We start from the raw sequence: 90,353 nt of genomic DNA, 5'->3' as shown, positions 1-90,353 counted from the left end.
CGCCCGGTCTCATTCCGAACCCGGAAGCTAAGCCCTCCAGCGCCGATGGTACTGCACTCGGGAGGGTGTGGGAGAGTAGGACGCCGCCGGACTCAACGTGACAGACGAGGGCCACCCCGGACGGGGTCGGCCCTCGTCTGCGTTTGTGCGTCCGGCCCCTAGTAACTTTGAGTGTTGAGGCGAAGCCCCCGAGAACAGGGCCGCCGTATCGGAAGGATTGATCCGTGACTACAGGACCGCACGACGGCGGCTCCAGCAACCGCGACGACGAGCGTCCCGCCGGCCGTGGTCGGGATGGCGACTCGCACGCGCGCGGCGGACGATCCTCCGGCGACCGTGGCGACCGGCCCGGCTACCGCGGCGGTGACCGCGGAGGGTACCGCGGCGGCGACCGGGACCGCGGCGGCTACCAGGGTGGCGGCGACCGCGACCGGGGTGGTGACCGCGGTGGATACCGCGGCGGCGACCGGGACCGCGGCGGCTACCAGGGTGGCGGCGACCGCGGCGGGTTCCGTGGCGGCGACCGCCCGCAGGGTGGCGGCTACCGAGGTGGCGACCGGGACCGTGGTGGTTACCAGGGCGGTGGCGACCGGGGCGGGTACCGCTCGGATCGCCCGTCGGGTGGCGACCGCGGTGGGTATCGCTCGGACCGTCCGTCGGGCGGGGACCGTGGCGGGTACCGCTCGGACCGTCCGTCGGGTGGCGACCGTCCGTCGGGTGGCGACCGCGGCGGGTTCCGTGGTGGCGACCGGGACCGTGGTGGTTACCAGGGCGGCGGGGACCGTGGTGGCTATCGCGGCGGGGACCGGGATCTGGGTATCGCGGGGGTGACCGGGAACGGTCCTTCGGTGACCGGCCGCAGGGCGACCGCGGTGGGTTCCGGTCGGACCGTCCGCAGGGTGACCGGGGCGGGTTCCGTGGTGGCGACCGGCCGCAGGGCGACCGGGGCGGCTTCCGTGGCGGCGACCGGCCGCAGGGCGACCGGGGCGGCTTCCGGGGCGGTGACCGGGACCGGGGCGGCTACCAGGGTGGCGTGGGTATCGCGGGGGTGACCGGGAACGGTCCTTCGGTGACCGGCCGCAGGGCGACCGCGGTGGGTTCCGGTCGGACCGTCCGCAGGGTGACCGGGGCGGATACCGTTCGGATCGTCCGCAGGGTGACCGCGGCGGGTTCCGTGGTGGCGACCGGGACCGGGGCGGCTACCAGGGTGGCGGCGACCGGGGTGGCTACCGCGGCGATCGGCCGCAGGGTGACCGTGGCGGGTTCCGGGACGACCGTGGGGGCTTCCGCGGTGGCGACCGGGGTGGGTTCCGCGATGACCGGGGCGGCGACCGCGGTGGGTTCCGGGACGACCGGGGCGGCGACCGGGGTGGGTTCCGGGACGATCGTGGTGGGGACCGGGGTGGGTTCCGGGACGATCGTGGTGGGGACCGGGGTGGGTTCCGGGGTGACCAGGAGCGGCGCGGGTTCCGCAGCGACCAGGATCGGGGCGAGGAGCGGCGTGGGTTCCGGGACGACCGGGAGCGCGATGAGGCTCGGGATGGCGACGAGCGGGCGCTGACGCCCCAGGCGCCGGAGATTCCCGAGGAGATCGTCGCGGCCGACCTCGACCAGGAGGTGCGTGCCGAGCTGCTGTCGCTGAGCCGGGACGTCGCCGACAAGGTCGCCCGGCACCTCGTGGCGGCCGGCCAGATCATCGACGAGGATGCCGAGCTCGCACTGGAGCACGCGAAGGCGGCGCGCCGGCTCGCGTCCCGGATCGCGGTCGTGCGGGAGGCCGTCGGCCTCGCGGCGTACGCGGCGGGGGACTGGAGCACGGCGATCGCCGACCTGCGCGCCTACCACCGGATGACCGGCAGTCAGACGCACCTGGCCGAGATCGCCGACAGCGAGCGGGCGCAGGGTCACCCCGAGCGGGCGATCGACCTGTACCGCGGCGCTGACATCGAGAAGCTGGACAAGTCGAGCGCGATCGAGTTGCTGATCGTGGCGGCCGGAGCCCGTGGCGACCTGGGCCAGCACGACGCGGCCGTGGCGATGCTGCAGGTCCGCGAGCTGACCACGGACGACGACGCCGACTGGGCGGCCCGGCTGCGGTACGCCTACGCCGACGCACTGCTCGCCGCCGACCGGCGCGAGGAGGCTCGCGAGTGGTTCTCCCGGGCCGCGGCCGTCGACGAGGAGCAGCTGACCGACGCCACCGAGCGCCTGCTCGAACTCGACGGCATCACGATCGAGGGCGACGAGGACGAGGACGAGGACGAGGACGACGACGACCGCGCCGTCGACCTGGACGACGACGCCGAGGACGCCGAGAACCGCGCCGACGACGGCGAGGACGCCGAGAACCGCGCCGAGGACGGCGAGGACTTCGACGAGGACGACGAGGACGAGGACTTCGACGACGAGGCCGAGGCCCGCGCCGAGGACGACGAGGACTTCGACGACGACGAGGACGACTTCGAGGACGACGGCCTCGAGGACGAGGACGACGACGAGCTCTCGGCCCGCGGCGACGGCCTGCCCGAGGACGACGACCTCGACGACGATGACGAGGAGCTGGACGAGGTCGACGCCAAGGCCAAGACCGAGGCCGAGGACGACATCGTCGACGACGAGGGGTCCGGCTTCGAGGCCGACGTCGACACCGAGTCGGACAAGCAGGCCGGCGCGGACGGCCAGGGCGACGAGCCCGCGGCCGGCCCGACCGAGCCCGCGGCCGGCCCGGCCGAGACGGCGGCCGGCCCGACGGAGAAGAAGGCCTGACCCGGACGAGCAGCGAGAGGCGGCGGCGTGGGCGACGAGCTGGTGGGCGGCTATGACCTGGTCATCTTTGACCTGGACGGGGTCGTCTACCTGATCGACAAGCCGATCCCGGGCGCCGCCGAGGCGATCGAGCGGCTGCGCGGGGACGGGGTTCACGTCGCCTATGCGACCAACAACGCGTCGCGGCGGGCGGGGGACGTCGCCGCTCTGCTGACCGGGATGGGTGTGCCGGCCAAGGCCGATGAGGTGCTCAACTCGGCAGGGGCGGCGGCCGCGGTTCTCGCGCGGCGGCTGCCGGCCGGGGCACCGGTGCTGGTTGTCGGGGCCGAGGCGTTGCGGGCCGAGGTTCGGGACGCCGGGTTGACGCCGGTGTCGACCGCCGAGGACAAGCCCGCGGCCGTGGTGCAGGGGTATGGGCCGGATGTCGGCTGGCGGATCCTGGCCGAGGCGGCGCTGGCGGTGCGGGCCGGGGCGATGTGGGTGGCGACCAACACCGATCGGACGCTGCCGAGTCCGCGCGGGCCGCTGCCGGGGAACGGGTCGCTGGTGGCGGTGCTGCGTACCGCCCTCGACCGGGAGCCCGATCTGGTGGTGGGCAAGCCGGAGCCGGCGCTGTTCACGACCGCTGCCTCGCTGTCGGGGGCGCGGCGGCCGCTGGCAGTGGGGGACCGGCTGGACACCGACATCCAGGGCGCGGTCGGTGCGGGCATGGACTGCCTGCTGGTGCTGACCGGGGTCAGCGGGCCGGCCGATCTGCTGGCGGCTCCGGCCGAGCGTCGGCCGACCTATGTGACGGCCGACCTGGGCGGGCTGTTCCGGGCGGCCGACGACGCACGGCTGCCGCTGGACGAGTCCGCGGCCGGCGGGTGGCGGGTCACCCGGGATAGTGACCACGCGACGCTGGACGGGGACGGCGACCCGGTCGTCGCGCTGCGTCTGCTGTGCAACGTGACCTGGAACGGCGTGCCGACGTCGGCGCTGACCGCGGGTTCCGCGCCGGCTGGGGCGCTGTTCGAGCGCTGGAACCTGACGAGCGCTGGAACCTGACGAGCGCTGGAACCTGACGAGCGCCGGGACCTGACGAGCGCTGGAACCTGACGAGCGCCGGGACCTGACGAGCGCTGGAACCTGACGAGCGCCGGGACCTGACGAGCGCCGGAACCTGATCGAGAGGTCCGATTCCCGCCAGCCTCGAGGCCCGTGAACGGCCAGCATTGAGGCATGCATCTGGTACCCGGACTCAAGGTTCTCTACTTCGGCACGCCGGTCGTGCTGGTCAGCACGCTCAACCCGGACGGCACCGCGAACCTCGCGCCGATGTCGTCCGCGTGGTGGCTCGGCCAGTCCGCGATGCTCGGCATGGGCGACAACAGCCAGACGGCGGCCAACCTGCAGCGGCACGGCGAGTGCGTGCTCAACCTGCCGTCGTCGGCGATGGTCGACGCGGTCGACCGGATCGCGCTGACCACCGGCAAGAGCGAGATCACCGGCTACAAGCTGGCGCAGGGTTACCGGCACGTGGCCGACAAGTTCGCGCTGGCCGGGCTCACCGCGCAGGAGTCGGATCTGGTCGCGCCGCCGCGGGCTCAGGAGTGCCCGATCCAGCTGGAGTGCACGGTGACCAGGGCGACGCCGTTCGGCGGGCCGGAGGTCAGCGCGCACGGTTACGAGGTGCGGGTGCTGCGGGCGCACGTCGAGGAGGAATACCTCATCCCGGGGACGGCTTACGTCGACCCGCTGCGCTGGGATCCGCTGATCATGAAGTTCTGCGACTTCTTCGGCGGCGGCATCAACGTGTACCCCTCCCGGTTGGCCGAGGGGTGGGCCCTGCCGCGAATCGGGGCCTTACAGTAGCTTCCGCAGTTTGAGCAGGTCGAACGGGTTCGCCTGCACGCTGATCTGGCGGGCGGCGAGTGCCTTGGTCACGTCGAGTTTCCCAGTCAGCAGGGCCACCAGGTCGTCGCTCTTGGCGGTCAGCGCGATCTTGGCCTGCGGGTCGTCGCCGTCCGCGATGTCCAGCAGGCGGCCACCGCTCAGGCGACCGTGGAAGGCGGCACCGAGATCGGGGACCCGGCAGGCGAGCGTACGCTCGAAGTCGAGCTTGCCCCGCGTGTCGGCATGCGCGTCGAGCTCGGCCGCCAGGCCCTGCAAAGCCGTACGGCATTCCTCCACCGTGGCCATTCGACACCCCTTCCCCCGCGACACCGCCGACGGTAGCGCACGGTACCTCAGTTCCCACGCGAACCGCCCGGTAGCGTGACACCCGACGCGAGCCCGAGAGGAGCGGAACATGCCGGACGCATGGCGGGCGTATCTGGAGATGGCGCTGGGATTGACCGAGACCACCCGTAAACGTGCCCAGAAGGCGGTGGGCGACCTCGTCAACCGGGGCGGGGCCACGGCCGCGCAGCTGCAGGGGCTGGTCGAGGACCTGATGACCGCCGGCATGGCCAACCGGGAGGCGCTGACCAACATCGTGCGCTACGAGGTGGACAAGGCGCTCGGCGCGGTCGGCCTGGCCACCGCGGAGGAGGTCACCGAGCTGACCGCGCGCGTACGGGAGCTGGAGAAGGAGCTGCAGGCGGCGCAGGGTTCGGCGACGCCGGACGGCGCGGCGGCCGTCGGCGGGACCCGGCTCGAGCGGCCGGCCCCGGCGCCGAAGAAGGTCGCCAAGAAGGCGGTGGCGAAGAAGGCCGTCAAGGCCACCCCGAACGCGATGCCGGCCGCGGGCACCACCCCGGTCTCTTCGGTCGCCAAGACGGCGGTCGCGAAGAAGGCCGGCGCCAAGAAGGCCGTGGCGAAGAAGGCGGTGAAGAAGGCCGCGCCGGTGACGGAGGCGGCCGAGGCGGAGCTTCCGCCGCTCACCGAGCCGGTAGCCGAGGCGCTTCCCCCGGCGGAGGCGGCGGCGCTGGCCGAGCTGGCCGGCGAGTCCACGCCCGCGCCCGCACCCGCGAAGAAGACAGCCGCGAAGAAGGCGCCCGCCAAGAAGGCGCCCGCGACCAAGGCGGTGGCCAAGAAGGCGGTCAAGAAGGTCGCGCCGACGCCCGAGCCCAGGACCGAGCCGGAGGCCTGATCCCATGACGTTTCCGTTCCGGCCCGGACCGCCGCCCGGCGGTGGGTTCCGGTCGGCGCCCCCGCCCGTACAACCCCAAACCCCGACGCAGCCGTACGCCGCGGAGCCCGCTCCCGGCGAGCGGCGGATCGTGGAGACGACCGGGCATCCGGCGGTGGACGCCGCGCTGCGCTCGCTCGCCAACGCCAGCCGGCTGGCGCCCGGTGAGCAGATCGCCGCGTACGAGGCCGCGTACCAGGTGCTCCAGGAGACCCTCTCGAGCATCGAGGGCTGAGCGGATGGCTCGTCGTGCCCGGCTCGACGCCGAGTTGGTGCGCCGGAAGCTGGCCCGCTCCCGGGAGCAGGCGGCCCAGCTGGTCGAGGCCGGCCGGGTGCAGGTGCGCGGGGTCGTGGCCCGCAAGGTCGCCGCGATGGTCGACCCGGCCGACCCGGTGCTGGTGACCGGGGCGGATCCGGCGACCGAGTACGTCTCGCGCGGGGGCCACAAGCTGGCCGGGGCGCTCGCCGCGTTCAAGGACCTGACCGTCGAGGGGCGGCGCTGCCTCGACGCCGGGGCCTCCACCGGGGGTTTCACCGACGTGTTGCTGCGCGCCGGGGCACGCCAGGTGGTCGCGGTCGACGTCGGGTACGGACAACTGGCGTGGCCGATCCGTACGGACGAAAGGGTTGTGGTTTTTGAACGCACCAACGTCCGCACGCTCACGCCCGAGGCGATCGGCGGCCCGGTCGAGCTGACCGTGGCGGATCTGTCCTTCATCTCGCTGCGGCTGGTGCTGCCCGCGCTGGCCGCCTGCACCGTGCCGGACGGCGATCTCGCGCTGATGGTGAAACCGCAATTCGAAGTGGGTAAGGAACGGGTGGGCGCGGGCGGCGTGGTGCGCGACTGGCGGTTGCGCGCCGAGGCCGTGCTGGAGGTCGCCGCGACCGCCGCCGAGCTGGGGCTGGGCGTGGCCGGCGTGACCGCGAGCCCGCTGCCGGGGCCGAGCGGGAACGTCGAGTTCTTCGTCCGGTTCCGCCGGGACGCCCCACCGGCCGATCGCATGGAGATCGACAAAGTGGTCGCCGCGGGGCCGTCCGGGGAGGTAGCTTCTGGCGCGCCGGATGTCTTTCTGGAGGACGAATGATGCGGTCGGCACTGCTGGTCACTCACACCGGCCGCCGTCAGAGCGCCCAACATGCCCGGGCCGTCGCCCGTGACCTGCTCGCCGCGGGTTTCGAGGTGCGGGTGGTCGCCGAGGAGGTGGCCGATCTCGACCTGCCCGCCGAGGTCACGCCGGTGACCGGGCCGGAGGCGGCCGAGGGCGCGGAGATCGTGCTGGCGCTCGGCGGGGACGGCACGTTCCTGCGGGCCGCCGAGCTGGCCCGCCCGGTGAAGGCGCCGCTGCTCGGGATCAACCTGGGCAAGGTCGGCTTCCTGGCCGAGGCGGAGATCGACGACATCGACGCCGCGGTCAAGGAGATCGTCGACGGCACGTACAAGGTGGACGAGCGGCTGACGCTCGACGTGCGGGCCGAGTACGGCGGCCGGGTGATCGCCGAGTCGTGGGCGCTGAACGAGGTGAGCGTCGAGAAAGGCCAGCGGGCGCAGATGCTCGAGCTGCTGGTCGACGTGGACGGCCGGCCGCTGGCCCGGTACGGCTGCGACGGCGTGGTGTGCGCGACCCCGACCGGGTCGACGGCGTACGCGTTCTCGGCCGGCGGCCCGGTGGTCTGGCCCGAGGTGGAGGCGCTGCTGCTGGTGCCGATCAGCGCGCATGCCCTGTTCTCCAAGCCGCTGGTGACGGCGCCGACCTCGTCGTTCGTGGTGACGGTCGACCCGTACACGTCGTTCGCCGTGCTCTGCTGCGACGGGCGGCGCACGTGGGACCTGCCGCCGGGCGCGAAGGTCACCGTCGAGCGCGGCGAGTTGCCGGTCCGGGTCGTGCGGCTGGCGCCGAGGCCGTTCACCGATGTCCTCGTGGCGAAGTTCGCTCTTCCCGTTGAAGGATGGCGCGGTAATCGACGCTGATCGTGGGATCCGCGGTGGGCGATTGTCGGTGGGTACCGTTACTGTCTGCCGTGTGCTGGAGGAGTTGCGAATCACCGGTCTCGGCGTCATCGACGACACGACGCTGAAGCTGACGGGCGGTATGAACGTCATCACCGGTGAGACCGGTGCGGGTAAGACCATGGTCGTGACCGGCCTGGGCCTGCTGTTCGGCGGCCGGGCCGACGCCGGGCGGGTGCGCGCCGACCCGGGCCGCGCCGTCGTCGAGGGCCGGCTGCGCCTGCGCGGCGCGCTGGCCGATTCGGTGCAGACCCGCATCACCGAGGCCGGCGCCGAGGTCGACGACGACGGCTCGATCCTGCTCAGCCGCACGGTGACGATCGAGGGCCGGTCCCGTGCGCACGTCGGCGGCCGCAGCATGCCGGTCGCGATGCTGGCCGAGGTCGGCGAGCAGGTGCTGGCCGTGCACGGCCAGTCCGACCAGCTGCGGCTGCTGCGCCCGGCCGAGCAGCGCGGCGCGCTCGACCGGTTCGCCGGCCCCGAGCACGAGAAGCTGCTGGAGACGTATCGCGAGGCGTTCACCCGCTGGCGCGCGGTGGTGGACGACCTGGCCGACCGGCGGCGCAACGCCCGCGCCCGCTCGCAGGAGGCCGACCTGCTCAAGCTCGGGCTCGACGAGATCACCCGGGTCGACCCGCAGCCGGGCGAGGACGACGAGCTGCGCGCCGAGGCGCAGCGGCTGGAGCACGCCGAGGGACTGCGGATCGCCGCCGCCACGGCCGCGCAGGCCCTGGCCAGCGGGGTCGAGGCCGCCGACGACACGCCCGACGCCACCCAGCTGCTCGGCACCGCCCGGCGCACGCTGGCGGCGCAGGCCTCGGTCGACCAGTCGCTGTCCGACCTGGCCGCCCGGCTGGAGGAGGCGGCCACCCTGGTCGGCGACGTGGCCGCCGAGCTGTCGGCGTACCTGAGCGCGCTGGATGCCGACCCGGCCCGGCTCGAGCAGATCTACGAGCGTCGCGCCGAGCTGCGCACGCTGACCCGCAAGTACGCGGACGACGTCGAGGGCGTGATCGCCTGGGCCGACAACGCCCGCACCCGGCTGGCCGCCCTGGACACCTCCGACGAGCTGCTGGAGGAGCTCGACAAGGAGCGCCAGCGGCTGGAGGCCCAGGTCGGCGAGCTCGCCCAGCGGCTCACCGCGGCCCGGGTCGAGGCGGCCGGCCGCTTCTCCGAGGCGGTCAGCGTCGAGCTGGCCGGGCTGGCGATGCCGCATGCGAAGGTGGAGGTTGCCGTGGTCCCGCGGGCCGGTGACCAGGCCTTGGGGCCGGACGGCGCCGACGAGGTGGAGCTGCGGCTGGTGGCCCACCCGGGCGCGCCGTCGCTGCCGCTGCAGAAGGGCGCGTCCGGCGGCGAGCTGTCCCGGGTGATGCTGGCGATCGAGGTGGTCTTCGCCGGCGCCGGCGGGCCGCCCACGCTGGTCTTCGACGAGGTCGACGCGGGCGTCGGCGGGCAGGCCGCGGTCGAGATCGGGCGGCGGCTGGCCCGGCTCGCGCGTACCCATCAGGTGCTGGTGGTCACGCACCTGCCGCAGGTGGCCGCGTTCGCCGACCGGCACCTGGTGGTCGCCAAGGACACCGGCGGCGCGATCACCACGAGCGGGGTGCGGATCGTGGAGGAGACCGAGCGGGCCCGCGAGCTGTCCCGGATGCTGGCCGGTTTGCCCGATTCCGATTTGGGCATCGCGCACGCCGAGGAGCTGCTGGCGGTGGCGGGGCGGGAGAAAAGAGGCTGAGGTGGCATGATGTTGGGAGGGACTGACCGGGGCGACATTTGCCCCATTTGTGGGTGAGACTGCGCATGTCGCGTGCCAGGCGTGTGATCCGGCATGTCAGGATGGCCGGGATGCGACTTCCCACCTTGCGTCGTGCCCGGAGCCTCGATCCCGAGGCGGTGACCGGCACCGCGCGCCTCGACCGCCGTACCAAGCGGCTCACCGGCCGGCTCCGCCCGGGCGACATCGCCGTGATCGACCACGTCGACATCGACCGGGTCGCGGCCGACGCGCTGGTCGCGGCCGGGGTGGCCGCCGTGCTCAACGCCAAGCCTTCGATCTCCGGCCGGTATCCGAACCTCGGCCCCGAGGTGCTGATCAAGAACGGCGTGCTGCTCGTCGACGACCTCGGCGAGGAGGTGTTCGAGCGGCTGCACGAGGGTGACCTGGTCACCATCGAGAACGACACCGTGCTGCTGGCCGGCGAGCCGGTCGCCAGCGGGGTCCGGCAGGACGCCGACACCGTGGCCGCGTCGATGGCGGACGCGCGCGAGGGCCTGTCGGTGCAGCTCGAGGCGTTCGCCGCGAACACGATGGACTACCTCAAGCAGGAACGCGACCTGCTGCTCGACGGCGTCGGCGTGCCCGAGGTGCGTACGAAGATCGCCGGCCGGCACGTGCTGATCGTGGTGCGCGGCTACGACTACAAGGACGACCTGGACGTCCTGCGTCCGTACATCCACGAGTACAAGCCGGTGCTGATCGGCGTGGACGGCGGCGCCGACGCGCTGGTCGAGAACGGTTACACCCCCGACATGATCATCGGGGACATGGACTCGGTCACCGACGACGTGCTGCGCTGCGGCGCGGAGGTGGTGGTCCACGCGTACCCGGACGGCCGGGCCCCCGGCCTCGAGCGGGTCGCCAAGCTGGACGTGCCGGCGCTGACCTTCCCGGCCGCCGCCACCAGCGAAGACCTGGCGATGCTGCTGGCCGACGAGAAGGGCGCGACGCTGATCGTCGCCGTCGGCACGCACGCCAACCTGGTCGAGTTCCTGGACAAGGGCCGCGGCGGCATGGCCTCGACCTTCCTCACCCGGCTCAAGGTGGGCGGCAAGCTGGTCGACGCCAAGGGGGTGAGCCGGCTCTACCGGCAGAACATCTCCGGCTCGGCGCTGCTGCTGCTCGTGCTCTCCGCGGTCGCCGCGATGGCCTCGGCGGTGGCGGTCTCCACCATCGGTAAGGCGTACCTCACCGTGGTTTCCGAGTGGTGGGACAATCTGGTCTTCCAGCTGGGCCACCTCTTCTAGACGTCTCCGAGGCATTCGCTGTGATCAACTTCCGGTACCACGTGGTGTCGCTCACCGCGGTCTTCCTGGCCCTGGCCATCGGCCTGGTCGTGGGTACGGCGGCGCTCAACGGGCCGGTGGCCGACAGCCTCAAGAGCCAGATCAGCGCGCTGAGCAAGGACAACAGCAACAAGCGCGACCAGATCAACCAGTACCGCGACGAGCTGAACAAGAACCAGGACTTCGCCACCCAGATCGCCCCGGCGTACCTGAACAACCAGCTGGCCGGGCGCAAGATCCTGGTGGTGGCGCTGCCGAACACGTCGGACTACGCCGACGGGGTGATCGGGATGCTCAAGATCGCGGGCGCCACGGTCACCGCGAAGATCACCGTGCAGGACAAGTTCTTCGACCCCAACAACACGTACGAGTTGCTGGACCTCGCCGGTCAGTCGTCGCAGCCGACCATCCAGGGGGAGGGGCTGCCGATGAACTCCGACGGGGTCGAGACCGCCAGCGCCCAGTTGGCGCTCGGGCTGCTGCAGCGGGCCGGCTCGACGCAGGCCAGCGCGGACGATGTCGCGGCCCTGCTCACGGCGTACACGAAGCAGGGTTATCTGGCCGTCGGCGACAACGCGGTGGGTGGCGCGGAGGGCACCGTGATCATTTCGGGCGAGCCGCCGACCGACAAGGACGCGGCCAAGAAGAACCAGTCCGCGGTGACCATGGCGACCCAGTTCGGCAAGAACAAGCCGCTGGTGGTGGCCGGGGTCTCGGTCGGCGACGGTAACCTGATCTCGGCCGTGCGGGGCGACCCGAAGCTGGTCACGGACATCTCCACGGTGGACAACGCGAGCACCGCGCAGGGCCAGGTGGCGACCGCGGTGGTCACCGCCGAGCGGATGGTGCAGAACAAGGTCGGCCAGTACGGTCTCGGCGCCGGGGCGTCGTCGCTCGTGCCGAAGGCCGCGTCCTAGACTTTCCAGCCATGGCTGTCCTCAGGTCGTTCGGCGTCGGCGCGTCCGTCGCCCGTGCCGCGCTCGGGTGGATCCGCCGCGACGAGCGGGCCGGGATGCTGGAGCGGAAGAATTTCCACGGCCGTACGGTGTCGCTGGCCGGCGGGCCGGCGCTGGCGCTCGGGGCCACGGCGGGGGCGGTGGCCGGTGCGCCTTCGCTTCGGGTCGCCACGGCCTCAGCGGTGGCCGGCGTCGCGGCCGGTTCGGTCGGCCTTTATGACGATATGTCGGGGGACTCGGGCATAAAGGGTTTCGCCGGGCACCTGGGCGCGCTGCGCGAGGGCCGGGTAACCAGCGGGTTCGTCAAGATTGCCGGAGTGGGGGCGGCGGGGCTGGCGGCCTCCGCGGCGATCGGAAGCAAACGAACTAGCCTCCTAGGACGATCGGCCGACGTGCTCCTGGGCGCCGGGGTGATTGCCGGGATGGCGAATTTCGTCAACCTCCTCGACTTGCGGCCCGGGCGCGCGCTCAAAGCCGGAGTCGCCATAGGTGTGCCGGTCGGTGCCGCGGGTCCGGTGGGCGCGGCGGCCGCCTTGCTGCCCGAGGATCTCGGCGAAGAGATCATGGTGGGCGACGCGGGGGCGAACGCGATGGGGGCGCTGCTCGGCGTGGCGCTCGCGTCGAGAACCGGGCCATTCGGGCGTCTTGTTGCGTTTGCGGCGTTGGGGGCGCTCACCGCCGCGAGCGAGAAGGTCAGTTACACCAAGGTCATCCAGGACACGCCGTGGCTGCGGAGGCTCGACGAGCTGGGCCGCCGTCCGGCGTGACGGCCACGACCGCACGCAAGGTCGCCGGGGCCGCGGCGCTCATCACCGTGCTCACGGTGATCGCCCGGATCGCCGGGTTCGCCCGCACCTTCGTCTTCCTGCACACCGTCGGCAAGCACAACCTGGCCGACATCTACAACGCCGCCAACACCATCCCGAACATCGTCTTCGAACTGGTCGCCGGCGGCGCCCTGGCCAGCCTCGTGGTCCCACTGCTGGCCGGGCACGTCGCGGCCGGCGACCGGGAGCGGGTCAACGCGGTCACCTCCGCGCTGCTCACCTGGGTGCTGGTGCTGCTCGTGCCGATCGCGCTGCTGGTCGGCCTGCTGTCCGGGCCGATCGCCGGCCTGCTGCCGCACGTGCCGGCCGCGCACCAGGCGACCGCCGCCAGCATGCTGCACATCTTCGCCCCGCAGTTGCCGCTGTACGGGATCGGGATCGTGCTCACCGGCGTCCTGCAGGCCCATCATCGGTTCGCCTGGCCGGTGATCGCGCCGCTGCTGTCCAGCGTCACGGTGATGGCCGCGTACCTCACGTACACGGTGGTCGACGGCGCGGAGACCGACTTCGCCGGCCTCACCCGCACCGGCGAGCTCACCCTGTCGGTCGGCACCACGCTCGGCGTGGTCGTGCTCGCGCTGTGCCTGCTCATCCCGCTGCGGAAGCTGCGCCTGCGGCTGCGGCCCACGCTGCGCTTCCCGGGCGGGGAGGGGCGGCAGGCGGCCCGGCTGGGCTGGGCCGGCGGGGTGACCGTCGGCTCCCAGCAGTTGATCGCGATCGTCGCCATCGCGCTGCTCACCGACAGCGGGTACACGCTGTACGTCACCGCGCAGACCATCTTCCTGCTGCCGTGGGCGGTGCTCGCGGTGCCGCTGGCCACCGCGGTCTACCCGTCGTTGTCGGCCGCCGCCGCCCGGGGCGACGAGGAGGCGTACGCCACCTCGCTCTCGGCCAGCGCACGGACCGTGACCCTCGCCGCCGGCCTGGGCGCCGCGGCCCTCGCGGCGCTCGCCGGACCGGCCGCCAATCTGATCAACGCGGGCAAGGCCGCCCCCGGGATCGCCGGCTTCGCGCCCGGCCTGTTCGGCTACGCGCTGTTCGCGCTGCTGTCCCGGGCCCTGTACGCGCGGGGCGCCACCCGGGCCGCGGCCGCCTCCACCGCGGCCGGCTGGGTGGTCGCCGCGCTGACCGCGCTCGCCTTCGCCGCCCTGCCCCACCAGCGCCAGGTCCTCGGGCTCGGCCTCGCCAACGCGGCCGGCATGACCGTGATCGGGGCGCTGCTCGTGCTCGCCGTCCGCCGGCACGCGGGCTCGGCGGCGCTGGCCGGGCTGGGCCGCACCACCACCGTCGGTATCGTTGCCGCGGGGACGGCCGCGGCCGCCGGGTACGCCGTGGTGACCGGAATCGGACACCTGGTCGGTGCGGGCCCCGGCGTCGCGGGCAGCCTGGCGCAGGGCATGCTGGGCGGGCTCGCCGTGCTGGCCGTGTTCGGGGCGGTGGCGTACGCGCTCGATCGACGGGACGTTTCCGCCCTGGCGGCCCGGATCCGCCGGCGACGAAGCTAAGGAGTGGTTGGTCCGTGGAGAACGGATGGCGCGGCTCGGTGGCTCTCGTGCTCGCCTCGAGCACCGGCGGGATCGGGCAGCATGTCGCCTCGCTGGCTCGCGGCCTGCGTGCGGTCGGTTGCGACGTGCTGGTCTGCGGGCCGGCCGCCGCCGACGAGCTGTTCGGCTTCGCCGCGGGGGGCGCCGCCTTCCTCCCGGTAGAGATCCCGGCCAACCCGGGCACCCAGGACGCCGGCGTGATCCGCGCGCTGCGCGCCGCCCTGACCACCCGCCCGATCGACGTGGTGCACGCGCACGGGCTGCGCGCCGGGCTGGTCGCCGGGCTGGCCCGCCCCGGCGTGCCGCTGATCGTCACCTGGCACAACTCGGTGCTCGCCAAGGGCCTGCGCGGGCAGGCCTCGGCGCTGGTCGAGCGGATCGTCGCGCGTACCGCCACGATCACCCTCGGCGCCTCCGACGACCTGGTCGCCCGGGCCAAGGCGCTCGGCGCCCGGGACGCCCGGCTCGGCGCGGTCGCCGCGCCCCGGCTGGCCCCGCCCAAGCGGTCCCGGGCGGCGGTGCGGGCCGAGTTCCGGCTCGCGCCCGGCGCGCCGCTGATCCTCTCGGTCGGCCGGCTGCACCCGCAGAAGCGCTACGACCTGCTGATCGACGCGTCCGCCCGGTGGCGCGCGCTGACCCCGGCACCGGTCGTCGTGGTGGCCGGCTCCGGGCCCAGCTACATGTCCCTGGCCCAGCGCTCCTCCGAGCGGCACGCGCCGTTCCACCTGCTCGGCCGCCGCTCGGACGTGCCCGACCTGCTCGGCGGGGCCGATCTCGCGGTGGTCACCAGCGACTGGGAGGCCCGGCAGTTGTTCGCGCAGGAGGCGCTGACCGCGGGGACGCCGCTGGTCGCCACCGCCGTCGGCGGGGTGCCGGGGCTGGTCGGCGACGCGGCGGTGCTGATCCCGCCGGGCGATGTGGACGCGCTGGACGAGGCGGTGCGCCGGCTGCTGGCCGATCCGGCGATGCGGGCCGACTACGCGGCGCGCGGGCCGGCACAAGCGGCGACCTGGCCCACCGAGGAAGACACCGTGGCGGCCGTGCGGGCCGTCTACGCCGAGGTCACGGCCCGGGTATGAGCCGGCGGATCTGGGTTCCGTACGCGCTGGTCCTGCTGGCCGTCGCGGCCAGTCTCGCCGGCCTGGCGGTGCGGCCGGCCACCGGCGCGCCGCAGAGCACGGTCGACTACGTCATCGTGGCCGGCGCGGCCGGGCTGCGCTGGGACGACCTCGACCCGCAGCGCACCCCGACGCTCTGGCAGGAGGCGAGCAAGGGCTCGATCGGCTGGCTGTCGGTGCGCTCGGCGCAGCGGGTCACCTGCCCGGCGGACGGCTGGGTCACGCTCGGCGCCGGCAACTACGCGGCGTATCCGCGGGTCGAGAGCGCCGGTCGCTGCGACGCGCCGGCGCCCGACCTCGACCAGCCGGACGCGATCGGCGCGAACATCGCCAACCAGCGCAACATCGTTCAGGAGAATCAAGACCGTTTGCCGTACGGGGCGGTGCCCGGCGCGCTGGCCGAATCGGTCCGGTGCACGGTCGCGGTGGGCCCAGGTGCCGCGATCGCGGCGGCCCGCCCGTTCGGCCGGGTCGACAAGTACCAGGCCGAGTTGCCCACCGACCCGCGCAGCCTGCTCTCGGACTGCGTGCTCAGCTTCGTCGATCTCGGCACGATCACCGGCTCCGGCCCGGACCGCGCGGCCCAGGTCGAACAGGCCGACGCCGCCCTGGCCCGGATCGTCGCGGCCCGTCCCGACCGGTCGCTGCTGCTGGTGGCGGGGGTCTCGGACACCGACCGCACCTCCCGGCTGCACGTGGCGATCGCCGAGGGGCCGGGCTGGGACGGCGGCTGGCTCACCTCGGCCGGCACCGGCCGCGACGGCTACCTGCAGCTGATCGACCTCGCCCCGACCATCCTCACCGCGCTGGGCAAGGACTCGCCGGAGAAGCTCTTCGCCGGCCGCTCGGCCACCGTCTCGCCGGACAAGCCGGCCAACCTCGCCGACGCGGTGCAGGGCTCGCACAACGCCGACGGGCGGGCCGGCGCCCAGCGTGGCGTCGCCGGCATCTTCTTCACCGTGCTGGCGATCATCCAGTTCGTGCTGTTCGCGCTGCTCGTACCGGTGATGGTGCGGGCGCGCCGGCACAGCGGGCCGAAGGGGCCGGCGCTGCCGTCGTCGCGGGTGGTCGAGGCGGTCGAGCTGGCGCTGATCGCGGCCGCGCTGACCATTCCGGCCGCGCTGCTGGCCGACGCGTCGCCGTGGTGGCGCGCCGACCACCCGGCGTGGATCTTCGGGCTGGTCACCGGCGCCCTGGTGGTGCTCGGCACCGCCGCGGTCCGGCTCGCGCCGCGCTACCGGCGCACGCTGTGGCCGATGGCCGCGGTGGCCGCCTGCGGCGCGGTGGTGGTCGGCGCCGACCTGCTGACCGGCGCGCAGCTGCAGCTGAACGGCGTGGCCGGCTATTCGGCGATCAACGGCGCCCGGTACGCCGGGGTCGGCGGGGTGGGCCTGGGCGTGTTCGTGGCCGGGCTGCTGTTGCTGGCCGGGTGCGGGGCCCAGGGGGTGGCCCGGGCGTACCGGCCGCTGATCTTCGTGCTGCTCGGCGGGCTCGGCGTGGTGATGGTCGGCAGCCCCTACCTCGGCGCCGACCCGATCGGCGCGATCGCGGTCACCGCCGGGGTGTGCGTGGCCGCCGCGATGAGCACCGGCGGCTGGCTGACCTTCACCCGGTTCGCCTGGGCCGCCTTCGCCGGGCTGGCGGTGACCGTCAGCTTCGCGGCGGTCGACCTGCGCCGCCCCGAGCTGGAGCAGGGCAGCCTCGGCCGGTTCCTGTCCGCGCTCGGCGACGGCAGCGCCGGCCCGGCCCTGCAGCGGGTCGCCGCCAGCAACGGTGAGACCCTGCTGGCCAGCCCGCTGACGATCCTGGCGGTGGTCGGCGGGGTGATGCTGGCCTTCTGCCAGTTCTCCCCGTGGGGCGGGCTGAACCGCCTGTTCGGCCTGCACCCGGCGGTGCGCGCGGCCGGCGCCGGCGTCACCGTGACCGCGATGATCGCCGGGGTGCTCGGCGGGTCGGCGCTGACCGTGGCCGGGGCCGCCGCCGCCGCGGCCGTGCCGACCGCGGTGCTGGTCACGCTGCGGGTGCTGCTGCACGCGGCCGACCGCACCCGCCCGGAGGGCGAAACGGACGGACCGGGCGGGCCGTTGCTGCGCAAATCCGGGCAAGATCATCTTTTGAGTAGCTGACACGCGTCGCGACCAGCCCGAACGTGCGCGCGCATTCTCAGGTGTTACGGTGGACTCCCGTGGATGGGGCCTCGAGCCCCGGTCTGCATGTCCGACCACAGACAACCCACGGGAGCGGGCGTTGGCCTCATCAGTGCGCGACACGCGGCACATCTTCGTCACCGGGGGCGTCGCCTCCTCGCTGGGCAAGGGCCTCACCGCCTCGAGCCTCGGCAACCTTCTGACCGCGCGCGGACTGCGGGTCGTCATGCAGAAGCTCGACCCCTATCTCAACGTCGATCCCGGCACGATGAACCCGTTCCAGCACGGTGAGGTCTTCGTCACCGAGGACGGCGCCGAGACCGACCTCGACGTCGGCCACTACGAGCGGTTCCTCGACCGGTCGCTGTCCGGCAAGGCGAACGTGACCACCGGGCAGGTCTACTCGACGGTGATCGCCCGCGAGCGCCGCGGCGAGTACCTGGGCGACACCGTGCAGGTCATCCCGCACATCACCAACGAGATCAAGAGCCGGATCTTCGCGATGGCCGACCCGGACGAGTCGGGCCGGGTGCCGGACGTGGTGATCACCGAGGTCGGCGGCACGGTCGGCGACATGGAGTCGCTGCCGTTCCTGGAGGCGATCCGGCAGGTCCGCCACGAGGTCGGCCGCGACCACGTGTTCTACCTGCACGTGTCGCTGGTGCCGTACCTGGCGCCCTCCGGCGAGCTGAAGACCAAGCCGACCCAGCACTCGGTCGCCGCGCTGCGCAACATCGGTATCCAGCCGGACGCGCTGATCTGCCGCAGCGACCGGGAGATCCCGGAGAAGCTCAAGCACAAGCTGGCGCTGTACTGCGACGTCGATCGCGAGGCCGTGATCGCCTGCCCGGACGCGCCGAGCATCTACGACATCCCCAAGGTGCTGCACCGCGAGGGGCTAGACGCGTACGTCGTACGGCGGCTTGGTCTTTCGTTCCGTGATGTCGACTGGTCCACCTGGGACGATCTGCTGCACCGGGTGCACCACCCGAAGCGCACCATCACGATCGCGCTGGTCGGCAAGTACGTCGACCTCCCGGACGCGTACCTGTCGGTGAGCGAGGCCATCCGCGCCGCCGGCTTCGCGAACAATGTCAAGATCCAGCTCCGCTGGGTGCCCAGCGACGACTGCGAGACCACGGCGGGCGCGGCCGCCGCGCTGAAGGGCGTGGACGGCATCGTCATTCCGGGCGGGTTCGGCGTCCGCGGCATCGAAGGCAAGATCAATACTTCCCGGTACGCCCGGGAGAACCAGCTGCCGATCCTGGGCATCTGCCTCGGCCTGCAGTGCATGACCATCGACGCCGCGCGCAACCTGGCCGGGCTGGCCGGCGCGAACTCGCTGGAGTTCGACGAGCGGGCGCCGTACCCGGTGATCTCGACGATGGCCGACCAGGAGGACATCGTGGCCGGCAAGGGCGACCTGGGCGGCACGATGCGGCTCGGTGCCTACCCGGCGGTGCTCGCCGCGGGCTCCGTCGTCTCCGAGGTTTATGAGGGCGCCACCGAGATCTCCGAGCGGCACCGGCACCGGTACGAGGTGAACAACGACTACCGGGAGAAGCTGGCCCAGGCCGGGCTGGTCTTCTCCGGCACCTCCCCGGACGGGCGGCTGGTCGAGTTCATCGAGCTGGACCGCGCGACCCACCCGTACTTCGTGGCGACCCAGGCGCACCCGGAGCTCAAGAGCCGCCCGACCCGGCCGCACCCGCTCTTCGACGGCCTGATCAAGGCCGCGGTCCAGTACGCGGCGGCGGACGAGCTGCCCGTCGTCGTGGACCCGTCGTGACGGCATTCGCGCACGAGACGCTGTCCCGGGACGACCGGTTCCGCGGCGCGATCTTCACCGTCCACACCGACCGGGTCACCATGTCCAGCGGCGGCACGGTCAGCCGGGACGTGGTGGCGGCCAAGGGCGCGGTGGGCGTGGTCGCGATCGACGACGTGGACCGGGTGGTGCTGATCAAGCAGTACCGGCACGCGGTCGGCGCGTACCTGTGGGAGCTGCCGGCCGGGCTGCGCGACGTCGACGGGGAGGGCCTGGTCGCGGGGGCGGCCCGGGAGCTGGCGGAGGAGGCGGATCTGGTCGCCGGCCGCTACGACCTGCTGATCGACCTGCACACGTCACCCGGGTTCACCGACGAGATCATCCGGCTGTTCCTCGCCCGCGACCTGACGCCGGTGCCGGACGGGGAGCGGCACGAGCGCACCGACGAGGAGGCCGACCTCGAGGTGAGCTGGGTCGACCTCGACGAGGCGGTCGCGATGGTCTTCCGCGGCGAGATCACCAATGCGGCGGCGGTGGGCGGGCTGCTGGCGGCGGCGCGCGCCCGCGACGAGGGGTGGGCGACGCTGCGGCCGGTGGAGACGCCTGAGCCCTGACGTACCGACGCCTTTCGGGTGCCACAAGCCGCTCGCTGAGCGAGATACTCGCCGAGCAAGATACTAGCTGGGCGAGATACTTGCTCAGCGAGAGGTTGCCGTTTTGAACGGGCCGTGCAGGGCGGCCCACTGCAGCAGCATGATGGTCTTGGCGTCGGCGATCCGGCCGTCGGCTGTCCAGGCGAGGGCCTCGTCGAAGTCCAGCTCGACCGCCTCGATGTCCTCGCCCTCCTCGGCCACGCCGCCGCCGGCCGCGATGGGCGAGGCCGGGGAGTAGGGCGCGGCGTAGAAGTGCAGCCGCTCGGTGATCGAGCCCGGGCTCATCCACGCGCCGAAGACGTGCCGCAGCTCGCCCACCTCGACGCCCAGCTCCTCGGCGGCCTCCCGGCGGATCGCGTCGGCCGGGTCGTCGTCGTCCAGCAGGCCGGCGGCGGCCTCGACGACCATGCCGTCGGGGTGGCCGTTCACGTAGACCGGGTAGCGGAACTGCCGGGTCAGCAGCACGGTGCGCCGGGCCGGGTCGTACAGCAGGATCGTGGCGCCGTCGCCGCGGTCGTACGTCTCGCGCTGCTCCCGGGTCCAGCGGCCGTCGGCGTGCCGGTAGTCGAACGTGGTGCGGCGCAGCACGTGCCACCCGGCGGCGAGCAGCTCCACGTCCCGGATCACGACGTCCGGGTTGCGCGTCAAGTCCCGGCCGACCTGGTCGAGGCCGGTGCGTCCGCGCGCGTCGGGCAGGTCGATCCCTGGTGTGGTCATGGTCGCCGACCGTACACGCCGACATTTCGGGATCGGTCACCGACGGCCCGGCGGATGATCCCGGGCGTTCGTCTCATATCGACGCGATGCTATTGACTCCGCCCCCCGGGGAAGACTCCACTGTGTGACGGGAGCCCAACCGACCGGAGGTCGTCATGGTCAAGCGCGTCGCCGTGCTGCTGACGTTCCTGCTTGGCCTGGTCGCCATCCCGTCGGCCGCGCTGGGTGCGCCGCTGCCGGCTCGGATCCAGGATCAGAGTGTACGGGTGGAGCACCTGCGCGTTCAGGTCCTCAGCCCGACCATGCTGCGCCTGGAATACGCCGCCAACGACTCCTTCGAGGACCGTGCCACCTTCAACGCCGTCGACCGCTCACCCCTGCCCACCTGGTTCCGGGCCTCCACCCTGAACGGCGAGCTGCGGATCGACACCGCCGCGGTGACCCTGCACTACCGGCTCGGCAGCGGCCCGGTCACCGCCGCCAACACCACGCTCGACCTCACCGTCGCCGGCCGGCGCACCAGCGTGCACCCCGCCTTCGGCACCCCGGCCCGCAACGACTCGCTCGGCGGCTGGTATCGCGGGCTCGACTACTACGCCGGCCAGGCCGGCCCGGTCGACCAGCTCACCCTGCACCCGGGCATGCTCAACCGCGGCGGCTGGTACCTGCTGGACGACACCGCGACCGCGCTGCGCACCGGCGACGACTGGGTGGCCCCGCGGCCCGCGCGCACGGGCGCCTACCAGGACGGTTACCTGTTCGGCTACGGCCACGACTACGCCCGCGGGCTCGCCGACCTGCGTACGCTCACCGGCCCCTCGCTGCTGCCGCCCGAGTGGGCCTTCGGCACCTGGTTCTCGAAGTACCAGCCGTACAGCACCAGCGACTACCGCAACCAGCTGCTGCCCGCCTTCGAGCAGCACCGGGTGCCGCTCGACAACCTGGTCGTCGACACCGACTGGAAGGCGCCCAACTCCTGGGCTGGCTGGAACTGGAACAGCAGCCTGTTCCCCGACCCGCAGGCGTTCCTGGCCGAGCTGAAGAAGAAGGGCATCAACGCGACGCTCAACGTGCACCCGGCGATCAGCGGCGACGACCCGCAGTTCGCCGCCGCCCAGGCCCGCGCCAAGAACAAGCTGATCCCGGCCGCCAACAGCTTCGCACCCAACCCGTACAAGTTCGATTGGAGCGACGCCGACCAGGCAGCCGCCTACGAGCAGCTGCACGATCCGTTCGAGGCGCAGGGCGTGCAGCAGTGGTGGCTGGACTACTGCTGCGACGACAGCGGGGTCAGCATGCCCGGCCTCACCGCCGACAGCTGGGTCAACGAGCTCTACCGGCGCGACGGCGACGCCCTCGGCCGGCGCGGCTTCTCGCTCGCCCGGATCGGCGCGTCCTACCCGGCGTACACCGTGCCGGGCGGCTCCGGGCCGTGGGCCGAGCACCGCAGCACCGTGCACTTCACCGGCGACACCCGGCCCGACTTCGCGACCCTGGCGTTCGCGGCGAAGATGACCCCGGCCGAGGGCGCGAGCATCGGCGAGTCCTACGTCAGCCACGACATCGGCAGCTTCGCCGGCAAGCACCTGCCCGACGACCTCTACCTGCGCTGGGTGCAGCTCGGCGCGTTCCAGCCGATCCTGCGCCTGCACTCGGACCACGGCGACCGGCTGCCCTGGGAGTATTCCGACGCGGTCAGCGGGGCGGCCGCCGACTTCCTGCGGCTGCGCGAGTCGCTGGTGCCGTACCTCTACACGGCGGCCCGGCAGAGCTACGACACCGGCCTGCCGATGGCCCGAGCGCTCTACCTGCAGTGGCCCGAGCTGAACGAGGCGTACCGGCACGACACCCAGTACCTGCTGGGCGACTCGCTGCTGGTCGCGCCGGTCACCACGCCCGGGCTGGCGACCACCACCTCGGTCTGGTTCCCGCCCGGCGTCTGGACCGACTTCTTCACCGGCGCCACCTTCCGCGGCCCGGCCACCCGTACCGTCGGCGCCACCCCCGACCACATGCCGGTCTACGTGCGGGCCGGAGGCATCGTCGCCCAGGCCCCGAAGGGGCCCGGGTTCTCCGCGCCGTCCGTCGGACCAGGCGCCGGTAGCAACTCAGCCCAGGGCACGGCCAACGTCGCCAACCAGCCGAAGGACCGGCTGACGCTGACCGTCTACCCGCACGCGGACGGCGCGACCTCGGTGTACCAGGACGCGGGGGACGGTCTGGGCTACCAGGAGGGGCAGTACCAGCAGATCCCGGTCCGCTATCGCGAGGGGCAGACCTCGTCGGTGACCATCGGCGTGCCCGCCGGGACCTACCCGGGTGCGTCGGCGGCGCGCGGCTACACCGTCGCCTTCGCCGGGGTGAGCCGGCCGGACACGGTCACCGTCGGCGGGCGCCGGGCGAATTTCGGGTACGACGCCGGCAAGCACCTGCTCACCGTCACCGTCCCGCCGACCGGGCGGGCGGTGACCGTGACCCACGACGGCGAGCCGCTCACCATCGCCCAGCAGCCGGCCGTCGATGTCGGCTTCGAGGCGCCCGACGGGCTGCAGTCCGGGGCGACCAGCCGGCTCGTGACGACCGTCCACAACGCCGGACCGGGCGCGATCCGCGACGTCGCGGCGAGCGTCTCGGCGCCCGCCGGCTGGGTCGTCAAGCCCAGGACCGGCACCACGCGGGACATGCTCGCGGCGGGGGCGACCTTCACCATCACCTACGACGTGACGCCGGCCGGCGCCTCGCCCCGCACCGCCGCGGTGATCGCCCGGGTCGCGTACCGCAATCCGGACGGCACCGCGACCGGCGTGCCGGCCGCTCTCACCGTGCCCATCCGCCCGGTCGCGGTCACCTTCCGGGTGCTCGCCCCGCCGGGCACGCCGCCGGACGCCACCCTCTACGTGCCCGGCAACATCGACCAGCTGGGGCCCTGGGACCCCGGCAAGGTCGCGATGACCAACCGCGGCAACGGCATCTGGGAGGCGACCGTCAGCGTGCTGGACGGCACCGACATCCAGTACAAGTACACCCGCGGCACGTGGGAGACGGTCGAGGACTGGGGCACGATCACCGGCACCAACAACCGGGACGTGGTCGTCGACGGCGGCATCACCCAGACCATGGTCGTCGACGACACCTCCACGGCCTGGGGCACCGGCGGGTCCGATCTCCACCTGGCCGTCCAGTACTGGCGGGACCCGCTCGTGGTCTCCGCCGCCGGCAGCGCCTCCGCGGTCACCGTCCACTTCCAGCGCGACATCCAGCCCAGCGGCACGGACTTCTCGAACGCGGTCGTGGTGAGCGGCGTCTTCGGCCCGATCGCCGGCACCGTCGCCGAGACCACCCCGGGCGTGCTCACCTGGACGCCGTCGGAGACGCTGCCGGGCGGCACCTACACCGCGACCGTCGCCAACGTCAGCAGCACCGGCGGCGGAAGCGTCCCCATCCAGAAGCCGTACACGTTCAGCTTCACCATCCCGTAGCGCGGCCGTCGCGCAGGGTCAGAACGCGGTCGGCCCGGTCGATGAGTTCGGCGTCGTGCGTGGCGACCAGCGCGGTCATCCCGCGGACGTCCACCACCGCACGGATGAGCTCCATGATCGACCGGCCGGTGTCGGGGTCGAGCTGACCGGTCGGCTCGTCCGCGATCAGCAGCGGTGGATCGTTGGCCAGCGCCCGCGCCACCGCCACCCGCTGCTGCTGACCGCCGGACAGCTCGTACGGCCGCTGCGCCGCCTGCCGGCCGAGACCGACCAGCTCCAGCAGGACGGCGACCCGATCGTCCCGTTCGGCGGCCGGGCGCCGGGTCAACCGCATCGGAATGCCCACGTTCTCCGCCGCGGACAGGATCGGGATGAGGCCGAACGACTGGAACACGAAGCCGATCGTGGTGCGGCGCAGTTCCAGCCGTTCCTTGTCGGCGGCGGCGGTGACGTCGTGGCCGGCGACCTCGATGCGGCCGGCGGTGGGGCGGTCGAGGCAGCTGATCAGGTTGAGCAGGGTCGTCTTGCCGGCGCCGGACCGGCCTCGTACGGCAATGAATTCGCCCTTGGCCGCGGTGAAGGAAACGTCCTGAACGGCGTGGACGACGCCGTCGCCGGCGGGGAACTCGCGGCTGACCCCGTCGACGACGATCATCTGGTCGGTCACTGGTCCGCCTCCGTCCGGTCGCCGGGGCGTACCGCGACGTGATCGGGCGCCAGCGTGAGCCGGACCCGGTCGCGCAGGGACAGGGCGTCCACGAACGCCGCCGGGAGTTGCATCCGGCCGGCCCGGTCGAGCACGGCGAACTCCTCGGCCGCCGAACCGCCGTCCGCCCGGCGTACCTCCGATGCGATCTTCCCGTCCCGGATCGCGACGGCCCGGCGAACCTCGGCCACGACGTTGGGGTCGTGGGTCACCACCACCACGGTGACGCCGAGTTCGGCGTTGACCGTCCGCAGCGCGCCGAAGACGTCCGCGGCGGTGGCCTCGTCGAGCTCCCCGGTCGGCTCGTCGGCGAAGAGCACCTGCGGGTCGTTCGCGAGCGCCACCGCGATCGAGCAGCGCTGCTGCTCGCCGCCGCTCATCCGGTCGGGGCGGCGGTCCGCGCGGTCCGCGATGCCGACCAGCTCGAGGAGCTCGGTCGCCCGGGCACGAGCCCGGCGACGGCCGCCCCGGGCGAGCCGTACCGGCAACTCGATGTTCTCCCGCGCGGTGAGGTAGGGCAGCAGGTTTCGCTCGGTCTGCTGCCAGAGGAAGCCGGCCACCTTCCGGCGGTACGCGAGGCGGCTCTTCGCCGACAGCGACAGCAGGTCGTAGCCGGCCACCTTCGCGAGGCCGGCGGTCGGCACATCCAGGCCGGAGAGGATGTTGAGGACGGTCGACTTGCCGGATCCGGACGCGCCGACGATCGCAATCAGCTCGCCGCGGTCGACGACCAGGTCGAGTCCCTGCAGCGCGACGACCTCGACGCCGGCGGCCCGGTAGATCCGGACCAGCCCGTCGCAGACGATGTGCCCGGCGAGCCGGTCCAGGCCGCCGGCCCGTTCCGCGGCCCGCCGTGCGGCCTGACGCTCCAGTTCGGCCAGATCGTGGGTCACCGCCCGTACCTCCTCGATGCCGTGGCCGAATCGATGATCAATGCTAGGGCGGTCGCCGCGGCAAGAGCGCCGAGCACCGCGGCGACCGTGCGGGGGTCGACGTGGACGGGAGCGTTCATCCCGGCGGTGAATCGGGAGAGCCCGAGCGCCGGGCCGATCAGCGGGGGTAGCGCCGATCCGGCCGCGCCGCCGGCCACCACCGCCGCGCCGAGCATCGGCGCCAGCTCGCAGACGAGCAGCCAGCGGCCCCGGCGGGCGGACAACCCCAGCGTCCACAGCCGGGCCACCGACTCGCGCCGGGCGGGCGCGTCGGCGGACGCCACGAAACCGACCGTCAGCAGCGTCAGGACGACCGCCCCGGCGGCGCCCGCCGCCAGGGCGAAGGTGAGCACCAGGTTGACGCCGCCGTCCTGATAGTCGGCGCGCTGCCCGGCCCAGGTCGTGACGGTCGTGGCGGGAAGTGCCCACGCGTCGAGCGGCTCGCCGCCGGGCCGGGCGAGGTAGTCGCGCTGGCCGGCGTCGCCGGCCGCGCGCAGCGCCGCGGGGTCCGGCGAAGCACCGGCGACGAGGAACCCGTTCGGCGGGAGCGGCGCGGTCGCGGGAATGGGCAGGGCCTGCCGGGGGAGCACGACGAAGGTGCGCGCCCCGACCTCCAACCCGGGCGCCTCGTCCGCAACCGCGACCACCCGGAGGCGGTAGGACACTCCGTGCACCTCGATCGCCCCGCCCCCGCCGAGCTGCGCGGCCAGGTCGGGCGAGACGACGGCGGGAACCGGTCCGTCGACCACGCCCGGCCGGGTCAGTTCCGCGGGCAGCCGGAGACTGGATCCGCTGTTGCGCAGGACCTCGGCGGCCGCCGGACCGTCCAGTGCGACCAGCCGCACCTGCCCGGGGATCGGCGCGTCGGTGCGCACCGTGGCGCTGTCCGCGTAGTACGGCGCCACCGCGGTGACACCGGGCACGGCGGCCAGCCGCTGCGCCGTGGCCTCGGTGAACCCGATGCCGGAGAGCCTGGCGTCGCCGCCGACCTGCACGTCGGCCGCCCGGTCGCGGGCCTGGGCGACGGTGTCGGCGAGCACGCCGGTGAAGACGCCGGTCGCGATCGCGACGACGAGCACGGCGAACGAGCCGAACCCGGGGACCCGGCGGACGACGCCGGCCAGCCCGAGGAACGACACCGCCCCGCGCGTGCGGGCGGCCAGGCGCGCGGCGTAGCGCAGCGGCCACGACACCGCATGGCGGGCCAGGATCGCGGCGGCGACGGCCAGCAGCACCGGCACGAGCGCCAGGTACGGGTCGACCCCGGCCGCCGGGCCGAACCCGCGCCGGCGCAGCAGAAGCACGCCGAGCCCGGCCAGCAGAACGAGAAACCCCTGGAAGATGAGCACCCGCGGGGCGACGGACCGGCCCAGATCCCGGCGACCGGTGGCGAACGTCGCCCGGCGGTGGGCGAGGGCCACGCGTACCGGGGCGGTCAGGGTGGTGACGGCGGCCGTCGCGACGATGCCCCACCACGCGTACGCGTCGGATCGGCCCGGCAGCAGCAACCCGAGCAACCCGCCGGCGGCCGCGGCGAGCGGGGCGACCAGCGCGTTCTCGGCCAGCACCCGGACGCCGACCGTCGCGGCCGTCCCGCCCCGCGCCCGGATCAGCGCGAACTCGTCCGCCCGCCGCCGGCCGACCAGCCCGGCCACCAGTCCGATGAGGCCTAGCAGGGTGGCCAGCAGGCCGGCCCGGACGATCACGAGAAGGGCGGCGACGGCGTCCTGTTCCCGCTGGTAGGCGGTCAGGGTGGTCTCCAGCGAGCCGGCCGGCGCCGTCTCCGGTAGCGGAGGGGTACGGCGCGCGGCCGCGATCGCGGCGGTGACCCGCGGCAGCTCGGCGACGGTGAGTCGTCGCTCGGCCAGCCGGTAGCGCCACTCGCCGGTGACCTCGCCGGTTCCCTTCGCTAGGGCCGCCAGACCCGCCACATCCGTCAGCAGCCCGGCGCTCACCGTGGTGGTGTTGTCGGGATCGCTCGGGCATGCCACCGGTTCGGGATGCAGGTCATCCCAGGTCGGCGCGGCCGGGTCCCGTTCGGCGTAGATGCCCACCACGCGGACCGGCACCGGGGAGAGGCCGGCCGTCGACCCGCTCAGCCGGAATGTCGAGCCGACGGTCAGGCCGGTGGCCTGGGCCGTGGCCCGGGACGCCATTGCCTCGACGCCGTTACCGGAGGCCGGCGCGCGCCCGGACACGATGGTGATCTCCCGGTCGGCGCCGGTGATCCAGCGGACCGACATGACCGGCGGGCACCGCGTGGCGAACCGGCCGGAGTCGCCGGACGCCTGGACGCCCGTCGGCCCGACCCGAACCGTGAGCCAGTCCTGGTCGACCAGGCCGGGCAGCGGCGCGGGCAGACTCTCCGGGTCGGCCGGCGCCGGCCGGTAGCGGTGCGGCCGTGACACGAACGTCAAGTCGCGCTCGGTGGACGGCAGCCGGGCGACGTCGTGGCGGAGGCCGCGGTCGAGATAGTCGTTCGCGAGCCGCGGCAACCCGGTGACCAGGAGCGCGGCCAGGAACGCGAGCAGGCCGAGCAGCACCAGCGGGCCGCCGGTCGTCCGGGCGCGGCGTAGCAGGGTCATCGATCCGATCCCCACCGCAGCTGCGCGACGGTCGATCGCCCGCGCGAGCCGGCGGTCGCCAGCACGCTCGCACCGAGCGCGATCGCGAGGAGCAGCATCGCCGTTCCGGAGGACCGCCACCAGTCGATCTGCGGGATCGGTACGGGTACCGGGCGGGTCGCCGCCGGGGTCAGCAGAACCAGCGGCGCCGTCACGGTCGCGACCAGCACGCCGCAAAGCAGCCCGGCGCCCGCGCCGGCGCCCGCCAGCAGCGCCTGCTCGACGAGCAGCGACCGGGCGACCAGGCCCCGCCCGGCGCCGAGGGTCTGCAGGACGGCGAGCTCGGACGCCCGCCGTCGGGCGGTGGCCCACGTGTCCACCGCCAGGCCCACGGCGGCAAGGAGCAGGCAACCGCCCGCGGCGCCGAAGAGTGCGCCCCGCGCGCCGACGCCGAAGGGATCCCGCGCGGCCTCCTCTCGTAGCGCCGACCGGTCGGTGACCCGCAGGCCGCTCAGCGCCGCGGCGGCCGGCGTCGCCGCCCGGTGCCCCGCGGCGGTCGTCGCGAGCCACCACTCCTGCGGCGCCGGCGTCGCATTGTCCCGGGCCCGCACGTGCGAGCTCAGCGTCGGCAGGTCGGCCAGCACGGCGGGGCCGCCGTCCGTACCGGGCACCGCCGCCATCGTGCCGACGACCACGACCTGGGCCGGCAACCCCGCGAGGGTCAGCGTCGTGGACTCGCCGACGTGCAGGTGCAGCCGGTCCAGTACGCCGGGAGTCACCGCGACCGGCACGGACTGCGCCGCCCGAGCCCGGCCGGCGGCCAGCCGCGCGTAGAGCCCGCCCGGGTCGCCGCCCGCCACGTCCTTGCGGACCAGGGCCACGTCGGCGGCGGTCGTATCCACCGCGACCAGGTCGCCGGTGCCGCCGTCCGGGCCGAGCGTCACCTGGTACCGCCACGCCGGGAGCACCCTGGCGACCCCGGGCAACGCGGCGAGCTGCCCGGCCCGGCCGGCCGGCGCGGAACCGCTGACCTCGGTGAGCCTCAGGTCCGCGCCGGCCCTCAGGTCGACCTGGTCGGCGACCGATCGCGCGGCGGTGCCGGCCATGCACCAGGACACCGTTCCGGCCGCCACCGCCAGCGCGACGAGCACCACCGGCCCGGCGTGCCCGCGGCGGCCGGCCTGCCACGCGCCGAAGGTCGCGGACAGGCCCGCGCTCCGCCCGAGCGATCGGCCGACGAGCTGCGCGACCGGTCTCGCCAAGCGCAGGCTGAGCACGGTCGCGGTGAGCACGCCGAGCGTCGGCCCGGACGCCAGCAGCGGATCGATGCCCAGCGTGCCGCCCAGCGGGGTGCCGTACTGCCGCAGTTGGAGCCAGCCGACCACGGCGAGAGCGACCAGCGCCAGGTCGAGGCCCATCCGCTGGAAAGGCGAGCGGGCCGGCGGGCGGGAGCGCTCGGCGAGCTCGGCGGTGTACGTGCCGCCGCCGCGCAGCGCCGGCAGGGTGACGGCGAGCGCACAGCCCGCCGCGGCGGCGAGCGCCACCAGCCACGCGGCGCCGCTCAGCCGCCAGTGCAGGCCGAGGTCTCGAGACAGCGGGAAGATCCGGCCGGCGACCGCCAGCAGGGCGACCGACGCCGGGACCGCGAAGACCACGGCGGGCAGGACCACGACCGCGGACTCCTGCGCGGCCAGCACGGCCAGCCGGCCACGGGCCGCGCCGCGGGCCCGCAACAGCGCCACCTCGCCCCGGCGGTTCTCGGCCAGCAGCGACGCCACCAGCACCAGCACGTACCCGCCCAGGACCGTCACCAGCAGCACGGGCGTCACCAGCGCCGACCGGCCGACCAGCTCGGCCCGGGCCATCCGCTCCGCCAGATCGGGCAGGCCGGTCTCCAGGCTCGCCGACTGGTCCAGCCCGGACGGCGGCGGCAGCCCGGTCCCGGCCGCGATGGCCTGCCCGGCCAGCCGCCGCAGACTGCCGCTGCTCACCTCGGATAGGTCCGGCTCGACCAGCCAGGCCAGCGACGCGCTGCCCGGGAACCACCGGGCGAAGTCCGCACGGTCGACGACCACGGGACCGTACGTGGCGGATTGCGGCGCGACGCCGGCGAACACGTCCGGGGCCAGCCGCCAATACGCATCGGCCGGGTCCAGCGGCCGCCATACGCCCGTGACGGCCAGCGAGGTGACCGAGCCGTCGAGCCGATCGACCACGGGGATCCGGTCGCCCGGCCGCACGCCCAGCGTCTCGGCGACGGCCTCGCCGAGCGCCGTCTGCACCGGCATCGCGCCCGGGCTCGGCCAGCGGCCCGCGGTGAGGCGGGCGTGCGCCGGCAGGTGCTCCAGAAAGGTGATCGACGCGTACGCCGGCGACACCATCCGGGCGGCCGGCGGACGCTGGAAGGCCCGGCCGCTGCTGTAGCCCGCGGCGTCGACCGCCATCCCCGGGTGGGCGCGGCGGACGGCCGCATCCCAGCGCTGCCCGGTGCCGGCATCGCCGCCCGGCACTCCCCGCACGAGGATCGACCGGTCGGCCGGGTCGGCATGGGCCACGGCGGACCGTACGCCGGCCTCCGCGACCGCCCGCCCGAACGTGCTCAGGCCGGCGAGCAGGGCCACCGCGCACCATGCGACCACGGCAGCGGCGATCAGCAGGCTCGCGGCGGCACGAATCCTGTGCACCATCATCGGCGCGAACCTACCAACCGGTCGCCGTTGGCGCGGCCCGCCCACCGCCGGCCTGCTTGGACAGCTCGCCGCGGTAATGGATCGGAGCACCGGCCGGCAGCTTGGTACCATGGCCCGCGCCGGCGTTGATGGGGACGAGTACCGCCGCACGCAGCCGATAGCGACCCGGGGACGGTGGAAGCCTGGGGGAGTGCGCGGCGCGAAGATCACCCCCGGAGCCGGTGGTGGGCAAGAGCGGGTCGCGGAAGGTCGTGGCCAAGGAGGGTGGTACCGCGGGGCGCGCTATGCCTCGTCCCTCTGTCGGTGAATCAACGACGGAGGAGACGCGATGTACCGCCCGGTGCCGGCCCAGGTCGATCTGCCCGCGCTCGACCACGAGATCCTCGGCTTCTGGCGGCGCGAGAAGATTTTCGCCCGCAGCCTCGAGCAGAGCCGTGGCCGGCCCGAGTGGGTGTTCTACGAGGGGCCGCCGACCGCGAACGGGATGCCCGGCGCGCACCACATCGAGGCGCGCGTCTTCAAGGACGTGTTCCCGCGTTACCGCACGATGAAGGGCTTCCACGTCGAGCGCAAGGCCGGCTGGGACTGCCACGGGCTGCCGGTCGAGCTCGCTGTCGAGAAGGAGCTCGGCTTCACCGGCAAGAAGGACATCGAGGCGTACGGGATCGCCGCGTTCAACGAGCGCTGCCGCGAGTCGGTGACCCGGCACACCGATGCGTTCGCCGAGCTCACCGAGCGGATGGGCTACTGGGTCGACCTGGCCGACGCGTACCGGACGATGGATCCGGCATACATCGAATCGGTCTGGTGGTCGTTGCAGCAGATCTTCGACAAGGGGCTGCTGGTCGAGGACTTCCGGGTCGCGCCGTGGTGCCCGCGGGACCAGACCACGCTCTCCGATCACGAGCTGGCCCAGGGCTACGAGACCGACGTCGACCCGGCGGTGTACGTCCGGTTCCCGCTCACCTCCGGCCCGCTCGCGGGAGAGGCGAGCCTGCTGGTCTGGACCACCACGCCGTGGACGCTCGTCTCCAACACCGCCGTGGCCGTGCATCCCGACGTCGACTACGTGGCGGTGACCGACGGGACCGAGCAGTTGGTCGTGGCCGAGGCGTTGATCCCCGACGGGTGGGTGGCCACCGGCCGGAAATACCCGGGCCGCGAGATGGAGCGGTGGCGCTACACGCCGCCGTTCGACCTGGTCGACGTGCCCGGCGCGCACATCGTGATCCTGGCCGGCTACGTCACCACCGACAGCGGCACCGGGCTCGTCCACCAGTCACCCGCCTTCGGCGCGGACGACCTGGCCAGCTGCCGCGCGTACGGCCTGCCGATGGTCAACCCGGTCCGCCGGGACGGCACCTTCGAGCCGGAGATCCCGCTGGTCGGCGGCCTGTTCTTCCGGGCCGCGAACGAGCCGCTGGTCGCCGACCTGCGGGCGCGCGGTCTGCTGTGGCGGCACGAGCCGTACGAGCACCAGTACCCGCACTGCTGGCGCTGCCACACCGCGCTGATCTACTACGCGATGCCGTCCTGGTACGTGCGCACCACCGCCATCCGGGACGCCCTGCTGCGGGAGAACGAGAAGACCACCTGGCACCCGGAGACCGTCAAGCACGGCCGGTACGGCGACTGGCTGGTCAACAACGTCGACTGGGCGCTCTCCCGCAACCGCTACTGGGGCACTCCTCTCCCGATCTGGCGGTGCGCCGACAACCATCTGACCTGTATCGGCTCACTGGCCGAGCTGAGCGCCCTGGCAAATCGCGATTTATCCGGTTTGGACCCGCACCGGCCGTTCATCGACGAGGTCACGGTGACCTGCCCGGAGTGTGGGGGAGAGGCGGTACGGGTCGAGGAGGTCATCGACGCCTGGTACGACTCCGGGTCGATGCCGTTCGCGCAGTTCGGCTACCCGTACACCAACAAGGATCTCTTCGAGAGTCGCTTCCCGGCGCAGTTCATCTCCGAGGCAATCGACCAGACCCGCGGCTGGTTCTACACTCTGATGGCCGTGAGCACGCTGGTCTTCGACCGCTCGTCCTACGAGACGGTCGTTTGCCTCGGCCACATCCTCGCCGAGGACGGCCGCAAGATGTCCAAGCACCTCGGCAACATCATCCAGCCGATCCCGCTGATGGACACGCACGGCGCCGACGCGGTCCGCTGGTTCATGGCCGCGGTCGGCTCGCCCTGGCAGGCCCGCCGGGTCGGCAACACGGCGATCCAGGAGGTGGTCCGCAAGATCCTGCTGACCTACTGGAACACCGTCGCCTTCCAGGCCCTCTACGGCCGCACCGCCGGCTGGGCACCGTCGGCGAGCGATCCCACACAACGCTCAGTTCTTGATAGATGGCTTTTGTCGGAATTGTCTGATCTAGTGGATAAAACCGACAAAGCGCTCGCTGATTTCGACACCCAGGAGGCCGGCCGGCTGCTCGGCGCGTTCGTCGACGACCTGTCCAACTGGTACGTGCGCCGCAGCCGCCGCCGGTTCTGGCGCGGCGACCCGGCCGCCCTCGCCACCCTGCACGAGGTGCTGCGCACGGTCACCCTGCTGATGGCGCCGCTGACCCCGTTCATCGCCGAGCGCGTCTGGCAGGACCTGATCGTCCCGGTCGACCCGTCCGCCGCCGCGTCGGTGCACCTCGCGGCGTTCCCGGCGGCCGATCCGGCCCGGCGTGATCCCGCGCTGTCCGCCCAGATGGCCGTCGCCCGCCGGCTCGTCGAACTGGGCCGGGCCGCCCGCGCCGAGTCCGGCCTCAAGGTGCGCCAGCCGCTCGCCCGGGCGCTGGCCTCGGCCGAGGGACTGCCCGACGACCTGCTCGCCGAGATCGCCGCCGAGCTGAACGTCGGCGCCATCGCCCCGGTCACCGGATCTCTCGTCGATTCCAGTGCCAAAGCCAATTTTCGTACGCTGGGGAAGCGCTTCGGCAAACGCGTGCAGGAGGTGGCCCGCGGGATCGCCCAGGCCGACGCCGCCGCGCTCGCGGCCGCCCTCCGGGAGACCGGCACCGCCACGATCGAGGTCGACGGCGAACCGATCGCGCTCGGCCCCGACGAGGTCATCATCACCGAGACGCCCCGGGCCGGCTGGGCCGTCGCCTCGGACGCCGGCGCCACGGTCGCCCTCGACCTCGAGCTGACCCCTTCGTTGCTGCGTGCCGGGCGGGCCCGCGAGGCGATCCGGCAGATCCAGGAGGCCCGCAAGGCGAGCGGCCTCGACGTCGCCGACCGGATCGCGCTGGGCTACGCCACCTCGGACGAGGAGACCGCCCTCGCGCTCGCCGAGCACGCCGTGCTGGTCGCCGACGAGGTCCTCGCAACGACATTCGCCCCCGGCGAACCGGGGGCGAACGACAGTGTGCTCACCGACGAGTCACTGGGATTGCGGTTCTGGCTCGCTAGGAGCTGATCGCCGGGTCGTCCCAGAAGACGTAGACCGCGCCGTAGGGCACCTGCACCGTCTGACCGGCGGTGCAGGACCCGGCCGGCGCCACCCCGCCCGTGGTGTACAGCCGGTTGATCCAGTCCGCCTTGCTCAGCACCCCGGTCCCGGTGTGGCTGGTGACTTGCAGCAGCAACTCCGGAATCGCCCCCGTTCGCGGGTTGGCCTGGATCTTCTTGGCGGTCACCAGCGAGCCGTCCCGCAGCGACTGCCAGCTCGGCCCGGCGAAGTGGTGCACCCGCCCGCCGGTGCCGATCAGCTGCGCCTCCGGCGTGGACGGCGCCGAGTAGGTGCCGTCGGCCGCGCAGGTGTAGTTCTGCGTGCCCTTGGTGACGACGTACGCCCCGACCGGTCGCGACCCGGCGGGCGGCTTGATGATGTCGGCGATGGCCGTCGGCACCGCTACGGAGCGGAAGTCGGGTGCCGTGGTCGCCGCGTTGGCGTTGAAGGTGACCGCACCGATCGCCGCGACGACGGCGGCCATGCCGGCCACGGACAGCGCGCGTACGCGCGACCGAGTCGTGCTCAACACAATTTCCCCCAGGGGTTGTAGGCGGGCCCCTAACCCGCCACCACGCACTACGAGGCTGATCCAGGGGTCGATCAAGATCACATCGACTGCTGCCCATTCGTACGATGTGGATGGTCCGAATGGCCCACGGCGTCCGGCTCGTCACGATCTCGGACGTGTTCGGAGGTCCGGACGCGATCAGTGACCGACCGGTGACTTTCCTCGACCGACTCCGGGTCCTACATTTCGTAGGAGAAGGACTGCTCAGGGAGGCGACGATGCCGCATGCCGGCCCACCCCGGAACGAATCGTTCAAAGTGGGTGACCTCGTCACGGTCCTGCCGCCGTACGACGCGGATCCGTACATCCTGAACTTCCAGCACTACGGGCGCATCGCCGCCGTCGAACACCGCGAGAACATGCCGACCGCCGGCTACATGGTCGAGTTGGACTCCACGCTGCCGCCGCGTCGCCAGGTCGGCCCGTTCCCGCCGGGCCGCCTCGCGAAGGGCTGGCGCGACCAGTCGGGCCGCTGGCTCGCCGAGTGATCAGCCCGCCGGAGAAAGTATCGGGCTGTCGGGTGAGGGCCGTCGCCTACCTAGCGGACATGGGATGTATTTATAGACGGTCCCGAGAGGTACGTCCATCCTGCCGCCGAAATAGCCTTCTGTGGGTGCCGTACATGCATCTTTGTGCCGAATGTACTATTCATCCTGACCTACAGTAATCCCATCTTTGCTATTGACAGCCGCCGATCAGGCGATTGAAACTCTCGCGTAACATCCCCGCCCCGGCCGACCCGGCCCAGGTCGTCCGGGCGACCGTGAACGACGGCCGGACCGGCGCTTGCCCCCACGTCATCGCCTTTGCAGGAGGACTGCATGTTGCATTCCCGGCTGTCCCGCCGGACCTTGTTGACCGCCGTCGGGCTGACCACCGCCGCCGGTTCGACCGCGGCGACGGGCACGGAAGCGGCCCATGCCGCGCGGTCGCCCGCCCGCTCGGCCGACCTGCGAGGTTTCGCGGATCGCCGCTTCGGTATGTTCAACCACTTCAACATGGGAACGTTCACCGACGAGGAATGGGCCGCCCCCAACCAGAACCCCAAGCTCTTCGCACCACCGCAGGTGGACTGCGACCAATGGGCCGAGGCGGCGCTCGCCGCGAACATGAGCTACGGCGTGCTGACCACCAAGCACCACGACGGCTTCAGTCTGTGGCCCTCCAGGTACGGCACCTACAACATCTCCGCCAGCGGCTACCAACACGACATCGTCGCCCAGTACGTGCGAGCATTCCGATCCCGCGGACTCAAGGTGGGCCTCTACTTCTCCATCTGGGACCGCACCTACAACGTCCAGGCATACGACAGCCGCCACGGCGTGCCGGCCAGTGAGGCCGTCCAACCCGGCGACCTCACCTACGTACTCGGCCAGATCCGCGAACTGCTCACCGGCTACGGCAGGATCGACATGTTCGTCACCGACGGATACGCATGGCAGATGGGCCAGCAGGCGCTGCCGTACCGGGAGGTGCAGCGGCTGGTGAAGTCCCTCCAGCCCGGCATCGTGATGATCGACCACGGCGGACTGTCCCAACCGTGGCTCGGGGACGCGATCTACTTCGAGGAACCGCTGGGCGTCACCGCACCGGACGGCAACCGGTACGCCGGCATTCAGGGCCAGACCATCAGCAACGGCTGGTTCTGGCACCCGTCGACGCCCACGACCGAACCGATGGGCAAGGACGCGATCCTCGACCATCTTGCCGACCTCGAGCCCAAGTGGACATCGCTCATCCTCAACTGTCCGCCCAACCGCAACGGACGGCTGGACGACAACATCGTTGCCCGGCTCACCGAGGTCGGATCGGCCTGGCGGCCCGTGAAGCGTCCGCCGCTGCCGGCCCAGCCGGCGAGATGCGAACACCAGGTCACCCCGGTCAACGCGTACGCGACCGCGTTCCACTCCGGGGAGGGGCCGCTGCGCGCGATCGACGGGCTCAGCGACAAAGGCTTCGAGACGTGCTGGTCCACCTGGAGCCTGCCGCTGCCGCAGTCGATCACCGTGGACCTCGGCGGCGTCTGGAGCAGCATCTCCGCGGTGGAATACCTGCCCAAACAGTGGAACCGCGACTACCTCACCGCGGGCGACGTCACCTCGTACACCATCTCCACGAGCGTCGACGGGGTCACCTTCACCGAGGCGGCCGCCGGCACCTGGGCACCGAACATCACCACCAAGATCGCCGAATGGCCCGAGCGGAAGGCGGCCTTCCTCCGGCTGGAGGTCCACAAGGCGACCGGCGGCTACGCCAACATCAGCGGCTTGCACATCGGCGGCCGGCGGGCCGAACCGGTCAAGGTCTCCGAACGGCCGCTGGCCGGTGGCACCTATCTGCTGGCGGCTCGGCACAGCGGCAAGGTGGCCTCGACCGCCGGAACCGACATCGTCCAGGGCACCTGGAGCGACGCCGCCGGCCAGAAGTGGCAGCTGCTCGCCGCCGGCAACGGCTACTACCAGGTCCGCAACGTGGCCGCCAGCACGCTCATGGAAGTCGCCGCCCTGTCCCGCGCGGACGGCGGCAAAGTCGCCCTGGGGCCGGACGACAACGTACCCCAGCAGCATTGGGCGATCACCCCGATCGGCGGCGGCTACTACATCCTGGTCAACCGGTTCAGCGGCCTCGCCCTCAACGTCGCCGGAGCCTCCTCGGCCGACGGCGCCGACATCAACCAGTGGACGTACGACTCGACCGCCCAGCAGCAATGGACCATCTCTCCGGTTCCTCACTAGGCGATCATCACGAGGCAGGCACGCCGCGGTCTCGCCGAGGATGGCCGGTCCGGGTTCTTGTGGCCGGTGACCACCGCGGCCGGGCTCAACCCGCAGCCCGTCGGCGGTCGCCGCCCACTCGGTCCGGGTCGCCGTGGTGGTCTCCGCGGTCTCCTTGGTGGCGGGCATGAGCGTGACGTCCGTGCACCGCCACTTCCGCGCCATCACGACGATGACGCCGCTGCAGTTCCAGAAACTGGTCCGCCTGCACGCTGCCCGCAGCCGCCTGCTGGCCGGGCCGGGCGACGTGGCGGCGGTCGGATTCGCGGGCGGCTACGAGAGCGACTCCCAGTTCAGCGGCGAATACCGGCGCCTGTTCGGCCTTCCACCGGGCCGCCACGCCGCCCGCTACACCGAGAGTGGCGACACCCAGGCGGCAGGCGTGTGAGAAGCCGGACCACGGGCAACCATCCGCGCGGTGGCGGCTCTCTTCTGTGCGGGTCCCGAACCGGCGGGAACCGCGTCAGCTGAGGAGAACTCGTGAGACAAGCCCCTGTGAGCAGTCACGACGCCGAAGGCGGAACCCACCCGCCGCGTCCCCACCATCGCCACCAGGGTGCGCGCCCTGTACGCCAAGTACGGCGCGTCGAACATGGGCCTGGCCATCACCGAGCTCGGCCCCGGCTACCAGGGCGACTCCGCCGGCGGCGGCCTGTTCGCCGCCGACAGCTACCTCACCTGGTGGGCGAACGGCGTCTTCAACACCGACTGGTTCGACCCCCGCTTCCACGCCGACCACCCACGCGCCTGTCCCCACCACGACCCCGCCGGCGCCGGTCACCCCGACGGCCACGCCCACCCGCAGCGGCCGCACCGGGGCCCTGCGCGGCGCCGGGTCCGGCCGATGCCTGCGGCCGCGACCTCGACCGCCGGAACCGCGGCCACCATCTACACCTGCAACGGGTCGGCCGGCGAACGGTGGACGATGACCCCCTCCGGAACCCTCACCGTCTCGGCAACCGGTGCCTGGGGGTGCCGGCCGGCGCCACCCGCGGCACCACGGCCCGGATCTCGGCCTGCACCGGCGGGACCGGCCGGCGGTGGACCCTGCGCGCCGACGGCACCCTGGTCAACCGGGGAACCGGCCAGATGCTCGACGTCTTCGGCGGACGCACCACCAACGGGTCGGCGGTCGTGATCTGGCCCCGCATCGCGGCCCCCAACCAGGTGTGGGCCTGGCACTGACCTACCCGGGCGCCGTCTTCGTGGTCGACGGCCGCAAGTCCTTGCGGGTCTGGTGCGCCGGCCCGGGCGCGTGGGGAGTTCGCGCCCGGGCCAGCGGGTTGGCAGATGGTGAAGTTGCCGGTGTCAGGCCTGCTGGATCACTGGATGGTCCAGATCTGGTTGTTCTGGTTCAGCGCCATCCACTGGTCGAGGGCGGCGCCGTTGGTGGTGGAGGCTCCGGAGACTTCCAGGGCCTGCTTCGACTCGAAGTTGCGGATGACGTACCCGCCGGTGACCGGTTCGAAGTACCAGAGCTGGTTGTTGCCGGCGTTGTAGGTCCATTGGACCAGCGTGGTCCCTCGCCAGTGGGAGGCGCCGTTGTCGTCGAGGGCCTTGCCGCTGTTCCGGTTGACGATCTTGTAGAGGTTGCCGCTGACCTGCACGATGTTCCATTGCTGGTTGGCGCCGCCGTGGCTTGGCCATTGGATGACGCCGGCGCCGTCGGTGGTGGCGGCGCCGTTCACGTCGACTACCTGTCCGCTGTTGACGTTGGTGATGGTGTAGAAGGTCGAGGGGTTGAAGCTGGGTGCGGTGGCCGCGCTGAGTGCGCCGTTGGCCTGCTGCAGGGAGAAATCGGAGATGAAGAAGTAGCCGCCGTCGGTCTTGGCGACCCGCACGTAGCGGAACTTTTGACGTGCATCGATGTTGCCGTTGAGCACCGATCCATAGGCCAGGCTGCTGGAGCCCTGTCGCCCGACGACGGTGTAGGTGGCGAAGGCCGGGTCGTTCGAGGCGCGCACCTCGAAGTTCTGCCGGGTCTCCGGCTGGTCGTAGTCCGGCCGGGTGGTGAGGGAGAACTGGCCGAGTTCGTACGCCTGGCCGAGGTCGACCTGCCACCAGGCAGAGGTGTCGGCGCCGGTGGGCGACCAGCCGGTGGCGGCGTTGTTGTCGTTGGCCTTGTCCGCTGTATTGCCCGAGCCGTACACCGAGGAGGACGAGGTGGCCTTGCCGTAGGCGAGGTTGATCTTCGCCGCCAGCCCCTGGTAGGCGGACTCGAGGCCGGACGCCTCCATCGTCGAGGTGCCGGTCGTCGCGTTGCCGGAGATGGTGACGTTGCTGCCGTTGACGTTCTGGTTGATGAAGCCGTCGGTCTGCGCCAGCACGTTGTTCGAGAGGGTCATGTTGTTCGACCCCTCGTCCGTATAGATGCCGGCCACCGCAGAGCCGCACGCCGCAGACGAGCGCAGTACGTCGTGGATGTAGTTGCTGTTGATCACGGTGCCGGGGTCGTTGGACAGGTGGTAGATGCCGGCGCTGTCGCACAGCCGGTTCATGACGTTGCCGATCCGGTTGTAGCTGATCGAGTTGTTGCCTTCCGCGTTGGCCGCGGACTGCCAGCCCCAGCCCAGCGAGATGGCGGCCCATGGGGTGTCGGAGATGTCGTTGTGGTTGATCGTGGTGCTGTTGACGAAGCCCGCGTCGATGCCGGCTGTGCCCGGGTAGTCCTCACCGATTCCGGTGATCAGGTTGTCGGTGACGGTGATGGTCTTGACGACCTCGCGGGCGTCTTCGCCGGCCGGACTGGTCGGCGGGTTGTAGATGCTGTGGTACTCCACGGTGGGGTCGGAGAACTTGCCCAGCATGATCCCGTTGCCGGCGATGTCGTAGATGACGTTGCCGGTGACGGTGCTGTTGTGCACCCCATGGTGCAGGTCGAGCGCGGTGGCGCCCATCTGGGTGAACGTGTTGCCGGTGAAGGAGATGTTGTCGGCGTCGGCGACGTAGACACCGGCCGGCGGACGGTTGACGTACTGGTGGTTGCTGGTGTCGGAGGAGATGTTGTAGTTGCCGCCCTGACCGTTGAGCTCGCCGTTGTTGCTCGCCTCCATCCAGGTGGTCTGGGTGAAGGTGATTCCGGAGAACTGCAGGTTGTGCGCGGGGCTGTCGAGGCTGGTACCCGTGATGGTGAACAGCGTCGGCAGTGTCGGGGCCTGCACGGTCGCGGTCGACATGTCCTCCCCGGCCCGGGGTCGGTAGTAGACCTTCTGCGCGGTGGTGTCGACGTAGAACTCGCCCGGCTCGTTGAGGAACTCGTGGGCGTTCTCGAAGTGGAAGGGGGAGCCGCTGACCAGCTGCGGCCACGGGCGCTGGAACAGAATGCCGGCCTCGTGGTCCTGAATGGACACACTCGCCGTGCCGTTGCTGTTCGAGAACGACTTCAGGCGCAGGAAGGTCTCCGCCCACTGCAGCTCGAGCTCCATCTCGACCTGGCTGAAGTTGCCCCAGTTGGCGATCTGCGAACTGCTGATCTTGAGCAGCTTGTTGGCCGAGTCGACCGAGGTCAGCTGGAAGTCCGACCCGAGGTCGGGGTAGCGCGCCCGGGTGGCGCGCACCCCGTTGACGTACAGCTGCCGGAAGTTGCGGGTACCCACCGACGCCTGGTACTCGCCGTTGCCGACCGCGCTCCAGCCGGTGATGCTCTGCCCGCTGGTCACCACCGGGTTCTCGCCGTTGTAGGCCTGGTAGATCACGTTGTGCCCGTTGGTACCCGAGTCGCTGGTGCCGAACGCGATGGGACCGGTCAGGGAGTAGGTGCCCCCGCGCAGGTTGACCACGATGTCGCCGGACATGTTCGCGTTGACGCCACGGACCGCGGTCTGGGCGGCCTGGATCGTCCGGAACGCGGCCGCGGTGCTGGTGCCGGAGTTGCTGTCGTTGCCGTTGACGGGGTCGACGTAGTAGTTGGTGGCCGCCGCGAAGGCGGGCGTTGCGGGCAGCAGAACGGTGGCGGCGGCGACCGAGGCCGCGAGTGCTCCGCTCAACCCCGCGACGATGCGCAAGCGTCTCATCGTGCTGTCCTTCCTCATGTCACCTGAGCCCGCCGGGCCGGCAGGCGCCATCATTGACGAAATTCGATTCATTGGTGCCCCTGGCTGGACCGGACGGTCGGGACGCAGCCGCCCGTGGCCGGCGCGCGGCAGGTACACCAGAGGTGACTCGGCGGGTGACGGAGGCCGCGCCGATCGGCCCGTGCCGGCCACCGCGTCGTGACGCTGCGGCCGACGCCTCCCGGCCGGGTTGACCGGCGGAGGAAGCGTTCTCGATGGCAGATCAAGTCCGGACGGTTAGGTAGTAATTACGGGTGTGATGATCGGCCGCGTCAAGAGTTGACATTAGACGTCATACGACTTATGTTTCGGGCCGGACTTCCACCGCGGCAGTTGACCTACGAGCAGCCGATCCCCGAGCGGAATCACCGTCGGAAGGACCTCGATGCACGAGCACGCACGCAGCGATCACGCGGCCGGGATGAAACGGGTAGCCAGCGTGATCCGCCTCCGACCGGAGAAGGCGGAGGAGTACCGAGCCCTCCATGCGGCGGTCTGGCCGGCCGTCCAGGAGCGGATCCGGGCCAGCAACATCACCAACTACTCGATATTCCTTCGCGACGGGCTGCTCTTCGCCTATTTCGAGTACGTCGGCGACGACTACGACGCGGACATGGCGGCGATCCGCGCCGACGAGATCAGCCAGCAGTGGTGGAAGCTGACCGACCCGTGCCAGGAGCCGCTGCCCAGCGCGGGACCGGGCGAGTGGTGGGTGGAGGCGGAGGAGATCTTCCGGCTGGACGAGGATCCGCCCGGCGATTCAGCGCTGTAGACGCTGGGGTGTGCCGTGGCCCGCGCGCCGCACGACCCACGCCTCGGTGATGTGGTCGAACATCGCCGCGGAGGCGCCGGCCGGATCGACCGCCGCGATCCGCTCCGAAATGCGCCGATGTCCCCGGTTGGACGCCATGCACAGGGCCGGTTCGACGCGTCCCATGTACCGGGCGGAGTTGACCACCTGACTCTCCAGCGCCCGCACCACCGCGCGGGCGAGGCGATTGCCCGACGTCTGCATGATCAGGTCGTGGAAGGCGAGATCGTGCCGCAGGTACGCGTCACGGTCCTGGACGAGGCGATCCATCTCGTCGACCAGCTCGCCTAGCCGCTGGACGACCTCGGCGTCGGCCAGCTGGGCGGCCATGTACGCCATGTCGGACTCGAGTAGCCGGCGGGTGACCACCAGGTCGTCGAGGATGTCGAGGCTCTCCTCCAGCGCGATGGTCGCCGACAGTACGAGCTCGTCCAGCATGCTCCACATCGTCGGCGAGGTCACCGTGGTACCGGACCCCTGGCGGACCTGCACCAGGCCCTTCTCCTGAAGCATCTTCACCGCCTCGCGCACGACCGTGCGGCTGACCGAGAAGGCTTCGCACAGGGCCGGCTCGGACGGCAGCGACGAGCCGGGCGGATGCTCGCCGCGCACGATGCGCTGCACCAGCTCCGACGCCAGGGCGCTGGCCAGGCTGGCCGGCCGCTGGGTCCAGGCCGGCGGCGGCGCGCTCAACGCGGATGACTCGGCTGCCGTCATGTCCCCTCCCGATCGGCCCGCTGCTCAGCGAGGCGCGCTCAGCCTAACGCACGCATGGTTGACATCAGTCATCATACGACTTACGTTGCCCTCACTGGTGATCACCAGGAAACATAATACGTATGCTCTTACGCCGCGTGACGATCAGCCTCTGGTCAACGCGCTTTCCGGCAAAGGACCTCAACATGAGTGGATTCACACGGGCGCCACGGCCTTCGCGTGTCCTCGGCGCCGCTGGAGCTCTCGCCATCGCTTTGGCGCTGGCCGCTTGCGGCGGCGGCAAGAACGCCGGCGCCTCGGTCGGCGCCTACGGCTTTCCGCAGGTCACCCAGGATGACAAGGCCGAGATCACGGTTTGGGTGGATGCCGACCGGTCGAGCGCGGTCGACGCGTTCAAGAAGGCCAATCCCGACGTGCCGGTCAAGGTGGTCACCTACGACGGCTCGTCGAACGGGTCGAACTCCTTCCGTACGAAGATGCAACTGTTCGACCGGGCCGGCAGCGGCTGGCCGGACGTCGTGTTCTCTTCGCAGAACAACGACGCGGCGTGGGCCAGCCAGAAGTCCGGCGGCAGGCAGGCGTTCGCGGCCCCGCTGAACGCGGGACTGATCCCCCAGGCCACCCTCGACGGCTTCACGCCCGGCTCGCTCAACCCGTGCACGGTGGATGGCAAGGTCTACTGCCTGCGCAACGACCTCGCGCAGGTGGTGCTCTGGTACAACAAGAGCCTGCTGGCGAAGTTCGGCTACTCGGTGCCGACCAGCTGGGAGGAGTACCAGGCGCTCGGCGAGAAGGTGGCGCGGGAGCACCCGGGCTACATCGTCGGGACGGTCGGCGACGCGTTCACGCCCGAGATCTACTTCTGGGCGGGCCAGTGCCAGGCGAACGGGATCACCGGACCCACCTCCGTCACGGTCGACACCGGCTCGACCCAGTGCAAGCGGGTCGCCGGCATGCTCGACACCCTCATCAAGAACGGCACCACGCCCAACATCAGCGTCTTCACGCCGGAGTTCGTCAAGAAATACTCCGGCAAGGTCCTGCTCATGCCCGGACCGGACTGGTACGCCGGCGCCCTTTTCAACAACCCGCAGTCGCTGAACGTGCCCAAGGGACAGCTCGGTGTCGCGGACCCGCTCGCCTGGCAGGGTGACACGCCGGCGACCGGCAACGTCGGTGGCGGGACCTGGTTCATCAGCAGCCACTCGAAGAACCTCAAGGCCGCGGCGAAGTTCGCCCAGTTCGTCACGACCGCCGACGACTACCAGGTGAACGTGGCGCCCGGTTACCCGGCCTTCGCCGCCGCCGCCGACAAGTGGATCAAGAAGCAGGAGTCGAGCGGCTACTACGCGACCGATCTGCAGCCCATCGTGAAGGCCGGCACCGAGATCTGGAGCGGCTGGGGTTCCGGCATCTTCAGCCAGGAGGCGATCTGGGCCAAGACCGTGACTCCGGGCATCGCCGGCGGCAAGAGCCTGGTCGACCTGCTCCCGGACTGGGAGACGGCGATCAAGAACCAGGCCCAGGTCGACGGTTACACGGTCAAGTGACCAACGTTGCACAGGCGGCGCGGCCGGCGGCGGTCAGCCCGCACCGGCCGCGCGGCGGGCGGTCCGGCCGGGCCCGGAGCGCGATGAGCTACGGCTTCATCTCGCTCTACACGGCCCTGACGGTCGCGTTCGGGATCCTGCCGGCGCTGTACGCGCTGTACCTCGCCTTCACCGACGGCAACGGTGACTTCGCGGGGTTCGCCAACTTCACCAAGGTCGTCGGCGACTTCCGCTTCCTGCCCGCCGTCGGCCACGTCGCGTACTTCCTCGTGGTCTGGCTGATCGCGCTGGTCGTGCTGGTGACGATCCTGGCGATCGCCGTGCACGCCATCCGGGTGCGCTGGCTCGGCAGCACCCTGCGGCTGATCTTCTATCTCCCCGGTGCGCTGGCCGGAGCGTCGAGCGTGCTGCTCTGGCTGTTCCTGCTCGACCCGACCGCGAGCCCGGTCGGCGGCCTGCTGCGGCTGCTGGGCCAGTCCAGCTTCGTCGAGGTCATCGTGCCGGCCCACCTGCCCCCGATCTTCGCCATCATCGCGTTCTGGACCGGTGCGGGCGGCTGGATCGTGATCATGTACGGCGCGCTCAACAACATCAGCGCCGAAGTGATCGAGGCGGCCCGCATCGACGGCGCCGGCCCGATCCAGATCGCCTGGCGCATCCAGTTGCCGATGCTGCGCAAGTGGATCTCGTACATGGGAATCATGTCGCTCGCCGCGGGCACCCAGCTGTTCGTCGAGCCACAACTGCTCTCGCAGGCGAGCAACGCGGTCGTGCCCAACGACTACTCGCTCAACCAGCTCGCCTACCAGTACGCGTTCCAGCAGAACGACTTCAACGGCGCGGCCGCCATCTCGATGCTGCTGCTGGTCATCGCCCTCGCGCTCTCGGCCCTGTTCGTGCTGCGCGGCGGCCTGTTCGAGACGGACTGAGCAATGACGACAACAACACCCGACCACCGGCCCGGCGTCAGCGGCTGGAGCGGCCGCACGATCGTCGCCGTCGTCCTCGCGATCTTCGTGCTGTTCTTCGTCATCCCGATCGCCTGGCTGCTGCTGGCGACCACGAAATCAGCACACGGCCTCATCGTGGACAACCCGTTCGCTCCCGGCGGGCTCGGCGACCTGGCGGCCAACTGGCATCAGCTGTTCGACTTCCAGGACGGGGCCGTCACGACGTGGGTGGGCAACTCCGCGCTGTACGCGGTGGGCGCGCTCGTGATCACCCTGCTCGCCAGCATTCCCGCCGGATACGCGCTGGCCCTGACGCGCTTCCGATTCCGCCGGGCGCTGTTGGTGCTCACGCTGGTCGTCATGCTGATCCCGAACACCGCGCTCGTGTTGCCCATCTTCCTGGAGCTCAACTCGGTCGGCCTGATCGGCAGTCCGCTCTCGGTGATCCTGCCGATGTCGTTCTTCCCGTTCGGCGTGTATCTGACCTACATCTACTTCTCCACGAGCATCCCGCGAGACCTGCTCGCCGCCGCCCGCATCGACGGATGTCGCGAGTTCCAGGTGTTCAGCAAGGTGGCCCTGCCACTGGCCGCGCCGATCGTCGCCCTCGTAGCGTTCTTCAGCTTCGTGCAGAGTTGGAACAACTTCTTCCTGCCGTTCGTGATGCTGCCCTCCAGCGACGGCTACCCGATCCAGGTCGGGCTCACCTCGCTACTGGCGTCGACGCCGGCGTTCAATCCCAGTTCCGCCGGAACGCAATCCGTGCAACTGCCCACGCTCGCGCTCGCGACGGTGATCTCCGTACTGCCGGTACTGATCGTCTTCCTCTTCGCTCAACGCTTCCTCGTAGCCGGCCTGACAGCCGGCGGCACCAAGGAATAAGTCCCTCACGTTCGACGCCACCGTGCCGACCGGGGCACCGCCAGCTCCACGAAAGGCTGACATGCGCATCACCGGCTTCCGTACGCTGACCACCGTCCTGGACTGGGGACGCCCGGTCGGCGACGCCAACGGGTTGATCACCGACGGGGTGACCGGGGTACCGGTCGTTCTCGTCGACACCGATGCGGGCATCACCGGCGTGGGACTCGGTCCCCACATCGAGATCGATACGGTCTTCGCGGCGATCGACGGCGAGGACCCTCGGTGCGTCGCGACGCTGTACGACCGCATGCTCCGGCACACCTTCAAGGCGGGGCACGCCGGCGCCGTGTTCGGCACCATCGGCGCGCTGGACACCGCCCTCTGGGACATCAAGGCGAAGGCCGCCGGCGAACCCCTGTGGCGGCTGCTCGGCGGCCGCGACCGGGTCGTTCCCGCGTACGCCTCCGGCCTCGACTTCGGCCTCTCCGACGACGACCTGGTGACCGTCTACCGCCGATACGCCGAACGGGGTCTGCGGGCCGCCAAGCTCAAGGGCGGCCGGAACCTCGACGACGACCGCCGCCGCCTGCACCTCGTCCACGACGTGCTGGCCGAGTCCACGGGAGAGCGACGGCCGGGCCTGATGCTGGACGCCAACGAGTTCTGGACCCGCAAGGAGGCCGTCCGGCACGTCGCCGAGCTGGAGCGCAGCCTCGACCTGACCTGGATCGAGGAACCGGTCCGCCGGTGGGACGCCGAAGGGCTGGCCGCCGTCGGCCGCGGCATCCGAGCCGCCGTCGCGACCGGCGAGAACCTGACCGGCCTGGAGCAGTACCGGCCCTTGCTCGCCGCCGGCGCCGTCGACATCGTCCAGATCGGCGCCGGCTGGGGCGTCACCCACTTCCTGCGCGTCGCCGCCCTGGCACACGCCCACGACCTGCCGGTCAGCCCGATCGGCACCACCCCCGTACCACTCGTGCACGCCGCCACCGCCGTTCCCAACCACCTCGCCGTCGAGCTGCAGAACCTCGACACGCCCACCGGCCTGACCCTCGACCTGGACGTCGAGGACGGCGCATTCGTCCTCGGCGACTCACCCGGGCTCGGGATCACCGTCGACGAGCCGGTCATCCAGGCGCTCGGCCGCCCTGAGCACCGCGTCGCCCTACGGGGTCCGCACGTACGGCACGAACGGGCCGGCCGCCAACTGCTCGCCCAGCCCGTCCGATGACACACAGATCGGTGATCGCTTCCGGGCGACCTTCGACGACGACGCGCGCGCGGCCGTCCCAGGCGGCCGGACCGCGGTCAGAGCGCGGTGAAGGTCCACTGCAGGTTGGTGCTGCTGTCCGCGCTCCACTGTTTGGTGATCGAGCCCTCGGCGACGGCACCGCCGCCGTCGAGGACCAGGCCGGTGGTCCGGTTGGCGATCCGGTACCGGCCGTTGCCCTGGTCGGTGATGAGCCATTGCTGGTTGGTGCCGCCGTTCCAGGGCGCCTGCTGGGCCGGGGAGCCGTTGCTGGTGGCGCCCCACCCGTCGGCGACCATGCCGTTGGTCCGGTTGACCAGCTTGTAGTAGCCGTTGCCCAGCTCGACGGCCTGCCATTGCAGGTTGGTGCTGCCGTTCCAGGTCCATTGCTTGAGGTTGGAACCGCTCGCGACGTTGCCGCCGCTGTCGAGCACCAGCCCGTCGGTGACGTTCGTAATCTTGACGTAGGTCGCCGGGTTGAACTGCACCTTCAGGGAGACGATCGCGTCGTTGTTGCCGGTGTTCCGCAAATCCGGGTTGTCGGCGGTGAAGGTCCAGGCGGTGCCGGTGAAGTTGTCGCCGGAGTAGCCGATGATCTGGTACCCGGCGGTGAGCTTCAGCGAGGAGATGCTCTGGGTGGGCATCCCGGCCGCGGACAACTGGCCGGCGGTGTAGCTGCCGAGGGTGAGCCGGGCGCTGCCACCGGCGTTGTTGACGTCTTTGAAGACCATCGCCGTGGCGGCGGGCTGAAGGGCCGGGATCGGGCCGGAGAAGGTGAACTTGACCACGTACGCGAGGGCGGAGAACGGTGCCGACGACGGCAGAGTCACGTGCAGTCCCGTCGCGTCCTGCGTCGGGGTGGCCAGGTTCGTGTAGCTGCCGGCGGTCGAGTTGAGCAGCCGCACCGAGGTCAGCGAGGAGAGGTCGATCCGCGTGGAGTTGAGCGTGGCGATGGTCAGTGTGCTACCGGGCCAGCCGAGGACCGTCGCGTACAGCACGGTGTTGGTCTTGTCGCGGGTGAACCGGATGTCCTGCGCGGTGCCGGCCCGCGGAGTGGTGAACGAGCCGCCGCCCATCTGCGTCGGGCCCTCGCCGTAGGCGGTCCAGGCGCGGGTCGAGTAGATCGACTCACCGAAGCGGCCGAGGTAGTCCCCCATGCCGAGCAGGATGTCCTTCTGGCCCTGAGGAATGGTGCCGTCGGCCATCGGGGCGATGTTGAGCAGCATGTTGCCGTTCTTGCTGACCCGGTCGATCAGCGAGTGCAGCATCTGCTGCGTGCTGTAGTAGCCGATGCCGACCGTGTAGCACCAGCTGGAACTGGAGATGCTGTCGTCGGTCAGCCAATACGGTGTGGTGAGGTCGGCCGGTCCGCCGCGCTCGTAATCGAAGACCTCGCCCTTGTTGTCGAAGCCGTCCTTGTAGGTGGCGACGACCTCTTTACCCCAGCCGCTGGCCTGGTTGTAGTAGTAGGACAGGAAGTTCAGCCGCTGCGTCTCGTCGACCAGGTTGAGGTCGAAGTCCTCCCAGAGGATGTCCGGCTGCGCCCGGTCGATGACCTCCTTGAGCTTGTCGTACCACAGCTGGTTCTCCGCCGTCGTGCCCAGCTGTCCGTACAGCTTCTGCAGACTGGGATCGGACTGCGCGGGCACGTGGTCGTAGTAGCCGTTGAAGTGGTACGCGTGGTGCATGGCCACCAGCAGCTTCAGGTTCTTGGCCCGGATCGCCGTGCCGAACAGGTTCAGCAGGTCGAGCTGCGGCCCCTTGGCGACCGAGTTCCACTCGTTGACCTGGCTGTTCCACATCGAGAAGCCGTCGTGGTGCTCGGCGACCGGGCCGGCGAACCGTGCGCCCGCGTCGACGAAGAGCTGGGCCCACTCGTTGGGGTCGAAGTTTCCGCCGGCCGACTTCAGCTTCGGCGCGAACTTGGTGAAGTTGCCGTTGAGATCGTTGGCCCCATTGATGAAGTTGTGGTACGGCCACGCGGACGGTTGGCCATACGTGGCGACATGGTGCGTGTTGCAGGCGTCGCCACTGATGTACATCCTGCGCGGGTACCACTCGTCGCCGTAGGCGGGCACGCTGAACACGCCCCAGTGGAAGTAGATGCCGAACTTGGCGTCCTGGAACCACTCCGGAGCCGGCGGGTGGGTGTCGACCGACGGCCAGGAAGCGGTGTACGGGGCGGCGGCCTCGGCGCTTCCGGGCTCCCATGCCGCGCCGGCCGCCGCCGCGGCGGCGAGCCCGGCCGTGCCGATGATGAATGTGCGTCTGCTGAGGGGCTGTGTCATCGGATTCTCCAATTCATGGCAGACAATTCCGTGTTGCGCATGCCCGACGTGCGAGTGGCCCGGCGAAATGAACGGAAGGATTGCCGCAGGCGTCGAGTGTGTCCCGCTACGCCGAGCGGCCCTGGCGGTTGGCCGATCTCACGAGTGTGATCGAGATGTGAACGCCGTGTTGCGAATCATGGGATCGATTTATATCGGCAGCGTTCGATCATGTCCAGAGGGCTCGCGAGATTGTCCTTAAAGACCCGCTTTGAGGCGTTCATGTCATTGACGCTTCTGCGCGTCTTCCTCAAGACATGGGATCTTTAGGCCCGGCGACCGGGCCAGCGCTCGTCCGGCAAAGACTGGTTGGGGACCAATGCCGCGTCATCGCTGATGTCGACGGCAAAGATGGGATGACTTACAGACTCTCAAGAAGGCACTTTCCTAGCAAAAGGTGCATAGATTGACTTTCTGAAGTCAGGTGAGTGACATGATGGACACGCCTTGATCTGGCGGCTATAAATACATCCCATGTCCCACCGAGCCCGTCACACGACGTTCTCGGCTCTGAAACATCGCCCGTCCGTCTGCCCACCAGCAGGAAAGAGCAGCGATGAACCACATATCCGTCCTCCGTGCCACCGCCGCCGCCACCGCCGCCGTTGCGCTGATGTTCGTGAGCGGCTGCAACCGGGACTCCGCGACCACCGCAGACAGCAGCAAGCCCGTCGTGGGCGTGGACTATCCCCGCTCGGACACCGACTTCTGGAACTCCTTCATCAAGTACACCCCCCAGTTCGGTGACCAACTGGGGCTGACGCTCAAGACGACCAACTCGCAGAACGATGTCGCGAAGCTGACCGCGAACGTGCAGACCTTCATGAGCCAGGGGGTCAAGGGCGTGGTGATGGCGCCGCAGGACACCGCGGCGATCGCGCCGGCGCTCGATCAGCTGGCCGCCAAGAAGATCCCGGTGGTCACGGTGGACACCCGGCCCGACTCGGGCAGCGTCGCGATGGTGGTGCGGGCGGACAACAAGGCCTACGGCACCAAGGCGTGCCAGTTCCTGGGCACCAAGCTCGCCGGCAAGGGCAAGGTCGTCATGCTCGAGGGCGGCCTCGACTCGATCAACGGCCGGGACCGGACCGACGCGTTCAACGAGTGCATGAAAACGAACTATCCGCAGATCAAGGTGTTCGGCGAGGCGACCAACTGGGACGGCGCGACCGCCGCGCAGAAGCTGCAGACCGACCTGACCGCGAACCCGGACATCCGCGGCGTCTACATGGAGTCCAGCTTCGCCCTTTCCGGCACCCTGCAACTGCTCAAGCAGAAGAATCTGCTGGTCGCGCCGGACGACCCGAAACACGTCTTCGTGGTGTCCAACGACGGCATCCCCGAGGAGCTCAAGGACATCGCGGCGGGTCAGATCGACGCCACCGTGTCGCAGCCGGCCGACCTGTACGCCAAGTACGCGCTGTTCTACGTGAAGGCGGCCATCGCCGGGCAGACGTTCAAGCCGGGCCCGACCGACCACAACAGCACGATCATCCAGGTCCGCGACGGCGTCCTGGAGGACCAGCTCTCCGCTCCGCTGGTCACCCGGGACGGCGCGACCTACGGCGGCGTCGCCAGCCTCAAGAGCGACGACAAGTCGCTGTGGGGCAACAACCTCGGCTGATGAAGGCTGAGCCGATAAAGGATGAAGGCGGACGGGATGCCTGACGCACCCGCCCGAGCCGGCGACGGGCGGGCCACCGAGGACCCGCCCGTCGTCCAGGCGACGGGCGTCACGAAGAAGTACGGCCCGACGGTGGCCCTGGACGACGCCGGTATCACGGTGGCGGCCGGACAGACGCACGCTCTCGTCGGCCGCAACGGCGCCGGCAAGTCCACGCTCGTGTCGATCCTGACCGGGCTGCAGGCGCCGGACGAAGGCACGGTGACCTTCGCCGGGCGGCCGGCGCCGGGGCTCGCCGACCGGGACGCCTGGCGGCGCCGGGTGGCGTGCGTCTACCAGAAGTCGACGATCATCCCGGCGCTCACCGTCGCCGAGAACCTCTTCCTCAACCGGTACGACCGGGGCGGCACCGGGCTGATCAAGTGGTCGGCGCTGCGGCGGCGGGCCGCCGAGCTGCTGGCGGCATGGTCGGTGGACGTCGACCCGGCGAGACTTGCCGGCGACCTGTCGGTGGAGCAGCGGCAGTTCGTGGAAATCGCGCGGGCACTGTCGTTCGGCGCGCGCTTCGTCATCCTCGACGAGCCCACGGCCCAGCTGGACGGCGCCGCGATCCAACGGTTGTTCGGCCGCATCCGGGACCTGCAGGCCCAAGGCGTGACCTTCCTGTTCATCAGCCACCACCTGCAGGAGATCTACGAGATCTGCGACGTGGTGACGGTGTTCCGGGACGCCCGGCACATCGTTACCGCGCCGGTGGCCGACCTGCCCCGGTCCGGCCTGGTCGCCGCCATGACCGGCGAGAACGCGGCGACCGAGCGGCACGACCGGACGCGCACGATCGACGCCGCCGGCCCGGCGGCCTTGAACGTGGACGCCCTGACCGCCGCCGACGCCTATCGAGACATCTCCTTCCGCATCGCCAGTGGCGAGATCGTCGGACTTGCCGGTGCCGCCGGAAGCGGGCGCACCGAGGTCGCGGAGACGATTGTCGGCTTGCGGGTGGCCGCCGCCGGCCGGGTGGAGATAGCCGGGCGCCACGCCCGGCCCGGTAGCGTTCCCGACGCACTCGCGGCCGGCGCCGGGTTCGTTCCGCAGGACCGGCACCATCAGGGTTTCGTGCCGGACATGTCGGTCGCCGACAACGGCACGCTCTCCGTACCCGGCAAGCTGGGCCCGCATGGATTCATCGACGGCCGCCGCCGGGACGCACTCGCCGCCGGCATGATCGAGAACCTGGCGATCAAGACGCCCAGTCCGCAACTGCCCGTTTCCGGGCTGTCCGGTGGTAACCAGCAGAAGGTCGTGATGGCTCGGGCGCTGGCCGACGAGCCGCGGCTGCTGGTGCTGATCAACCCGACGGCCGGTATCGACGTGCGGTCCAAGGAGTTCCTGCTCGACAAGGTGGAACAGACCGCCCAGTCGGGTGCCGGGGTGCTGATCGCCTCGGACGAGTTGGACGACCTGCGCGTGTGCGACCGGGTCCTGGTGATGTTCCAGGGCCGGGTGACCGCCGAGATCGGCCGCGGCTGGCACGACCACGAGCTGGTGGCCGCCATGGAAGGAATGAACCTCGATGCCTGACACCGCTCTCGCGGAAACCCCCGCACCCGTGGCCGCGAAACGGGGGCTGATCGGCGGCCGGGTGCCCCTCGCGCGGCTGCGTGACCTCGCCCTCGTCCCGGCGATCGTGATCATCGCGATCGTCGGGCAGATCGTCAGCCCGGTCTTCCTGCAACCGGACAACCTGCTGAACGTGCTGCAGACGATGTCCGAGATCGCGCTGCTGGTGCTGGCCGAGACGATGATCCTGATCGTCAAGAAGATGGACCTGTCGCTCGAGTCGACCATGGGCCTGGCCCCGGGTGTGGCCGCCTGGCTGGTGGTTCCGGTCGGTGCCGGGCATGGGCTCGGTCTGCTGCCCGGTGGGTGGGCGATCCCGGTGACTCTCGCGGTGGGGGCGCTCGTCGGCGTGATCAACGCGATGCTGATCATCCGGTTCGGGCTCAACGGCTTCATCGTCACCCTCGGCATGCTGATCGTGCTGCGGGGTGCGCTGACCGGGATCTCCGGCGGCCAGACCTTCTTCCACCTGCCGCCGTCGATGCTCTACCTGGGCACGACCGAATGGTTCGGGGTGCCGGCGTCCATCTGGGTCTGCCTGACGCTGTTCGCGGTGGCGATCGTCGTGCTGGGCTGGACGAGCTTCGGCCGGTCGCTGTACGCGATCGGCGGGAACGTCGACGCTGCCAAGGCCGCCGGTATCCGTACCGACCGGGTGTTGTGGATCGTCATTGTCACCGGCAGTGTGCTGGCCGCGCTGGCCGGGCTGCTGCTGTCCGGCCGGCTCGCCTCGGTCGCCTCGGCCCAGGGCAACGGCTACATCTTCACCGTCTTCGCGGCGGCCGTCATCGGCGGCATCAGCCTCAACGGCGGCAAGGGCACCATGTTCGGCGCGTTCACCGGCATCCTGCTGCTGTTCATGATCCAGAACGTGCTCACCCTCGCCGGCATCCCCGCCCAATGGATCGGAGCCCTCAACGGCCTGATCATCCTCGCCGCGCTGATCGTCTCGCGGATCACCGGCGGCAAGGTCCAGGACTGAGCCGCGTGACCGCCTCGCACCCCACAGGAGCCCGCACCATGCCTGCTTCCGCGCACATCATCGCGCTGGACGTCCTGGACGTACGTTTCCCTACCTCCGAACAGCTGGATGGTTCGGACGCGATGAACCCGGAGCCGGACTATTCGGCCGCGTACGTGGTGCTGCGCACCGACGCGGGCGACGGGCACGAGGGTCACGCCCTCGCGTTCACCACCGGCCGCGGCAACGACATACAGGCCAACGCCATCGCCGCCCTGGCCCCGTTCGTGGTCGGCCGCCCGGTCGCCGACATCTGCGACGACCTCGGCGGTTTCGCCCGCTCGCTGATCCACGACCCGCAGCTGCGCTGGCTCGGGCCGGAGAAGGGCGTCATCCACATGGCCACCGGCGCCGTCGTCAACGCCGCCTGGGACCTGGCCGCCAAACGGGCGGAGAAACCCGTCTGGCGTCTCCTCGGTGAGATGTCGCCGGAGCAACTCGTCGACCAGGTCGACTTCCGCTGGCTCAGCGACGCGCTCACCCCCGCCGACGCGTTGGAGATCCTGCGGCGCGCGGAACCCGGGCGGCAGGAACGGATCGACCTGCTCCTGGAGCGCGGCTACCCCGCGTACACGACCTCGCCGGGCTGGCTGGGCTACAGCGACGAGAAACTCACCCGGCTGGCCCGCGAGGCCGTCGCCGACGGCTTCGCCCAGATCAAGCTGAAGGTCGGCGCCACCCTCGAGGACGACATCCGCCGGATGCGGACCGCCCGGGAGGCGGTCGGCGACGGCGTCCGCATCGCGGTCGACGCCAACCAGCGCTGGGACGTGCAGCCGGCGATCGACTGGATGCGCCGGCTGGCCCCGTACGACCCGTACTGGATCGAGGAACCCACCTCGCCCGACGACATCCTGGGGCACGCCGCCGTGCGCAGCGCACTGCGGCCGATCAAGGTCGCGACCGGCGAGCACGTCGCCAACCGGGTGATGTTCAAGCAGCTGTTGCAGGCCGGGGCGGTGGACATCGTCCAGATCGACTCGGCCCGGGTGGGCGGGATCAACGAGAACATCGCGATCCTGCTGCTCGCCGCGAAGTTCGGCGTGCCGGTCTGCCCGCACGCCGGCGGTGTCGGGCTGTGCGAGATGGTCCAGCACCTGTCGATGTTCGACTTCGTCGCGGTCTCCGGCACGATGACCGACCGGGTGATCGAGTACGTCGACCACCTGCACGAGCACTTCGTCGATCCGGTACGCATCGTCGACGGCCGGTATGTCGCACCCACCGCGCCCGGCCTGAGCGCCCAGATGCACCCGGACTCCCTGAAGCGGTACGCCTACCCCGACGGACCCGTGTGGGCCGACCGTGTCTGACACTGCGGCCGTTCTGGTCGACGCGCACCACCACCTGTGGGATCTGAGCGTCCGTGCACAGGACTGGCTCGATGATCCGGTCAACGCGGCCATCCGGCGAACGTTCACCGTCGACGACCTACGCACCTCGGCGACCCGGAGCATCGCCGGCCGCCGGCTGACAACCACCGTGCTCGTCCAGTGCCTCCCCTCGGCCGGGGAGACCGAGGAACTGCTCGCCCTGGCCGGCCGGCAGCCGCTGGTGGGCGCCGTCGTCGGCTGGGCCGACCTCACCGCCCCGGCGGTCGGCGACGTCGTGGACCGGCTCCGCGAGGGAGCCGGCGGTGCCCTTCTGCGATCGCTGCGCCACCTTGTCCAGGCGGAGAGCGATCCGCGGTGGTTGCAACGGCCCGAGGTCGAGCGGGGCCTGGCCGCGCTCGTGGACCGGGGTCTCGGCTACGACGTCCTCATCCACGCGGGCCAACTGCCCCAGGCGATCCGATTGGCCGAGCGCCTGCCGGACCTCCGACTCGTGCTCGACCACGCCGGCAAACCGCCGATCGCCGCCGGCGACCTCGCCGGTTGGCGGCGAGACCTGACCGCCCTGGCGGCGCACCCGCAGGTTTACTGCAAGGTCTCCGGGCTGATCACCGAGGCCGACCACGCGCGATGGACCACCGCTGACATCCGGCCGGTCTGGGATCTGCTGCTGCGGGCGTTCGGGCCGGAACGGCTGATGTTCGGCTCGGACTGGCCGGTCTGCGTGGTCGCCGGTGGCTGGAACCGGTGGGCCGACACCGTCGGGGAACTGGTCCACGAGCTCTCACCAGCGGAGCAGCACGCCGTTCTGGCCGGCACCGCGACCACCTTCTACCGTCTTTGAGGAGCTACCTGTTGTGCTGTTGACCCCGTTGCTGCATCCGGAGATTCTCCGGGCTCTCGCCGGCGCCGGCCACGGCGCACGCGTCCTGCTCGCCGACGGCCACTACCCGGCGAGCACGGCCACCCACGAGCGGGCCGCGACCGTACCTCTGAACCTCGCGCCCGGCCTGCTCGACGTCACCACCGTGCTGAAGGTCTTGCGGCAAGCCGTGCCGGTGGAGGCTGCCCACGTCATGGTCCCGCCCGCGGGCAGCCCGGAGCCACCGGCGGTCACCGAGTACCGCGCCCTGCTGGCGCCGGTCCCGGTCGAGCCGCTGGACCGGTTCGCGTTCTACGACGCCGCCCGCTCGTCCGACCTCGCGTTGGCGATCGTCACGGCCGACATCCGGACCTATGCGAATCTTCTGCTCACCATCGGCGTACGCGCGGAAGGAACCCTGCGATGACTGCTCTCGCTGTGCGATACACCGGCGCACGGGTGTTGGAGACCGCCACGGCCGAGACCCCGCCGCCGGGGCCCGGCGAGGTGGAACTGGCACCGGCGTACGTCGGTATCTGCGGTACGGATCTGCACATCTTCCACGGCAGCATGGACGCCCGGGTCCGGACGCCCGCCGTCCTCGGCCACGAGATGTCCGGCCGGATCACCCGGATCGGAGCCGGCGTGACCGGCTGGCAACCCGGTGATGGTGTGACGGTCATGCCGCTGAGCTGGGACGGCGTCTGTCCGGCCTGTAACGCCGGGCACCGGCACATCTGCCATCGGCTGAACTTCATCGGCATCGACTCGCCGGGTGCCATGCAGCAGCGCTGGATCGTGCCGGCGGCGACACTCGTACGCCTGCCGGAATCCCTGGCCCTGGACCGGGCGGCGCTGGTGGAGCCGACCGCGGTCGCCGTGCACGATGTGAACCGCGCGGCCGTGGCGGACGGCGAGCGGGTAGTGGTCGTCGGCGGCGGACCCGTCGGCGCGCTCATCGGCGTGGTGGCCCGATCGCGTGGCGCCGACGTGCGCCTCGTCGAAATCAACGACCATCGGCGGTCATTGGCCGAGCAGATGGGCCTGACCACCTGGAACCCGGCCACCGATGAGGTCGCCGAGCTGGCCGCCGAGTGGACCGGAGGGGCGGGCGCCGACGTCAGCTTCGAGGTGTCCGGTGCCGGGGCCGGGATCGCCGCGGCGGTCGACGTTCTCGCCGTACGCGGAAGGTTGTGTCTTGTTGCCATTCACCCGCAGCCGCGGGAGATCAACCTGCATCGGTTCTTCTGGCGCGAGCTGACCCTGGTGGGGGCGCGCCTGTACGACCGCGCCGACTTCGAGCGGGCGGTGGCGCTCGTCGCCGACGGCACGGTCCCGGCCGACCTGTTGATCAGTAAGGTGGTCCCGCTGGCCGAGGCCGCCTCTGCCTTCGACGTCCTGGAGCGGGGCGGCGACGTGATGAAGATCCTGGTGGAGTGCGCATGAACCCCTTCGACCTGACCGGACGCCTGGCCGTGGTGACCGGGGCGCGACGCGGCATCGGCCGCGCGATGGCCCGTGCCCTCGCCGAGGCCGGCGCTGACGTCATCGGCGTCAGCGCGAACCTCGAGGAGTCCGGAAGCGCCGTCGAGAAGGACGTCACCGGCGCCGGCCGGTCGTTCGAGGCGATCCGCGCCGATCTCGCCGAACCCGCCGCCGTCCGGGACCTGGGCGAGAACCTGGCCGGCCGGGACCGGCCGGTGGACATTCTGGTCAACAACGCGGGCACCATCCGCCGGGCTCCCGCCGACCGGCACACCGACGCCGACTGGGACCTGGTCCTGCAGGTCAACCTCACCGCGCAGTTCATGCTCGCCCGCGCCGTCGGCGGTGCGATGGTGTCCCGGAGGCGGGGAAAGATCATCTTCACGGCGTCGCTGCTGAGCTTCCAGGGCGGCATCACGGTGCCGGGATACACGGCGGCCAAGCACGGCGTCGCCGGCCTGACCAAAGCGCTGGCCAACGAGTGGGCCCCGCACGGCGTCAACGTCAACGCGATCGCCCCCGGCTACATCGCCACCGACAACACCCAGGCCCTGCGCGACGACCCGGCCCGGTCCGGTGCCATCCTGGACCGGATCCCGGCCGGCCGCTGGGGCGATGCCGACGACCTCGGTGGCGCCGCGGTCTTCCTGGCCTCCGACGCGGCGGCGTATGTCCACGGCACCGTCCTGCCGGTCGACGGCGGATGGCTCGGCCGATGACCGCCACGCTGCGACGCCGCCGACTCACCGGGACCGGCGTGGAGCTGACCGAAATAGGCTTCGGTGCGTCCGTGATCGGAAACCTCTACCGCGAGACCCCGGCAGACGACGCGGCAGCCGCGGTCGCGGCGGCCTGGTCCGCCGGCATTCGATACTTCGACACCGCCCCGCACTACGGGCTGGGCCTGTCGGAGCGGCGCCTCGGCGCGGCCTTGAACAGGTACCCGCGGGACGCGTTCGTCGTCTCGTCGAAGGTGGGGCGGCTGCTGGTCGACAATCCCGCGCCGCGCGGCGTCGACCCCGAGGGCTTCGCCGTGCCGGACACCCTTCGCCGGCAATGGGACTTCAGCCGCGACGGCGTCCTGCGCAGCATCGACGCCAGCCTGGCACGCACCGGCCTCGATCGGCTGGATCTCGTCTACCTGCACGACCCGGACGACCACTGGCGGCAGGCCGCCGACGAGGCCATGCCCGCCCTCGCCGACCTGCGCGACCAGGGCGTGATCGGGGCCATCGGCGCCGGCATGAACCAGTCCGCGATGCTCGCGCGGTTCCTCCGGGAAACCGCCGCCGACGTCGTCATGCTGGCCGGCCGGTTCACCCTGCTCGACCAGTCCGCCCTCGACGACGTGCTGCCCGCCGCGGCCGAGCACGGCAAGACCGTCGTGGCGGTCGGCGTGTTCAACTCCGGCCTGCTCTCCCGCGACCGGCCCTCGGCCGGCCAGCGCTACGACTACCAGGCGGCTCCGCCCGAGCTCGTCGAACGGGCCGGCCGGCTCGCCGACGTGTGCGAGGCCTTCGGTACGACGCTGCCGGCCGCCGCGATCGCTTTCCCGTTCACCCACCCCGCCGTCGTCAACGTCACCCTCGGCATGCGCGACGCCGCCCAGGTGACCCGGAACATGGAGCTGGCCGGCCGGGCCGTGCCGGCTGGGCTGTGGGACGCGATGCGTGCCGAAGGCCTCATCGGGCCACCCGTCACCGGAGGCCCGCCCGGCTGACCACCGGAGACCGGGTGTTACCCGCGACGCCACGCCGGTGGTGTCGGACATGGAGGTGTCCACCGATGTCATTGACGGACAAGGCGATCGTCCGCATCCGCGAGCTCATCCAGTCGGGGCAGCTGGCCGCCGGCTCGAAACTGCCCCCCGAACCGGAATTGGCGGCCCAACTCGGCCTGTCCCGCAATCTCATGCGCGAGGCCGTCAAGGTTCTGTCCGCGGCCCGCGTCCTGGAGGTGCGGCGAGGTGACGGAACGTACGTCACCAGCCTGCAGCCCGACCTGCTGCTCGGCGGCCTCGGCGGCGCGGTCGAGCTGCTCCAGGGCGACACCTCGCTGCTCGAGCTCCTGGAGGTGCGGCGGCTGTTCGAGCCGGTCGCCGTGGCGCTCGCCGCGACCCGGATCACGGAGCCGGCCCTCGCCGAGGTCGAACGGCACCTGGACGCGATGCGCGAGGCCCGCGACGACGTCGAACGGCTCAACCACCACGACGCCGCGTTCCACCGGGCCGTCATCGCGGCCACGGGTAACGAGACGCTGGTGAGCCTGCTGGAGGGGATCTCGGGGCAGACCTTGCGGGCCCGGATCTGGCGCGGGCTCGTCGACAACGACGCGGCCGGGCGTACCCTGGCCGAGCACGAGGCGATCTACCGGGCGCTGGTCCTGGGGGACGGGCCACTCGCCCAGGCGGCGGCCCTGTTGCACGTCAGTACCACGGAGACCTGGCTGCGCGATCACCTGAAGGTCGACGCGGGCAGGACGCCGGGCACCGCCGCGCAGGGCGGCGAGTCTGCCATCGCGCGGACCCCAGCGGCCGTCCTGCCGGACAGCGGCGTCTCCGCCAAGTGATTCCGGATTCGCGCCGTCCACATCGCGGCAATTCTGCTCACTGAAAATGTGTTACGCACACGCGGTCGTGATCGAGGCTTGATATGCCTGGAATGCTCTGTCAATATTGGTCCCTCTCGATGGGAGCGCTCCCACGGCCGGTGTGTGCAGTCGTGCCGCCGCACGCGTTCGCGCTCTCGCCCGCACATGGAGGAACCGCATGAGTTCTTGGACGCGTCGCCGGCTCGTGGCCGCCGGGTTCACGATCGGCTCGCTGCTGGCCGCCGGGGCCGCATTCGCCCTGTCCGCGCCCTCCGCCCAGGCCCTGGAGAACGGGGTTGCCCGGACGCCGCCGATGGGATGGAACAGCTGGAACACGTTCGGGTGCAATATCAACGAGACGTTGATCCGGCAGATGGCGGATGCCATTGTTTCGTCCGGCATGAGTGATCTGGGATATAAGTACGTGGTGGTGGACGATTGCTGGTTCAATCGGAACCGGGATTCGTCCGGCAATTTGCAGGGTGATCCGTCGCGTTTCCCGAGTGGGATGAAGGCGCTGGGAGATTATCTGCATGGTAAGGGGTTGAAGTTCGGCATCTACGAGGTGCCGGTGACCAAGACGTGTGCGCAGGGCACGGGTGGTTACCCGGGGTCGACGGGTAGCCAGGGTCATGAGGCGCAGGACGCCCGGCAGTTCGCCGCGTGGGGGGTGGACTACCTCAAGTACGACTACTGCTCGGGCAGCGGCACGATCAACGATCAGGTGACCACGTTCGCGAAGATGCGTGACGCGCTGGCGGCGACCGGCCGGCCGATCGTGTACAGCATCAACCCGAACAGCTTCCACTGCTGCACCGGTCCGCAGCGGAACTGGGGCGACGTCGCCAACATGTGGCGGACCACGGAGGACATCACCAACAAGTGGGACACCGGGCAGACCAACGGATATCCGATGGGTATTCAGAACATCGTCAACATCACCGTGCCGCTGGCCGGTAATGCCCGGCCGGGGGCGTTCAACGATCCGGACATGATGGAGGTCGGTCGCGGCGGGCTGACCGACACCGAGCAGCGCAGTCACTTCGCGTTGTGGGCGATGATGGCCTCGCCGTTGATCGCGGGCAACGACATCCGGTCGATGACCTCGGCGACGCAGACAATCCTGAAGAACGCGGACCTGATCGCGATCGATCAGGACAGCCTGGCGACGCAGGCGACGCAGGTGTCCAACGACGGTTCCCGGCGGGTGCTGGCCAAGAAGCTGGCCAACGGGGACGTCGCGGTGGCGTTGTTCAACCAGAGCGGCAGTACCACCACCATCAGCACCACGGCCGCGACGATCGGCATGTCGGGCAGCTCGTTCACCCTGCGCGACGTGTGGAGCAACGCGACCAGCACCACGACCGGCACCATCTCGGCCAGCGTCCCGTCCCACGGCACCGTCGTCTACCGGGTCAGCAGCGCCGGCACGCCGACCTCCCCGCCGACGTCGGCCCCGCCGTCGTCCGGCCCACCGACTCCGCCGCCGGCCGGAAGCTGCCGGGTCAGCGACACGATCAGCGCCTGGAACACCGGCCTGACCTCAACGATCACCATCACCAACACCGGCACGAGCGCCGTCAGCGGCTGGTCCCTGGCCTTTACGCTGCCGAGTGGCCAAACCATCACCTCCGGCTGGAACGCCACCTACTCGCCCGTCTCGGGCCAGGTGACGGCCAGGAACGTCGCCTACAACGGCGACCTGGCACCGAACGCGTCCCTGACGATCGGCTTCCAGGCCACCCACACCGGCAACGCCGCGGCTCCGACCTCGTTCACCTGGAACGGCGAAAGCTGCGCAATCGCCTGATCACCGGAACGAGCAGGGCCCGGGACCAGTGGTCCCGGGCCCGCGCCCGTCGCGGCCGGCTCGGTCGCTCCAGTGCGATCTCCGCCTCCGACCGGCCAGGCAGTGACTACCATCGATGGGTTTACTCCACGTGAGACAGCCGAAGGGCCGGTTCGCGCGTATTCGCGCGTAATCGCACACGGGACTCCATCTTGACATGGCATTCTCGCTGGTGTTCGCTCAGATTCACACAAAAGTCGTGATGCCCACGGGGGCTCCTGATGCGCTTCGGGTATGTCTGCTGGAGCCTGTCCAGCAACCGGTCGATCGACATGGCGGACCAGCCGCACTCCCTCGCGTGCGCGGCCATCGACGCCGGCCACGAGGCTTACCTGATCGGCGCCGAACCGCCCGCCGGCCGGCCCGGCGTGGCACACGTCCCGCTCGCGCCCGCTCGCGCCGACCACCAGTACCTGACCGCTTCGCTCGGCCACGCCGACCGGGTCTACGACACGCTGCGCGCCGTCCCGTTCGACGTGGTGGTGCTCGTGGAGCCGGCCGCGGCGTTCACCGCGCTGCGGGCCAAGCGGCTGCTGGGCGAGTTCGCCGAGACCCGGCTCGTGATCGCGGCGAATCCCGCCGGCCGGCCGGCCGCGGGCGAGCCGCCGGCGAGCCTCGCGGAGATGGTCGACCGGCACCTGGAGGACTACTGCCGGCGGTACGCCGACGCGCCGGTGCCCACTCCGGCCGCCGGGCCGGCCGGCGCCGAGCCGCCGCTGGTCAGCGTGCTGATCCCGATCCGGGACCAGGGGCATTACCTGACCGCGGCGATCGACTCGGCGCGCCGGTGCGGCCATCAGCCACTGGAGATCGTGGTCGTCGACGACGGCTCGACCGATCCGCGGACGCTCCAGGTGCTCGACGGCCTGACCGGCGTGGTGACCTGCCGGCAGTCCCACCGGGGGCTGCCGGCGGCGCGCAACGCCGGGCTCGCCGCGGCCCGCGGCGAGTTCGTCGTCCCGCTGGACGCCGACGACGAACTGCCACCCGGCTTCGTCGGGGCGGCGGTTCGCGCGCTGACCCGCGAACCGGGTCTGGGCGCCGTCGGCGGCTCGGTGCACAACGTGGGGCTGCTCGACCACGTGAGTGTCCCGGTCGGCTTTGTGCCCGACCTCAGCCTCGTGGTCAACACGTTCGGCCGGGCCACCGCCGTGTTGCGCACCGCGGCGCTGCGGTCGGTCGGCGGCTACGACGAGAAGTTGCCCGCCTACGAGGACTGGGACCTGTACCTGCGGCTGCACAAGGCCGGCTGGGGCGTGGAATACCTGCCCCTGCCCGGCCAGGTCTACCGCCGCCACGCCGACTCGATGACGTTCCGGCAGGACGAACGCAGCCGCATCGCCCTCACCCAACGGCTGCTGCGCACCCACGCCGACCTGCTGACCGACCGGACCGGGCTGCTGCTGACCCTGGTCGATCTGTGGAAGAGCCGGTACGAGCCGAGCGCCTCGGTGGCGCTGCGGCAGGGCCTCGCGCTGGTGCCGGCCGAATGAGCACGACGGTGCCCGCGCTGCTGGCGGCCCGGGCGGCCGGCGAGCCCGGCCACGTCGCGCTGCGACTGCCCGAGGGGCCGGTGCTGACCCTGGGCGCCTGGGAGGAGCGGTCCACCGCCGTGGCCCGGGCCCTTGTCGCGCAGGGCATCCGGCCCGGTGACCGGGTGGCGATGCGGCTGCCGTGGCTGGACTACGCGGTGGCGTACGTGGCGGTGCAGAAGGCCGGCGCGGTCCCCGTACCGCTGTCCGGCGGCCCGGAACCGGCGCTGCACGGCGCGGTGCGGGTGCTCACCACCCTCGACGGCCTGTCCACCGCCGGCGACGTGCGCCTGCCGCCGGTGCGGCCGGACGACCTCGCCCAGGTCATCTCCACGTCCGGCACGACGGGCGAACCCAAGGGTGTCGCCGCCACGCATGCCAACCTCACGTACGGCTTCGAACCGCAACCGCGGCGCCGCCGGTTCGCCCACTCCCGGACGTTCCTGCACGCCTTCCCGATCGGCACCAACGGCGCGCAGAACATGCTGCTGTACGCGCTGGCCGCCGCGCCCACCGCGATCCCGCTCGCCGAGTTCGACAGCGAACGCGCCGCCGCGCTCGTCCAGGAGCACCGGATCGGCACCGTGTTCCTGGTGCCCACGATGGCCATCGACCTGGTCGGTGCCGGGGTGGCCGACCGGTACGACCTGTCCAGCGTCGTGCTGGTCAGTTCCTCGGCGGCCGCATTGCCGCCGGCGGTCGCCGTGGCGCTCGGCCGCGCCTTCCCCCGCGCGACACTGGTCAACTTCTACTCCTCCACCGAGTCGGGGCCGGCCGAGACGACGATGATCGTGGACCCGGAGCGGCCCGGCTCGGTCGGCCGCCCGCCGGCCGGGGATGTGCGCATCGCCGACCCCGACGACGACGGCATCGGCGAGGTGTGGCTGCGCTCGCCGGTGGCACCCCGGTCGTATCTCGGCGACCCGGGAGCCACCACGGCCACGTTCCGGGACGGCTGGGTGCGGATGGGCGACGTCGGACATCTCGACCCCGACGGGTACCTGTTCCTTGTCGACCGGGAGTCCGATCTGGTGAAGTCGGGTGGGTTCCGGGTATCGACGCTGCGTGTCGAGGCGGCCGTCTACGAGCACCCCGCAGTCGCCGAGGCTTGCGTCGTCGGTGTCCCGCACCCGGCGCTCGGCACGGCGGTCGCGGCGGCGGTGGTCCCGCGCCGGCCGATCGACGTCGAGGAGCTGCGCACCCACCTCAGCGAGCGGTTGGCCCGGCACGAGGTGCCGCTGCGGTTCGCCACCGTGGAGTCACTGCCCCGCAACGAGACCGGCAAGGTGGTCAAGCGCGAGGTGCGGCGGCTGTTCACCACCGCGCCACGCCGCACCGGCACGACCCCGCGCACCCCGGCCGAGACCGCCCTCGCCCGGCTGTGGACGCGCGTGCTGCGGGTGTCGGCGGCGGCCGCCGACGATGACTTCTTCGCGCTCGGCGGCGACTCGCTCGCCGCCACCCAGCTCGCCACGCTCGCGTCCGAGACGTTCGGGGTGGCGGCGAACGTGGCGCTCGTGTTCGACGCGCCGGTGCTCGCCGCGCAGGCCGCGGCGCTCGTGGCGCTGGGCGCCCGGCCCGACGAGCCGGCACCGGTGGAGCCGGGCGGCCTGGGCTCCACTCAGGAGTACTTCCTGGACTGGATGCACGTGACCGCCGACCGGCAGATCCAGCCGGTGACCGTCGCCCTGCGGGTTCGCGAGCCGCTGGACCTTTCCGCGCTCGACCGGGCACTGGCCGGCCTCGTCGAGCGGCACGAAATGCTGCGTGCGGTGTTCACCCGCACCGGCATGCGAATCCAGCCTGCCGGGCGGGCCGAGCTGTCCACGTTCGACGTTTCGGGCGAGGAGGAGGCGTACGCGGTCGCCTGCGCCGAGGTGGAGCGGGCGTTCGACATCCACGCGGGGCCGCTGCTGCGGGTCAGCGTGCTCCGGCTCGGGCCGGCCGAGCAGATCCTGCTGCTGATCGTCGAGCACCTGGTGTTCGACGGGATGTCGTACGGGGTGCTGCTGCGCGAGCTGGGCCTGCTCTACTCGGCGTACCGGCTGGGCCGACCGGCGCCCGCGCTGCCCGCCCTGCCGCTGACCGCCTCGGCGTTCTTCGCGCGGACCCGACCGGCGTGGGCCGCCAACGGCGACTTCTGGCGGCAGCGGCTGGCCGGCGCCCCGGCTTCGCTGCCCCGCCTTCCCGGGCACGACCCGGCCGCCACCCGCTACGTCGGCCGGTCCGTGGACTTCACCGTGCCCGCGCCGGTGGGCCGGGCACTGCGGGAGTATGCCGGCCGGCAGCGGGTCACGACGTTCATGGCGGCGCTGGCCGCGTGGTGCGCCGTGCTGCGCGACTGGACCGGCGCCGACGACATCGTGGTGCAGACCCCGGTCACCGGGCGCACCCACCGGGAGGACGAGTCGCTCGTCGGCTGCCTCGTCCAGCTCCTGATGATCCGGGTGCCGCTGGCCGCCGGCACCTTCGACGAGCTGGTGTCCACCGTCCGCGCGCGCGTCGTGGAGGCCGCCGACCACCAGGTGCACCGGTTCCTCGACGTGGCCGCGATGGTGCCGTATCCGGTGCACTTCTTCTTCGAGAGCTGGGGCGGCCCGGCGCACCTGCCGGGCGTCGACTCGCAGCCCTACCCGCTGCCGGCGGAGCTCCGCCTGCACTGGCCGTTCGCGCCCGGCGACCCGGACCTGTCCGCGCCCCGGCTGTCCCTCGTGCAGCAGCCCGACGGGGAACTGGCCGGCCGCCTGCTCTACAACGACCTCGCCTACCAGCGCGCCACCGTCGCGGCCCTCGGCGATCGGCTGGTCGCCATCCTGTCCAACCTAGCCGCTCAATCGAACCCCGCCGCTCAGTCGAACCCCGCCGCTCAGTCGAACCCCGCCGCTCAGTCGAACCCCGCCGGGAGGACACCGTGACTCCGCCCAGCACTGCACCGGCTGCTGGCATCACCCTCAGTACGGCCCAGTCCGGGCTGTGGGTCAACGAACAGCTCGGCACGGCCGGCGGGGTGTACGCCATGCCGTTCGCGGTGGCGTTCACGGGGGCGCCGGATCTGGCGCGGCTCGTGGCGGCGGTCGAAGCGGTGACCCGGCGCCACCCGGTGCTCACCGCGCGGGTGGCCGAGAACGAGGGAGTGCCAAGCCTGGTCCCGGCGGCGACGCCCCCGGCCGTCGAGCGGGTGGCCGAGGCCGAGCTGGACGCGTTCGTCCGCCGGCCGTTCGACCTCGCCACCGGGCCGCTGTCCCGGTTCGCGCTGGCCCGCACCGGAGCCGACCGGCACGTGCTGCTCGCCGTCGCGCACCATCTGGTCTTCGACGGGCAGTCGACCGACGTCTTCGTCCGGGACCTGGCCCGGGCGTACGCCGGACAAGTCCTCCCGCCGCTGCCGCCGCCCGATCCACGGCACGGCGATGTCGAGGCGGCTCGCGAGTTCTGGCAAGCCCGCTGGCGGGAGCCGGCCGAGCCGGTCCTGCCCGGCCGCCTGGGCCCCTCGGTGGTGACCGCGCCCGGCGAGGCCGTCGAGTTTACCCTCCCGGTCGCGCTGACCGACCGGCTGGCCGCCGCCGGGGACACGCTCGGGGTGAGCCGCTTCGAGCTGGTCCTGGCGTCCTGGCACGCCCTGCTACGGCGCTACGGCAACGAGGAGCCGGTCGTCGGTGTCGACCTCGGCACCCGTACCGAGGCCGACACCGACCGGATCGGCCTGTTCGTCAACGAGGTACCGGTGGCCGGGCGGCCGGCACCGGAGGCGACGTTCGCCGAGTACGTCCGGCGGCTGCGCGGCGAGCTGCGCGAGCTGTACCGGCACCGGACCGTCCCGCTGGCCCGCGCGCTGTCCGGGATGAAGCCGGCCGTCGCGTTCGCCCCGGTGACGCTGACCTACCGGCGCCGGATCGCCCCTCCGGAGTTCCCCGGCGTGCCGGCGACCGTGGACTGGGTGGTGTTCTGCGGTACCGCTCGCGGCGCGCTGCGGGTGCACCTCGTCGACGGCCCGGACGGGTTCGACGTCATGCTGCAGTACAGCCCCGAAGTCCTCGCATCGGAGGCAGTCCGGCGCATCGGGCGACACTGGCTCACGCTGCTGGGCGCGGCGCTGACGGCGCCGGAGACGGCGATCGGCGCGCTGCCGCTGCTCGATGACGCGGAACGGGAAACGCTGGCGGCATGGAACCGCACCGGGGTCGACTACCCGCCGGTCACTGTCCTCGACCTCGTCGCGCGTTCGCCGCGGGACGCGTTCGCGGTCGGCACGCTCACCTACGCCGACCTGGACGCGGCCGCGAACCGGGTGGCCCACCGGCTGCGCGCCCGGGGCATCGGCCCCGGCGACACCGTCGCGGTGTGCCTTCCCCGTGGGCCGGAGCTGGTGGTCGCGCTGCTCGGCACGCTCAAGGCCGGCGCCGCTTACCTCCCGCTCGACCCGGCCCACCCGCCGGCGCGTCGCGACGAGATCGTGGCCGACGCCGGCGCGGTGCCGCTGCCCGAGGACGACGGCGACGAGCCACCGGCGGCGCCGCTGCCCGAGGTGACGCCGGCCGACCGGGCGTACGTCATCTACACCTCCGGCTCCACCGGCCGCCCCAAGGGTGTCGTGGTGGGGCACGCCGCCCTTGCCAACCTGCTGCAGGCCATGCGCGACGAACTGGGCGCCGGGCCGGAGACCCGCTTCCTCGCGCACACCTCGGTGTCGTTCGACATCTCGGCGCTGGAGCTGTTCCTCCCGCTGACGGTCGGCGGTTCGGTCGTGGTCGCCGGCGACGAGCAGGCCCGCGACGGGTGGGCGCTGTGCCGGCTCGCCCGGGAGGGGGTCACGCATGTCCAGGCGACCCCCTCCGGTTGGCGGATGCTGCTGGAGGCGGGCTTCGCGGCGCCCGCGGTGGTCGCACTCGCCGGCGGCGAGGCGCTGCCCGCGCCGCTGGCCACCGACGTGCGCGGCCGGGTGGCCCGGCTGTTCAACGTGTACGGGCCGACCGAGACGACGATCTGGTCGACGTGCGGGGAGGTGCCGCCCGGCGCCGCCGAGGTGAGCATCGGCCGGCCGATCGCCAACACCACCGCGTGGGTGCTCGACGAGCGGGCCGAGCCGGTACCGATCGGCGTGCCCGGCGAGCTGTATCTCGGCGGGGCCGGGCTCGCCGAGGGGTACGTGCACGGCGACGCGGGCCGCTTCCCCGCCGTCCGCGACGAACGGCTCTACCGCACCGGTGACCTGGTGCGGTACGCGGAGGACGGCAGCCTGCGGTTCCTGCACCGGATCGACGACCAGGTGAAGATCCGCGGGTACCGGATCGAGCCGGGCGAGATCGAGGCGCGGTTGCTCGCCCATCCCGGAGTGTCGGCGGCGGCGGTCGCGGTCCGCGGCGGCGCGGATTCCTACCTGGCCGCGTACCTGGTCGAGCCCGCCCCCGAGCCGCAGGAGGTGCGCGCCCATCTGGCCCGGCTGCTGCCCGACTACATGGTCCCGTCGGTGTACGTCAGCGTCGGCGAACTCCCGCTGACCCGCAACGGGAAGCTGGACCGGCGGGCGCTGCCCGAACCGCCCGGCCCGGCCGAGCGGCCGGCCGGCGCCGCGCAGCCCGCCGACCCGCTCACCGCGCAGGTCGCCGAGATCTGCGCCGAGGTGCTGCAGCGTGACGTCGGATCGGAGGACAACCTGTTCGACCTCGGCGCGCACTCGCTGACGCTGACCGCCATCGCGGCGCGTGTGCGCAGCCGGCTCGGCGCCGACCTGCCGCTGTACGTGTACTTCGACGACCCGACCGCGGCGCTGCTGGCCGCGGCGATCAAGGGCAACTGATGAGATCGAGCAGCGCCGGCAGGCCCAGCTCGTCGAAGGACGGCAGGACCAGGTCGGCCCCGGGGAAGGACAGGACGGCGGTGACCGGATTCGGTACGGCCACGCAGGTCATCCCGGCCGCCTTCGCGGCTGCCACCCCGGTCGGCGAATCCTCGAACGCGACCGCCTCGGCGGCCGGTGTGCCGAGCCCGGCCAGCGCGGCCAGGTACGTGTCCGGCGCGGGCTTGGGCCGGTGCGCGTCGCCGGTCGCGACGACCGTGAAGGTCTCGCGCGTGCCGAGCCGGTGCAGGTGCGCGGCCACCCAGTCGCCGGTGGCGCTGGACGCGACCGCGAGCCCGAGCCCGAGCCGCACCGCGTCGGCGAGGTACCCGGCGACGCCGGGGCGCAGCGGGGACGCGTCCACCAGCGCCAGGTGCCGCTGCCACCATTGCGCCCGCAGCGTCTGCGCGTCGGCCTGGCCGAGCAGGTCGGCGAGGTACCGGAGCATCGCCGCGTCGCTGCCCTGGCCGCCGATCGCGCCGTGCCAGGTGGCCCGGGGCATCATCGGCACACCGCGGGCGGCGAGGATCTCCTCCCAGGCGCGCAACGCGGCCGACTCGGTGTCCACCAGCAACCCATCGAAGTCGAAGACCAGCGCGCGTACGGGCACCGGGCCATGCTAACGGCCCTGTCGCACGCCCAGGAGCAGATGTGGTTCCTGGACCAGTTCGACCCGGGCGATCCGGCGTACCGGATGTGGGTGGCCGAGCGGCTGCGCGGACCGCTCGACGTGCCGGCGCTGCAGGCGGCCGTGCAGGCGGTGGTGGACCGGCACGAGAGCCTGCGCGCGGCGTTCCCGATGGTGGACGGGCGGCCGTGCCATCAGATCCGGGCGACGCTGCCGGTGCCGCTGGAGCGGGTGGACCTGAGCGCCGGGCCCGACCCGGTGGCGGCCGCGCAGGCGGCGCTGGACGCGCGGCTGCGTCAGCCGTTCGACCTCGCGGCGGACCCGCTCGTCCGCGCAACCCTGCTGCGGCTCGGCCCGGACGACCACGTCTTCTGTCTCGTCCTGCACCACATCGTGGTCGACGGTGGCTCCATCGGGCCGCTCTACCGCGAACTCAGCGCCCTCTACCGCGGCGACCGGCTGCCCCCGTTGCCGCCGCTGGAGCCGGCGCCGGTCCGCGGCGATGTCGCGTACTGGCGCGGTCAGCTCGACGGCGCGCCCGTGCTGGACCTGCCGACCGACCGGCCCCGCCCGGCGCTGCGCACCACCCGGCACGGCGCCAGCGTCGATTTCGTCCTGCCCGGCGACCTGACGGCCCGGCTCGCGACGTTGGCCCGCGCCGAACGGTCCACCCTGTTCATGGTGGTGTTCGCCGCTTTCCAGGTGCTTCTCGGCCGGTACGCCGGGCAGCACGACCTGTGCGTGGGCACGGTGCTGGCCGGCCGGGACCGGGAGGAGCTGGAACCGCGGATCGGGCTGTTCACCAGGACCGTCGTGCTGCGCGCCGACCTGTCCGGCGACCCCTCGTTCCGGGAGGTGCTGCGGCGGGTGCGCCGCACCGCGATCGGGGCGTACGCGCACCAGGACGTCCCGTTCACGCAGCTGCCGGTGGTGCGCGATCCCAGCCGCAACCCGTTCTTCGACACCATGCTCATCCTCCAGCCGGCCCAGGAGCACCCGTTCACGCTCGACGGCCTCACGGTCGAGGGGTTCCCCGCCCAGGCACCGGGCGCGAAACTCGACCTGACCGTCGAACTGGTCACGACCGCCGACGGACTGCACGGCTCGGCGCAGTACAACACCGAGCTGTTCGAGGCGGAAACCATCGAGGGGCTCGTCCGGCAGTACGAGGGCGTGCTCCGCGCCGCGGTCGCCGATCCCGACCGCGCGCTGCCGGACCTGTTCGCCCCCGGCGAGCCGCCCACCTCGGCGGCGCCGCCCGCGCCGCCGACCGTCCTCGACCTGCTGCCGATGCCGGGGGGCACGGCCGTCACCGGTGACGACGGCGAGCTGAGCTACCCGAGGCTGCACGAGCGGGCCGGCCAGGTCGCCGCCGCGTTGCACGCCCTCGGCGCCGGCCCGGGCACCGTGGTCGCGGTCTGCCTCGACCGCACGACCGAGCTCGTCGCCGCGCTGCTCGGCGTGCTGCAGGCGGGCGCCGCCTACCTGCCGCTCGACCCGCGGTACCCGGCGCGCCGACTGGCGTTCATGCTCGACGACGCCCGGCCCGCCGCGCTGGTCACGGCCGGGGACACGCTGCCCGGCACCGGGTTGCCCACCGTGGACATGGCGACACTGGACGGCGCCGGGCCGCCGCCGGCCGCGGCCCGCCCGTCCGCCTCCGACCCGGCGTACGTCATCTACACCTCCGGATCGAGCGGGACCCCCAAGGGCGTCGTCGTACCGCACGGCGCGCTCGCCGCCCGGGTGCAGTGGATGCGAGCGCACTACGATCTCACGCCCGCGGACCGGGTGCTGCAGTTCGCCTCGGCCAGCTTCGACACCCACGCCGAGGAGATCTGGCCGTGCCTGGCCGCCGGCGCCACGCTCGTGCTCGCCCCGCCCGGCGGGCTGGAGGACTTCTTCGCCACCCCGGCCGGCGCCGGGCTGACCGTGCTCGACCTGCCCACGCCGTACTGGCACGAGCTGATTGCCGCCGGCGACGCGGTGCGCTGGCCCGCCGCGCTGCGGCTGCTGATCCTCGGCGCCGACCAGGTGCAGGCGCCGGCCCTCGCGAAGTGGCGGGAGCGGGTCGGGGTACGGGTGCTCAACACCTACGGGCCCACCGAGGCGACCATCATCGCCACCGCCGCCGAGCTGACCGGCGCGGACACCGATCGCCGGCCACCCATAGGCCACCCGCTGCCGGGGGTGCGGGCGCTCGTGCTCGACCCCGACGGCCGCCCGGTGCCGCCCGGTGCCGCCGGTGAGCTGTACCTCGGCGGCACCGGCCTGGCCCTGGGTTACCTGCGCCGGCCCGAGCTGACCGCGCAACGGTTCCCGACCGTCCGCGGCGAACGGTGGTACCGGACCGGTGACCGGGTGCGCCTGCGTGCCGACGGCCAACTGGAGTTCCTCGGCCGGCTCGACAGCCAGGTGAAGATCCGCGGATACCGGATCGAGCTGGGCGAGGTCGAAGCCGCTCTCGCCGGCCATCCGGCGGTGCGGCAGGCGGCGGTGCTCGCCCGGCCGGACGCCGCCGGCGTCCGGCAGCTCGTCGCGTACCTCGCCGGCTCGGCCGCCGATCTCCGGCCGTACGTCGCCGAGCGGCTGCCCGCCTACATGGTGCCGACCCGGTACGTGTGGCTGGACGCGCTACCGCTGACCCGCAACGGCAAGCTCGACGTCGCGGCGCTGCCCGACCCGGCCGCCCCGGCACCCGCCGTGGCACCGCTCGAACTGCGCCCGACCGAGGAACTGGCCGCCGGGCTCTGGGCGGAGGCGCTCGACCACCCGGCGATCGGCCTGGACGACGACGTGTTCGACCTCGGCGCGCATTCGCTGCTGGCCACCCGGGTACGCGCCCAGCTGTGCGCCGCGACCGGCGCCGACGTGCCGCTGCACGCCCTGTTCACCCACCGGACCGTGCGCGAGCTGGCCGCCGCCGTGGACGCCCTGCTGCGCGACGGCGGCCGCCCGGCCGAACCGATCCTGGCCCAGCCGCCCGGCCCCGAGCCGGTCCCGCTCTCCTTCGAGCAGGAACGCATCTGGTTCCTGCAGCAGCTCGACCCGGCGGACGCGTCCTACAACATCCCGGTGGCGGTGCGCCTGCGCGGCCCGCTCGACGCCGACCGCCTCGAACAGGCGCTGCACCAGCTTGTCGCGCGACACGAAAGCCTGCGCACCCGCTTCCCGACGGTCGGCGGTCAGCCCGTCCAGGAGGTCACCCGGGACCTGGCCGCGCCCGTGGATCGCCGCAGCGGCGACCTCGACGCGGCCCGGGCGCTGGTCGCCGAGCGGGCGAACGCGCCGTTCGACCTGGAATCCGGGCCGCTGCTGCGTACCCTGCTCGTCGAGGTCGGGCCGGACGAGCACGTGCTCGCCATCGTCGTGCACCACATCGTGGGCGACGGCGCGTCGATCGGCGTGCTGCTCGGCGAGTTGGCGGCGCTCTACGGCGGGCAGCCGCTCGCGCCGCCGCCGATCCGCTACGCCGACTTCGTCCGCTGGCAGCGCAGCCACTTCGACGAGGCGGAACGGGAGCGCCTGCGCGCGCACTGGCAGGCCCGCCTGGCCGGTGTGCCGCCGCTCGAGCTGCCCACCGACCGGCCCCGGCCACCGGTCCGGACCACCCGCGGCGGCCAGGTGCGCCACCCGCTGCCGGCGGCGCTGTCCGACGCGCTGCGGGCGCGCAGCCGCGCCGAACGGTGCACGCTGTTCATGACCTTGCTCACCGCGTTCGAGGTGGTCCTGGGCATGCACTCCGGGCAGGACGACTTCTGCGTCGGCGCGCCGTTCGCCGGCCGCGATCGCGTCGAGCTGGAACCGTTGGTCGGCCACCTGGTCAACACCGTCGTGCTCCGGGCCGACCTGGCCGGCGACCCGACCCTGCGCGACCTGGTGCACCGCACCCGGGCGGCGGCGCTGGACGCCTTCGCCCACCCGCACATCCCGTTCGAGCGGCTGAACCTCGACCGCGACCCCGGTCGCAGCACGCTGTTCCAGGCGATGTTCGCGCTGCAGAACGCGGCGCCGGCCGGGCTGCGGCTCCCTGGCGTGGCGGTCGAGCCGCTCTCGTTCGACTTCACGCAGGCGAAGGTCGACCTGGCCCTGGACGTGTGGGACACGGCCGACGGCCTCTGGCTGCTGTACGCGTACAACGCCGACCTCTTCCACCGGGAACGGATCGAACGGCTGGCCGGGCACCTGGAGCGGGTGCTCGCCGCGCTGGCCGAGGACCCGGGCGTCCGGCTCGCCGAGGTACCGCTGCTCGATCCGGCCGAGCGCGAGCTGGTCACGGCGGCGTTCAACGACACCGCGGCCCCGTACCCGGCCGACGCCACCCTGCCCGGCTTGATCGAGGCCCAGGTGGCCCGGACCCCGGACGCGGTCGCCGTGATGTTCGCCGGGTGCCGGCTGTCCTACGCGGAACTCGATCGGCGGGCCGCCGCCACCGCGGCCGGGCTGCACGCCGCCGGGGTACGTCCCGGCGACCTCGTCGCCGTCAGCCTGCCCCGCTGTCTCGACCTGCCGGTCGCGTTGCTGGGCATCCTCAAGGCGGGCGCCGCGTACGTGCCGCTCGACCCGGGGTACCCGCCGGCCCGCCTGGAGTTCATGCGCGCGGACTCGGGCGCCACCTTCGTCGTGACGGCGGAGAGCCTGGCCACGCTGCCCGCCGGGGACGACGGACGGGTCGCCCCTGGTGCCGGACCCGCCGACACCGCGTACGTCATCTACACCTCGGGATCGACCGGCAAACCCAAGGGCGTCCGGGTCAGCCACACCGCGATCGTCAACCGGCTGCACTGGATGCAGAACTACTACCGGCTCGGGCCCGACGACGTCGTCCTGCAGAAGACCCCGACCAGCTTCGACGTGTCGGTGTGGGAACTGTTCTGGCCGCTGCTCACCGGGGCACGGCTGCTGCTGGCCGAGCCGGACGGGCACAAGGACCCCGGTTACCTGCGCGACCTGATCGTCCGCGGCGGGGTGACAACGGCACACTTCGTGCCGTCGATGCTGGCCGCGTTCCTCGCCGTGCCCGGGCTGGACGCGTGCCGCGGGCTGCGCCGGATCATCTGCTCCGGCGAGGCGCTACCCGCCGCACTCGCCCGCCGGTGCCTGGCCGCACTGCCCGGCGCCGAGCTGCACAACCTGTACGGGCCGACCGAAGCCGCCGTGGACGTGACCGCCTGGCGGTGCGCCCCGGGCGACGAACCGGTCCCGATCGGCCGGCCCGTGCCGAACACCCGCATCTACCTGCTCGGCCGGGACGACCAGCCGGTGCCCCTGGGCGTGCCCGGCGAGCTGCACATCGGCGGCGTCCAGCTCGCCGACGGCTACCACGACCGGCCCGAGCTGACCGCCGAGCGCTTCGTCACCCACCCGGAATTCGGCCGGCTCTACCGCACCGGCGACCGGGCCCGGTGGCGCCCGGACGGCGCCATCGAGTACCTCGGCCGCCTCGACCACCAGGTGAAGCTGCGCGGCCAGCGCATCGAAGCCGGCGAAATCGAGGCCGCCCTGCGCGAGCAGCCCGGGGTGACCGACGCGGCCGTACTGCTGCGCGAGGACCGGCCGGGGGACCAGCGCCTGGTCGGCTACCTCGTGGGTGGCGACCCGGCCGCCGCCCGTGCCGCGCTGCGCGAGTCGCTGCCCGAATACCTGGTGCCCGCGGCGATCGTCGCCGTGCGGGCGCTTCCGCTGACCCCGAACGGCAAGCTCGACCGGGCGGCGCTGCCGGCGCCGGCGCCGGCCCGCGACCTGGCCGGCGCGGCGCCGGCCACCGCCACGGAGAAGCTGATCGCCGAGGTATGGGGGGAGGTGCTCGGGCTGCCGTCGGTGGGTGCCGAAGAGGACTTCTTCGACCTCGGCGGGCACTCGCTGCTGGCCACCCAGGTCGTCGCCCGGCTGCGCGCCCGGCTCGGCGCGGGGGTCAGCGTGCTGGACGTGTTCCGGTGCCGCACCGTTCGCACGATCGCCGCCCTCGTCGACGGGCCGGCCGGCGCGCGGGAGCTGCTCAACCTGCTGACCCCGGCCGGCCGGGTCGCCCGGCGCAGCCTGGTCTGCGTGCCGTACGGCGGCGGTAGCGCGGTGGTGTACCAACCGCTCGCCGACGCGCTGCCCGACGACCACGCGCTGTGGTCGGTGGCGATCCCCGGCGCCGACATCGGGCTCGACCAGGACCGCCTGCCGTTCGCCGAGCTGGCCGCCGCCTGCACCGAGGAGGTGCTGGCCAAGGTGGACGGGCCGGTGGTCCTTTACGGGCACTGCGGTGTCGGCAGCGCCCTGGCGGTCGAGATCGCGCGCCGGCTGGAGGCCGCCGGCCGGGTGGTGGAGACCCTCTACCTCGGGGCCATCTTCCCGTTCGCCCGCCCCGGCAGCCGGGCGCTGTCCGCGGTGTCGCGGCTGGCCCGGCTCGAGTTCCTGCGCGCCGACCAGGGCTACGCCAACTGGTTGACGTCGATGGGCGTCGACATGAGCGACCTCGACCCGGCCCAGGCCCGGCAGATCATCCGGAACATGCGCCGCGACTCGGAGGCGGCCGAGGAACACTTCACCGGCCTGCTCACCGGCGGGGTGCGGCGGCTGCGCGCCCCGATCGTCACGGTGGCCGGCGAGCGCGACCCGGCCACCGACTTCTATCCGGAACGCTTCCGTGAGTGGCACTTCCTCACCGACCGCAGCGCCGTGGTGGTGCTCGACGAGGCCGGGCATTTCTTCCTGAGGTACCGCGCGCGGGAACTCGCCGAGATCGTCACCACCGACCACCGGCCCGGCGCTGCCGGCCGGGACCCGGCCCACCCGCACTGGTACCTGCACGCCGTCTCCGACTCGGACACACCGGTCACGCCGAGCGGTCCGCAACCCGGCATGGGTCGCCTGCTGGCGATCGCCGCGGGTCAGCTCGTGTCGATCACCGGTTCGGCGCTGACCGAATTCGCGGTGCCTCTCTGGATCTACCTCACCACCGGATCGCTCGGCCGGTTCGCGCTGTTCTCCGTGCTGGCACTGCTGCCCGGGATGCTGATCGCCCCGGTCGCCGGCGCGATCGTCGACCGGGCCTCGCGCCGCGCCGTGATGCTCGCCGGCGACCTCGCCGCCGGCCTGACCCAGCTGTGCCTCGGCATGCTGGTGTGGAGCGGGCACCTGCGGATATGGGAGATCTACGCGCTGCTGGTCGCCCTGTCGGTCGCGCTGACCTTCCAGCGCCTGGCGTACGCCTCCGCCGTGCCGCAGCTCGTGCCCAAGCGCTACCTCGGCCACGCCAGCGGCGTCGTCCAGCTCGCCGGCGGCATGGCCCAACTGCTCGTCCCGCTGATCGCCGTCGGCCTGCTCGCCACGATCAAACTCGGCGGCATCCTCGTCCTCGACGTGGCCAGCTACGGCGTCGCGATCGTCGTGCTGCTGGCCGTACGTTTCCCCCGCACGATGGCGTGGCGGCGCAAGGAGCCGCTGGCGAGCGAGATCGCCCGGGGGTTCCAGTACTCCTGGGGCCACCGCGGCCTGCGCACGATGCTGCTGTGGTTCGCCGGCCTCAACGTCTTCCTGGCCCCGATGTTCCTGCTGATGTCGCCGCTCGTGCTGTCGTTCGCGAGCCTGGGCCAATTGGGCCGGGTCGCCTTCGGCGGGGGCCTGGGCGGCGTGGTCGGGGCGCTGCTGCTCACCCTCTGGGGCGGGCCGCGGCAGCGCCGGATGTCGGTCATGCTGGTGTGCACGGTCGCGCTCGGGCTCGCCGGCGTCCTGACCGGCACCCGGCCGAGCCTGGTGGTGGCGGCGGCCGGCGCGTTCGGGCTGGGCTTCTGGCTGACCCTGGTCAACGGGCTGTACACCACGATCGTCCAGGTCAAGGTTCCGCAGCGGTTCCACGGGCGGGTGTTCGCGCTCAACACGCTGATCGCCTGGTCGACGATCCCGTTGGGGGTGGGCCTCGTCGGCCCGTACGCCACCCGGCTGCTCGACGCGCCGGCGCGGCACCTGACCCCGATCGTCGGCGCCGGGCCCGGCCGCGGCATCGGACTCACCTACGTGATCTTCGGGCTGCTGGTGGTCGGGTTCGCGGTCGCGGCGCTGGCCAGCCGCACCCTGGGCCGGTTCGACACGTCGGTCGCCGACGCCGAGCCCGACGACTTGGTGGGCCTGGCCGCACTCGGCCGGGACGCCACCCCCGGCGGGGCGCCCACCGCCGCGGCGAGCCGGACCCAGCCGGCTGCCCTCGCCGCCACCAACTACTCCTCGCCCGGATGACCGGCGTTCTCGTGCGGCGTCAGCGATGGCGCAGTTACGACGTAGGGCCGGCCGTCCAGGGTCTTGAATAGCCCGCTCACCGATATCCTCGGCCCGCCGTCCCGGCAGACCGGCGCCGCGTCGTGGACGGTGTTCACGTTGTTACGCTGATTTGGTGAGCCATGGCGAGTCACCAGTGCAGATGCCCGCAGCGGAGCGGCGCCGCCGCCCGCGGGGGGTGGTCCGGGAGGGCCTGATCGCGGCGGGGCTGGAGCTGGCGCGGACGGGTGGTCCGGATGCTGTGGTGCTGCGCGAGGCGACGCGGGTCGTGGGCGTCGTACCGAATGCCGCCTACCGGCACTTCGCCGACCGTGACGAGCTATTGGCCGAAGTGTGTGCGGCGGCGATGCGGGAGATGGCAGACCGGATGGCGGCCGGTATCGCTCGGGTGCGCGGCAAATATGGCAATCCGGCGGCGGCGCGCCGCCGGCTGCGTGCCATCGGTACGGCATACCTCGGCTTCGCCCGGGAAGAACCGGGCCTTTTCGCGACCGCGTTCGCGGTGCCCCAGCGGCACGCCTACGAAGTGGCGAACGAGGGGAAAGGCGAGGAGCGCATGCCGTTGGATCATCTCCGCGCGGTCCTGGACGAGTTGGTCGAGGCCGGGACGCTGGATCCGCGGCGCCGGGAGGGTATCGAGTTCCCGATCTGGTCCCAGGTGCACGGGCTGGCCGTGCTCCTCGGGCAGGGCCCGCTGCGGGAGCTCAGCGAGGCGGCCCGGCGGCGCATCGAGGAACGCACCCGCGCCTTCGTCGAAGACAGTCTGGCTTAGGCCGCCGGGGTGCGCTCCCGTGGTAGGCGTCAGGCGGTCACGGGCTGGTCGCAGTCGGGGCGAATGCCGTCCTGGCCACGGCCACGACGACCGAGGTCAGGGCTCGTCCGGCGATAATCGCCGCAGCGGGTATCGAAGGCGAATACCTCGCCGCGGCGGACCTGCAGATCGAGGCCGCGTACGGCTTCCACGATCCCGTACCTCATGTGCAGGTCCGACACATTGATCACGGTCTCGATGCCCACGGAGCGGTGGGTCCTCGCGAAGCCCGGTCCGGTGGGATGTCCGGTGTTGCCGCAGCGCTGACCCGAACGTCTTCCATCTCAGTCCACCGTTCGCGCGACAGCGAACTGGGAGGTGGCGGACAGCACCGTTTCCACTCGACCCGTCTGCAGATCCAGGACGTGCCCGGACACCGCAACGCCGTCGTCGAGCAGCGGCGACGATCGCAACCTCTGCACGTCGGCGCGTACCGTGAGGTGCGGGTCGACGACCGCGGCAGCCTGCAGGTCGGCGTCGGCGAGGCGAGTCCTGGCGGCGAACCCCTGGCGGAAGTCGTCGTTGGCCAGGAAACTCGAACCGCACTGGGTGTGGTGGACGATCGCGACCTCCAGCGGTGGCCCATCGGTGCCTGCGACCACCCTCCGCAGCGACAAGACGAGCGCGATGTCGAAGATCGTGCCGTCGTTGACCCGGCCGCCCGCGTTACGCACCACGAGCGCGTCGTTCTGCTCGATGCCCAGGAACCCGGCCGGCTCGACCCGCGGATCCATACAGGTGACGATCAGGACTCCGGTCTTCGGCATCGGGTTCGGCAGCGCGAGGCTCCCGGAGTCGGCGTATTCACGGTTACGGCGAGCTAGTTCATCGAACGCGGACATGCTTCGTACCTTCCGGTAGGGGTGTTTGCGGTGAACGCTGTGAACCATCAAGCGGGGCGGTGACCGGTGTCGCGACCCGTCGCGGGATCAGGCGCCGCAGCGAGACGATGTGCAGGGCGAGCAGGAGCGGCACGCCCGCGCTCGGGATCAGGACGATCGGGAGCGCGGCCAGCGCATCGTTCGGTGACGTGGTGTGAACGATTCCGTAGCCGGTAAGGCCACCGAGGATCAAAGCGTTGACGAGGTCGAGCGTGCCGAGCGCGTGGAACCAGACCGCGCCGCGGCGACCGGCCCCGCGGGCGAGTTGGAGGGCCACGAACGGCGCCCATATTCCGATCGCCATGTCGCCGAGACCCGCCGGTATGGCGAACAGCGGTGACAAATGGCCCAGGGCCATGACGATCGGAAACGAGACCCCGGCGACCCGGAAGGCGTGCGGCAGGACGCTGCGGCTCAGCGATTCCGGGGCGGCCAGGGCGCGGGCGACGGCCGGGAACCGGCTCATCGCCAGCAGCGCGACAAGCGATCCGCCGGCGGCGATTCCCAGCCAGGGCAACTCGCCTGGGGCGCCTTGGTAGTGACCCCGCGCGGCGATGACCGCACTGGCTGCCAGCCAGCCGCCGAGGACCACGACGACCGCTACCGATAGCACCGCCGCCCGTGCTCGCGACGAGCCGGTGCCGCGCGCGCCGCGATAGAGCGTGAGGCTGGCGGCGGCCGGGAAGCCGATCGCACCAACGAGACAAATGACCCATACGTACCACGGCGGGCTGTACATGATCGGTGTTCCTCCGTTTCGCCAGAGGCCTCAATTAGTGGACGCCGTCCACAAGTGTACGTGGATGCTGTCCACTTTCATAGGCTGGGCGGGTCACCAGGTGACCGGCAGCCCGGCGAGACCTCCGGTCAGGCGGTCGACGTGCACACGCAACTCGCTGCGGGGAATCGCCAGCCGCAGGCCCGGCAGGCGCGCGGCTATGCGGCCGAACGCTTCCTGCAGCTCGACCCGGGCGAGTGCCGCGCCGATGCAGTAGTGCGCCCCGTGGCCGAAGCTCAGGTGCGGCTTCGCCGGCCGGGTGAGGTCGAAGAAGTCGGGATCGTCGAAGACGCGCCGGTCCCGGTTCGCCGCGTGCGCGGCGAGCACGATCGCGTCCCCGGCGGCGATCGGGACGTCCCGGACGACGAGGTCGGTGCGCGCGTAGCGGGGCAGTCCGCCGGTCGTGGTCGAGCTCGACAGGCGCAGGATCTCCTCGACCGCTCCCTGGACGAGGGTGGCGTCCAGGCGCAGCGCATCCAGCTGGTCCCGGTTGGCGAGAAGCAGCAGCAGTCCGAGGTCGAGCCGGACGACGGTGGTCTCGTGCCCGGCGAAGAGCAGCATCGCGGCCATCTGCGCGATGGCGTCATCGGCGAGGCCCCGCTCGACGAGGTCCGAGACCATGCCCTCGCCGGGTGAGTCCCGCTTGGCCGGCAGCAGGGAACGAACGTACGCGATCAGCTCGGTCCGAGCCGCCGCCGCTCGGGTGGCGTCGGTGAGGGAGGTCAGGTCGCCGGCCCATCCGCGGAACCGAGGGTGATCCTCGTACGGGATGCCGAGCAGTTCGCAGATCGCCATGACCGGCAGGGGCACGGAGAATGCCCGGTGCCAGTCGGTCGGTGGCGACGGGAGCTCGTCGAGCAGGCGCTCGACAAGCTGGCCGATCCGGGGCCGCAGCGCGTTCATCCGTCGCGCCGAGAACGCCGGGCCGAGCAACTGACGCATCTGCCGGTGGCGATCCCGCTCGGTGTCGTGATCGCCGACCGGGCCACCGAGCAGCACCGAGCCGGAGACCGTGGCGGCGCGTGCGGGATCAGGGTGGGAGCGACCCAGCCGGTCGTCGCCCAACAGCGCTGTCACGTCCGCGTGCCGGGTCACCAGCCAGGCAAGTCCGCCGGTCGCGGTACGAACCCGGGCGACCGGCTCGCGCTCTTGAAGTTCTCCGTAACGAGGCGCCGGCGTGAGGATGTCGCCGGCGGCCGGGAAGGGCAGTTGGTCCATGGGCCCGCTCACCGCCCGGTGCGCGTCAGCGACTCGGCGGCCGAAGGTTCGGGCCGCGCCGGTCGGCGCCGCCGCGCCCGCACGGCCCACAGCGCCACGGGGCCGAGGACGAGCGGCGCCAGCAGGGGTGAGATGGTGACCATCACGCCGGTCGGGACCACGTACGACAGCCCGACGCGGATCGCGGCCTCGCCCACCAGCGCCAGGCCCCAGACCGCGGTCTCGGCCCGGGCGGACACCGATCGGCCGGCCTGGCCCGCGACGCGCCCGCCGGAGGCGGAAATACGCTTCCGGAGTACGGCGACCAACGGCCTGGAGGTAGCCAGCGAGCCGAGGAAGACCACGCCCAGCGTGCCCGTGATCAAGGACTCCTTGACCAGCAGGACACGACCGTCGCCAAACACGAGCGCGGTCACCAGGCCCGCCGCGATCGCGGTCAGCGACAGCGCGGCAAGCGGATCGAGCTGCCGGCGCCGCCACACGGCCAGCACGCCGGCCGCCGCCGGGAAGACCGCCGAGACGGCGAGCGCACCCACCGCGCCCACACCGAGCTTGGCCAGGACCCAGTACGCGACGATCGGCGCCACCACGTTCAGCCGTACCGAGGGAGTGCGCAGCAGCCCACCGCCCCCTCCGGGAATCCATCTCATCGTCTGCACTCTCCCTCTGTAGACACAGCCGTATACACACACGAGTGTACTTTCGGCTTCACTGTATACACAAGCGGATACACGATGGCGGGTACAGATGGTAGGTTGATCGGGACAGGAGGCGAAGATGGTGGATGTGACGGAGACCGAGCGGCCCCCAGCGCGGCGTCTGCTCTCCCGCGAGCAGCGCCGCGCCCAGCTGATCCGGGCCGGCGTCGCCGCGTTCGCGCGGCGCGGATTCGCCGAGACCGGCCTGGAGGACGTTGCTCGCGAGGCCGGTGTGACGCGAGCGATCATCTATCGCCATTTCGCGTCCAAGACGGAGCTGTACCAGGCGATCCTGGACCGAACGCAGGCACAGCTGCGTGAGCACCTCGGCTCGCCCGAGCGGTATGACGAGAACACTGTGCGTGCCCTGGTGCGGGCGGCATGCGACGACCCCGGCGGCTTCCGCCTCCTGTTCGCGCACGCCGAGCGCGAGCTCGAGTTCGCCGCTCTGGCCCAGGAGCGCAACCGGGTCGCGGCGGAGACCGCCGAGAGCTACCTGCGTGACCGCCTCCCCGACACCGCACACCGGCGCTGGATAGCCGGCCTCATCCCGAAGCTGACCATCGAGCTGATCCTTTCCTGGCTCGACGCGGGACGGCCGACCGAACCGGACCAGCTCGTCAAAACGATCCGGGCGACCTCACAAGCCCTGGCGGCCGGGTCGTAGGGCCTCTCTCCAGTTCCCGGCCTTGATGCGGCGAAGCCGATCTCCTATCGTTGTGGAGGGGTCTCCGATTCCGGTAACCTCCTGGACGGCAGGGAGAAGCATGGTTCGCGCAGATGCCCGGGAGAACCGCGCCCGCATCCTCGCGGCGGCACGGGAAGCCTTCGCCGAGGACGACGACACCTCGATGAACCAGATCGCCCAGCGGGCGGGCGTCGGGCCTGGCACCCTCTACCGCAACTACCCGTCCCGTGAGGCGCTCATCCTCGACATCTACCGGGATGAGGTCGCGCGGCTGGTCGGCTCGGTGACCGAGTTGCTCGCCGCGGAGCCACCCCTGGAGGCGTTGCGCCGCTGGACGACCGACCTGGTCGCCGGCATGCGCAAGAAGCACGCCCTCGGCGCCGCCCTGAGCCCGGATGTCCACAAGTCGATCAGTGAGCAGACGTACGAACCGGTCATCGACGCGATCACCCAGCTGCTCAGCGCCGGTAAGCGTGACGGCAGCATCCGCGAGGACGCCGAGCCCGGTGATTTCCTGCAGTTCACGGGCGCCCTGTGGCGAACCGCGCCGGAGCGTACGCAACCGATGCTGGCGCTCATTCTCGACGGTCTCGACGCCCGCCGGGGATCGTAATGGAGACCTCTCCGGTTTTTCGTTGACGAAATGGAGAGGTCTCCACTACCGTGGTGTCACAGGAGGACGACACCACGGGAGGCAAAGAATGGCTGAGATCCTGGTGACCGGAGGCTCCGGTTACCTCGGCAGTTGGTGCACGTTGGCGCTGCTCAACGCCGGCTACTCGGTCCGCACCACGGTGCGCGACCTCGCCCGCGAAGACCAGGTGCGCGCGATGCTGCGCCGCGGCGGCGCCGACCCCGGGGACAACCTGCGGGTGGTCCGCGCCGACCTGTCGAGCGACGACGACTGGGCGGACGCCGCGGCCGGGTGCGACGGCGTTCTGCACGTCGCCTCGCCCACGCTGACCCAGACACCGAAGAATGACGACGAGATGGTCCGGCCGGCGGTCGACGGCACGCTTCGGGTGCTCCGCGCGGCACGCGACGGCGGCGTACGCCGGGTGGTGCTGACCTCCGCGATCGGCGCGATCGCGTACGGCCACGAGCCACGCGACACCCCGTTCACCGAGGCCGACTGGACCGACGTCACCGCCGACGGCATCCAGCCGTACCAGAAGTCCAAAACCCTCGCCGAACGCGCCGCCTGGAAATTCGTCAACGACAACGGCGGCCTGGAATTGGTCGCCGTCAACCCGACCGGCGTACTCGGGCCGGTCCTCGGCCCGGACTACTCTCCCTCGCTCACCGCGATCGCCCGCATGCTCGACGGGTCGATGCCGGCCCTGCTGCCGTTCGCCTCCGGCTACGTCGACGTGCGTGATGTGGCCTCCCTGCATTTGCTCGCGCTGGTCGAGCCGGCCGCCGCGGGAGAGCGGTTCATCGCCACCGCCGGGCGCAGCCTGTGGATGCGGGACGTCGCCACGATCCTGCGCGATCGCCTGGGCGACCGGGCGGCGAAGGTGCCGGCCAAGGAGATGCCGCTGTGGGCCGCGCGCGGACTGGCCAGGGTCAACCCGCAGCTGCGTCAGTTGCGCGCGGCGCTCGGCCGCGACCTGGCGGCCACCTCGGCCAAGGCCGAACGTGTCCTGGGCTGGAAGGCGCGCCCGATCGAGGACACCATCGCCGAGACCGCCGACAGCCTGCTCGCCCTTGAGCATTGAACGGACCGCAGATGGTGGAACTCCACGAATACCGCACCGCCGGCCGCTCCGGCCTGCGGGTCAGCCCGCTCACCCTCGGCACGATGACCTTCGGCGACGCCGGCTGGGGATCCGACGCCGAGACGGGTGTCCACCCCCGACCTCAACCCTTGACCCCCAGTAGTCCGGTAGAGGCCGACAAGGAGTCCTCTCTCGAAGGCGTATGCCCGCCGCTGATCTTCGATATCAATCGAGACGTGAAATTCACCCGTGTTCCTGGCTTCGGCCGACACATGGTAGATAGGTAGTTGCAAATATGTGAGTGTGTTGCGCGGGCGGCGGCGGCACGCGTGCCTGTCGACGGGAGGTCCCTCGCCATGAGGTGGACGACGAGCGCGGGCCGGTGGCGGCTTCCTCTCATTCTGACGGCGATCCTCGTCGTTGCCCTCGGCGCCTTCGGGGTAGGCCGGCTGGCGACCGGCCACGAGAAGGACGAGCACGAGAGCGTGGGCGCCGATCGCGACCGTGACCGGGACCTGGGTAACGAGGAAGACGAGGAAGACGGCGGGCCTCAGGCGCCCGCCGACTACCTCACGCTCAAGTGGACGTCGGGCCGGCAGGTGACTCCGGCTCAGGTGGCGCGCTCGATTCAGCAGGCCGCCGTGGTACCGCAGGGCGCCGGTGGCAAATGGAGCGCGATCGGCCCGTCGAACGTGGGTGCCCGTGTCGTCGATCTGGTGGTGGACCCGGCGCATCCGGACACGGTCTACAGCGCGGTGGCCGGCGGTGGAGTGTGGAGAAGCACCGACGCCGGCCAGACCTGGCAGCCGAGCTGGCCCGAGAGACTGACGCAGGCCATGGGCGCGCTGGCCATCGGCCCCGATGGCGTCCTGTGGGCCGGTACCGGTGAGGCGAACCCGTCCGGTGGCGGGCTGACGTTCTTCGGTAACGGTGTCTACCGGTCGGCCGACGGCGGGCGCAACTGGCAGCAATGGGGTCTGACACAGAGCGCGGCGATCGGGCGGATCGTCGTGGATCCCACGAACCCCCGGCGGGTGTTCGTCGCGGCAGCCGGCTCGATCTCGTCATCCGTGTCCCAGCGGGGGATCTATCGCGTGGACAACGGCGGGCGGAACTGGAAGCTGGTCCTCGCCCCGCCGAACGGGACCACGGGCGGCATCGACCTGGCCGTCGACCCGGCCGACCACAACCGGATCTTTGCCGGGCTGTGGGACCACAAACGCAACAACGGTGCGCGTACCTACGGCGGTGTCGGCTCGGGACTGTTCCGCTCCGACGACGGCGGCGACACCTGGACGCGATTGCAGAACATCGTCGGACCGGTGTCCGACTACGATCAAACCGGTTCCGGCCTGAAGAGCGATCCCAGTCTGGGCCGCCTGGGCGTCGCGGTCGCACCCTCCGACCCCAAGCGGGTGTACGTCGTGTTCGGTTCCCCGTACGGGCCGGACAAAGGCTTCTACGTCTCCGACAACGGTGGTGACTCGTTCACGCGGGGTGGTCGGCCCGGCGCGTCGGGTGGCTACCAGTGGTGGTTCGGCCGGCTGTGGGTCGACCCCGGCGACGAGAACCATCTGTTCTCCGCGGACGTGGCGCTGCGCGAATCGACCGACGGTGGGCAGACCTGGCACAACTCCGACGGCGTGCACGCCGACCAGCACGCCATGCAGTGGGATCGCAATCGAACCGGGCGGGTCTATCTCGGCAACGACGGTGGAGTCTGGCGCTCGGACACCAACGGCGCCACCCAGTCCTGGCAGCACGCCACCTATGAGCCGTGGAATCAGTCCTACCACCTCGCCGTCGCCGCCGACGACCCGACCAGGCTCGCCACCGGGCTGCAGGACAACGGAAGCGTACGCACCTGGACCTCGACCGCACCTCCGGCCGACCTGTCCCAATGGAACGCATACGGCGGAGGCGACGGCCACGAAGTACTCATCGACCCCCGCGACCACAACGTCTACTACGAGTGCTCACAGGTCGGCTCCTGCCGCCGGCACGAGGACACCGGCGGGGCGTCGAGCGTGTTCACCTTCGGCACCCGGCACTCGTCGCGGATCACCACCGACGCGCCGGTGGTGCTGGACCCGAGCGATCCGGACGTGGTGTATTTCGGCGGCAACGCGCTGGACCGCTCCATCGACCGCGGCAACACCTTCACCCGGATCAGTCCGCCCGACCCGGACTTCCTGACCGGGCCGGTACCACCCGACGAGAACGACCTCGGCCCGTTCTACGCCAACGAATACGCCACGATCACCTGGATCGCACCGGCCAAGACCGACCCCAACACCATCTACCTGGGTACGGACACCGGACGGGTGTGGAAGACCAACGATCTCGGCGTCCACTGGACCGAGTTCACCGACGGACTGCCGCAGCGGTGGGTGAACGCGATCGTGGTGGACCCGGCCAACGCCAACCACGTATACGTCGCGTTCTCCGGCTACCGCGAGGGTGACAACGCGGCAAATGTCTGGGAGACCAGCAACGGCGGCGCGACGTGGCGGGACATCAGCCGGAATCTTCCCGATGGACCAGTCGAAATGCTGACCTACGACCAGCGGCACCACCAGCTGTACGCGGCCGACGACTTCGGGGTCTTCTACCTGCGCAACGGCAGCCCGCGCTGGGTCAGGCTGGGTCTCGGAATGCCCAGGACCCCGGTACTCGACATCAAAATAACCGGCGACGGAAAGTGGATGTACGCTGCGACGTTCGGGCGCAGTGTCTGGCGCCTGCCGCTACCACCGACCTTCTGACCACGATGGTCAACCGACCGGCGGAGTCCTGAATCAAGTCGAGGGCATACCGCCCGAACCAACCGGGCACAGCCGGCGCGGTCGTGATAGATCAGGGCCGCCTCGGCCTTCTCCTCGTCCTGGCGGGCCTGGTGCTCCCGCAGCACCTGCACCATCGCCGGCCCGATCGCGATCGGCCGACGGCTTTTGCGGATGCACCGTACGCACCATCGCCGGCGACAAAGCGCCACCACGCCGGGCGCCGTTGGTCAGCAGCGCCTTGTCCATGTCGTGGATGACGCGTTTGTCGAGGTCGTACGTTCGCTTGCTGGTAGAGGTACCCTGTCAACCGCTCGGCGCGCTTTCCGGCAACCGCCGATGCTATCGAGGCAAATCGACCTGACGGGCGGGTCTGCCGGTGTATCCGCTCCGGACGCCTGGCAGCGTGCGGTCACCAATCGGTAGGAAGATCACGGTGGAGCCTCTTCCCGATAGGTGGAGAGCGCCGCGCTGACCCGGCCGGAGTTCGAGCTGTCGGATTTCGACCGGACGGAGCGCATGCGCACGGCGGCCTCGGCGGCCGGAGCGGAGAATCGGACCGGTGGGCCAACATCGGTTCGGTCGGCCGTTTCCGGAAAATAGCTGGATCAGGCCGCCGTTACGAATCTGCGAGAACTCCGTATCCGGGCGGCAATTCTGTCCGAGGTCGTCAGGCTGGGATCTTGGCGCCGCAATATATGGCCGGAGAACCTCCGTCGATGCAGCTTTGGATATACCAGACTGGGTTGTCCGTGCCAGTCACGATCGAGTCGCCGCATCCGCTTGCACTGCCGTTGCCATCCCTGACTCTTCCCTGGAAACCGTTGTAGAGCCAGTACAGCGTGAAGGCACCGCGTCCGTCGGCATAGAGATCGCAGGCAGTGACCTCGGTGTGGATCCGGGTGACGCCGCCTCGGCTGCATAGCGTGAGGTGGAAGGGGCCGCAGTCGTACGGGCCGTTCGCCGTGACGTCATGCGCGTTGGCGGCGGTTTGCAGCATGAGGACAGCGGACAATGCGATACCTGCGACGACGAGCAGCCGTCGAGCGCGCGGGTGTCCAGTCCTGAGTCTTGGCATGGATTTTCCCCCATTCGCGAGTCCAGCGGTCGTTTCCTTCTCCAGCAGGTGCATGTGACTCCCATCTGATTTTCGGGCGTCCCCTTGCGGCAAGGACGGTGCCGACCTCGCCTCCCCTGTGCCGGGACTCGCCGCGGATGCGGCAGATACCGCCCTGGTCGAGGGCTGGGGGACGTTCCTTGTCTAGTGCCGTCATCGAGGCGACCACCAGCCCATCTCGCCGGCGCCGAACAATCGGCGAACAATTTGGGTGTCGACGGGCGCGGGGCGGGGCTGGATCAAGGCGCGGGTCCGCTGCGGCGGTTCGGCTGGGAGTTGCGGCGGTTGCAAAAGGGCGCGGTCCGGCCAGGATGCCGGGAGTTGGCCTTTCGACCGCCGGCGTGACCGGCCAGTCAAATATGCCTGCCGATCGCATTGAGGGTGTCGGCGGCCGCCGGGCCGCGTTTGCCCGGATCCGTTGCCGACACCCTCGGCCCGCTGCTGGCCGTGATCGTCACCTGCCGCCGGCGAGAATCATCAGATGGCGTCGTGTTCGTCGTACATGTCTCGCGCCGGGTTATAGGTGCAGTAGTACGGTCTTACGTATCCGCCGCTCACACTGAGCTGATCTCAGCGACGCATAAGCATTGATTGGTGCGACACGGACATAGGGGTCGAGTCCGGCGATGCTGGAATCGGACGTGGGGCCCTCGGTA

Annotated in this window: 67 protein-coding genes and 1 rRNA gene; 50 read left to right on the top strand and 18 right to left on the bottom strand. The window is 71.5% G+C overall.

The genetic code is table 11. The features are described from left to right. A 5S ribosomal RNA gene (gene rrf / locus IH26_RS56495) occupies nt 1-92 on the top strand; the annotation flags it as partial. Nucleotides 93-294: 202 nt separating this feature from the next. After that, nucleotides 295-831, top strand: a complete 537-nt coding sequence (locus IH26_RS60345; RefSeq protein WP_157437587.1) for a hypothetical protein — start codon at nt 295-297, stop codon at nt 829-831. A 189-nt stretch (nt 832-1,020) separates the two neighbouring features. Here IH26_RS60345 and IH26_RS64095 read toward each other — a convergent pair whose 3' ends face one another. Next, nucleotides 1,021-1,674, bottom strand: a complete 654-nt coding sequence (locus IH26_RS64095; protein ID WP_030441257.1) for a hypothetical protein — start codon at nt 1,672-1,674, stop codon at nt 1,021-1,023. Here IH26_RS64095 and IH26_RS54500 point away from each other — a divergent pair. From IH26_RS54500 to IH26_RS0138650, 3 genes are all read left to right on the top strand, one after another. Continuing rightward, nucleotides 1,618-2,766 (top strand): hypothetical protein, encoded by a 1,149-nt coding sequence (locus IH26_RS54500; RefSeq protein WP_084599448.1) that lies wholly within the window; start codon nt 1,618-1,620, stop codon nt 2,764-2,766. The two genes, IH26_RS64095 and IH26_RS54500, sit on opposite strands and share 57 nt — an antisense overlap. A 27-nt stretch (nt 2,767-2,793) precedes the next feature. Further along, nucleotides 2,794-3,813 (top strand): HAD-IIA family hydrolase, encoded by a 1,020-nt coding sequence (locus IH26_RS0138655; RefSeq protein ID WP_030441255.1) that lies wholly within the window; start codon nt 2,794-2,796, stop codon nt 3,811-3,813. Between the two features lie 174 nt (nt 3,814-3,987). Next, the gene (locus tag IH26_RS0138650; protein WP_030441254.1) at nt 3,988-4,620 is read left to right on the top strand and encodes a flavin reductase family protein; all 633 of its coding nucleotides are present in this window, start codon (nt 3,988-3,990) and stop codon (nt 4,618-4,620) included. On the opposite strand, the gene IH26_RS0138645 is transcribed toward IH26_RS0138650, so the two are convergent. Next, on the bottom strand, nt 4,612-4,947 hold the full coding sequence (locus IH26_RS0138645) for an alkyl sulfatase C-terminal domain-containing protein (RefSeq protein WP_030441253.1): 336 nt from the start codon (nt 4,945-4,947) through the stop codon (nt 4,612-4,614). The two genes, IH26_RS0138650 and IH26_RS0138645, sit on opposite strands and share 9 nt — an antisense overlap. 109 nt (nt 4,948-5,056) lie before the next feature. On the opposite strand from IH26_RS0138645, the gene IH26_RS54495 reads away from it, so the two are divergent. The 13 genes from IH26_RS54495 (at nt 5,057) to IH26_RS0138580 (ending at nt 19,923) form a co-directional block, all read left to right on the top strand. Continuing rightward, the gene (locus IH26_RS54495) at nt 5,057-5,839 is read left to right on the top strand and encodes a phasin family protein (protein WP_063763800.1); all 783 of its coding nucleotides are present in this window, start codon (nt 5,057-5,059) and stop codon (nt 5,837-5,839) included. Nucleotides 5,840-5,843: 4 nt separating this feature from the next. Then, nucleotides 5,844-6,113 carry a hypothetical protein gene (locus IH26_RS0138635; protein WP_030441251.1) on the top strand — a complete coding sequence of 90 codons (270 nt, stop codon included), beginning with the start codon at nt 5,844-5,846 and terminating at the stop codon, nt 6,111-6,113. Nucleotides 6,114-6,117: 4 nt separating this feature from the next. Beyond that, on the top strand, nt 6,118-6,963 hold the full coding sequence (locus IH26_RS0138630) for a TlyA family RNA methyltransferase (RefSeq protein ID WP_030441250.1): 846 nt from the start codon (nt 6,118-6,120) through the stop codon (nt 6,961-6,963). After that, nucleotides 6,960-7,847: an NAD kinase gene (locus tag IH26_RS0138625; protein ID WP_030441249.1), complete on the top strand. Its 888-nt coding sequence runs from the start codon at nt 6,960-6,962 to the stop codon at nt 7,845-7,847. The genes IH26_RS0138630 and IH26_RS0138625 overlap by 4 nt, the downstream gene beginning before the upstream one ends. Nucleotides 7,848-7,899: 52 nt before the next feature. Further along, complete coding sequence (recN, locus tag IH26_RS0138620) at nt 7,900-9,621, top strand: DNA repair protein RecN (RefSeq protein WP_030441248.1); 1,722 nt, start codon at nt 7,900-7,902, stop codon at nt 9,619-9,621. Nucleotides 9,622-9,731: 110 nt separating this feature from the next. Continuing rightward, nucleotides 9,732-10,910 carry a putative cytokinetic ring protein SteA gene (gene steA / locus IH26_RS0138615; RefSeq protein WP_030441247.1) on the top strand — a complete coding sequence of 393 codons (1,179 nt, stop codon included), beginning with the start codon at nt 9,732-9,734 and terminating at the stop codon, nt 10,908-10,910. 20 nt (nt 10,911-10,930) lie between these two features. Then, the gene (locus tag IH26_RS0138610; protein WP_030441246.1) at nt 10,931-11,866 is read left to right on the top strand and encodes a copper transporter; all 936 of its coding nucleotides are present in this window, start codon (nt 10,931-10,933) and stop codon (nt 11,864-11,866) included. Between the two features lie 11 nt (nt 11,867-11,877). Then, nucleotides 11,878-12,672, top strand: coding sequence for a hypothetical protein (locus IH26_RS0138605; protein ID WP_030441245.1), 795 nt, complete (start codon nt 11,878-11,880; stop codon nt 12,670-12,672). Beyond that, nucleotides 12,669-14,237: a murein biosynthesis integral membrane protein MurJ gene (gene murJ / locus IH26_RS0138600; protein ID WP_030441244.1), complete on the top strand. Its 1,569-nt coding sequence runs from the start codon at nt 12,669-12,671 to the stop codon at nt 14,235-14,237. Before IH26_RS0138605 ends, murJ begins: the two co-directional genes overlap by 4 nt. A 14-nt stretch (nt 14,238-14,251) precedes the next feature. Beyond that, nucleotides 14,252-15,355, top strand: a complete 1,104-nt coding sequence (locus tag IH26_RS0138595) for a glycosyltransferase family 4 protein (protein ID WP_030441243.1) — start codon at nt 14,252-14,254, stop codon at nt 15,353-15,355. Further along, nucleotides 15,352-17,520: an alkaline phosphatase family protein gene (locus tag IH26_RS0138590; protein ID WP_030441242.1), complete on the top strand. Its 2,169-nt coding sequence runs from the start codon at nt 15,352-15,354 to the stop codon at nt 17,518-17,520. Before IH26_RS0138595 ends, IH26_RS0138590 begins: the two co-directional genes overlap by 4 nt. 121 nt (nt 17,521-17,641) lie before the next feature. Then, nucleotides 17,642-19,330, top strand: coding sequence for a CTP synthase (locus tag IH26_RS0138585; protein WP_030441241.1), 1,689 nt, complete (start codon nt 17,642-17,644; stop codon nt 19,328-19,330). Further along, on the top strand, nt 19,327-19,923 hold the full coding sequence (locus IH26_RS0138580; protein ID WP_030441240.1) for an NUDIX domain-containing protein: 597 nt from the start codon (nt 19,327-19,329) through the stop codon (nt 19,921-19,923). The genes IH26_RS0138585 and IH26_RS0138580 overlap by 4 nt, the downstream gene beginning before the upstream one ends. Before the next feature lie 84 nt (nt 19,924-20,007). On the opposite strand, the gene IH26_RS0138575 is transcribed toward IH26_RS0138580, so the two are convergent. After that, nucleotides 20,008-20,679: an NUDIX domain-containing protein gene (locus IH26_RS0138575; protein WP_030441239.1), complete on the bottom strand. Its 672-nt coding sequence runs from the start codon at nt 20,677-20,679 to the stop codon at nt 20,008-20,010. Nucleotides 20,680-20,834: 155 nt separating this feature from the next. Between IH26_RS0138575 and IH26_RS0138570 the strand changes: the two genes are divergently transcribed. Further along, entirely contained in the window at nt 20,835-24,158 is a 3,324-nt protein-coding gene (locus IH26_RS0138570) for a TIM-barrel domain-containing protein (protein ID WP_030441238.1), read from the top strand. Here the strand turns inward: IH26_RS0138570 and IH26_RS0138565 are convergent. Genes IH26_RS0138565 through IH26_RS0138550 form a run of 4 tightly spaced genes read right to left on the bottom strand, consistent with a single transcriptional unit; the run spans nt 24,145 to nt 31,050 of the window. After that, nucleotides 24,145-24,813, bottom strand: coding sequence for an ABC transporter ATP-binding protein (locus tag IH26_RS0138565; RefSeq protein ID WP_084599452.1), 669 nt, complete (start codon nt 24,811-24,813; stop codon nt 24,145-24,147). The genes IH26_RS0138570 and IH26_RS0138565 overlap by 14 nt on opposite strands. A gap of 8 nt (nt 24,814-24,821) precedes the next feature. Further along, nucleotides 24,822-25,757, bottom strand: coding sequence for an ABC transporter ATP-binding protein (locus IH26_RS0138560; RefSeq protein WP_030441236.1), 936 nt, complete (start codon nt 25,755-25,757; stop codon nt 24,822-24,824). Beyond that, nucleotides 25,754-28,381, bottom strand: coding sequence for an ABC transporter permease (locus IH26_RS0138555; RefSeq protein WP_051809270.1), 2,628 nt, complete (start codon nt 28,379-28,381; stop codon nt 25,754-25,756). The genes IH26_RS0138560 and IH26_RS0138555 overlap by 4 nt, the downstream gene beginning before the upstream one ends. Next, nucleotides 28,378-31,050 carry an FtsX-like permease family protein gene (locus tag IH26_RS0138550; RefSeq protein ID WP_030441234.1) on the bottom strand — a complete coding sequence of 891 codons (2,673 nt, stop codon included), beginning with the start codon at nt 31,048-31,050 and terminating at the stop codon, nt 28,378-28,380. Before IH26_RS0138550 ends, IH26_RS0138555 begins: the two co-directional genes overlap by 4 nt. 328 nt (nt 31,051-31,378) lie before the next feature. Between IH26_RS0138550 and ileS the strand changes: the two genes are divergently transcribed. Next, a complete protein-coding gene (ileS, locus tag IH26_RS0138545; protein WP_030441233.1) occupies nt 31,379-34,465 on the top strand; it encodes an isoleucine--tRNA ligase in 3,087 nt (1,028 codons plus the stop codon). Here ileS and IH26_RS0138540 read toward each other — a convergent pair. Next, nucleotides 34,455-35,030, bottom strand: a complete 576-nt coding sequence (locus tag IH26_RS0138540) for a DUF3455 domain-containing protein (protein ID WP_030441232.1) — start codon at nt 35,028-35,030, stop codon at nt 34,455-34,457. The two genes, ileS and IH26_RS0138540, sit on opposite strands and share 11 nt — an antisense overlap. A gap of 296 nt (nt 35,031-35,326) precedes the next feature. Here IH26_RS0138540 and IH26_RS60340 point away from each other — a divergent pair, with 296 nt between their 5' ends. The 4 genes from IH26_RS60340 to IH26_RS64310 all read left to right on the top strand — a co-directional run bounded on the left by IH26_RS60340 (nt 35,327) and on the right by IH26_RS64310 (nt 39,028). Next, nucleotides 35,327-35,557 (top strand): hypothetical protein, encoded by a 231-nt coding sequence (locus tag IH26_RS60340; RefSeq protein ID WP_157437586.1) that lies wholly within the window; start codon nt 35,327-35,329, stop codon nt 35,555-35,557. Nucleotides 35,558-35,890: 333 nt separating this feature from the next. After that, complete coding sequence (locus IH26_RS0138530) at nt 35,891-37,804, top strand: alpha-L-fucosidase (RefSeq protein WP_034216822.1); 1,914 nt, start codon at nt 35,891-35,893, stop codon at nt 37,802-37,804. Between the two features lie 166 nt (nt 37,805-37,970). Then, nucleotides 37,971-38,231 (top strand): helix-turn-helix domain-containing protein, encoded by a 261-nt coding sequence (locus IH26_RS0138525; RefSeq protein WP_084599450.1) that lies wholly within the window; start codon nt 37,971-37,973, stop codon nt 38,229-38,231. A 92-nt stretch (nt 38,232-38,323) separates the two neighbouring features. Continuing rightward, nucleotides 38,324-39,028: a ricin-type beta-trefoil lectin domain protein gene (locus IH26_RS64310; protein ID WP_342668335.1), complete on the top strand. Its 705-nt coding sequence runs from the start codon at nt 38,324-38,326 to the stop codon at nt 39,026-39,028. 137 nt (nt 39,029-39,165) lie between these two features. Here IH26_RS64310 and IH26_RS0138515 read toward each other — a convergent pair whose 3' ends face one another. Continuing rightward, a complete protein-coding gene (locus IH26_RS0138515) occupies nt 39,166-41,856 on the bottom strand; it encodes an RICIN domain-containing protein (protein WP_030441227.1) in 2,691 nt (896 codons plus the stop codon). Between the two features lie 424 nt (nt 41,857-42,280). On the opposite strand from IH26_RS0138515, the gene IH26_RS0138510 reads away from it, so the two are divergent. Next, nucleotides 42,281-42,667: an L-rhamnose mutarotase gene (locus tag IH26_RS0138510; RefSeq protein WP_245665879.1), complete on the top strand. Its 387-nt coding sequence runs from the start codon at nt 42,281-42,283 to the stop codon at nt 42,665-42,667. On the opposite strand, the gene IH26_RS0138505 is transcribed toward IH26_RS0138510, so the two are convergent. Continuing rightward, nucleotides 42,656-43,423 carry a FadR/GntR family transcriptional regulator gene (locus tag IH26_RS0138505; protein ID WP_030441225.1) on the bottom strand — a complete coding sequence of 256 codons (768 nt, stop codon included), beginning with the start codon at nt 43,421-43,423 and terminating at the stop codon, nt 42,656-42,658. The two genes, IH26_RS0138510 and IH26_RS0138505, sit on opposite strands and share 12 nt — an antisense overlap. A gap of 185 nt (nt 43,424-43,608) precedes the next feature. Here IH26_RS0138505 and IH26_RS0138500 point away from each other — a divergent pair, with 185 nt between their 5' ends. The 4 genes from IH26_RS0138500 to IH26_RS0138485 all read left to right on the top strand — a co-directional run bounded on the left by IH26_RS0138500 (nt 43,609) and on the right by IH26_RS0138485 (nt 48,018). After that, nucleotides 43,609-44,973, top strand: coding sequence for an ABC transporter substrate-binding protein (locus tag IH26_RS0138500; protein ID WP_030441224.1), 1,365 nt, complete (start codon nt 43,609-43,611; stop codon nt 44,971-44,973). Beyond that, a complete protein-coding gene (locus IH26_RS0138495) occupies nt 44,970-45,902 on the top strand; it encodes a carbohydrate ABC transporter permease (RefSeq protein WP_030441223.1) in 933 nt (310 codons plus the stop codon). Before IH26_RS0138500 ends, IH26_RS0138495 begins: the two co-directional genes overlap by 4 nt. Before the next feature lie 3 nt (nt 45,903-45,905). Next, nucleotides 45,906-46,805 carry a carbohydrate ABC transporter permease gene (locus IH26_RS0138490; protein WP_030441222.1) on the top strand — a complete coding sequence of 300 codons (900 nt, stop codon included), beginning with the start codon at nt 45,906-45,908 and terminating at the stop codon, nt 46,803-46,805. Between the two features lie 61 nt (nt 46,806-46,866). Further along, on the top strand, nt 46,867-48,018 hold the full coding sequence (locus IH26_RS0138485) for a mandelate racemase/muconate lactonizing enzyme family protein (protein ID WP_030441221.1): 1,152 nt from the start codon (nt 46,867-46,869) through the stop codon (nt 48,016-48,018). A gap of 77 nt (nt 48,019-48,095) precedes the next feature. On the opposite strand, the gene IH26_RS0138480 is transcribed toward IH26_RS0138485, so the two are convergent. After that, nucleotides 48,096-50,324 (bottom strand): alpha-L-fucosidase, encoded by a 2,229-nt coding sequence (locus IH26_RS0138480; RefSeq protein ID WP_030441220.1) that lies wholly within the window; start codon nt 50,322-50,324, stop codon nt 48,096-48,098. Between the two features lie 595 nt (nt 50,325-50,919). On the opposite strand from IH26_RS0138480, the gene IH26_RS0138475 reads away from it, so the two are divergent. From IH26_RS0138475 to IH26_RS0138410, 14 genes are all read left to right on the top strand, one after another. Further along, nucleotides 50,920-51,987 (top strand): sugar ABC transporter substrate-binding protein, encoded by a 1,068-nt coding sequence (locus tag IH26_RS0138475; RefSeq protein WP_030441219.1) that lies wholly within the window; start codon nt 50,920-50,922, stop codon nt 51,985-51,987. A gap of 36 nt (nt 51,988-52,023) precedes the next feature. After that, nucleotides 52,024-53,568 (top strand): sugar ABC transporter ATP-binding protein, encoded by a 1,545-nt coding sequence (locus IH26_RS0138470; protein ID WP_051809275.1) that lies wholly within the window; start codon nt 52,024-52,026, stop codon nt 53,566-53,568. After that, nucleotides 53,561-54,589 (top strand): ABC transporter permease, encoded by a 1,029-nt coding sequence (locus IH26_RS0138465; RefSeq protein WP_030441217.1) that lies wholly within the window; start codon nt 53,561-53,563, stop codon nt 54,587-54,589. Before IH26_RS0138470 ends, IH26_RS0138465 begins: the two co-directional genes overlap by 8 nt. 38 nt (nt 54,590-54,627) lie before the next feature. Beyond that, nucleotides 54,628-55,941, top strand: a complete 1,314-nt coding sequence (locus IH26_RS0138460) for an L-fuconate dehydratase (RefSeq protein WP_030441216.1) — start codon at nt 54,628-54,630, stop codon at nt 55,939-55,941. Further along, a complete protein-coding gene (locus IH26_RS0138455; RefSeq protein ID WP_030441215.1) occupies nt 55,934-56,803 on the top strand; it encodes an amidohydrolase family protein in 870 nt (289 codons plus the stop codon). The genes IH26_RS0138460 and IH26_RS0138455 overlap by 8 nt, the downstream gene beginning before the upstream one ends. Nucleotides 56,804-56,816: 13 nt before the next feature. Then, nucleotides 56,817-57,248 carry an RbsD/FucU family protein gene (locus IH26_RS0138450; protein WP_030441214.1) on the top strand — a complete coding sequence of 144 codons (432 nt, stop codon included), beginning with the start codon at nt 56,817-56,819 and terminating at the stop codon, nt 57,246-57,248. Next, nucleotides 57,245-58,267, top strand: a complete 1,023-nt coding sequence (locus tag IH26_RS0138445; protein WP_030441213.1) for a zinc-dependent alcohol dehydrogenase — start codon at nt 57,245-57,247, stop codon at nt 58,265-58,267. The genes IH26_RS0138450 and IH26_RS0138445 overlap by 4 nt, the downstream gene beginning before the upstream one ends. Then, nucleotides 58,264-59,025, top strand: coding sequence for an SDR family oxidoreductase (locus tag IH26_RS0138440; RefSeq protein ID WP_030441212.1), 762 nt, complete (start codon nt 58,264-58,266; stop codon nt 59,023-59,025). The genes IH26_RS0138445 and IH26_RS0138440 overlap by 4 nt, the downstream gene beginning before the upstream one ends. Further along, nucleotides 59,022-60,026, top strand: a complete 1,005-nt coding sequence (locus IH26_RS0138435) for an aldo/keto reductase (protein WP_030441211.1) — start codon at nt 59,022-59,024, stop codon at nt 60,024-60,026. The genes IH26_RS0138440 and IH26_RS0138435 overlap by 4 nt, the downstream gene beginning before the upstream one ends. 65 nt (nt 60,027-60,091) lie before the next feature. Further along, the gene (locus tag IH26_RS0138430) at nt 60,092-60,874 is read left to right on the top strand and encodes a FadR/GntR family transcriptional regulator (RefSeq protein WP_084599444.1); all 783 of its coding nucleotides are present in this window, start codon (nt 60,092-60,094) and stop codon (nt 60,872-60,874) included. Between the two features lie 199 nt (nt 60,875-61,073). Beyond that, nucleotides 61,074-62,705 carry a cellulose binding domain-containing protein gene (locus IH26_RS54485; RefSeq protein WP_425394434.1) on the top strand — a complete coding sequence of 544 codons (1,632 nt, stop codon included), beginning with the start codon at nt 61,074-61,076 and terminating at the stop codon, nt 62,703-62,705. Nucleotides 62,706-62,965: 260 nt separating this feature from the next. Beyond that, complete coding sequence (locus IH26_RS0138420) at nt 62,966-64,237, top strand: glycosyltransferase family 2 protein (protein WP_030441208.1); 1,272 nt, start codon at nt 62,966-62,968, stop codon at nt 64,235-64,237. Further along, complete coding sequence (locus tag IH26_RS57270) at nt 64,234-67,191, top strand: class I adenylate-forming enzyme family protein (protein WP_063763798.1); 2,958 nt, start codon at nt 64,234-64,236, stop codon at nt 67,189-67,191. Before IH26_RS0138420 ends, IH26_RS57270 begins: the two co-directional genes overlap by 4 nt. Then, nucleotides 67,188-70,073 carry a non-ribosomal peptide synthetase gene (locus IH26_RS0138410; RefSeq protein WP_051809266.1) on the top strand — a complete coding sequence of 962 codons (2,886 nt, stop codon included), beginning with the start codon at nt 67,188-67,190 and terminating at the stop codon, nt 70,071-70,073. Before IH26_RS57270 ends, IH26_RS0138410 begins: the two co-directional genes overlap by 4 nt. On the opposite strand, the gene IH26_RS0138405 is transcribed toward IH26_RS0138410, so the two are convergent. Continuing rightward, nucleotides 70,060-70,722, bottom strand: a complete 663-nt coding sequence (locus IH26_RS0138405) for an HAD family hydrolase (protein WP_030441205.1) — start codon at nt 70,720-70,722, stop codon at nt 70,060-70,062. The two genes, IH26_RS0138410 and IH26_RS0138405, sit on opposite strands and share 14 nt — an antisense overlap. Before the next feature lie 6 nt (nt 70,723-70,728). On the opposite strand from IH26_RS0138405, the gene IH26_RS64090 reads away from it, so the two are divergent. After that, nucleotides 70,729-78,966 (top strand): non-ribosomal peptide synthetase/MFS transporter, encoded by an 8,238-nt coding sequence (locus IH26_RS64090; RefSeq protein ID WP_063763797.1) that lies wholly within the window; start codon nt 70,729-70,731, stop codon nt 78,964-78,966. Nucleotides 78,967-79,120: 154 nt separating this feature from the next. After that, nucleotides 79,121-79,777 carry a TetR/AcrR family transcriptional regulator gene (locus IH26_RS0138395; protein ID WP_245665877.1) on the top strand — a complete coding sequence of 219 codons (657 nt, stop codon included), beginning with the start codon at nt 79,121-79,123 and terminating at the stop codon, nt 79,775-79,777. Nucleotides 79,778-79,806: 29 nt separating this feature from the next. Here IH26_RS0138395 and IH26_RS0138390 read toward each other — a convergent pair whose 3' ends face one another. The 5 genes from IH26_RS0138390 to IH26_RS0138370 all read right to left on the bottom strand — a co-directional run bounded on the left by IH26_RS0138390 (nt 79,807) and on the right by IH26_RS0138370 (nt 83,343). Then, the gene (locus tag IH26_RS0138390) at nt 79,807-80,022 is read right to left on the bottom strand and encodes a hypothetical protein (RefSeq protein ID WP_030441202.1); all 216 of its coding nucleotides are present in this window, start codon (nt 80,020-80,022) and stop codon (nt 79,807-79,809) included. Nucleotides 80,023-80,100: 78 nt separating this feature from the next. Continuing rightward, complete coding sequence (locus tag IH26_RS0138385; RefSeq protein WP_030441201.1) at nt 80,101-80,658, bottom strand: beta-class carbonic anhydrase; 558 nt, start codon at nt 80,656-80,658, stop codon at nt 80,101-80,103. Continuing rightward, nucleotides 80,642-81,436 (bottom strand): hypothetical protein, encoded by a 795-nt coding sequence (locus tag IH26_RS56485; RefSeq protein WP_051809265.1) that lies wholly within the window; start codon nt 81,434-81,436, stop codon nt 80,642-80,644. The genes IH26_RS0138385 and IH26_RS56485 overlap by 17 nt, the downstream gene beginning before the upstream one ends. Nucleotides 81,437-81,529: 93 nt before the next feature. Beyond that, a complete protein-coding gene (locus IH26_RS0138375) occupies nt 81,530-82,693 on the bottom strand; it encodes a cytochrome P450 (protein ID WP_030441199.1) in 1,164 nt (387 codons plus the stop codon). 8 nt (nt 82,694-82,701) lie between these two features. Continuing rightward, entirely contained in the window at nt 82,702-83,343 is a 642-nt protein-coding gene (locus tag IH26_RS0138370; protein ID WP_157437585.1) for a VC0807 family protein, read from the bottom strand. Nucleotides 83,344-83,470: 127 nt separating this feature from the next. On the opposite strand from IH26_RS0138370, the gene IH26_RS0138365 reads away from it, so the two are divergent. From IH26_RS0138365 to IH26_RS0138350, 5 genes are all read left to right on the top strand, one after another. Next, the gene (locus tag IH26_RS0138365) at nt 83,471-84,058 is read left to right on the top strand and encodes a TetR/AcrR family transcriptional regulator (protein ID WP_063763796.1); all 588 of its coding nucleotides are present in this window, start codon (nt 83,471-83,473) and stop codon (nt 84,056-84,058) included. A 100-nt stretch (nt 84,059-84,158) separates the two neighbouring features. Then, on the top strand, nt 84,159-84,692 hold the full coding sequence (locus IH26_RS0138360) for a TetR/AcrR family transcriptional regulator (RefSeq protein ID WP_030441196.1): 534 nt from the start codon (nt 84,159-84,161) through the stop codon (nt 84,690-84,692). An 88-nt stretch (nt 84,693-84,780) separates the two neighbouring features. Continuing rightward, complete coding sequence (locus tag IH26_RS0138355; RefSeq protein ID WP_030441195.1) at nt 84,781-85,797, top strand: SDR family oxidoreductase; 1,017 nt, start codon at nt 84,781-84,783, stop codon at nt 85,795-85,797. 11 nt (nt 85,798-85,808) lie between these two features. Continuing rightward, nucleotides 85,809-86,084: a hypothetical protein gene (locus IH26_RS58745; RefSeq protein WP_157437584.1), complete on the top strand. Its 276-nt coding sequence runs from the start codon at nt 85,809-85,811 to the stop codon at nt 86,082-86,084. 69 nt (nt 86,085-86,153) lie between these two features. Further along, nucleotides 86,154-88,562, top strand: coding sequence for a WD40/YVTN/BNR-like repeat-containing protein (locus tag IH26_RS0138350; RefSeq protein ID WP_051809263.1), 2,409 nt, complete (start codon nt 86,154-86,156; stop codon nt 88,560-88,562). A gap of 688 nt (nt 88,563-89,250) precedes the next feature. Here IH26_RS0138350 and IH26_RS60335 read toward each other — a convergent pair. Continuing rightward, complete coding sequence (locus IH26_RS60335; RefSeq protein ID WP_157437583.1) at nt 89,251-89,712, bottom strand: hypothetical protein; 462 nt, start codon at nt 89,710-89,712, stop codon at nt 89,251-89,253. Between the last annotated feature and the right edge of the window lie 641 nt (nt 89,713-90,353).

Origin of the sequence: Actinoplanes subtropicus, from assembly GCF_000721705.1 — a bacterium.
GTDB classification, from domain to species: Bacteria; Actinomycetota; Actinomycetes; order Mycobacteriales; family Micromonosporaceae; genus Actinoplanes; species Actinoplanes subtropicus.
This window is presented reverse-complemented; position numbering and strand designations above follow the sequence as displayed.

Coding starts and splice junctions, on each gene's coding strand:
- IH26_RS60345 (WP_157437587.1), top strand. CDS start 295: ATGGCGACTCGCACGCGCGCGGCGGACGATCCTCCGGCGACCGTGGCG.
- IH26_RS0138505 (WP_030441225.1), bottom strand. CDS start 43,423: ATGACGGCAGCCGAGTCATCCGCGTTGAGCGCGCCGCCGCCGGCCTGG.
- IH26_RS64090 (WP_063763797.1), top strand. CDS start 70,729: ATGCTAACGGCCCTGTCGCACGCCCAGGAGCAGATGTGGTTCCTGGAC.
- IH26_RS0138370 (WP_157437585.1), bottom strand. CDS start 83,343: ATGAGATGGATTCCCGGAGGGGGCGGTGGGCTGCTGCGCACTCCCTCG.
- IH26_RS0138645 (WP_030441253.1), bottom strand. CDS start 4,947: ATGGCCACGGTGGAGGAATGCCGTACGGCTTTGCAGGGCCTGGCGGCC.
- IH26_RS0138590 (WP_030441242.1), top strand. CDS start 15,352: ATGAGCCGGCGGATCTGGGTTCCGTACGCGCTGGTCCTGCTGGCCGTC.
- IH26_RS0138625 (WP_030441249.1), top strand. CDS start 6,960: ATGATGCGGTCGGCACTGCTGGTCACTCACACCGGCCGCCGTCAGAGC.
- IH26_RS56485 (WP_051809265.1), bottom strand. CDS start 81,436: ATGTACAGCCCGCCGTGGTACGTATGGGTCATTTGTCTCGTTGGTGCG.
- IH26_RS0138490 (WP_030441222.1), top strand. CDS start 45,906: ATGACGACAACAACACCCGACCACCGGCCCGGCGTCAGCGGCTGGAGC.
- IH26_RS0138420 (WP_030441208.1), top strand. CDS start 62,966: ATGCGCTTCGGGTATGTCTGCTGGAGCCTGTCCAGCAACCGGTCGATC.
- IH26_RS0138445 (WP_030441213.1), top strand. CDS start 57,245: ATGACTGCTCTCGCTGTGCGATACACCGGCGCACGGGTGTTGGAGACC.
- IH26_RS0138360 (WP_030441196.1), top strand. CDS start 84,159: ATGGTTCGCGCAGATGCCCGGGAGAACCGCGCCCGCATCCTCGCGGCG.
- IH26_RS0138365 (WP_063763796.1), top strand. CDS start 83,471: ATGGTGGATGTGACGGAGACCGAGCGGCCCCCAGCGCGGCGTCTGCTC.
- IH26_RS0138485 (WP_030441221.1), top strand. CDS start 46,867: ATGCGCATCACCGGCTTCCGTACGCTGACCACCGTCCTGGACTGGGGA.
- IH26_RS0138465 (WP_030441217.1), top strand. CDS start 53,561: ATGCCTGACACCGCTCTCGCGGAAACCCCCGCACCCGTGGCCGCGAAA.
- IH26_RS0138440 (WP_030441212.1), top strand. CDS start 58,264: ATGAACCCCTTCGACCTGACCGGACGCCTGGCCGTGGTGACCGGGGCG.
- IH26_RS0138375 (WP_030441199.1), bottom strand. CDS start 82,693: ATGGACCAACTGCCCTTCCCGGCCGCCGGCGACATCCTCACGCCGGCG.
- IH26_RS0138555 (WP_051809270.1), bottom strand. CDS start 28,381: ATGACCCTGCTACGCCGCGCCCGGACGACCGGCGGCCCGCTGGTGCTG.
- IH26_RS0138355 (WP_030441195.1), top strand. CDS start 84,781: ATGGCTGAGATCCTGGTGACCGGAGGCTCCGGTTACCTCGGCAGTTGG.
- IH26_RS0138350 (WP_051809263.1), top strand. CDS start 86,154: ATGAGGTGGACGACGAGCGCGGGCCGGTGGCGGCTTCCTCTCATTCTG.
- IH26_RS0138525 (WP_084599450.1), top strand. CDS start 37,971: ATGAGCGTGACGTCCGTGCACCGCCACTTCCGCGCCATCACGACGATG.
- ileS (WP_030441233.1), top strand. CDS start 31,379: ATGTACCGCCCGGTGCCGGCCCAGGTCGATCTGCCCGCGCTCGACCAC.
- IH26_RS60335 (WP_157437583.1), bottom strand. CDS start 89,712: ATGCACCTGCTGGAGAAGGAAACGACCGCTGGACTCGCGAATGGGGGA.
- IH26_RS0138605 (WP_030441245.1), top strand. CDS start 11,878: ATGGCTGTCCTCAGGTCGTTCGGCGTCGGCGCGTCCGTCGCCCGTGCC.
- IH26_RS0138650 (WP_030441254.1), top strand. CDS start 3,988: ATGCATCTGGTACCCGGACTCAAGGTTCTCTACTTCGGCACGCCGGTC.
- IH26_RS54485 (WP_425394434.1), top strand. CDS start 61,074: ATGAGTTCTTGGACGCGTCGCCGGCTCGTGGCCGCCGGGTTCACGATC.
- IH26_RS0138510 (WP_245665879.1), top strand. CDS start 42,281: ATGCACGAGCACGCACGCAGCGATCACGCGGCCGGGATGAAACGGGTA.
- IH26_RS54495 (WP_063763800.1), top strand. CDS start 5,057: ATGCCGGACGCATGGCGGGCGTATCTGGAGATGGCGCTGGGATTGACC.
- IH26_RS0138630 (WP_030441250.1), top strand. CDS start 6,118: ATGGCTCGTCGTGCCCGGCTCGACGCCGAGTTGGTGCGCCGGAAGCTG.
- IH26_RS58745 (WP_157437584.1), top strand. CDS start 85,809: ATGGTGGAACTCCACGAATACCGCACCGCCGGCCGCTCCGGCCTGCGG.
- IH26_RS0138430 (WP_084599444.1), top strand. CDS start 60,092: ATGTCATTGACGGACAAGGCGATCGTCCGCATCCGCGAGCTCATCCAG.
- IH26_RS0138460 (WP_030441216.1), top strand. CDS start 54,628: ATGCCTGCTTCCGCGCACATCATCGCGCTGGACGTCCTGGACGTACGT.
- IH26_RS0138480 (WP_030441220.1), bottom strand. CDS start 50,324: ATGACACAGCCCCTCAGCAGACGCACATTCATCATCGGCACGGCCGGG.
- IH26_RS0138470 (WP_051809275.1), top strand. CDS start 52,024: ATGCCTGACGCACCCGCCCGAGCCGGCGACGGGCGGGCCACCGAGGAC.
- IH26_RS0138500 (WP_030441224.1), top strand. CDS start 43,609: ATGAGTGGATTCACACGGGCGCCACGGCCTTCGCGTGTCCTCGGCGCC.
- IH26_RS0138515 (WP_030441227.1), bottom strand. CDS start 41,856: ATGAGACGCTTGCGCATCGTCGCGGGGTTGAGCGGAGCACTCGCGGCC.
- IH26_RS0138530 (WP_034216822.1), top strand. CDS start 35,891: ATGTTGCATTCCCGGCTGTCCCGCCGGACCTTGTTGACCGCCGTCGGG.
- IH26_RS57270 (WP_063763798.1), top strand. CDS start 64,234: ATGAGCACGACGGTGCCCGCGCTGCTGGCGGCCCGGGCGGCCGGCGAG.
- IH26_RS0138475 (WP_030441219.1), top strand. CDS start 50,920: ATGAACCACATATCCGTCCTCCGTGCCACCGCCGCCGCCACCGCCGCC.
- IH26_RS0138565 (WP_084599452.1), bottom strand. CDS start 24,813: ATGATCGTCGTCGACGGGGTCAGCCGCGAGTTCCCCGCCGGCGACGGC.
- IH26_RS0138575 (WP_030441239.1), bottom strand. CDS start 20,679: ATGACCACACCAGGGATCGACCTGCCCGACGCGCGCGGACGCACCGGC.
- IH26_RS0138385 (WP_030441201.1), bottom strand. CDS start 80,658: ATGTCCGCGTTCGATGAACTAGCTCGCCGTAACCGTGAATACGCCGAC.
- IH26_RS0138550 (WP_030441234.1), bottom strand. CDS start 31,050: ATGATGGTGCACAGGATTCGTGCCGCCGCGAGCCTGCTGATCGCCGCT.
- IH26_RS0138435 (WP_030441211.1), top strand. CDS start 59,022: ATGACCGCCACGCTGCGACGCCGCCGACTCACCGGGACCGGCGTGGAG.
- IH26_RS0138635 (WP_030441251.1), top strand. CDS start 5,844: ATGACGTTTCCGTTCCGGCCCGGACCGCCGCCCGGCGGTGGGTTCCGG.
- IH26_RS0138570 (WP_030441238.1), top strand. CDS start 20,835: ATGGTCAAGCGCGTCGCCGTGCTGCTGACGTTCCTGCTTGGCCTGGTC.
- steA (WP_030441247.1), top strand. CDS start 9,732: ATGCGACTTCCCACCTTGCGTCGTGCCCGGAGCCTCGATCCCGAGGCG.